The organism is Streptomyces sp. NPDC096324, assembly GCF_044763015.1.
Classification (GTDB): Bacteria; Actinomycetota; Actinomycetes; order Streptomycetales; family Streptomycetaceae; genus Streptomyces.
This window is the reverse complement of sequence record NZ_JBIWFK010000022.1, coordinates 1-111,955: the sequence shown is the minus strand read 5'-3', so window position 1 is coordinate 111,955 and position 111,955 is coordinate 1. Positions and strand designations below refer to the sequence as shown.

The following is a 111,955-nucleotide window of genomic DNA, read 5'->3' as shown; positions in this document are numbered from 1 at the left end:
ATACTCCACAAACACACCTCCCACAGACCGCTTGACGTTCTATAGGAGCTTCCTTGACGCCCTGGGCCGCGACTGCTCGGCTCTGCCTGGGTCGACGGCAGACGGGATGGGAGCACCCCACGCACACCACACTCGGCCGGCACCCGCGAACGGCGCCCCCACCATCTCGGAGCCTGAGCGCCCCCGCCGGAGGCACTGCTCTGACGCGCTGACGCCATGCGGTGATCACCTCATGACCCCCGGCCCCACCCGCTGTGGGCGCGCGTCGGCGCAGCGCGGGCGGAGCGGGCCGAAGGCAGGAGCGGCGCCCGGCGCGGAGCCGGGAGCGCGCCCGGCGGAGCGGAGCGCAGCCGGGGCTTGATGAGGTAGAGAAATCTGTAACAACATCGACTAGATGACCGCGCTGCGCTCGGCCAAGCCGCGCAGGGACTCAGGAACACGAGGTTCTGAGAGCTGCACCAGGTCGCGGATAACGTCACGGGCCAAGTGGTGATCGTGGATCTGTTCGGGTGCCAAAGCCTCGGATTCCAAGAGTGCGGCTGTGGCCTCGCCGACGTGTCGCCGCTGCGCGTGCGCTCGCGCTACGTCAAGCAGGAAACGTGACTGCCGCTCGGGTGAAAGCCCAGATGCGTCAACCCGCTGGGCTACCTCTAGGGCAAGCCCCGCGTCCCCCAACTCGACGGCCGTGCTGACCGCGTGGATCTCCACGTTCGTCGGCCCGAACTCCGTGTCAAAGTCGTTGCGGTCTTCACCCAACCGCGCTGCGATCCCGCGCGCGCGATCGATGTGCTCGTGCGTCCGCCCCCGGTTACCTTCCCTCGCATTGATCACAGCGAGAACCAGGTTCATGGCACCCAGCAGGGACAGTTCTTCTGGGGGGCAGGTGGGGGCCTCCGCTCTGGGCGCCATGACGGCTACTGCGGACTTCGCTGCCTGCTCGGCCTGGTCCATGTGCTGTTGCCGCATGAAGGCGTGCGCCATGCGGAACAGGCTTGCTACAACCTCCAGCGGTTGGCCCGCAAGCTCGGCTGCCTGTAGCGCCCGGTCCGCCGCAACCCATGCAGCGTCGGCCTGATCCTGTCGGGTGAAGCTCGCGGCTGCCACCTGGTACGCCTTGGCCCGGAGGGAGTGAAGTTCCCCCCGATCGCCCGCCGGCGCGTGGCGCACCGCAGCCTCGATGCTTGGAAGCAACCGGGTCAGGTGGTCGCTCAACGCCCCATAGCTCGATGCGTGCGCGAGCCTCCACGCCTCGTCGACGCGCTGTCGAAAGTCGGCAAGTGAGGGGATCGGTTCATCCGGCGACTGTTCGAAGAGGCTGCCCAGAGCTGGGTGCCCAGTGAGCGCTACGCGCAGCCCGTCGAGGTCGTTGCTCCTGTGCGTCTCTTCTGGCTCGGTCTGGGCTGCCGGTGCGGCGTCCGGCCGTACCTCGCGCACGGACACGTTTAGCGCATCGGCAAGGGCCTGAAGGATCGACAGGCGCTCAACAGGCTGTACGCCTCTTTCGACTTGCGAAACCCAGCTCTCGGAGCGTGCCATAGCGGCGGCAAGGTCGCCCTGCGACATGCCTGCGGCGCGGCGCAGCTCCTTGACGCGCTGCCCCAGGGTTCTGGTGTCGGAGTCCGTCACGCCCCGGCTCCGGTCGGGTACTTGCCGGCGTACGGCTGAAGCCGGTCAACCTCGGTCTTCTCGACGTACTTGGTGCGCTCCGTGAGGAAGTGGCGCGTGTGGGGCTGCCGCTCATGCTCCTCGAACGCCTCGCGGTCGGCGTACAGCTCAAAGAAGACTCGCTCGCTGGGTGCGCCCTCGACCTCGTGGCACGCGTACACCAACGTGCCGGGTTCGTGCGCCTGGATGCCTGCTGCGGTCTCCCGGATCAGCGCGTCAAATGCCTCGCCCGCACCTTCGCGAAGCGTGAAGCGAACAAAAAGCCCATAGTTGGCCATTTCTTCTCCTTCTCGTCGCGTTCAGTCTCGCAGAGTCGGACTTCCACTGCTAGTCGCAGCTTTTCTGTTGACCCGCAGAAAAACTGCGAGTAGCTTCGAGAGTGTCAGAGAACAAGGCACCCCGGGCCGCGTGCCATCCGCCAAGATCACAACGCAGTCCGGGGCTCATCCCACAAGGGGAGACCTCAATAATGCCGTCCTTCAAGATCGATGTTTCGACCGCTGTGGTGTTCGTGGCGACTGCGCCGGCGCCGAAGCTGGTCAACAAGAAGACCGGGGAAGTCGCGATCGACCGGGAGACCGAGGCGACGCTGTACACCGTCGGCCTGTTGGTCTCCGACGAGGGTGAGGGCAACCTGTACCAGGTCGCCATCCCCGAGACCGGTATCCCGGAGGGCCTGGCGCCGGGCACGCCGGTGCGTGTGATCGGGCTCAAGGCCCGTGACTGGGAGAACGAGTTCAACGGGCAGAAGCGGCACGGGATCTCGTTCCGCGCGGTCGCCGTCACGGCCGGGGTCTGAGCCATGACCGATCTGTCCCTGTGGCTGGAGGCGTCTGGCGTCTTAGCGGGTGCCGGTGGTCTGGGCTATGCGAAGGTCCGCGCTCCGCGCGTGTACTGGTCGCTGGTCGGACTGCCGGCCACCTGGGGCCGCTTCACCCTCTCGTACCGCTCCACCATGGACGTGTGCGGGCTGACAGTGCACCCGTCGGGACTGCGGGCGTTCATGGTCCGCAACGTCGCCCGGCGTGAGGTCCAGCCGGTGCCGCCGAAGGTCCGCCGGGTCCGCGGCACGTCCACCGGTCTGCGGGTCACGCTGCGACTGCCCGCCGGCCTGGAGCCGATGGACGTCGTCGCCTCCTCGGAACGGCTCCGCCACGCCTGGGGCGTGCACTCGGTGAACGTCACCGAGACGAAGCCCGGGTTCGTGGAACTGCGGATGACCGGGTACGACGTGCTGCGCCGGGTGCGCATGCCGCGCAAGGCCCGCTCCCACGACATGATCGTGCCGGTGGCTCTGCGGGAGGACGGGACCGTCTTCGTCCGCGACTACCGCAAGGTGCCCATGGCACTCACTTTGGGCGCCAATCAGTCCGGCAAGTCGATGTATCAGCGCAACCTGGTCAAGGGTCTCGCCCGACTGCCCGTCGCCCTGGCGGGGATTGACTGCAAGCGCGGTGTAGAACAGTCCGCCTACGCGCCCCGGCTGTCGGCTCTGGCCACGACTCCGGACGATGCCGCATCGCTCCTCGACGTCCTGGTCGCCGAGATGGAATCCAGGTTCGACCTGCTGAGCCTGCATGGTGCCTCGGACGTGTGGGAGCTACCGGAGGACCTGCGGCCGGTGCCGATCGTGCTCCTAGTGGACGAGATCGCGGAACTGTTCCTGATTTCCTCCAAGAAGGATGAGGAGCGCCGCGAACGGCTGGTCACCTCGCTGATCCGGCTGGCGCAGATGGCCCGTGCCGCCGGGATCTTCCTGGAGATCTGCGGGCAGCGCTTCGGCTCCGAACTCGGCAAGGGCGCCACGATGCTCCGCGCGCAGCTCACCGGGCGTGTGGTGCACCGGGTCAACGACAAGCAGACCGCCGAAATGGGCCTCGGGGACATCGCCCCTGAAGCCGTTCCGCTGGTGACGTTGATGGCGCCGGACAAGGCCGGCCTGGCGGTGGCCGCGGATTCCTCCGGCGGCTGGTCCCGCATCCGCACCCCGATGACCACCCCGGCAGAAGCCACGGCCGTCTGCCGGGAGTTCGCCCACCTGGTCCCGCACCTGCCCGCCCTCGACCCGTTCCGGCCCTACGTTCCGGCGCCGGTGGTCGACGGTCCTTCGCTGGTCAAGCCAGTCCCGGCTGCCGACTAGCCCAAAGCGCATCCCGGTTGGCGTGACCGTCTCGCGCCAGGTCCCTACCCGAGCCATGCCAGAAACAGGAGGACCACCCATGTGTGAGCACATCGAGGACTTCCAACGCACGGTACTGATGCTCGGCGCGCTGGCCGTATACGCCGACCAGAACGACGCCGATATCGCGTTCGTCGAAGCGGTGGGCCCGTCGCTGGCCGCGTCGCTCCCGGAGCCCCCGCCGGGCATGTTCCCGCCCGGCTACAACCCGAACCAGGGCCCCGACTACCCCGGCGGCTGGTGACCCATGGCCACCAAGAAGACACCCCCGCGCCTCGCTCCCGCGCCGCCCATGTGCGGGCCGTGCAACGGCACCGGTGAGGTCGCGCGCCCGGTCCGCGTCGGTCGCAAGCGCCGTCCGGTCGGCGAACAGGCCGGGATCTGCCTGGCCTGCTTCGGCACCGGAGAAGCCACCGACTGAACCCGCCGGGACCGGGCGGCCGGACTAGTTCCCCGCCCGCTCCCGGCCCAACTCCCCTTTGAAGGAGGTGAAGACATGTCCCGCTCGATCCGACCGGATGCCGTGCTCGTTCAGGCCGTGATCGCCGGTGCGCTGTCCTTCGCCCACCTGCACGACCTCGCCTCGGCCGCCGGGCAGTCCGGCTGGAAGGCATGGGCGTACCCGATCAGCGTCGATCTGCTGCTCGTCGCCGCGTGGCGCCGGCTGCGGACCGCCCGCAAGGACCGCTCGGCGTGGACCTGGTTCGTGATCGCCCTGTTCGCCTCGCTCGGCGCGAACATCGCCACCGCCGGACTCCTCGACCTGACCCATGTACCGGCCTGGCTGTGCATCCTCGTCGCCGGCTGGCCCGCACTCGCCTTCCTCGGAGGCACCCTCCTGGTCCACGCACCCAACGAAACCCCCACCGTGGCTCCTGCACAGGCTGTGGACGAACCAGCCGCGGCCGAGGTCGACCTACGCCGCGACGAGCGCGCCCCGGCCGCTGCCCCGGAGCTTCCGGCTGCTGCGCCTGCTCCTGCGGTAACGGTGCCGGTCGCGCTCCTGGACCACGCCCGAAAGATCGCCGACAGCCACCGTGCCGCGACCGGATCACCGATGGCCGCGGACGCTCTCTCGGCCCGGCTCGGGCTGCCCGGCCCGATGTCCGCCGCCATCGCCACGCAACTTCAACTCACCTAATCAGAAAGGACTGCCATGCCCGTCCACCGGCGCTTTCGCGACGTGATCCGCATCGGCCCTGTCCAGGTCGCCACCTACTTCGACGGACATGGCCGGGACAAGCACACGGCGGCCTGCTCCGCCCCCGGCTGCGGCTTCTCCGCCGACTACCCCGACCGCTCCGGCGCCGAACTCGCCGCCCGCACCCACCGCTGCAAGGCCTAGGAGACCCGCCGTCATGCAGGTTCCGCTCTGGCTCGCCCTGATCGTCGTCGGCGCCCTCGGCGTCAAGCTCGTCCGCCCGCCCTGGTGGCTCGTGGCCGTGCTCCTGCTCGGCGGCTACCTCATCGCCGACAGCTTCCTCGGCCCCGCCGTCGCCACCGTCGTCAAGTAACCCAACCCGAAGGGACAAGGCCCGTGTTCACTCCGAAGTACCCGACCCCCGACACTGCACCGCCCCCGACCACCGCGGCCCCGACCGGTCACCCCCTGGTACCCACCGCTGCGGCTCCGGCCCCGGTCGCCCCGGTCTCGAACCGACCGACGATCCAGCTCACCCCCGGCAGCGCGCTTGCCCTCGCCGTGGGCGGCGGCGCCGTCGTCCTCGTCGTCGGCGCGGTCCTCGTCTCCCTGCTCCTCGCCGTCGCCATCACCGGCATGTCCGTCGCGGTGTGCGCGGTCGTCCTCCGCTCGATCCTCAACCAGGAAAGGAAGCACTGACATGGGCCTCTTCAGTCGCAAGGAAAGCTCCTCGGAGCCTGCTCGTGACGAGCGGATGACCGAGCTGGGCCGCGACTACGCGATTGCCCGCCGGCACCGCGACACGAAGGCCATGAACCGGATCATGCGGGAGATCGGCACCGACAAGAACGTGACCGACCTGAACGACTTCCGCACCGGCCAAGAGTCCTACGACTCCATCCCGCCCATCCCGCGCGGACGCAACCGCCGCAAGTAACACCCGTCCGGGGCGGCCTCGGTCGCCAAACTTCCGCCGCCCCGGACGGCCCACCTTCCTGATCCAACGGACCCGAAAGGGAAGCCTCATCATGCCCCAGCACGTCCGCACCATGCCCGTCTGCCGTGACTGCGACGGCTTCGCCGGCGTCGCCATCACCACCGGCGCACGCGACCGCGACGGCTCCCGCACCACCCTCCGCGTCACCTGCCAGGTATGCCACGGCACCGGCCACGCCCTTCCCCGCCGAGCCCTCCTCGTACAGGCCGGGAGGTGACCGCTGTGCAGACCATCACCACCACGGCTCACATCGAGCCGGACACCCGCTTCCGCGTCACGCCGTTCCCGGATAGCGGCAATTCCTTCGTCAGCCTCCGCGCCAAGGGTGACTTCGTCGAGGTCGTGCTGATCGCCCCCTGCGGTACCTCGGAAGCCCTGCGCAACCTGGCCGCGGCAGCAATCGAGGCCGCCGAAGCGCTGGATGCCATGACCGCCGACGCGTCGGGAGGTGACCGGGATGTTCCGCAAACTCCCCGCTGACCTCACACCGACCGAGGAAAGCCCCGGCCTCCGCGTCCGCGGCGGCACGAAGCACACCCGCTCCCAGGGCGACTACCTGTGCGGCGGCTGCGGTGCCGAGGACCACGCCAACGGCGACAACGACGTGAAAGCCCTCGTCGAGGACTACACCGACAACCACGGCCCCGCCCACCGAGGGGGTCGTCGATGACCGCCCCCCGGGTCCTGGACCTGTTCTGCTGCCAGGGCGGCGCCGGCAAGGGCTACGCCGATGCCGGATTCGACGTCACCGGCGTCGACCTCGCCCCGCAGCCCCGCTACCCGTACCGCTTCGTGCAGGCGGATGCGCTCGATTTTGTCCGCGAGCACGGTGCCGGGTTCGACTTCATCCACGCCTCGCCGCCCTGCCAGTTCGACAGCGACTGCCAGCGCCTCCAGGGCAACGACCACCCCGACCTGATCGGCCCAACCCGCGCCGCCCTCGAAGCGACCGGACGGCCCTTCGTGATCGAGAACGTCCGCGGGGCCCTGCCCAAGCTGCGCACTCCGGTCCTGCTGTGCGGCGCCATGTTCGGCATGGCCACCTACCGGCACCGCTACTTCGAGACCGGCGGCGGCTTCACCCTCGTCCAGCCCCGCCACCCCCGCCACACGACACCCCAGGCCAAGATGGGCCGCCCCGTCCCGCCCGGCCACTACGGCCAGTTCATCGGCAACTTCTCCGGCGTCGCCCTCGCCAAGCAGGTGATGGGCGTGCCCTGGATGAACCGCGACGGCATCCGCGAATGCATCCCCCCGGCCTACACCGAACGGATCGGCACGGCCGTGCTCGCCTCCCGTCTGGCGGTGGCTGCATGACCGACACCGCCCTGCCGGCGGGCCTGGATGCGGCCACCCTTGGCGACGTGCTGAGGGTGGCCGGCTCCGACGGCTTCGACCGCTGGCAAGACCAGATCCGCCGCACCGGCGGATGCTCCGACCCCATCCGGTTATCCGGCGGCACCAAGACCATCGACCCGACCACCAAGACCGTCCTGCACGCGTATACGACCGAGGACGAGCCGGGCGGCATGCTCCGCATCGCCTGCGGCAACCGCCGTGCATCCCGCTGCCCGGCCTGCGCCTGGACCTACGCCGGCGACACCTACCACCTGATCCGCGCCGGACTCACGGGCGATCCGGACAAGGGCACCCCGCACACCGTGCGCGAGCACCCCCGCGTCTTCGCCACCCTCACCGCACCCAGCTTCGGCCCCGTCCATAACCGCCCCGGAAACCGGCCCTGCCACTGCGGACAACACCACACCGAGGACGCTCCCGAACTCGGCACACCGCTCGCCCCGGACACGTACGACTACGCGGGCGCCGTGCTCTGGAACAACCACGCATCCGACCTGTGGCGCTACTTCTCGATCTACCTCCGCCGGGAGATCGCCGCCCGCGCCGGGCTCACGCAGAAGGACGCCCGCGAACAATCCCGCGTCTCCTTCGGCAAGGTCGCCGAGTACCAAAAGCGCGGCGCCGTCCACTTCCACGCGGTGATCCGCTTCGACGGACCCGAAGGACCCGACACCCCGCCCCCGCACTGGGCCACCCTCGGCCTGCTCACCGACGCGATCGGTGCCGCTGCTGCCCGCGTCGCCGTCGACGTGCCGCCCGCGGGCGACCACCCGGCTCGGACGCTGCGCTGGGGGACACAGCTCGACGTCCAACCGATCAGTGCCTTCGGGGACGGTGAAGAGATCACCGAACAGGCCGTGGCCTCCTACGTCGCCAAGTACGCCACCAAAGCAGCCGAGAACACGGGCGCCGTCGACCGCCGGATCGGCAACAAAGAAGCCCTCGTGCTCCTCGACGTGCCCGACCACCCCCGCCGGCTCATCGAAGCCTGCTTCGACCTGCACGCGCTCTACCCGGACCGCAAGCTCCGCGACTGGGCCCACATGCTCGGCTTCCGCGGCCACTTCTCCACCAAATCCCGCCGCTACTCCACCACCCTCGGCGCCCTCCGCCAGGTGAGAGCCGACTACCGCGCCGCCCAACAACGCGCCGCCCTCGGCCTGCCAGACCCCGACGACAACCCGGAGGCAACCACCCTCGTGCTCTCCCACTGGACCTACGCCGGCCACGGCCACACCCCCGGCGAAGCCTGGCTCGCCGCCAACATCCACCGGGACATCCAACTCAACCGCGAAACCGCGCGTGAAGCGCTCGCCGACTGGAACGGAGGTGATCTCGATGACTCGCAAGGCTGAACGGATAACCCGCAAGCCGGTGATGACGAAGGAAGAGTGGATTGCCAAGCACCTTCGCCGTGCGCCGGAGCGGGATGAGGAGTGGGTGCACCGCCTTCTCGTCCTGCAAGGGAGGGCCTAGCCGTGGCTGCTCCCAGGGTCGCTGTCTACACGCGGATCTCCCGGGATGATGAAGGCGACGGCCTCGGGGTCGCGCGGCAGCGTCAGGACTGCGAACGCTTGACGGACCTTCGGGGATGGGCCGTCGCCAAGATCTATGAGGACAACGATGTATCCGCGTACAAGCGGAACGTCCGGCGACCTGCGTTCGAGTTGCTGTTGAGCGACCTGGCGGACGGGCTGATTGACGGCGTCGTGGCCTACGACCTCGACCGGCTCGCCCGCCAGCCGAAAGACCTCGAACGCCTCATCGACCTGTACGACGAGCGCAAGAGGCGCGTGTTCGCCACCGTCACCAACGACGTGAACTTGGGCACGGCCGATGGCCGAACCATGGCACGCGTGATGGTGGCCTTCGCCAACAAGTCGTCGCACGACGCGTCCCGCCGTATTCAGCGCAAGCATCTGGAACTCGCGCGAGAGGGGAAGTCCAGCGGAGGGCCGGCTCCCTACGGATGGCAGAAAGACGGACGCAAGGTCGACCTCGTTGCCGCAGAGCACATCCGTGCCGCGCAGATGCAACTGCTGGCCGGCGTAAGGATTGGAACCATCCGCACGGACTGGCAGCGTCGAGGGCTCGGGCATCCTCGCGAAGGGACGACTCGGCTACCGCATCACCTCGTGGAACGCATGCTGACGAACCCGCGGCTGTGCGGCTACCGCACCTACCGTGGCGAAGTCCTCCTCGACGACGACGGACACCCGGTCATCGGTGCCTGGGATCCGATCAACACTGTCGACGAGTGGGAGGCGGTGTGCGCTGTGGTCGCGGAACGCAAGCAGAAGTATCCCGGTCGCTCGTTAGCCCGGAAGTATCTGCTGTCGGGGATCGCCCGCTGTGGACTCTGCCACGCCAAGATTCGAGGCCAGGTCAACAGGCGCCGGAAACCGAACTCCAAGGGAGCTAGCTTCAGTTACCAGTGTTCCGTCGTGAATGGAGGCTGCGGCAAGGTGGGACGTGCCGGGGAAGCCGTCGACGAGTTCGTCATCAGCCTCGTTCTTGCGGAACAGAGGGAGCGAGCAGCAAGCACCACCGTGCAAGAGAACGAGTCGTGGCCCAACGCATCCGAGCTTGTTGATGTTGAGGCGGACATCGCTGCCCTGACACAGGCTGCGAAGGCCAAAGCGATCACCGTCTCGACCCTGCTCCAGCTCCTACCGGATCTAGAGCGCCGCCGTGACGAGCTGAAGCTGGAGCGTGGGCGTTTCAGCAAGGCACGGCACCAAGCGGCCTCCCCGAGCGTCGAGACCCTGGAGGACTTCCTGTCGCTCCCGCTTGAACGTCAGCAAGCGTTGATCCTTCACAGCCTTTCGGCGATTTTGATTCACCCCGCCGGGAGAGGTGCGCGCAAGTTCGACCCGAGCTTGATCGAACCCGTGTGGCGCTGACCGCCACCTGATTCGCCGATCACTGCCCCTGGACGCGAGGCTAGGCTCCTGCCGGCCTCGCGTTCGTCGTGTTCGGCCTCGGATATGGATCTGACCTGCATGTATGAGGCGTCCGCGACTACCCTCATTCAGTCAACGACGCCTGGAGCGTCGAACCGCCCGTGGTCCGGCGGGCCGGGCAGGTCCTCGACTCGTAGGACAGGGTCCGCGGAACTGAGAAAACGGAGGGGCTCCCGGCGGTGTGCCGGGAGCCCCTCCTTCTCCGTTACGGGCGGGTGTGTGCCGCCCGCGGTGTCAGAACGTGCCCAGCTTGATGATCGACAGGATCGCGATGAGCTGGATGGAGGACGCGGCGAGGGCCTTCGGCCAGGGGAGGTCGTGGGACTTGCCGACCATCAGGGTCAGCAGAGCGCCCGCGGCGACCCAGGTGATCCAGCCGAGGAGCTTCACGAAGGACGCGTCGCCGCCGAGGAACATGGCGAAGAGCAGGCGCGGGGTGTCCGTGATGGACATGATCAGCATGGAGAGGCCGACCGTGGGCTGCCAGGCCCCGTCGCCGCCGAGCTGGCGGGCCAGGGTGTGGGTGACCACGCCGAGGACGAACGTGCTGAGCACGAGGGCGACAGCGGTCGTCAGGACGATCGGGACGGCGTTGGAGAGGGTCGCGGTGATGGCGTCCTCGCGGGCGCCGTCGAAGCCGAAGACCGCCAGCAGGCCGTAGAGGAACGTCACGATCAGGGCCGGGGCCCACATCGTGTAGTCGCGCATCTGGAGGAAGGTCCGGTTGGGGGCCGTCACGATGCCCTTGAGCAGGTCCTTCCAGTGCAGCCGGGGGCCGACCGGAGCTGCGGCCGCCTGGCCCGCCCGGTAGACGTCCCCCTGGCTGTAGGGGTCCTCGCCGATCGAGAAGGCCTGCGTGTGGCCGGGGCTGTTCGCGGCGTACGGGTCCGGGCCCTGCTGCGGGTGTCCGTCGCCGAAGTACTCCGGCTCACCGTGCCGGCCGTCGTACCCGCCGCCCTGTCCGCCGTTCTGGGGCCAGCCGCCCTGCTGTCCGCCGCGGTAGGGCTGGCCGCCCTGCTGCTGCCCGCCGTACGGCTGCTGTCCGCCGTACTGCGGCTGCGACGGCGCGTTCGGGTAGCCGTACGGCTGCTGCCCGCCTCCCCGGGGGGACTGCTGTCCGCGTCCCTGGGAGGACTGTCCGTACGACGGTTGTTGTTGCGGTCGCCCTTGCGGTGCACGGTTGTCCCGGCCGCCGCGTCCGATCCTGAATCCAGCCACGTTATCGAACGTACCTGGTCCCGAAGAGTGACGTGCGGGAGCCGGGGCACCGGGCCCGGCATTGGGGCCGAGCTGTGACATCCCCTAAGGGGCCTCGTGGGCGGGCCCCTCGGGGACGGATGTTCGACGGAATGGCGTGCGGAGGGGCCGCCCGGGCCGGGCGGCCCCTCACGGCGATCAGTCGGCGAAGACGGCGCCGAACTGCGGGGTGCCCGAGGTCGAGACGCCCGAGGTGCTCGGCGAGACGGTGCGGGAGCCGGTCGTACGAGGGCCCGGACACGGCGACACCCCCGTGCTCCGCGGAGCACGGGGGTGTCGGTCGTACCGATCCGGATCGGTACCGGTCGGCTGTGCCTGACGGCCGGGTCAGGCGGCTGTTCAGACAGTCGTGGACGGGACGGCTACTTCACCGGCTCCGGCTCCGGCGCGCTCTCCGACTCGGCCGCGCCCGCCGGCGGCTCTTCCTCGACCGGCGTCCTGACGGATTCGAGCAGGAGCTGGGCGACGTCGACGACCTGGACGGACTCCTTGGCCTTGCCCTCGTTCTTCTTGCCGTTGACCGAGTCGGTCAGCATGACGAGGCAGAACGGGCAGGCGGTGGAGACGATGTCGGGGTTCAGCGACAGAGCCTCGTCGACACGCTCGTTGTTGATGCGCTTGCCGATCCGCTCCTCCATCCACATCCGCGCGCCGCCGGCGCCGCAGCAGAAGCCGCGCTCCTTGTGGCGGTGCATCTCCTGCTGACGCAGGCCCGGGACGGCGGACATGATCTCGCGCGGGGGCGTGTAGACCTTGTTGTGGCGGCCCAGGTAGCACGGGTCGTGGTACGTGATCAGACCCTCGACCGGGGTCACCGGCAGCAGCTTGCCCTCGTCGATGAGGTGCTGGAGGAGCTGGGTGTGGTGGATGACCTCGTAGTCACCGCCGAGCTGCGGGTACTCGTTGCCGATGGTGTTGAGGCAGTGCGGGCAGGTGGCGACGATCTTCTTCGCCGACTTCGGCTTCTTGGTGGACTCGTCCTCGTCGTCCTCGCCGAAGGCCATGTTCAGCGCGGCGACGTTCTCCATGCCGAGCTCCTGGAACAGGGGCTCGTTGCCGAGGCGGCGGGCGGAGTCACCGGTGCACTTCTCGTCGCCGCCCATGATCGCGAACGTGACGCCCGCCATGTGCAGCAGTTCCGCGAAGGCCTTGGTGGTCTTCTTGGCCCGGTCCTCCAGGGCGCCGGCGCAGCCGACCCAGTACAGGTACTCGACCTCGCTGAGGTCCTCGATGTCGCGGCCGACGACGGGGATCTCGAAGTCGACCTCCTTGGTCCACTCGAGGCGCTGCTTCTTGGCCAGACCCCAGGGGTTGCCCTTCTTCTCCAGGTTCTTGAGCATCGTGCCCGCCTCGGACGGGAACGCGCTCTCGATCATCACCTGGTAGCGGCGCATGTCGACGATGTGGTCGATGTGCTCGATGTCGACCGGGCACTGCTCGACGCAGGCGCCACAGGTGGTGCAGGACCACAGGACGTCCGGGTCGATGACGCCGTTCTCTTCCGCGGTCCCGATCAGCGGGCGCTCGGCCTCGGCGAGGGCGGCCGCGGGAACGTCCTTGAGCTGCTCCTCGGACGCCTTCTCGTTGCCCTCCATGTCCTTGCCGCCGCCGGCCAGCAGGTACGGGGCCTTGGCGTGCGCGTGGTCGCGCAGCGACATGATCAGGAGCTTGGGGGAGAGCGGCTTGCCCGTGTTCCAGGCGGGGCACTGCGACTGGCAGCGGCCGCACTCGGTGCAGGTGGAGAAGTCCAGCAGGCCCTTCCAGGAGAACTGCTCGACCTGGGAGACACCGAAGACGTCGTCCTCACCGGGGTCGGTGAAGTCGATGGCCTTGCCGCCGGAGGTCATCGGCTGGAGGCCGCCGAGGGCGGTCCCGCCGGTCGCCTCGCGCTTGAACCAGATGTTCGGGAACGCCAGGAAGCGGTGCCAGGCCACACCCATGTTGGTGTTGAGCGAGACCACGATCATCCAGATGAACGAGGTGCTGATCTTCACCATGGCGGTGAGGTAGATCAGGTTCTGCAGCGTGGTGACGCTCAGGCCCTTGAACGCCAGGACCAGCGGGTACGAGGCGAAGTACCCGGCCTCGTAGTGCTCCACGTGGTGGATGGCGCCCTCGAGGCCGCGCAGGGTGTAGATCGCGAGGCCGATGGTGAGGATGACGTACTCGACGAAGTACGCCTGGCCGGCCTTGGAGCCCGCGAAGCGTGACTTGCGGCCCGGGCGGGACGGCAGGTTCAGCAGGCGGATCGCGATGAGCACGGCGATGCCGAGGATCGTCATCACGCCGATGAACTCGATGTACAGCTCGAACGGCAGGAAGTCGCCGATGACCGGCAGTGTCCAGTCGGCCGAGAAGAGCTGGCCGAAGGCCTGGGCGAGGGTCGGCGGCAGGGTGAGGAAGCCGATCGCCACGAACCAGTGGGCGAAGCCGACGATGCCCCAGCGGTTCATCCGTGTGTGGCCGAGGAACTCCTTGACCAGGGTCACGCTGCGCGCGTAGGGGTTGTCGGTCCGGGTACCGGCCGGGACGGGCTGTCCCAGTTTGAAGTACCGGACGAACTGACCGATGGCGCGTGCGAGCAGCGCAACGCCGACCACGGTCAGGACCAGCGACACAATGATCGCGGCGAGTTGCATTCGGGGGCTCCTCGGGCCTGCGAGGTGTTCTCCGAGGGTGACCTCGAAGGTGATTACTAAGCGGTAACTTATGCAGTCCGTCTGAGACTACCCACTTCCTTCGCCGCACTGTAGTCAGCGCTGCGGTGATCTGCGTCGCTGAGGGAAGCCTGAGTGGGCGCCCGGGGCACGGGCACACGGTGCGGTTCGCCCGGGGTCGACAGGACACGTAAACCCGATCGTGTTATTCACCCAATACTGTGACAATTACCCCTAAATTGGCGATGTGCTGTACGGAATCACGGCCGCCACCGCCGCTCTGCTCCTGACCGCCACGCTCGTCGCGCTGCTGCGGTCGTTCTCCCTGCGCCTCGGCCCGGCCGACGGGAGGGGGCTTCCCGCGCGCCGGGCGAGGCCGCGGGCTCCCGGAAGGGCGCGGCCGGTCCCGCTCCTCGGCGGGCTCGCCGTGGCCGGCGCGACGGCGCTCGTCGGCTGGGCCGGAGACTGGACCGGCGCCGCCCCGCTCGGGCCGGAGACCGGCCGGCTGCTGATCGCCGCGATCGCGGTCGCCCTGCTCGGCCTGGCCGCCGATCTGCTGCCCGTGCCCCCGGTGGTGTGCGGGGCGGGGGTCGCCGTCGCCGCCGCGCTGACCGTCCCCTACGACGAACTCGGGCTGCCCGCCGGAGTGCTGGCGGTGGCCTGGACCGTCCTCGTCACGCACGCCTTCCGCGCGCTGGACCACGCCGACGGGGTGGTGGGAACGGTCGGTGTCATCACCGCGTTCGCCCTCAGCGGCTGCGCGGCCGCCGAGCTCATGGACGGGCTCGCGGCGCTGCTCAGCGTGCTGGCCGCCGCCCTCACGGGCTTCCTCATGCACGGATGGCCGCCGGCCCGGATCGCGCCGGGGCGGTGCGGGGCGCTGTTCGCCGGCTTCCTGCTGGCCTCCGCGGTCGTGCGGGTGCACGCCGAGCGGCCCGCCGGGCCCGGCCTCGCGGCGGCCTTCGCGCTGACGGCCGTGGCCACCGCGGACGCCGTCCTGGTCCTGGTGTCGCGGCGGCGCGCGGGGCGGCCGCTGCTGCGTCCGGCACCGGACCATCTGGTGCACCGGCTGCGGCGGGCGGGGCTCACCCCCCAGGGGGTCCTGGTCGTGACCGGACTCGCGGCGTTCGCGGCTGCGCTCGTGGGGCTGTGCATCGACCTCGGATGGCTGGGGGCGGGAGCCGCCTGGTGGGTGGCCGGTGCCGTGGCGGCGGTCGCCGTCGTGGGGGCCGTACGTCCCGGGGTGCGCCCCCGCCGGGCTCATCCGCATGCGATCCCCGCCCCCGGGGGACCCGTCCCGAGGGCGCTCGGGCGTCCTGGGCGTCCCCGTCCGGAGGCTCCCGGCGCGGTAAAGGTTCACTGACACAGCGAGAAAGCCGCAGGTCAAAGGCTCCATGCGTGTAAGGAGCGGATAAGAGTTGAGCCCCTGCGACTCAGGTCTGTTGACCGGAAGGCGGACGTCGTGCACACTTGAGCCCGTTCCACTCAAGTCATTGCTGGAGGAATCGAAATGGCACGTGCGGTCGGCATCGACCTGGGCACGACTAACTCCGTCGTCAGCGTTCTCGAAGGCGGCGAGCCCACCGTCATCACCAACGCCGAAGGCGCCAGGACCACGCCGTCCGTCGTCGCCTTCGCGAAGAACGGCGAGGTGCTCGTCGGCGAGGTCGCCAAGCGCCAGGCGGTCACCAACGTTGACCGGACCATCCGTTCGGTGAAGCGTCACATGGGCACCGACTGGAAGATCGAGCTCGACGGCAAGAGCTTCAACCCGCAGCAGATGAGCGCCTTCATCCTGCAGAAGCTGAAGCGCGACGCCGAGGCGTACCTGGGCGAGAAGGTGGCCGACGCGGTCATCACCGTCCCGGCGTACTTCAACGACTCCGAGCGCCAGGCGACGAAGGAAGCCGGCGAGATCGCCGGTCTCAACGTCCTTCGTATCGTCAACGAGCCCACCGCGGCCGCCCTGGCGTACGGCCTCGACAAGGACGACCAGACGATCCTCGTCTTCGACCTCGGTGGCGGCACCTTCGACGTGTCCCTCCTGGAGATCGGCGACGGCGTCGTCGAGGTGAAGGCCACCAACGGTGACAACCACCTCGGTGGTGACGACTGGGACCAGCGCGTCGTCGACTACCTGGTGCAGCAGTTCCGCTCCGGCCACGGCGTGGACCTCGCCAAGGACAAGATGGCGCTCCAGCGTCTGCGCGAGGCCGCCGAGAAGGCCAAGATCGAGCTGTCCTCGTCCACCGAGACCTCGATCAACCTGCCCTACATCACGGCTTCCGCCGAGGGCCCGCTGCACCTGGACGAGAAGCTCACGCGCGCCCAGTTCCAGCAGCTGACGGCCGACCTGCTGGAGCGCTGCAAGACGCCGTTCCACAACGTCATCAAGGACGCCGGCATCCAGCTCTCCGAGATCGACCACGTCGTTCTCGTCGGCGGCTCCACCCGTATGCCCGCCGTCGCCGAGCTCGTCAAGGAGCTGACCGGCGGCAACGAGGCCAACAAGGGTGTGAACCCGGACGAGGTCGTCGCCATCGGCGCGGCCCTCCAGGCCGGTGTCCTCAAGGGCGAGGTCAAGGACGTCCTGCTCCTCGACGTGACCCCGCTGTCCCTCGGTATCGAGACCAAGGGAGGGATCATGACCAAGCTCATCGAGCGCAACACCACGATCCCGACCAAGCGTTCCGAGATCTTCACGACGGCCGAGGACAACCAGCCGTCCGTGCAGATCCAGGTCTACCAGGGCGAGCGCGAGATCGCGGCGTACAACAAGAAGCTCGGAATGTTCGAGCTGACCGGTCTGCCGCCGGCCCCGCGCGGTGTCCCGCAGATCGAGGTCGCCTTCGACATCGACGCCAACGGCATCATGCACGTGACCGCGAAGGACCTCGGCACGGGCAAGGAGCAGAAGATGACCGTCACCGGCGGCTCCTCGCTGCCGAAGGACGAGGTCGACCGCATGCGCCAGGAGGCCGAGAAGTACGCGGAGGAGGACCACGCCCGCCGCGAGGCCGCCGAGACCCGCAACCAGGGCGAGCAGCTCGTCTACCAGACCGAGAAGTTCCTCAAGGACAACGAGGACAAGGTCCCCGGCGAGATCAAGACCGAGGTCGAGGCCTCCGTCGAGGAGCTGAAGGCCGCGCTCAAGGGCGAGGACAGCGCCGAGATCCGCACCGCCACCGAGAAGGTCGCCGCGGTCTCGCAGAAGCTCGGCCAGGCCATGTACGCCGACGCCCAGGCCGGCCAGGCCGCGGGCGGCGACGCCCACGGCGCCGAGGCCCCGAAGGCCGACGACGACGTCGTCGACGCCGAGATCGTCGACGAGGACCGCCGGGACGGTGCCGCGTGACGGAGGAGACCCCGGGCTTCGAAGAGCAGCCCGACGTCCCTTCCGGCGCCACCTCTGACGACGCCGAGCCGCAGTCCGCCACCCCCTCTGCGGAGGGGGCGGCGGCCCCGGACGGGGACGCAGCAGCACAGTTGACCGGTCTGACCGCCCAGCTGGACCAGGCGCGCATGGCAGTGACCGAGCGCACCGCGGACCTCCAGCGGCTCCAGGCCGAGTTCCAGAACTACCGCCGCCGTGTCGAGCGCGACCGGATCGCGGTCAGGGAGGTCGCCGTGGCGAGCCTCCTGACCGAGCTCCTGCCCGTGCTCGACGACATCGGCCGCGCGCGGGACCACGGCGAGCTCGTCGGCGGATTCAAGTCCGTCGCCGAATCGCTGGAGACCGTCGCGGCGAAGATGGGGCTCCAGCAGTTCGGCAAGGAGGGCGAGCCCTTCGACCCGACGATCCACGAGGCCCTGATGCACTCGTACGCGCCGGACGTCACGGAGACGACGTGCGTGGCGATTCTGCAGCCGGGGTATCGCTTCGGCGAACGCACCATCCGCCCCGCGCGGGTGGCCGTCGCCGAGCCGCAGCCCGGGGCGCAGGCGGTCAAGGCCGAGGACTCGGCCGAGGCGGCGGACGACAAGGAGAGCGGTGGCCCGGACGAGGGCTGAGCTTGAACGGACGAGGAAGGAGGGACGTCGGGGATGAGCACCAAGGACTTCATCGAGAAGGACTTCTACAAGGTCCTCGGCGTCCCCAAGGACGCCACCGAGGCCGAGATCAAGAAGGCGTACCGGAAGCTCGCCCGCGAGTTCCACCCGGACGCCAACAAGGGCAACGCCAAGGCCGAGGAGCGCTTCAAGGAGATCTCCGAGGCGAACGACGTGCTCGGCGACCCCAAGAAGCGCAAGGACTACGACGAGGCACGCGCCCTCTTCGGCAACGGCGGCTTCCGTCCGGGTCCCGGCGCGGGCGGCGGCAACTTCAACTTCGACCTGGGTGACCTCTTCGGAGGCGGCGCCCAGGGCCAGGGAGCGGGAGGGGCCGGCGGCTTCGGCGGCGGCATAGGTGACGTCTTCGGGGGCCTGTTCAACCGCGGCGGTGCCCCCACGGGCACGCGTACGCAGCCCAGGCGCGGCCAGGACATCGACACCGAGGTCACTCTCTCCTTCACGGAGGCGGTGGACGGCGCGACCGTTCCGCTGCGCATGACCTCGCAGGCGGCCTGCAAGGCCTGTTCGGGCACCGGCGACAAGAACGGCACACCGCGCGTGTGCCCGACCTGTGTCGGCACCGGGCAGGTGGCGCGGGGCTCCGGGGGCGGTTTCTCGCTCACGGACCCCTGCCCCGACTGCAAGGGGCGCGGCCTCATCGCCGAGCACCCCTGCATGGAGTGCGCGGGCAGCGGGCGGGCCAAGTCGTCCCGCACGATGCAGGTCCGGATCCCCGCGGGCGTCAGCGACAACCAGCGGATCCGGCTGCGGGGCAAGGGCGCGCCGGGCGAGCGGGGAGGTCCGGGCGGCGACCTGTACGTCACCGTCCATGTGGACGCCCACCCGGTCTTCGGCCGCAAGGACGACAACCTCACCGTCACCGTGCCCGTCACCTTCGCGGAGGCGGCGCTGGGCGGCGAGGTGAAGGTGCCGACGCTGGGCGGCCCGCCGGTGACGCTGAAGCTGCCGCCGGGCACGCCCAACGGACGGACCATGCGCGCCCGGGGCAGGGGCGCGGTCCGCAAGGACGGCACGCGCGGCGACCTCCTGGTCACCGTCGAGGTGACGGTCCCCCAGGACCTGTCCGGCAAGGCTCGTGACGCGCTGGAGGCGTATCGCGAGGCGACCGCGGGTGAGGATCCGCGGGCGGAGCTGTTCCAGGCCGCGAAGGGAGCATGACGGAGCTATGGACACGACCGGTCGTCGACGCAACCCCTATGAACTGACCGAGGAAACCCCGGTCTACGTCATCTCGGTGGCCGCCCAGCTCTCCGGGCTGCACCCGCAGACCCTGCGTCAGTACGACCGGCTCGGTCTGGTCTCTCCCGACCGCACCGCCGGCCGGGGCCGGCGTTACTCGGCCCGTGACATCGAACTGCTGCGCACCGTGCAGCAGTTGTCGCAGGACGAGGGCATCAACCTCGCCGGCATCAAGCGCATCATCGAGCTGGAGAACCAGGTGGCCGCGCTCCAGTCCCGTGTGGCGGAGCTGGAGTCGGCCCTGGACGGAGCGGCGGTCGCCATGCAGCAGCGTGAGGCCGCCGTGCACGCCTCCTACCGGCGTGACCTGGTCCCGTACCAGGAGGTCCAGCAGACGAGCGCCCTGGTGGTGTGGCGCCCCAAGCGGACGTCCGAGTAGTTCCCACGCTCACCCGAAGGGGCCCGGCGGTTCACCAGAACCGGCGGGCCCCCTTCGCGTGCCGTCGGGCGTTCAGCGGTTGACCATGACCTCGACGGAGGCGGCGTGCTCGCCCGTCCGGCCGTAGGCGTCCACGGCGCGGACGGAGACCGTGCAGGGGCCCGTGTACTGCGGGGTCCAGGAGAGGGTGTCCGACGCGGAGAACAGGGTGCCGCTGGAGCCGCAGGCGCCGGAGACGTCCCACGAGTACCCCTTCAGCAGCCTTGCCTCGTCACCGGTCCCGGGCCGGACCCCGACGCTGATCGGGAAGCGGGTTCCGCCTTCGGAGACCACCGTCAGCCGAGGCGCGGCGGGTCCGGTGGCGGTGGCCGGCGTCAGACGGTCGACGGTGGTCCGTGCCGAGGGACTCGACTCGGCTCCTCCGCCGTCGACCGAGGCGACGTAGTAGTACGCGGTGCCCTTCGGGGCGGCGGTGTCGTCGTAGGAGACGGCGGTCGCCCCGGCGCCGCCCACCAGGATCCAGGCGCCCTGCGCGGACGTACGGCGGTAGACGTGGAATCCGGTGACCGTCGCGTCGGGGTCCTGTGCCGGGGTCCAGGAGACGCGGGTGGACGCGTCGGCGGGTGTGCCCAGGACCGACGTCGGCACGGGGGCCGTGGAGTCCTCCGGGCGCACGAGCGTCACGCCGTCGGAGACGGGGGAGATGTTCCCGGCGCCGTCGACGGCCTGGACGGTGTACCGGTAGCCGGTCCCCGCCTCGGCGACCGGGTCCGTGTACGAGGTCCCGAACACGGGCTCGGGCCCGTCGGGGTCGTTCCGCCCGGGCGGCGCGGCCCACACCTCGTAGTGGTCGACGTCCGCGGAGGAGGCCTGCCAGGTCAGGGCGTTGCCCGCGGTGGTGCCCTGGCCCGCCAGGCCGGTGACGCGCGCCGGCGCCGTCCGGTCGGTGGTGGTCACCGGGCGGTCCGTGGTGCCCGTGGACTCGTTGCCCGCCTTGTCGTGGGCGCGCACCTCGTAGTAGTAGGTGGCGCCGGTCGCCGGGAGGGAGGTGTCGGTGTACGAGGTGGCGGTCGTCGTGGTCCGCAGCGTCCACGCGCTGCCGCCCCCGAGGCGGCGGTAGACGCGGTAGCCGGCGAGGTCCATCTCCTGGTTCCTGGACCAGGAGACCTTGGCCCGGCCGGTCGCGGTGTCGTAGGACGCCGCGGAACCCGTGGGGACGAGTGGCTTGATTTTGTCGGTACTGGCGGAAGTGACGGGTTTGTAGGCGAAAGTGATGTTCGCCTTGCCTGTCCAGTTGACGAAATCGACGCGCAGTGTGTGCTTTCCAGACGGAATGCTCAGGTTGACCGTTTTGGACCGTGTGGCCGACACGTTCTTCCAGAGGTCGACTTTGCGCACACCGTCCAGATAAACGCGTATTCCGTCCTGGGTGGTGACGGGCAGGCTGAACGGGCCGCCCGAGCCGAAGTCGCGGGTCACCGTCCAGCGGACGCCGAAGTTGTCGGCGGGAAGTCCGGACGCGGGCGCGCCGGAACCCCAGTTCTGGTCGATCGCGGAGTCGCAGTCCGTCTTCTTCGGCGTGCCCGAGAAAGTGGTGTTCGCGTAGAACTGCCGCTTATAGACGGGCGATGTGCAGTTGGTCACTGCGGAGGCGGTCGTCCCGGCTGCGGTGAGCAGCCCGCCCGCGGTGGCGAGCACGAGGGCCGAGGAGACGGCGCCCTTCGTGCCAGGGGCTCTGTACATGTGTTCCTTCGGGTCTGCCGATCGTCAACGGCGGTTAAAAACCGTCGACGATCACGACTCCTGTGAACGGAAGTTGGTTGTACCTGTGAATGACAGAAGGTGAAGCTGAGGGGATCGGTCGATGGATGGGCGTAGTCTTTTCCCGTCGCGTTCACTTGTGGAACACGAAACGCCGTTGCCATCTCGTTAAGTGGTTACTCCTTGACGCTGAGGTGATCGCCGCGTTGGCTTTCAGCCACCTGGGTCGCAATGCTGCAACCTCGCCCGGAAGGCACCTGATGTGAAGACTCGTAACACCGGCCTCCGCCGTACCGTCATAGCGGTGGCCTCGTCCGCCACCGCCCTCACCCTTGCCGGATGCGGCGTGGCCGGCTTCGGCGGCGGCAGTAGCTCGGCCAGCGCCACGAAGGGCGACGACATCACGGTCGGCCTGCTCCTTCCGGAGAAGGCGAACACCCGTTACGAGAAGTTCGACTACCCGATCATCCGGGAGCAGGTGCAGAAGCTCACCGAGAAGAAGGGTGACGTCCTCTACCTGAACGCGGAGCAGGACGCCGCGAAGCAGCTCCGTCAGATGCAGCAGATGATCGACGACAAGGTCGACGTCATCCTCGTGGACGCGGTCGACTCGGTGACGATCGCCAAGGGTGTGCGCAAGGCCAAGGAGGCCGGGATCCCGGTCATCGCCTACGACCGCCTGGCGCAGGGCCCGATCGACGCGTACATCTCCTTCGACAACGAGCTGGTCGGCGAGACCCAGGGCAAGGCCCTCGTCGCCGCGCTGGGCGCCAACTCGGCCTCGAAGAAGATCATCATGATGAACGGCTCGCTGACCGACCCGAACGCCGCGCAGTTCAAGTCGGGTGCCAAGTCCGAGCTCGAGGACAAGGTGATCATCGCCGCCCAGTACGACACCAAGGACTGGAACCCGGTCAACGCCAAGGCCAACATGGAGAAGTCCATCCAGTCCGTCGGGCTGAGCAACATCGCCGGTGTCTACGCCGCCAACGACGGCATCGCGGGCGCGGTCATCGACGCGTTCAAGGCCGCGGGCGTCAGCAAGGTGCCGCCGGTCACCGGCCAGGACTCCGAGCTCATCGCCGTGCAGCGGATCATCAAGGGCGACCAGTACATGAGCGTGTACAAGTCGTACCCGCAGGAGGCCAACGCGGCCGCCGAGATGGCCGTCGCCCGGGTCCAGGGCCGCTCGATCGAGTTCGACGCGCTCACCCGCGACAAGGTCAGCAGCCCCACGGACAAGGACATCCCGTCCCAGCTCGTGCCCGTCGTGGCGCTCACCAAGGACAACATCCAGGACACGGTCGTCCAGGACGGCATCTACCCCGTCGCCAAGATCTGCACGGTGCCCTACAAGTCGCTCTGCGGCTCGCTCGGCATCAAGTAGGACGCCCCGCCCGGCCGTCTCGGCACCGAGACGGCCGGGCGAGGACCAGCACGGTTCCGGCCCCGCCCGCGGCTGCGCGCCCCCAGCGCCCACCCCCGCCCGGGGCCGTTCCGCTGCCCGGACCCCGGGGGCCCCTCGGCCGCCCCGCACGGCGGCCCCCGCGGAAGCGCTGTACGCCCGTCTCCCGCCCGCGCGCCCCAGCTCCTCACTCCGGCGCACCCGCCCCCTCCACGCCACCTCTCAGCGCCCGCACGCCCCTTCCGGGCGTGATCGCCGGCTCGTGGCGGCCGAGGACCTGTTGACCGCCCCGCACGGCGCGGGCGCCGCCGCCGATCTCGGCGACCGCCACCGGGCGTTCGCGAAGGGGGTCGGTCGATAGGGGGGCCGGTCGCGCTCGCTGCGGGGGGTGTGAACTTTCCGGCGTCGCGGGTGGGGCGGCTCGGGTCGCGGTTCCGGGGGCGGGGTCGTTCCGGCGGGGCGGGCGGGGTGGGTGGGGTGGGGGTGATCGTTTCAAGTCCCTGTTCGGTGAACCGAGTTGGGCCTTCGGGGCGGGGAGCCGGGGAGGGGGCTCCGAGGGGTGTTCGGGGGATGGGGCGGGGGGTCTTCAGGTTGTTGCAAGGGGCGCGGAGGAGGTCGGGATTTATGGGGATGAGCCGGGGCGAACGGGCGCTCCTCGGCCGCGCAGCCTTGTTGCGGTGCAGGACGCGTCCGCGCATAGTTGCGCTGCGGAGGACGCCCTGACGCGGGGCTCACGCCAGGGGTTGGAGCTGGAGCCAGGGGTGGGAGATGGCCGGGCACGGGACGGACAGGCATCCGCACGGCGCTGACCGGCTGTGCGATGCGGGCGACCGGGTGTACTCCCGGGCCGTGCGGCGGGGCCGGGTGCCCCGCGAGGACGCCGAGCCGGTGCCCTGCCTGCTGGAACTGGCGCTGCTGCACCCCGATCCGGACGACATGGGCTGGCTGGTGCCGACCTCGCCCCAGGAGGTCATGAACCGGCTCCTGCGCGGCGTCTACGAGGAAGTCAGCGCGAGCCAGGCGCGGGTGGGCGACGCGGTGTCGGCCTTCGAGTGGTACGCGGGCCTCGGCGGCCGGGTACGGGCACCGGCCGAAGGCGTCGCGATCAGGGTCCTCGACGGGCTGCCCCGGATCCACGCCGCCATGGACAAGGCCACCGAGGAGTGCACCCGTGAGGTCCTGACGGTGCAGCCGGGCGGTATCCGGCGCGAGGACGAACTCGTCGAGGGACTGCACCGGGCGCTGGAGATGCGCCGGCGCGGGGTGCGGATGCGCGATCTGTACACGCACGTGGCCCGGCACGGCCAAGGACTCCTGAACTACATGGAGTTGATGGGCGACGCCGCCGAGGCCCGTACCCTCGACGAGGTCGTGGAGCGGCTCATCCTCTTCGACCGCACGGTCGCGTTCATCCCCGCCAACTCGGACCGCACGATCGCGCTGGAGCTGCGTCACCCGGCGCTGGTGGACTACCTGGTCACGGTCTTCGAGCGGCTGTGGCGCCTCGCGATCCCGCTGACCTCACCCATGCCGTCGACGGGCATCGAGGGCATCACCCACCGGGAGCGGTCCATCGCGGCCCTGCTGGCCGAGGGCCACCAGGACGCGGTCGTCGCGGAGCGCCTGGGCATCAGCGTGCGGACCTGTCGGGCGCACATCGCCAGGCTGTCGGAGACGCTGGGCGCGGCGAGCCGGACGCAGTTGGGCGTACGGATCGCCCAGGCGGGTCTCGACGGGCCGCAGCGTTCCCCCGGACCCGAACCGGTCGTCGTCGCCGAGGCCGCCTCGAAGGCCCCCGCCGTCCCCGACCGCGGTTCCCCGACCGGCCGTTGAGCGCGGCGGCCCGGGAACGACTCCCGGAGCCCGGCCGGGCCCGTCGTACGCTCTGCCGTCGGCCGGCGTCACTCCCCTCCCTCGGGCTGGTCCAGAAGCCCCGACTGCGCGATCAGGAAGCCGAGTTGGGCCCGGCTCCCGCTGCCGAGGGCGGAGGCCAGTTTGGCGATGTGGGCGCGGCAGGTGCGGACGTTCATGCCGAGGCGGCGGGCGATGGCCTCGTCCACGTGCCCCTCGATGAGCAGTTTGGCGATCGAGCGCTGGACGCCGGTGATGCCGTTGGGGCCGACGTCGTTCGGGACGTCCTCGGTCAGCGGGACCGCCCGCTGCCAGAGCTGCTCGAAGACCTTGCTCAGGTACAGCACGAGTCCGGGGTGGCGGAGTTCGAGGGCGACCCGCCGGTCGTCGCTGGCCGGGATGAAGGCGACGGTCCGGTCGATGACGATCAGCCGCTCGATGAGTTCCTCGAGGGTACGGACCTGGATCCGGCCCCCGGATATGCGCTCGACGTACGCGAGCGTCCCCTGGCTGTGCCGCGCGGTGTGCTGGTACAGCGTGCGGATGCGCACCCCGCGGTCGGTGAGCGGCCGGTCGCGCTCCAGTGCCTGCATCAGGGCGTCCGCGGGCCGGCCGCCGCCCGGCTGGATCGTCAGCATCTCCGTCTGGCACTCGGCGGTGGCCGAATTGAGTGCCGCGTTGATGCGGTCGAATCCCTCGAGGACGGTGATGGCGTGGATACTCGCGGTGCTCTGTGTGCTGATCGCGATGAACGGGTCGAAGGAGTCGGTCAGTTCGATCGCGAGCCGGCGGCGTTCCTGGATCTCCCGTTCCAGGGGCTGCAGGCGCTGGGCGAGCGCGACCGACGGCGGGACGGGGCGCAGCCACTTCTCGTCGTCGGGGTCGGGATGAAGCAGCGCGAACTCCAAGAGGCAAGGGGCTGTTTCCACTTCGACCCGCGTGATGCGGCCGGAGTGCAACGCACTGGCGTAAAGGCGTGTTCCTTCGTCACACAACGTGGTGACAGCGTGGGGATGTGTCGGTTGTGAGTAGTTTGTGGGCAAATCTCCACCCCCCAGGGTCCTGAACGTGCAGGAACATGATGCATCGCTGCTGTGGCATTGACGTGCCTGAATGAGCCATCGTCTTGTGACGACGGGGGAGAAGATTCCATCAAGTGAGGACGAAGCCGACTATGCGAGCGAGATTGCTTGGTTCAGTGCTTGCCGCAGTCTTCTCTGTCGCTGTGGCGTCCGGCTCCCTGGGAGCCTCGGGTCTTGATGCCGGGGGTGCCCGGACCTGGGCCGGCCCGGACAGCGGTTGGACCAGCGTGAAGGCGGCCATGGCGGACAGCGGCTGGACCGCCGCCGAGGCCGTGCCGGGCGACAGCGGCTGGACCGACATCGAGGCCGCGGCGCTCCCGGGCGACAGTGGCTGGACGGTCATCTCCGCGAGCGCAGAAGCATGAGCATTCCTCCCGACGACCGCTCCTTCCGCCGAGAAATGGCCACGGCCTACCGCTCCGGCTGGCACTTCATCGACCTGGTCACCGCCATCCCCTACAGCGGTGACTCGCTGATGGTGACCGTCTTCGGAGAGCCCGTCGTCGTCACCCGCGACGACGACGAGGACGTACGGGCCTACCGGTGTCTGCGGCGGCCTCGGGGGGCGCCGCAGCCCGTCCGGTGCGCCATCCGGTATGGAATGATCTTCGTGAACCTCGATCAGCGTGACCACCAGCTCACCGGACCGGACGTCCCGGACGTCGAGACCATCGCAGCCACCCCCCGCAGTGCCTGACGCGATTCCCCCGTCGTAGTAGATCGCGCAGGTACTTCCCCCCGCAGCGGCGTCACCGTGACCTGAACACGGTGACGCCGCTGCAGTTTCCGGTGAAATCTCCGGGTCTGAGCCCGTCCGTGCCAGGGCCGTCCGTGCCAGGCCTGTCCGGGCCGGGCCCGTCCGTTCCCGGGGCGCCGTCGACCGCGGGATGTCCCTCGGAGGTCTCATCCGCGGCCCATCGCCGCCGTGAGTTCGATCTCGATCGCCACCCGGGACGGGTTCGGCGCCGGCATGCGCTCGTAGCGCTCCGCGTAGCGCCGTACCGCCTCCGCGACGCGCTCCGGGTCCGCGGTGACCCGCGCCCGTCCCTCCAGCGTCGCCCAGCGTGCGCCGTCCACCTGGCAGACCGCCACCCGCGCCCCGTCCGGCCCGGCCGCCAGGACGTGGGCCACCTTCCTGCTCGACTTGTTCGTGATGACCCGAGCGAGACCGGCCTCGGGGTCGTATGTAACGCCGACGGGCACCACGTGCGGGCTTCCGTCGGGCCGCGGGGTGGTCAGCGTGCACAGATGGCGCTCGCGCCAGAAGCTCAGGTAGGCGGCGTCGGGCTGCCGGGGGTGCACCGGATGGGAAGCCATGAGGCCTGAATCTACGCCTGGTGGGCGTCCGATTTCCCGTCCTTGCAGCCTTGAGTGGAATAGACTCAACTTTGTGTACGCTGGACGGGTCAGGGATCTGTCGGGCACCAGGAGGAGGAGAACGCGAACGTGGACGCCGAGCTGACCAACAGGAGCCGGGACGCGATCAACGCGGCCAGCAACCGCGCGGTGCGGGAGGGGCACCCGGACCTCACCCCCGCCCACCTGCTGCTCGCTCTGCTCGAGGGGCAGGACAACGAGAACCTCATCGATCTGCTGGCGGCCGTGGACGCCGATCAGGCCTCGGTCCGCTCCGGCACCGAACGCGTGCTCGCCGGCCTGCCCAGCGTGACCGGCTCCACCGTCGCGCCCCCGCAGCCGAACCGCGAGACCCTGGCGGTCATCGCCGACGCCGCCGAGCGGGCCAAGGAGCTGGGCGACGATTTCATCTCCACCGAGCACCTGCTCATCGGCATCGCCGCGAAGGGCGGGACCGTCGGCGACGTACTCTCCCGGCAGGGCGCCAGTGCGAAGAAGCTGCTGGACGCGTTCCAGAAGACACGGGGAGGGCGCCGGGTGACGACCGCGGATCCCGAGGGCCAGTACAAGGCGCTCGAAAAGTTCGGCACGGACTTCACCGCCGCGGCCCGCGAGGGCAGGCTCGACCCCGTCATCGGCCGGGACCACGAGATCCGCCGGGTGGTGCAGGTCCTGTCCCGCCGTACGAAGAACAACCCCGTCCTCATCGGCGAGCCCGGCGTCGGCAAGACCGCCGTCGTCGAGGGGCTCGCCCAGCGGATCGTGAAGGGCGACGTCCCCGAGTCCCTGAAGAACAAGCGGCTCGTCTCGCTCGACCTGGGCGCGATGGTGGCCGGCGCGAAGTACCGGGGCGAGTTCGAGGAGCGCCTGAAGACCGTGCTCGCGGAGATCAAGGACTCCGACGGGCAGATCATCACCTTCATCGACGAGCTGCACACCGTCGTGGGCGCCGGAGCGGGCGGCGACTCCGCCATGGACGCGGGCAACATGCTCAAGCCCATGCTCGCCCGCGGCGAGCTGCGCATGGTCGGCGCGACCACGCTGGACGAGTACCGCGAGCGGATCGAGAAGGACCCGGCGCTGGAGCGGCGCTTCCAGCAGGTGCTGGTCGCCGAGCCGACCGTCGAGGACACCATCGCCATCCTGCGCGGACTCAAGGGCCGCTACGAGGCGCACCACAAGGTCCAGATCGCCGACTCGGCCCTGGTGGCCGCCGCGAGCCTGTCCGACCGCTACATCACCTCCCGCTTCCTCCCCGACAAGGCCATCGACCTCGTCGACGAGGCGGCCTCACGGCTGCGCATGGAGATCGACTCCTCCCCGGTCGAGATCGACGAGCTCCAGCGTGTCGTCGACCGGCTGAAGATGGAGGAGCTGGCGATCGGCAAGGAGACGGACCCCGCCGGCAGGGAGCGCCTGGACAGACTGCGCCGCGACCTCGCCGACAAGGAGGAGGAGCTGCGCGGTCTCAACGCCCGCTGGGAGAAGGAGAAGCAGTCCCTCAACCGCGTCGGTGAACTGAAGGAGAAGCTCGACGAGCTGCGCGGCCAGGCCGAACGCGCGCAGCGCGACGGTGACTTCGACACCGCCTCCAAGCTGCTCTACGGCGAGATCCCCACCCTGGAAAGGGACTTGGAGGAGGCCTCGCAGGCCGAGGAGGAGGTCGCCAAGGACACCATGGTGAAGGAGGAGGTCGGACCGGACGACATCGCGGACGTCGTCGGCGCCTGGACCGGCATCCCCGCCGGCCGCCTCCTGGAGGGCGAGACGCAGAAATTGCTGCGCATGGAGGCGGAGTTGGGCCGCCGTCTGATCGGCCAGACCGAGGCCGTGGGAGCGGTGTCCGACGCCGTGCGGCGCACCCGCGCCGGGATCGCCGACCCGGACCGGCCCACCGGCTCCTTCCTCTTCCTCGGCCCGACGGGCGTCGGCAAGACCGAACTCGCCAAGGCGCTCGCCGACTTCCTCTTCGACGACGAGCGGGCGATGATCCGCATCGACATGTCGGAGTACGGCGAGAAGCACAGCGTGGCCCGGCTGGTCGGCGCGCCTCCCGGGTACATCGGCTACGAGGAGGGCGGTCAGCTCACCGAGGCGGTGCGCCGCCGCCCGTACAGCGTGATCCTGCTCGACGAGGTGGAGAAGGCGCACCCGGAGGTCTTCGACATCCTGCTCCAGGTGCTGGACGACGGGCGGCTGACGGACGGTCAGGGGCGGACGGTCGACTTCCGCAACACCATCCTGATCCTCACCTCGAACCTGGGCAGCCAGTTCCTGAGCGGGCAGGCACTCGCCGATCCGTCGGCCTCCGAGGAGGAGCGCAGGCGGCAGGTCCTGGAGGTCGTCCGGGCGTCCTTCAAGCCGGAGTTCCTGAACCGGCTGGACGACCTCGTGGTGTTCTCCGCCCTCGGCCCGCAGGAGCTGGAGCGCATCGCACGCCTCCAGATCGACTCCCTGGCGCGACGGCTCGCCGAGCGCCGGCTCACCCTGGAGGTCACCGACGCGGCACTGGCCTGGCTCGCCGAGGAGGGCAACGACCCGGCGTACGGAGCGCGCCCGCTGCGGCGCCTCGTCCAGACGGCCATCGGGGACCGGCTGGCGAAGGAGATCCTGGCGGGCGAGGTCAAGGACGGCGACACCGTCCGGGTGGACGCCTTCGGCGACGGCCTGATCGTGGGGCCGGCCACCGGCAAGACGCTGTAGCCGGCACCTGAATCCGGCAGGGAGGGGTCCGTGGCGTATCCGACGCGGGCCTTCTCCCTTTGCCGCGCCGATGCCCGGACGTGACCGGATCTTGTCAGCCACCGGAGGACAGGCTCCGCCAGAGGTTGCCACTCCCCTGCCCGCATGAGAGAGGATGGCAGCATCCGTACGAAGGGAAATACACGGTGAGCATCGACCCGTCCTCGATTCCGAATTTCGGGGGCCAGCCCGAGCCGCAGTCCGGCGGCCCCGCCGGCCCCGTGGTCCCGGATCAGGACCTCGTGAAGCAGCTCCTGGAGCAGATGGAGCTGAAGTACGTCGTCGACGACGAGGGTGACCTCGCGGCGCCGTGGGAGGAGTTCCGTACGTACTTCATGTTCCGCGGCGAGGGTGACCAGCAGGTCTTCTCGGTGCGGACGTTCTACGACCGGCCGCACCAGCTCGAGGAGAAGCCCGCGCTCCTCGAGTCGATCGACGACTGGAACCGTCGCACGCTGTGGCCCAAGGTCTACAGCCACACCCACGACGACGGCACCGTCCGCCTGATCGGCGAGGCGCAGATGCTGATCGGCACCGGCGTCAGCCTGGAGCACTTCGTGTCCTCCACGGTGAGCTGGGTCCGCGCCGCCATCGAGTTCGACAAGTGGCTCGTCGAGCAGCTCGGCCTGGAGCAGGAGATCAACGAGACGGACAAGCCCGGGGACGACGAGGAAGAGTAGGCCCGTCTCCCGGCGTGGCCCGTCCTCCCGGCGGCGCTCCGGGTCCGCCGCGCGCACCGACCCCTGGGACACGACGTCCTAGAGCGGGGTGTGCGCGATCACGACCAGATAGGCGCCGTAGGCGAACGAGAGCCCGGCCAGGGCACCGACCACGAGGGTCGCGTGCCAGGGCCGGGCTCTCGCCGTTCGCACCAGGGCGCGGGCCAGCGGCAGCAGCAGCGGGAACGCCGGGAGCAGGAAGCGCGGCTTCGACTCGAAGAACCCCGAGCCGCCCACCGCGATGAGCAGCAGGACGCCGCTGTGGACGAGCAGCGGCAGGGGCGCGCGGTCCGCGATCAGCAGCAGGTACAGGAGCACGGCCGCGGCGACGATCACCATGGTCATCGGGAACACGAACCGGTCGCCGTGCAGCAGCAGGTGCTTGACGAAGTGGAGCGACCCCTCGCCGAGGTCGAAGCGGGAGCCCCACAGCCGCTGCACCTGGAAGTAGCCGCGCAGCCAGTCGCCCTCGCGGTGGCCCACCCACAGCACGTAGCCGGTCCAGCCCACCGGCGCGAGCGCGGCGCCCGTCCACACCCTGTGGGAAACTTTTCCGCGGCTCCGCCAGATCTCGTGCGCCGCCGCCACGAGGACCGCCGCGGCCACCGCGAAGCCGTTCGGCCTGGCCAGCCCCGCGAGCGCGGCCAGCGAGCCGGCCCACAGCCAGCGCCCGTCGAGCACCGCGTACAGCGACCAGGCGGCGAACGCGGTCAGTACGGGCTCGGTGTACGCCATCGACAGCACCACCGAGTGCGGCAGCAGACCCCACAGCAGCACCAGCGCCGTACCGACCGCACGGCCGTGCAGCCGGGCACCGATCGCGTACACCCCGCACGCCGCGGCGGCCGCCGCGGTCCAGGAGACCAGCAGACCGGCCGAGCCCCCGGTCAGCGGTGTCAGCGTGGTGACGGCCCGTACGAGGGCCGGGTAGAGCGGGAAGAACGCGAGGTCGCTGTGGATCACCGTGGGATGGAAGTAGAGCGTCCTGCCGTAGCCGTGAGCGGCGATCCCCAGGTACCAGGCCGAGTCCCAGGACCGGGCGAGCAGGGCGACCGGGTGTCTGCCGGTGGCCCAGGCGGTCCCGGCGAGCACGAGGAGTCCGGCCAGGCGCGCGGCCGCGAACACCCCGAGCGCCGTGATCGCGGCGGACGGCAGGCTGCGCGCGGCGCGGGAGGAGCGGGAAGTGCGGGAGGGCCGGACGGCACGGTCGCCGGGCTCCGGGGGAGCGGGGCGAGCGAGGGTGGTCGGGTGGGTCACACCCCGAACTGTGCGTTCCGCACGGGGTATTCGCGAGCTTTGATCGTCCGTGCGGGTTCCGTTGCGGGGCCTCCGGCGCGCCGCCCGCGCGGGGGGTGCGGGCGGTGCTAGACGGCCGGGCCTGGCCGCTCCCCGACAGCTCCGGGACGCCTCGTCGGGAGTGGTCCCGAGCCCGCTGGAGTCATCGCCCCGGGAACGTCTCCCGGGTTCGGGGTTCGGGGTGCCGGGTTCGGGGTGCCGGATTCCTGTCGATGTCCACCGCGACCCCTCCGGACTCTTCCGGGGACTTCCGACGCCTTCCGGCGCCTTCTGGACTCTTCCGAAGACTTCCGACGCTTTCCGGACCCGTCCGACGCCTTCCGAACCCTTCTGGGGACTCCCGGACCCGTCCGACACCTCCCGGACCCTTCCGGGGACTCCCGGAGCTGCTGTTGTCAGGCAGAACCCGGCCCGGAGATCGCGGCCACCAGGCCGTGGCGCGTCGGCGGCGGTGCCGCATAATCCTCGCGTGTCACAGACCCCGGCCCCGATACCGGCCCCGATCTCGCCCTGCTCCGCTTCCGCGGGCGCACCTCTCTGGTCCTCCGAGGAAGCGGCCCGGTGGTCGCACCTCCGCCACGCCCCCTGGGCGCGCCCCTTCTGGTCCGTCCTGGCACTGCTGATCACCGTCGTGTGGGCGATCGCGGTGGCGCCGGAACCGCCGTGCACCGATGCCGTGCCCTGCGGTGCGGACTGGCCGGGCATGGTGGAGGTGGGCCTGGCCGCGGGTCTGCTGTACTGGCTCGCCCGGCTGCCGGAACTGACGCTGGTCGCGGCCGCCGCGCTGGCGGTCGTCGTGGCCCGGCTGGAACTGCCGGGCGCGGGCCCGGACTCCCTCGCCGCGAACCTCTGCGTCCTCGTCGCCCTGGCGTTCGGATGGGTTGCCGCCCGCGAACGGCTCGCCGCCCGTCGCCGGCAGCGCGACCTGGTGGAGGGCGCCGCGGGAGTCCGGTGCCCGCTTCCCGAACCCCTCGCGCCGTTGCGCCGCGGCATGATCCCGATCGCGGCCGGGCTGGTCCTGGTCGCGGTCGCCGCCTTCTTCGTGGCTCAGGGGCTCTCGGGCGTCCGGGACGACGAGCGGCACGCGGCCCGCGCGGTCCGTACCGTGGCGAAGGTGGTCGGCCGGAACGACGAGTCGGTCCGGGTCCGCACCGACGACGGGCGGCGGCTGACGCTCGACTCGCTCTATCCGGAGGACCATCGCACCGGCTCCGCCGTGACCGTGCTGGAGGACGGCTCGTGGCGGCGCCTGGCCTCCGAGCCGTACGACGCGATGGGCCCGCAGTTCGGGGTACTGGCCGTCGGCCTCCCCGGGCTCTCCCTGCTCGTCACCGGTCTGCTCGCCCGCCGCCGGGCCGCATCGCTGCGCCGGGGACCGGTTCCGGTCCTGCGGGTCGTGGAACGCATGGACGACGACGGCCTGGTCTGGATCCACGCGGGCGACGACACCACCGCGCGCCACCCTGTTCTGGGCGCGCAATTCGTCGCCGACGCTCCCGGCACGAACGAGCGGGGCCCGTGGCCCTCGGCCACCGCCGACCGGGACCAGTACCGGCACCGGGATTCCTCACACGCGACCCCGGACTCGTACGCGACCCCGGACTTGTACGCGACCCCGAACTTGTACGCGACCCCGAACTCGGAGTCGGCCCCCGACCCGTTCGCGGCCCCGGACCCCGACCCGTTTGCGGCCCCGGATCCGGAAGCACTGTTCTCGTCCGCCACGCGGCCGCGCGAGGCTCTCCTGTTCGGCTCTCCGTACGACGGTGGCGAGTTGCTGCTCATCACCACGTTCCGGGACGGCGAGCCGGCGGTCCTCCGCACGAGCGGCTCCGTCCGGATGCCCTACCCAGGAAGGAAGCCGGGGCGCGCCCCGGACGCGGACGCCGCGACCGCCGAGGCCTGCGCCGCCGCCACCCCGGTCCCCGCGACGCTGATCACGACAGGACGCCCGCTGAGCTGGGGACCCGGCACCCTGGCGCGCGCCGGCGGTGCGGCCCTGGCCCTGGCCATGATCGCGGGTGTGGCCGTCGACGCCCGCTCTCTGGTGACGGACGGGATCGGCGTGCGGGAGGTCTTCTTCCTGCTCTGCCTGCTGACCTGGCTCGGGACCGCCGCGGAGCAGATCAACTGGCGTGTCACCGCCGACAGTTCGGGGGTGTGGCTGACCGGGGTGTGGAAGGTACGGCACGTGCCGTGGGACCGCCTGCGACCGGTCCGGTACACCAAGGAAGGGAGCGTGGAGACCAGGCTCCCGGACGGCACCGACTGGCGACAGCCCGGCCTCGGAATGCCGAAACTGGAACGACGCCTCGGCCTCGACCCTTCCCTTGCCCGCATGGCCCAGGAGATCAACGCGCTCCGCCACCACCCCGAACTGCGCCCCACCGAACCGACCGACCGCCGAGCCCGCGGCCTCCCCCTCGGCCCCGCCCTGCTCACCCTCACCACCGCGGTGGCCCTGGCCTGGGCTTTCCACTGACGCGCCGAAGCCGCCCGCGTTCGGTCGGCCCAGGTCCCCCCGACCCCGGGCCGACCGGCGGGGTTCAGGACGCGAGACGACGCAGTCGCCCGGCGGCTTCCCGGAGCACCTCGTCCCGCTTGCAGAACGCGAACCGTACGAACGGTGCGCCCGCCTCGCGGTGGTCGTAGAAGACGGCGTTCGGGATGGCCACGACGCCTGCGCGTTCGGGCAGGGCGCGGCAGAACGCGAAGCCGTCCGTCTCGCCGAGCGGCCGGATGTCGGTGGTGATGAAGTACGTCCCCCGCGGCCGGAAGACGGCGAAGCCCGCCTCGGTGAGACCCGCCGCCAGCACGTCCCGCTTGCGCAGCATGTCCGCGCGGAAGTCCTCGAAGTACGCGTCCGGCAGCGCGAGCGCCTCGGCGACGGCGTACTGGAAGGGCCCCGACGCCACGTACGTCAGGAACTGCTTCGCCGACCGTACGGCGCCGACCAGGGCCGGGGGCGCGGTCACCCAGCCCACCTTCCAGCCGGTGAACGAGAACGTCTTGCCCGCGCTGCCGATGGTGACCGTCCGCTCGCGCATCCCCGGCAGCGTCGCCAGCGGCACATGCTCGGCGTCGTCGAAGACGAGGTGTTCGTAGACCTCGTCCGTCACCACGAGCAGATCCCGTTCGACGGCGATCCGCGCGATCTCCGTCAGCTCCGCGCGCGTGAGGACGGTGCCGGTCGGGTTGTGCGGGGTGTTGATCAGCAGCAGCCGCGTCCGCTCGGTGACGGCGTCGCGCAGCTCGTCGAGGTCGAGCCGGAAGCGCCGGTGGCCGTCCCCGTCGTCGCCGGTCTCGTCGGGGCGCAGCGTCACGGGTACGCGTGTCCCGCCCGCCATGGCGATCGAGGCCGCGTACGAGTCGTAGTACGGCTCCAGGGCGATCACCTCGTCGCCGGGTTCCAGGAGCGCGAGCAGCGCGGCGGCGATCGCCTCGGTTGCGCCCGCCGTGACCAGAACCTCGGTGTCGGGGTCGTACGACAGGCCGTAGTGGCGTTTCTGGTGCGAGGCGATCGCGGTGCGCAGCTCGGGGACGCCGGGACCCGGCGGGTACTGGTTGCCGCGTCCGTCCCGCAGCGCGCGGACGGCCGCCTCCCGGATCTCCTCGGGACCGTCGGTGTCGGGGAAGCCCTGTCCGAGGTTGATCGAGCCGGTGCTCATCGCGAGGGCGGACATCTCGGCGAAGATCGTCGTCCCGAACTCGGCGAGCCGACGGTTCAGAAAGGGGCGCGCACTGGAGGTCATGCCGGCCATCCTCCGCCCAAGTTCCGGACTTCCTCAACTCACCTCCGCCGACCGGCACCTGCGCACGTGCACCCCGCGTCACCTCTGAGCAGGGCGGCGCTGTCGCCGACTGCCGTCATCCCCCGACACCGGCCACCCCCGGACGGCCCACGTTCGTCGCGCTGCGACCGTCTGGCATGCTGCGCGGGCGATCATGCACAGACTGGCCGCGTACGGCCGGGGGAGGCGGGACGGACATGACGGAACCGCAGGTGAGTGGGGCCCCGGCCCCGGAGGAGGTCCGCTTCCGACCCGGCATGCGGCAGTGTGTGCTGCCCTTGCTCCTCATGACCGTGTGCCTGTGGTCCGGCACCGTCCTGCGGGCGGTCGCGGATGTCGGCCTTCCGGTGTTCGACGTATGGACCCCTGTCCTGTGGATCGTGTTGGTGGTGTCCGTGGTTTCCCCCTTCGGGATCACGTTGACCCCGTCGGCCGCCCGAGTGCACGACCTCCGCCGCCGCACCGTCCCGTGGACGTCCGTGCAGAGTGTCCGTATCGAGCACGTCGCGGGCGGCCGGGTCGTCGTGCTGTACGAGGCCGACGGCCGCCGCACCCGACTCCGGGCACCGGTCACCGGATTCCTCCAACGGGACCGCGACTTCGAGGAGAAGTTCCACGTCATCGGGCAGTGGTGGCTGGCGCACCGCGGCAGCGACTGGGTTCCCGTTCCGCCTCCCGGAACCGGCTCACCGAACCGGCGTTGACGCCGCGCGGCTCCCCGCACCTCTGCGCAGGTCGGGAACCGCCCCACTTCTGAATGCTCTGGAGTTCCTCAACTCTGCTTTGGGCCGGGAAGCGTGGGGGCATCCCCCTGGCACGCAAGGCTGGAACCGAGAAACACGGCCCACGGGGGGCCGCTTCGGGGGAACGGAAGGAGGGTGACGCCATGGTCATCGGCATCATCCTGGCGGTCGTCCTGCTCGTTGTGATCATGGGGGTCGTCGGCGGGGGGAAGAAGGGCAAGGGGCGCTCGTCCACGGGCGTGGCCGGGGGCCGGAGGGGGCGGCGCTCCTCCCGGAGCGGCGGCGACAGCAGTTGGTGGGCCGGTGGTGCGGGCGGTGCCGCGTCGTCCTGCTCGTCCGGCGGCTCGTCCGGTGGCCACCACGGCGGCGGGCACTCCTGCGGAGGGCACTCGTCGTGCGGAGGCTCGTCCTGCGGAGGCGGGTCCTCGTGCGGCGGGGGCGGATGCGGCGGAGGCAGCTGACACGGGGCAGCCGAGCTCCGAGCGAAACGTGCCCGTCGGCCGACCACTGCCGGCGGGCACGTTCGTGCGCCGGGCGCACGTCGTCGTTGAACAGTTGAGCTGTGGAGCCCTCGGGGGGATGGAAACCCCACGAAGTTGGGTAAAAACGCTGTGGCGGCAGCACAGTTCATGATTCCCTCTAAACCACCAAAGCGGCCCTGGTACATCACCAAGCAGCCCTGGGCCGACAGGCCTCGGAAGTCCATCGGATGGTCCTATCGGACGCGTCCGCAGGAAGCCCTTCCGGCTGGGCCGGCCAGGCCGTTCCCCCGGTGTTGACCGGGTGCGCAGGAACCCCACCTCACCTTTGCGTGCTAGCGGAGCCGACCCATGCTCACGACCCTGAAAACCTCGTACACCGACACGCGCGCGGCCGATCTCGCCTGGGCGCTGGGCCGCGAACCGCTGCCGGCCCTCGCCACGCTCGATCTCGAACTGGACGGTGCGAAAATCCAGTTGAGACTCCTCGGCGCGTCCCACCAGGTCCTTCTGGAGGAGGAGCGGGGCAGTTGTTCGGAGACCGTCGCCTGTATCGCCGGCAGCAGCACGCCCCTGCCGCTCGGCGTCGCGAAGAGGTTCGGCGACTGGGAGTACGAGTTCGCGGCCCGCGTCGAGATCCTGTCGCCCGGCTCCTTCGCCGGCCGCGCCCAGGAGTTGCTGGCCCTGGTCTCCGGTCACCCCCAGGGACTCGCCGGTGTCTTCCCCGGCAGCCCGCACGCGTTCACGGCGATGCTCGCCCAACGGCATGAGGGCCAGGTCCACTGGCGTACGTGGCACGCGTACCCGCAGGACGGCCAGTTGGTGGCGACGCGCACGCGAGTCGGCGTACGGACGGAAGCCCTCAGCGCGTCCGGCGTCTGACGGCGAAGCGAGCGTCGCGAAGAGAGCGTGGGCGCGGGGGCATATCCGGGGTGGGGCAGGGGGCATGTCCGCAGTGGGTGAGAGGTTCGGGCTCGGGGTGGGCGTGAGGTTCGCGCTCGGCGTGCCCGACGTGGGCGCCGGGTTCGCGCGCGAGGGTTCGGGTTCGGTAGGCCGGGAAGATGCCCAGGTCAACTCAGTACACCAGGAAGAGCAAGGGTTTCCACACGTGTGGGTGACGAGACGTAGTGGCGACGTGACGTAGCGTTCACGAGGTGATCGAACCGCACGCGCCAGCCCCGCCCGGCGTGCCCCCGCCCTGGGGTGTCCAGGGTCAGGCGCGGCTGCCCGTCCGGCCGGGCATCGGCAGGTTCCTCGTCCTCGCGGGCGTGTTCGTCTGCGCGGCCTGCGGACTCGTGTACGAGCTCGAACTCGTCGCCCTCGCCTCGTACTTGATCGGTGACTCGGTCACCCAGGCGTCCGTCGTGCTCTCCGTCATGGTGTTCGCCATGGGGGTCGGCTCTCTCGCGGCGAAGCGGCTGCGTCCGTGCGCCGCGGCCGGTTTCGGCGCCGTCGAGGCCCTGCTGGCCCTGGTCGGCGGATGCAGCGCGATGGCGTTGTACGCGGTGTTCGCCTGGACGGGCGGCTGGGGCGGTCCGTGGGCCGACGGACCCCGCTGTCTGCTGGTGGTCTTCTCGCTCACCATCGGCCTGCTCATCGGCGCCGAGGTCCCGCTGCTCATGGAGCTGATACAACGCATCCGCCGCCAGGATCCCGGCGGCGCGGTCGCGGACCTGTTCGCCGCGGACTACGTGGGCGCCCTCGTCGGAGGCCTCGCCTTCCCGTTCCTGCTGCTGCCCCTGCTCGGCCAGCTCTCCGGCGCGCTGCTGACCGGAACGGTCAACGTGATCGCCGGCGGCGCCCTCGTACTCGGTCTGTTCCGGGGCGACTTGACCCGCCGCGCGCGCTGGACCCTGGTCGTCACCAACGTCGTCGTGCTCGGCCTCCTCGCCTCGGCCGCGATGCTGGTCGACGACTTCGAACGGGCCGCGCGGCACGCCCTGTACGGGGCGGACGTCCGCGTCGCGCTCCGCACCGGCGTCCAGGAGGCCGTCCTCGCCGGAGGAACCCACGGCCGTCCGCTCCGCTTCTTCCTCGACGGCCGACTGCGCTTCAGCGGCCGCGACGAGCGCCGCTACCACGAGGCGCTCGTCCACCCCGCGATGAACGGACCGCACGCGCGCGTGCTCATCCTCGGCGGCGGTGACGGGCTCGCCGCCCGTGAGGTGCTGCGCCACCCCGGCGTGCGCCGCGTCGACATCGTCGAGCCCGACGCGGACGTGGTCCGGCTCGGGCGCCACGACGCGGCGCTGTCCGCCCTCAACGATCACGTGTACGACGACCCCCGGGTCCACGAGGTGACGGCGGACGCCTTCAGCCGGCTGCGCTTCGACCGGTCGACGTACGACGTCGTCGTCTCGGACCTGCCCGATCCCTGCGTCACCGCCGCCACCAAGCTGTACTCCCAGGAGTTCTACGGCCTCGCGCGCCGCGTGCTCGCGCCCGGCGGGCGTCTCGTGGTCCACGCCGGGCCGCTGGCCGACCGGCACCGGGCGTTCTGGACGGTCGACGCGACGATCCGGGCGGCGGGTCTGTCCACCAGGCCCTACCGCGTCGACGGCCGGGCCGCGGGCGCGGCGGGCGTGGCGGGGGCCCCGGGCGACTGGGGTTTCATCCTCGCCTCCCGGACCCCCGCGCCCCTGCGGCTGGACACCTCCTGCCCGCGGCTGCGCACCCTCACCCAGGCGGCCCTGACCGCGGACGCGCGCGCCGCCTCCCGCAGCCGCGGTCACCGTCCGCTGCCGCCCTCCACGCTGGTGCATCCGCGGTACGCCGACTGAGGGCGAGGTCGGGAATCCCGGTATACGCGGGTGCGCTCCGGTTCGTGCTGGGTAGGCTCGGCTGACATGGAGCATGAGGTGTTCGTTCCGTTTCCGGTCGGGCGGCTGCGAGAGGTGCTGGCCGATCCCGTCCGGGTCGCCCGCGCGATCCCGGGTCTCCAGCAGGACGCGTCGGCCGGCGCCGACAGCGCGGCCCAGGCGGACGGGGGCTCGCCGCCCGTGTCCGGGACCGGGCAGGACGGTGCGGACGGGTTCTCGCGGACCGGGACCGGGCAGGACCCTGCGGACGGGGCCTCGCGCACCGGGCACGGGCAGGGCCTGGGGGACGCGCGGGTCGCCGGGCGGCTGAAGGTCCGCGTCGCCGGTCACACGATCACCTATCGCGGCGCGTTCCGTGTCTCCGCCCAGGGCGACGGCTCGTACGCCGTCGAGGGCGACGCCACGGAGGTGCGCGGCGGCGGTGCGGTGAAGCTGGCGCTGACCCTGCGGCTTCTGCCCGCCGAAGGCGGCACCACCCTCGCGTTCGGTGGGACGGGCTCCGGCGACGGCCGCGTGGCGGAACTCCCGCGCGACGCCGTGGTCTCGACGGGCACCCGCCTGCTGACACGCATCGGCGAAGCCCTGGCGGCGGACCTGGCATCACAGCCCGAGTCCGGCTCCAGCGCCGACTCCGGATCCGGATCCGGAGTCGGCGCTGATGCGGCTACCGGTTCGGGATCCGAGGCCGCGACCGAGCCCACCCGGGCTCCCGAGCCCACACCTGCCGCCGAGGCCGGACTGGCCCCCGAGCCCACACCGGCCCCCGAGGCCGGACCGGCGAGCGAAGCCGGACCGGGACCCCAAGCCGGCCAGACATCCGAGGCCGGACCCGGAACCGAGCCCGAAGCCGGACCGGCGCCCGTCGCCGAACCCGAGGGCGGACCCGCGCCCGACGCCGACTCCGCGCCCGATGCCGAATCCGACGACGAATCCGACGACGAAGCCGTTCCCGGGTTCGAGGCCGACGTGACCTCCTCCCCGCTCGGTCCCGCGGGCGAGGACGACGAGTTCGACGGGGAGGACTTCGTGGCGGAGACCGGGGAACCGGGGAGGGCGGACGCGATGGCCGAGGCGGCGCACGCACGGCGGACGATGATCGGGCGCAGCGCGGAGGAGGTCGACCACGCCCCGCCGCGCGGCCGCTACGCCCCCGTACCCCCGCCGGAGGCCACCGCCGCCCGCGCCACCCTCCGCTGGGCGGCCCCCGCGGCGGCCCTGGCGCTGGCCTCGGCGATCGCTCTCACCCGGGCCCTGCGCAAGCGCCGTTGAGCAGGTGACGAGGCCGCGGGAAGTGCACGGCGTCCCTGAGCGGTGACCAGGCCGCCGGGAATCGCGCGGTGCTCCCGAGCAGGTGACCAGGTCGCGGGAAGTGCACGGCGTCCCTGAGCGGTGACCAGGCCGCCGGGAATCGCGCGGTGCTCCCGAGCAGGTGACCAGGTCGCGGGAATCGCGCGACGCCCCCGAGTCGGTGACGAGGTCGCGGGAATCGCACGGTGCTCCGAGTCGGTGACGAGGGCGAGGGAGCCACGTGGTGCTCCCGTCCCAGTAGGGTCGGCTCCGTGAGTAACGAAGACATCACGCTGACCGCGGACGACGCGGAGGTGACCGTGACGCCGGGCAACGGCGGACGGGTCGGGAGTCTGCGGGTCGGCGGCGTCGAACTGCTGCGGCAGGGCGCGAAGTTCGGGTGCTTCCCGATGGTCCCGTGGTGCGGACGGATCCGCGACGGCCGGTTCCTCGACGGCGCCACCGTCCGGCAGATGCCGCTCAACTCCCCGCCGCACGCCATCCACGGCACCGCCCGCGACGGCGCCTGGAAGAGGGCCCGCGTCACCGCGGACGAGGCCGTGATCACGTACGACCTGGTCGAGCCCTGGCCACACCCCGCCCGTGTCACCCAGGCGTTCGCCCTCACCGGGGACAGCCTGGCGATCACCATGGCGGTGGAGACGTACGGCGAGTCGTTCCCGGCGCAGATCGGCTGGCATCCCTGGTTCAACCGGAACCTGGGGGACGGCGGCGAGGACGCCCGGGTGGACTTCCTGCCCGCCTGGCAGGAGGAGCGCGGAGACGACCACCTGCCCACCGGCCGCCGCCTCGACCCGGCGCCCGGCCCCTGGGACGACTGCTTCGGCATGCCGGAGGGCGTCGACGTCACGCTCACCTGGCCGGGGCGGCTGGAGCTGAAGGTCGCCAGCCGCGAGCAGTGGGTCGTCGTCTACGACGAGCAGGAGGCCGCCGTCTGCGTGGAGCCGCAGACGGGTCCGCCGAACGGGCTCAACACCCACCCCCGGCTGGTCACACCCATCGAGCCCCTCGAAGCCACCACGACCTGGAGCTGGCGGCGCCTCTAAGCTGGCCTCCATGAGTGATGTACGCGGCACGCTGCTGCAGCAGATCAAGGACAAGGCCGTGGTGCACGGCAAGGTGACCCTCTCCTCGGGTCTTGAGGCCGACTACTACGTGGACCTGCGCCGGATCACGCTCGACGGCGAGGCCGCCCCGCTCGTCGGGCAGGTCCTCCTCGACCTCACCGCCGACCTGGAGTTCGACGCGGTCGGCGGGCTGACCATGGGCGCCGACCCGGTCGCCGGGGCGATGCTGCACGCCGCCGCCGCCAAGGGCCGCAAGCTGGACGCGTTCGTCGTCCGCAAGGCCGCCAAGGCGCACGGCCTCCAGCGCCGTGTCGAGGGTCCCGAGATCAAGGGCCGGCGTGTCCTCGTGGTCGAGGACACCTCGACGACGGGCGGCTCCCCGCTGGAGGCCGTCCAGGCCGTCCGTGAGGCCGGGGCCGAGGTCGTCGGCGTCGCCACGATCGTCGACCGCGCCACCGGTGCCGCCGAGAAGATCGAGGCCGGCGCCGGTGTTCCGTACCTCTTCGCCTACGCCAAGGGCGAGTTGGGGCTCGACTGACGACGCTCCCGTGGGACCCGGCCGAACGCCGGGTCCCGCATGTCGGACGGGGTGTCTGTCCTGAGCGGTGGCGTCTGGAAAGATGGGGCCGACGATGATGTCGCCCCCCTAGGTCAGGGCCATAAGCACCAGTCCCGTCGTACCGCAGCAGCAGTACGCAGACCCGCACATACAAGGAGCGGACAGATGCCCATCGCAACCCCCGAGGTCTACAACGAGATGCTCGACCGGGCGAAGGCAGGCAAGTTCGCCTACCCGGCCATCAACGTGACCTCGTCCCAGACCCTGCACGCTGCGCTGCGCGGCTTCGCGGAGGCCGAGAGCGACGGCATCATCCAGATCTCCACCGGTGGTGCGGAGTTCCTGGGCGGCCAGCACAAGAAGGACATGGTGACGGGCGCCGTCGCGCTCGCCGAGTTCGCTCACATCGTGGCCGCGAAGTACGACATCACGGTCGCGCTGCACACGGACCACTGTCCCAAGGACAAGCTGGACGGCTACGTACGTCCGCTGCTCGACATCTCCGCCGCGCGCGTCGCCCGGGGCGAGAACCCGCTGTTCCAGTCCCACATGTGGGACGGCTCCGCCGAGACCCTCGCCGACAACCTGGCCATCGGCCAGGAGCTGCTCGCCAAGGCCGTCGCCGCGAAGATCATCCTCGAGGTCGAGATCACCCCGACCGGCGGCGAGGAGGACGGCGTCAGCCACGAGATCAACGACGAGCTGTACACGACGGTCGAGGACGCGCTGCGCACCGCCGAGGCCCTCGGCCTGGGCGACAAGGGCCGCTACCTGCTCGCCGCCTCGTTCGGCAACGTGCACGGTGTGTACAAGCCGGGCAACGTCGTCCTGCGTCCCGAGCTCCTCAAGGACCTCCAGGAGGGTGTCGCCGCCAAGTACGGCAACGCCAGCCCGTTCGACTTCGTCTTCCACGGCGGCTCCGGCTCCACCGCCGAGGAGATCGCCACCGCGCTGGAGAACGGCGTCGTGAAGATGAACCTCGACACCGACACCCAGTACGCCTTCACCCGTCCGGTCGTGGACCACATGTTCCGCAACTACGACGGTGTCCTGAAGGTCGACGGCGAGGTCGGCACCAAGTCGAAGTACGACCCGCGCACCTGGGGCAAGCTCGCCGAGGCCGGCATGGCCCAGCGGGTGACCGAGGCCTGCGCCGCCCTGCGTTCCACGGGCACCCGCCTCAAGTAGTCGACCGGGGACCGTCCGGTGGTCGTACGACCGCCCGCTGATCGTCCCCCGGGAAGGGCCCGGCACCTGCCATGGTGCCGGGCCCTTCCGTATGCTCCGAGGTATGGCTGTGCCTGCGCGTGACGCATCGGACGGCAGACCCGCGGGCGGTGGACCCGCGGGCGGTGGACCTGCGGTACGGATCGCCTCCCCGACGGGGAAATGGATCCTGCTGACCACCGTCCTCGGCTCCGGCATGGCCCTGCTGGACTCGACCGTCGTCAATGTCGCCCTGCCGACCATCGGCCGTGACCTGGACGCGAGCCTCGCCGCCCTCCAGTGGACCGTGAACGGCTACATGCTCTCGCTGGCCGGGCTGATCCTGCTGGGCGGTTCGCTCGGGGACCGGTTCGGGCGACGGAAGATCTTCGTTCTCGGCGTGATGTGGTTCGCGGCCGCCTCACTGCTGTGCGGGCTCGCGCCGAACGTGGGCGTGCTCGTCGTGGCCCGCGTCCTCCAGGGTGTCGGCGGGGCGCTGCTCACCCCCGGTTCGCTCGCGATCATCCAGGCCTCCTTCCATCCGGACGACCGGTCCCGTGCCATCGGCCTGTGGTCGGGCTTCGGGGGTGTGGGGGCGGCCGTCGGGCCGTTCCTGGGCGGCTGGCTGGTGGACGGGCCGGGCTGGCGCTGGGTGTTCCTGCTGAACATCCCCGTCGCGCTGGTGTGCGTCCCGGTCGCCCTGCGTCACGTGCCCGAGTCCACCGGCGACACCGCCCGCCCGACGGAGTCCGCCGGGACCACCGGCCCACGCGGGGCCGGGAGCGGGGGAGCGCCCGCCCACCGCCGCTTCGACGTCCTCGGCGCCGTCCTCGGCGCGCTCTCGCTCGCCCTGGTGACGTACGCCCTGATCGAGGCCCCGAGCGGTTCCCCCCTGGTGCCGGTCACGGCGGTCGCGGGCGTGGCGACGGGGGTGGCCTTCGTGTACGTCGAGCGGCGGCGGCCCGATCCGATGATGCCGCTCGACATCTTCGCCTCGCGCCAGTTCACGGCCGTCAACCTGGTGACCCTGTGCGTCTACGCGGCGTTCGGCGGCTTCTTCTTCCTGACCGCGCTCCAGCTCCAGGTCGTGGCGGGCTACTCGGCGCTCCAGGCCGGCACGGCACTCCTGCCGACCACGGCCCTCATGCTGCTCTTCTCCGCCCGCTCCGGCGAACTCTCCCAGCGCATCGGTCCGCGTATCCCGCTGACGGTCGGGCCGCTGCTGTGCGCGACGGCCATGCTGCTGATGCTGCGCGTCGGAGAGGACGCGTCGTACGTGGCCGACGTGCTGCCCGCGCTGCTGGTGATGGGCCTGGGCATGGTGACCCTGGTGGCGCCGCTGACCGCGACCGTCCTGGCCTCGGTGGACACCGGGCGGGCGGGTCTGGCCAGCGGGATCAACAACGCGGCCGCTCGCGCGGCCGGGCTCGTCGCCGTGGCCGCGCTGCCGCTGCTCACCGGGATGGGACCGGAGGCGTACCGCTCGGCGGACGCCTTCGACGCGGCGTTCCGCCGGGCGATGCCGCTGTGCGCGGGCGTGCTGGTGGTCGGCGCGGTGCTGGCGTTCACGACCGTGCGCCGCCCGGCGCCGGGCTGCCTGCGCCCCGAGTGCCGCAGGCACGGTTCCCTGACCACGCCCCCGCTGGAGCCGGAGCGCTCCCGGGGCGTCCTCGGGGGCCGCGGCTCCCCCGGGTCCGAGCCTTCCGGAGCCGGTCCGGCTTCGTGACCGTGCTTGGAGCTGTCGATCCGGCCGGCGATCAATCCGGCCGGAGATCAGAGATCAGAGATCAGCGGCCGGTGGCCGGTAGCCGGTGGCCGGTGGCCGGCGGTCGTTGTACGCGGGACGACTCCCCCGCAGGCGTGACCACGTCCGTCAGGTGCCGGTCGCGGTCCCGCTCCGGAACAGATCGTTCCCCGGCTGCCGCGGGCAAGCGTTACCGATCACGGCCGATGCAGCAGACTGGAACCCATGACGATTCACGAGAACCTCCTCGGGGGACCGCCCCCGACCCGTCTGCCCGACGACCCGGAGCCGCGCGAGCTCCTCGCGAACGGCACGGCCCCCACCGACGTCGCCGCGAAGTACCCCACCTCCTCGCTCGCCTGGGCGCAGCTCGCCGACGACGCGTTCGAGCGGGGCAGCGTCGTCGAGTCGTACGCCTACGCCCGTACCGGCTACCACCGCGGCCTGGACTCGCTGCGCCGCAACGGCTGGAAGGGCCACGGCCCGGTGCCCTGGGAGCACGAGCCGAACCGCGGCTTCCTGCGCGCCCTGCACGCCCTCGCCCGCGCCGCGCAGGCGATCGGCGAGCAGGAGGAGTACGAGCGCTGCAGCCAGTTCCTGAAGGACTCCTCACCGGCGGCGGCCCAGACCCTCGGCTAGACCCGGAATCTTGAAGGGGAGCCCCGTCCGCGGGGCCCCGGCGCGGGTCCGCCTGGTGTGACCAGGCGGACCTTGCGGTTTCGGGGGACGATTGTGGAGGATGCCCGGTGGGGACCGGGGCCCCCGTGTCGGTAACGGCAGGGGCGGACCGCTACCCGGAGCACAATCAGGAGACAGCGATGTCCCACCAGGCTCAGCCCCCGCAGGCTCAGGAGCCCGAGACCCCGCATCTCGACTTCCAGGGCACGACCCCGTACGAGGACTACGTACAGGCGGACGTGCTCACCCACCTCCAGCACACCCTCTCCGACGACCCCGGAGAGATGGTCTTCCTGGTGACGACCCAGGTCATGGAGCTGTGGTTCACGGTCATCGTCCACGAGTGGGAGACCGCGGCCAAGGCGCTGCGCGCGGACGACATCCCCGTCGCGGTGGCCGCGCTGAAGCGGTCCGTGCGTGAGCTGGAGGCGCTCAACGCGTCCTGGCGTCCGCTCGGACAGCTCACCCCCGCGCAGTTCAACTCCTACCGCTCGGCCCTCGGCGAGGGTTCCGGCTTCCAGTCGGCGATGTACCGGCGCATGGAGTTCCTGCTCGGCGAGAAGTCCGCGTCGATGCTCGTCCCGCACCGGGGCGCGCCCCGTGTGTACGCCGAGCTGGAGAAGGCCCTGCACGAGCCGAGCCTGTACGACGAGGTGCTGCGGCTCCTCGCGCGGCGCGGCCACGCGATCCCGGCCTCGGTGCTGGACCGCGACGTGTCGCTGCGCTACGAGCCCGTGCCCGAGGTGCAGGCCGCGTGGACGGCCCTGTACTCCGGTGACGACACCGACGAGGTCGCGCGTCTCGGCGAGGCGCTGACCGATGTCGCCGAGCTGGTGTGGCGCTGGCGCAACGACCACCTCGTCGCGACCCGGCGGGCGATGGGCTCGAAGACCGGCACCGGCGGCTCCGCCGGAGTGGCCTGGCTGGAGAAGCGCGCGCAGAAGAACGTGTTCCCCGAGCTGTGGACAGCGAGGTCCTATGTCTGAGCGAGCCCATGTGTTCGCGCTCGCCGCGCGGGCGGCGGAGCTGGACGGCGCCGACGAACTCGCCGGATTGCGCAAGCGGTTCGTTCTCGACGACGTGGTGTACCTGGACGGGAACTCGCTCGGCGCGCTGCCGACCGAGGTGCCCGGCCGGGTCGAGGACGTCGTCCGCAGGCAGTGGGGCGAACTGCGCATCCGCTCCTGGGAGGAGAGCGGCTGGTGGACCGCGCCCGAGCGGATCGGCGACAGGATCGCCCCGCTGGTCGGCGCGGCGCCCGGACAGATCGTGGTCGGCGACTCGACCAGTGTGAACGTCTTCAAGGCCCTGGTGGGCGCGGTACGGCTGGCGGGCGAGGGGCGCGACGAGATCCTCGTCGACGCGACGACGTTCCCGACGGACGGGTACATCGCCGCCTCGGCGGCCCGCATGACGGGCTGTGAGCTGCGCCCGGTCGACCCGGACGAGCTGTCCTCGGCCCTCGGCCCCCGCACGGCGGCGGTGCTGCTCAACCACGTCGACTACCGCACCGGCCGGTGCTACGACCTGCCCTCCCTCACCGCCGCGATCCACGAGGCGGGCGCGCTCGCCGTCTGGGACCTGTGCCACACCGCGGGCGCCCTGCCGGTCGGTCTCGACGAGCACGGGGTGGACCTGGCGGTCGGCTGCACCTACAAGTACCTGAACGGCGGCCCTGGTTCACCCGCGTACCTCTACGTGCGCGCGGACCTCCAGGACCGTTTCGACTCCCCGCTGCCCGGCTGGAACTCGCACGCCGAGCCCTTCGCCATGAGCTCGTCCTACGAGCCGGCGCCGGGCGCGCTGCGCGGCCGGGTCGGTACGCCGGACATCCTCTCGATGCTGGCCCTGGAAGCGGCGCTCGAGGTGTGGGACGGCGTCTCCATCGACAGCGTCCGCGCCAAGTCGCTCGCCCTGACGGACTTCTTCCTGGAGTGCGTCGCGGCGTACGTCCCCGAGGGCCGGGTCGAGTCCGTGACCCCCTCCGCGCACGCGGAACGGGGCAGCCAGGTGGCCCTGCGCTGTGCGGACGCGGGAGCCGTGATGAAGCGCCTGATCGACCGCGGGGTCGTCGGCGACTTCCGCCACCCGGACATCCTCCGCTTCGGCTTCACCCCCCTGTACGTCGGCTTCGCGGACGCGGAACGGGCGGCGAGGATCCTGGCGGAGATCCTGGGCTGAAACGGCAGCAAGTTTCAGCCCCTCCGGCGTTTGAGGAGCGGGGTCCGGGGCGGAGCCCCGAGTAAGGGACGGGTAGGGGCGGAGGGGGCGAAATCCTCTCCGCCCCTACCCGTACGCCGGGTATCTGCTCGCCCGGGGGAGCCACGGAAGGGGAGAACCGGCCCCCTTGACCGAGAGTGACAGCCCGCTGTCACCTCACGTCACCGGCCTGATACCGTCCCCGCAAACGGCCGAATTGTTCCCTCGTCCGCCAAATCCGTTTCACCGCTGAGAGGTTGGAGCATGCAGGACGACGCCGCACCCCGGGACCGCGACGACGCCGCCATCGCGCGCGACGCCGCCGAAGAGGCGTCGGCCTTCTCGCACCCGCCCGTGGACCCGGACGTCACCCTGGCGTACGGCGACCACCCCGACCAGGTGATCGACTTCTACGCTCCGTGCGACCCCGACCCGGAGGTCCTCACCCCTCTCGTGGTCGTGCTGCACGGCGGCGCCTGGCGCGCCCCGTACGACCGCCGCCACATCACCCCGTTCGCGGACTTCCTGACGCGCCGCGGATTCGCCGTGGCGAACGTCGAGTACCGCCGGGGAGAGGCGACTTCACCCGCTGCCAAGGGGCCCGCGATCCCCGCGCAGGGCGGCCCGGCGGAACCCGGGCGGGACGACGCGGCCTCCTCCGGGGCGGGCGGCACCGCGAGCGGGACCCCGGTCGCCGGCCGTTGGCCCGACACCTTCGACGACGTGGCGGCCGCACTCGACGCGCTGCCCGCCCTCGTCCGCACGGCACTTCCCCAGGCCGACCCCCTGCGCATCGTGGTCACCGGCCACTCGGCGGGCGGTCACCTGGCCCTGTGGGCCGCGGCCCGCCACCTCCTGCCCGCCGACGCGCCCTGGCACACCGACCGCCCCGCACCGCTGCGCGGCGTCGTCGCCCTCGCCCCGATCGCCGACTTCGAGGTCGCGGAGAAACTCGACGTGTGCGGCGGGGCCTCCCGTCAACTCCTCGGAGGGGAAGCCACGTTCGCGGAACGCCTGCCCTACGCCGACCCGGTGCGCCTGCTCCCCACCGGCATCGCCACCACGCTCGTCCAGGGCCGCACCGACATCGTCGTCCCGCAGGCGGTCGCCGAGTCGTACGCGGACGCGGCGGCCAAGGCCGGCGAGGTGGTGGGTCTGACGCTGCTGGAGGACGTCGGCCACTTCCCCCTGATCGACCCGGCCGCCGACGCCTGCGCCGTGGTGGCGGAGGAGATCGCCCAGCTGGCCTGGTAGCCGCTCCAAGCACTCGGCGAAAAAGGGGAGTTGATCCCCCCTTCCGCGAACCCCGGTCATACCCGTAGTACCTGAGAGCTACCTCTCGGATGGGTTCCCCAGCGGGACGCGGACGACGTGTGAGGATCCGTAATTTCCCTTCCAGCGGCGCCCGACGACCGGGCGGACGGGGAGGGACGGACACCATGGATCGGCGTCTGCGTCGGATGTCGGGCACCCGGCATCGGGGTCGGGCGGTTCGGGACCGGCGTTCGCGCGGGGCGGTGCGGGCTTCGGCGCCCGAGCGGAACCCGTGTCGGGCGGTGCGGGCCATGAGCCTGTCCTGGGCCGCGTGGGCGGGCCGGCTGCGGCGGGCGCTGCTCGCCGTGACGGTCGTGGCCGCCGTCGTCGTCCCGGTGTCCGGTGCCGCACGCCCCGAGATCCCCGCGCCGGCACCCGCTGTCCTCGCACCGCTGACGGCGTCGGCTCTGGGTCAGGTGTACGCGGCCAACCGGGCGGACGCCGCCGAGGCCGCGCGGATGGCCGAGGACCACGGTGACCGCACCCGGGCCGCCGCCGACCGGGCCATGGCCTCGCCCTCACGCCACTTCCTCACCTTCGACGGCCGGGGTACCGGCCGGGCCGTCGAGGTCTTCGGCGATCTCGCCCACGCCGACCGCGTGGCCGTCCTGGTCCCGGGCTCGGACACCACGCTGGAGACGTACGGCCGCTTCCGCGCCGGCGCCCGCGCCCTGCACGACCGGCTCGGCACGCGCGGTGCCGTGCTGGCCTGGCTCGGGTACGAGACGCCGGGGACCGTGAGCACCACGGTCCTGACGGCGGGCCGTGCCGAGGACGCGGCTCCGCGGCTGAGGGAGTTCCTGGGCCGGCTGCGCGGAGTCGTGGGCGGGCCGGCGCACGTCTCCCTGCTGTGCCACTCGTACGGCACGGTGGTCTGCGGCCGTGCCGCCCAGGGCCTGGACGTGAGCGACATCGTCGTCCTCGGCAGTCCGGGCACCGGCGCCTCCTCGGCCGCCGCGCTGCGCACCCCCGCCCGCGTCTGGGCCGCCCGGGGCTCCGCCGACTGGGTCGCGCACGTACCGCACACGAGCCTCGGTCTCTTCGGTACGACCGTCGGCTTCGGGCGCGACCCGGTGTCGCCGGCCTTCGGCGCCCGGGTCTTCCGGGCGGGCTCCGCCGGCCACAGCGACTACTTCGCGCCGGGCTCCGAGTCGCTGGCCAACCTCACCCGCATCGTCCTCGGCGACACCTCGGAGGTGACCCGTGCATGACCTGACCGGCACGACCGTTCCGAAAGCCACGACCGGCACGACCGCGCTGACCGGCTTACGGACCGCGATCCACCGCATCGACCGGTCCACCCCCGTGGAGCGGGACCGCGCCGTGGACGCCCTGCGCGCCCTCGCGATCCTGGGCGTGGTCCTGGGCCACTGGCTGGTGACGGCGCTCGTCGCGGACGGCGGCGCGCTGCGCGCGGCGAGCCCGTTGCGGTACATGCCCTGGCTGACCCCGGTCTCCTGGGCCTTCCAGACGCTCGCCGTGTTCTTCCTGGTGGGCGGCCATGTGGCGACGAAGAGCCACGCGTCGGCACGGGCCCGCGGGGAGACGTACGGACAGTGGCTGCGCGCCCGCATCGGACGTCTTCTGAGGCCGGTGGCGGCGGTGCTGACACTCTGGGCGCTCGCGACCGGTTGCCTCCTGGTTGCCGGAGCGGACTTCCGCACGGTGCACACGCTGGTGAAACTGGCGCTGTCCCCGCTCTGGTTCCTGGTCGTCTTCGCCGGCCTGACCGCGGCGACACCGCTGCTCACCCGGCTGAACCCGCTGTGGCCGCTCGCCGTCGTTCTCCATGTGGACATCGTCCGATTCGGCTTCGGCGGCCCGGCGTGGCTCGGCTGGGTGAACCTCGCGGCGGGCTGGCTGGTGCCGTACGCCCTCGGTGCGGCCTGGACACGCGGAGAGCTGGAGCGGCCGCGCGCGGGCTGGGTGCTGTTCGGCGGCGGCGCGCTCGCGACGGCCGCCCTGGTGCTGTGGGCCGGATATCCGGCGTCCATGGTCGGCATACCGGGCGCCGCGGTCTCCAACCTCGACCCGCCCACACTGGCCGTGGTCACCTTCGGCCTGGCCCAGTGCGGGCTCGCCCTGCTGCTGCGCGGGCCGCTGCGGCGGGTGACGCGGCGCCCGGTGGTCTGGGCCGGTATCGCCTTCGCCAACCTCTCCGCGATGACGATATTCCTCTGGCACCAGACATCCCTGATGGCGGTGTCCGCCGCCGGTCTGCTCGCGGGCCGGCTTCCCGGCCTGCACACCACCCCCGACTCCCTGGTCTGGGTGGCCGCGCGGGTCGCCTGGCTGCCCGTCTTCGGCTGTGCTCTCACTCTGTGCTGGTTCGCTTTCAACGTCCATGAGCGGGGACCCCGCCGGCCGACAGGCCGCCCGTCCCGGGTCGTCCGCGTTCACCGCGGCCCCGGCCGGACCCCACCCGAGGCGGCGCCTCGTGCCTAGGGTGGACCGCGTGACCAGCGAGGAGCACCGGCCCCCGATCGGCGAGCGGACCAACCCCTCTGACGCTCCCTCACGCAGACCCGAGCACCCCGTCACCGGCCCGCCCGTCACCTCTGCCCCGGCCCTCTGGTCCGTCGGCCGCGGTCCCCGTGGCGGCGCGCTCCTGCGGGCACTCGCCCAAGCTCCTTCCCTGCCGCTGCCGTTCCTGCGGGGAATCCTGGCCGAACTCGCGGTGCCGGCGGTCGCGCCGCTGCCCCCCTTGTCCCGGCCGCGCCGACTGAACCGACTGCCGCACGTCCTGGTGTGTGTGATCGCCCTCGGGCTCGGGCTGGCCGCCATGGACGAGTTGAGCAACGCCTACCGACTGGGTTTCCCGCTGGGCACACTCAGCGGCTTCGCGCTGGGCTCGGCCGTCGCGCTCGCGCTGTGGCGCCCCGTACCGGCCTGGTGGCTGTCGCTGGGTGCCACCGTGGTCGCGGCCGTCGTCGCCCGCGCCGGCCTGGTCGCCGACGTCTTCGGGCCCGGAACGCGGTCGGGACCGGACTGGCCCTGGAGCACACCCGCGATCATGGCGCAGGCGGTCGTTCTCTTCCTGCTCGCCCTGCGGTCGCCCACGCGCGTCGCCGTCGGCGCGCTGTCCCTGACCGCTCTGGCGACCTACGCCCTGCAAGGTCTGGCGGGCGGACCCACGAGGAGCGGGCCCAACCCTCCGGCGGTCCCGCTCGGCGGATCGCCCTATCAGGCGACGGGAATGTCGGCGATGGTCGTCTTCGCCGCGGTCGTCATCGTCGGCACGGCGCTGCGCGGTCGCCGCGTGGCCCGTACCCAACTGGTCGAGCAGGCCTCCCTGACCGAAGAGGAGCGCGCCCGCCGCACCGTCCTGGAGGAGCGCAGTCGCATCGCCCGTGAACTCCATGACGTGGTCGCCCACCACATGTCGGTGATCTCCATCCAGGCGCAGGTCGCCCCGCACCTGGTCGAGAATCCGACCGACGAACTGAAGGAGAACCTGGCGGGCATCCGGCAGAACGCCCTGGAGGCGCTGACCGAGCTGCGCCGAGTGCTCGGCGTGCTGCGTTCGGAGAACCCGGAGGACCCCTACGGCCTCGGTGCCGGGGCGGGTGTCGCGCCGGACTCCCCACAGCCCACGCTCAGCCGTCTCGACGCCCTGGTCGAGAACACCCGCGCGGCGGGACTGGACGTGACCACGGAGATCGCGGGCGAACAGCTTCCGCTCGCCCCGGGCGTGGAGCTGTCGGCGTACCGGATCATCCAGGAGGCGCTGAGCAACGCCCTTCGCCACGCGCCGGGTTCCGCCGTCAAGGTGGAGCTCTGGCATTTCCCGAGGGGCCTCCAGGTGAGGGTCGTCAACTCGCGGCCCCAGTACCCCGCTCCGCCTTCCCCGGGCGCGGGGCACGGACTGCTCGGCATGCGAGAACGCGTGGCGATGCTGGGTGGCACCCTCGTGACCTCGAGGACGTCGTGCGGAGGGTTCGCGGTGGCGGCCTTCCTCCCGGGCAACGGCGCCGCGTCCGCCGACGGATCCGCCCGGACCGACGACCCCTTGACCGGCCCGCGAGGAGAAGAGACGTCATGACGACCGTGAGCGGCACCATCCGCGTACTGATCGCCGACGACCAGCAGATGGTCCGCCAGGGATTCACCGTGCTGCTCGACACGCACCCGGGCATCGAGGTGGTCGGTCAGGCGGTCGACGGACTCGACGCGGTCCGCCAGGTCGCCGAACTGGCGCCGGATGTCGTCCTGATGGACATCCGCATGCCCGAACTCGGCGGCATCGAGGCGACCCGTCGCATCACCACGGACGCCCCGCACATCAAGGTCCTGGTGCTGACCACCTTCGACCTCGACGAATACGTCTACGAGGCGCTGCGCGCCGGCGCGTCCGGGTTTCTCCTCAAGGACGCCTCCGCGGATCAGCTCGCGGAGGCGGTCCGCGTCGTCGCGGCCGGCGACGCCCTCCTCGCCCCAGGCATCACCCGCCGCCTCATCGCGGAGTTCTCCCGCCTCGGCGCCACCCCGCGCGCACCCCTCAAGCAACGCGTCGGCGACCTCACCGAACGCGAGACGGAGGTTTTGGCCCACATCGCCCAGGGCCTCTCCAACGCCGAGATCGCCCAGCGCCTGGTGGTGGCCGAGCAGACCGTGAAGACCCATGTCGGCCGCATCCTGGTCAAACTGGGTCTGCGTGACCGCACCCAGGCGGCGGTCTTCGCCTATGAGACGGGCCTGGTCCGTCCCACGGGCTACTGAGCCGCCCCGGTCCCGCCCTGCCCGTAGGAGTCCCGGCCCTACCCGTAGTACCTGAGACGGACCCGGGAGGACCCTCCTCGCAGGTGACGACCCCGCCCCCCGCCCGGGCCTACCGTTCTGAGCGTGACCGAGACGACCCAGACGCAGACGACGTCCCCGCCCCCCGGCGGTGCCGGGGCCAAGCCCCGCAGCCCGGAGTACCGCCTCGCGGCGGACGCCGTGCGCGGACTGCGGCAGGACATGTTCCACGACGCCTTCGCCTACCGCCCGCTGCCCCGCATGCGCACGGACGGCCCGGTGACCCGCCGCCTCTCCGGAACCCTGCACAGGTACGCCGCCTGGACCCCGCACGCGACGGTGGCGGCGGCCGGTCTGCTGGCCATGGCCGCGGGCTACACCTCCGCCGGCGGACCGGGCGGCGGCTCGGTCGGGGCCCTGTTGTGCGGGCTCCTCGCCCTGCTCCCGGTCCTGGCGACCCTCGTCCGCCCGGTCGGCGCCTTCTGGCTCTCGATCGCTGCGGTCCCGGTCGTCGCCGTGTTCGACGGCGCCTGGAGCGACTGGCCGTGGCCCCCCGGCAGCTTCCTGGCGCATGTCATCGTGCTGACGGTGGTCGCCCTGCGGTCGCGGCCCCGCGTCGCGGCGTGGATGTGGCTGCTGACCGCCGCGTACAGCCTGATGGCCGAGACGTTCTTCGGCGGGGGCTACTACAGCGCCAACACGTTCCCGCTCCTCTTCGTCTCGGCGCTCGCCCTCCTGATCGTCACGGTGCTGAACATCCGCAGGGAGGCCGAGCAGGAGGTGACGGCCCACCAGTCGGAGACGGCACACGAGCGTTCCCGCCGCACGCTGCTCGAAGAGCGCACGACGATCGCCCGCGAGCTGCACGACGTGGTGGCCCACCACATGTCGGTGGTCGCCATCCAGGCGGAGGCGGCGCCCTACCGGGTGGTGAACCCGCCCCCGGAGCTGGAGCAGGCGTTCGTCACGATCCGGGAGAACGCGGTGGCGGCGCTCACCGAGCTGCGCCGGGTGCTGGGCGTGGTCAGGGCCGAGGACTACGAGGCGCCGGATGCGCCGCAGCCCACCCTCGCCGATCTGGACCGGCTCCTGGCCAATGTGCGGGAAGCGGGTCTGTCCGTGGAGAAGGCGGTCACCGGCGCGGTGCGCGAACTTCCGCAGGGCGTCGAACTGTCGGCGTACCGGATCGTCCAGGAGGCCCTCAGCAACACCCTGCGGCACGCGCCGGGTGCCTCCGCCCGCGTCGAGATCGGCTACGTGCTCGGCGGGCTCGGCCTGCGCATAGTCAACGGCCCCGCGCCGGTGACGAACCTGGAGAAGTCCACGCACGGCGCGGGGCACGGCATCACGGGCATGCGCGAGCGGGTCACGATGCTGGACGGCGAGATGACGACGGGCACCACGGACGACGGAGGGTACGAGGTGGCGGTGTTCCTGCCGGTGCCGTCGGGGGAGGAGAGCGGATGACGGGCGGCACGGGTCGCGCGATCCGCGTGCTGATCGCCGACGACCAGATGATGGTCCGCGAGGGCTTCTCCGTGCTGCTCGGCGCGATGCCGGACATCGAGGTGGTCGGCGAGGCGGTCAACGGCCGCGAGGCGGTCGACCGGGTCCGCGAGCTGCAACCGGACGTCGTGCTGATGGACATCCGCATGCCCGAGATGAACGGCATCGACGCGACCCGCGAGATCGTCGCCGCGGACGGTGCCGCGAAGGTGCTGGTGCTGACGACGTTCGACCTCGACGAGTACGTGTACCAGGCGCTGCGCGCGGGGGCCTCCGGCTTCCTGCTCAAGGACGCCTCGGCCCGCCAGCTCGCCGACGGGGTGAGGGTGGTGTCGGCCGGGGAGGCGCTGCTCGCCCCCTCGGTCACCAGGCGGCTGATCACGGAGTTCTCCAGGCTCGCGGAGGAGCCGAGGCTGCCGACGACGGCGCACGGGGCGTACGGGGAGCTGACCGACCGGGAGACGGAGGTGCTGGTACTGATCGCGCAGGGGCTGTCGAACGCGGAGATAGCCGAACGGCTCGTCGTCGCCGAGTCGACGATCAAGACCCATGTGAGCCGCATCCTGGTGAAGCTGGGGCTGCGGGACCGCACACAGGCGGCGGTGTTCGCGTACGAGGCGCGGCTGGTCACCCCCAGATGACGGCATCCGGCGCCCGCGGCCCGGGTCGGCCCTGGTCAGCGGGGGGTGGGCCGGGCTAGCGTCCGTTCATGGCAGCTTTGGAGAGTACGCGGGCCTTCGACCCGTGGGATCCGGCGTTCGTGGCGGACCCGTACCCGGCGTACGAGGAACTGCGCGCGCGGGGCCGGGTGCACTACTACGAGCCGACGAACCAGTGGCTGGTGCCGCACCACGCGGATGTGTCGGCACTGCTGCGGGACCGCCGGCTGGGCCGGACGTATCAGCACCGGTTCACGCACGAGGACTTCGGGCGGACGGCGCCGCCGCCGGAGCACGAGCCCTTCCATGTGCTCAACGATCACGGGATGCTCGATCTGGAGCCGCCGGACCACACGCGGATCCGGCGGCTGGTGTCGAAGGCGTTCACGCCCCGCACGGTCGAGCGGCTGAAGCCGTATGTGGAGGGGCTGGCGGGCGAGCTGGTCGACCGGCTGGTGGCGGCCGGCGGCGGGGATCTGCTGGCCGACGTGGCGGAGCCGCTGCCGGTGTCGGTGATCGCGGAGATGCTGGGGGTCCCGGAGTCCGAACGGGCGCCGCTGCGGCCCTGGTCGGCGGACATCTGCGGGATGTACGAGCTGAATCCCCCGGAGGAGACGGCGCGGAAGGCGGTGCGGGCGTCGGTCGAGTTCACCGAGTATCTGCGGGGGCTGATCGAGGCCCGCCGCAAGGAGCCCGGGGACGATCTGATCTCGGGGCTCATCGCGGCCCACGACGAGGGCGACCGGCTCACCGAGCAGGAGATGATCTCCACCTGCGTGCTCCTGCTCAACGCGGGGCACGAGGCGACGGTCAACGCCACCGTGATCGGCTGGTGGACCCTGTTCCGGCACCCGGAGCAGCTCGCGGGACTGAGGGCGGACCACACCCTGATCCCCACGGCGGTGGAGGAGTTGATGCGGTACGACACCCCGCTCCAGTTGTTCGAGCGCTGGGTGCTGGACGACATCGAGATCGACGGTACGACGGTGCCGCGGGGCGCGGAGATCGCGATGCTCTTCGGCTCCGCGAACCGTGACACCGCGGTGTTCCAGGACCCGGAGACGCTGGACCTGGCGCGGGCGGAGAACCCGCACATCTCCTTCAGCGCGGGCATCCACTACTGCATCGGCGCTCCGCTGGCCCGGATCGAACTGGCCGCGTCCATGAGCGCGCTCCTGACGAAGGCGCCCGGTCTCCGGCTCGCCGGGGAGCCGGTCCGCAAGCCGGGCCTCGTGATCCGCGGCCTGGAGAGCCTGCCGGTGGAGATCTGACCTCCGTCACGGCTTCTCCGTGACCGCGCGTCCGTCACGGCTTCTCCGCGACCGCGCGTCCGTCACGGCTCCTCCGTCACCGGTCCTCCCTCATCGTTGAGTCCGGCGATGCGGCCACTCACCGCTCACCGCTCACCGCTCCCGCCCGGCGGCGCGACCCCTGCCACGGCAGGTCGCGCCGCCGGGACTCTCACGTCGCCAGGTCGCGGCGGCGCAGGCAGGCCAGGCCCGCCGCCGTCAGGGCCGCCGCGATCGCGGTGAGGACGAGGACCGGTGTCCAGGCCATCGTGCCGCCCGGCAACTTCGGCAGATGACCGAAGGGCGAGAGGTCCATGACGGCCTGCGGGATCTTCAGAGCGGGGCCGATCCAGCCGAGCACCAGGGCGAGGCCGGCCGCGGCCCAGGCGCCGGGGGCGACCCGGGGCGAGAGGCCGTACAGCAGGACGGCGAGGCCGCCCAGGGTCCAGACCGCCGGGACCTGGACCAGACAGGCGCCGAGGATCGCGCCGGACTCGGCGCCGTAGCCGAGGGCGAGACCGAGTCCGCCGAGCAGCATGACGACGACCGTGCCGCCGAAGGCGATGACCAGGTGTCCGCCGGCCCAGCGCAGCCGGCCCACGGCGGCGGCGAGCAGCGGTTCGGCGCGCTGGGAGGTCTCCTCGCCGTGCAGTCGCAGCACGGAGGCGACGATGTAGAGGGCGGCGACCATGCCCAGCATGTTCACCATGGCGGCGAGGAACGCGTCGGTGATCCCGGCCTGCCCGCCCATCCGCTCGATGATCTCGCGGGTCTTGGCGTTCTCGCCGACCAGGTCCGCGGCCCCCTTCGTGATGCCACCGAACGCGGCGCCCGCCGCGAGGAAGCCGAGGCTCCAGCCGAGCACCGCACCGCGCTGCAGCCGCCAGGCCAGCGCCCCGGCCGTGCCGAGACGGCCGGTCGCGGGTCCCGGCCGGGTGGGCAGGAAGCTCATGCCCACGTCGCGCCGCCCGGCGAGCGCGTAGGCGGCGGCGCCCTGCGCGGCGACGGCCGCGGCGAACAGCGCCAGGACCCACCAGCGTTCGTCCGCGAAGGCGCGGACGTTCTCCAGCCAGCCCAGCGGTGAGATCCAGGTCAGCACCGACGAGCCGTCGTCGGTCGCGGAGTCGCCCGCCGCCCTGAGGACGAAGGCGGCGCCGATCAGCCCGGCCGTCAGTCCCTTGGCGAGCCGCCCGCTCTCCGTGAGCTGGGCGACGATCGCGGCCATGGTCGCGAAGACCATCCCGGTCGCGCCGATCCCGAGCCCCAGTGCCAGGGCCCCGGCGGCGCCCTGTCCGGCGAGGCCGGCCGCGACGAGGAGGGCGAGGACGCCGTTGGCGACGAGTGCCGCGAGCAGGGCGGCGGTCAGCGGGGCCCGGCGCCCGACCATCGCGGCGGAGACGAGTTCCTGACGCCCGCTCTCCTCCTCGTCCCGGGTGTGCCGTACGACGACGACCAGGCTCATGACGGCGGCGAGGATGCCGGCGTAGACGCCGATGCGCCAGGCCGTGAGCCCGCCGAGCGAGTCGCCGAACACCGGTCCGTAGGTGGCGCGCAGGGAGTTGTTGGCGAGCATCTGCCGCCCCAGGGAGGCGCGTTCGGCCGGGGTGCTGTAGACGCTCTCCAGCGAGGCCGGCAGGGACAGCACCATCAGCGCGGTCACGCCGATCCACAGCGGCATCATGACGCGGTCGCGGCGCAGCGCGAAGCGCAGCAGGGTTCCGGTGCCGGCCAGGGGGCGGGAGCCGCCGACGCGTGCGGCGAAGGGGCCCGCGGTCGTGGCGGTCATCGGGCCACCGCCCCTTCGGACCCGTCCGTCCGTACGTCGGATCCGTCCGTCCGTACGTCGGATCCGTCCGTCCGCGCGTCGTCCTGGTAGTGCCGCAGGAACAGCTCCTCCAGGGTCGGCGGGGTCGAGGTCAGGGACCGTACGCCGGAGTCGGTCAGCGAGCGCAGGACGGCGTTCAGCCGGTCGCCGTCGGCCTGGAACCGGACCCGGTAGCCGGACCCGTCGTGCCGGACCCCGGTGTCCTGGACGTCGAGCTCGTGGACCCCGGGCAGCTCCGCCAGGCCGTTCGGCGGGCCGGTGAGTTCGGCGGTGACGCTGGTGCGGGTGAGGTGGCGCAGGTCGGCGAGGGAGCCGCTCTCGACGGTCCGGCCCGCGCGGATGATGCTGACGCGGTCGCAGAGTTCCTCGACCTCGCTCAGGATGTGCGAGGACAGCAGGATCGTACGGCCGCGGTCGCGTTCCTCCCGGACGCACTTCTGGAAGACCTCTTCCATCAGCGGGTCGAGGCCCGAGGTCGGTTCGTCCAGGATGAGCACGTCGACGTCCGAGGCGAAGGCGGCGACGAGGGCGACCTTCTGACGGTTGCCCTTCGAGTAGGTGCGCCCCTTCTTGGTGGGGTCGAGTTCGAAGCGCTCGATCAGTTCGGCGCGCCGCGCCGGGTCGAGGCCGCCGGTCCGTCCGCCGTCCTGTCCGCCGCGCCGGGAACGGCCTCCGCCGTGCAGCCGCCCGTAGAGGTCGATGACCTCGCCGCCGGAGAGGTCGCGCCACAGGGTGACGTCGCCGGGGACGTAGGCGACCCGGCGGTGCAGCTCGACCGCGTCCGCCCAGGGGTCCATGTCCAGCATGCGCGCCGTGCCCGAGTCGGCGCGCAGCAGGCCGAGCAGGACCCGGATGGTGGTGGACTTCCCGGAGCCGTTGGGGCCGAGGAAGCCGTGCACCTCACCGGCCTCGACCTCCAGGTCCAGACCGTCCAGTGCGTGCGTCCTGCCGAACGACTTGTGCAGTCCAGCGACGCTGATTGCCTTCGTCATGGCCCGAACGTACGCTTCCTTCAGAAATTTGTGAAGTTAAGGAAACGTATAAATCCTGGATACACTCGACCGCGACGCGTGAGCAGGGGAGATGATCGGGAGATGGCGGAACCGAGTGCGGCGGAGCGGGACCCGGAGGCGGTCTCACAGTTCGTCGAGGGCTTCGCGGCCCAGCTCGTCGAGGCCGGGATGCAGCGGATGCCCGCCCGCGTCTTCGCCGCGCTGCTGGCCTCCGACGCCGGCGCCATGACCTCCGCCGAACTCGGCGAACAGCTCCAGGTCAGCCCCGCCGCCGTCTCCGGCGCGGTGCGCTACCTCGCGCAGCAGCACATGGTCGCGCGCGAGCGCGAACCCGGCTCGCGGCGCGAGCGCTACCGCGTGCACAGCAACCAGTGGTACGAGGCGCTGACCAACCGTGACGCGGTGCTCAAGCGCTGGGAACTGGCCCTGCGCGCCGGTGTCGACTCCCTCGGTTCCACGACCCCCGCCGGGCGGCGGCTCTCCGAGACCCTCGCGTTCTTCGAGTTCATCGACGGTGAGGTCGCCGCGATGATGGAACGCTGGCGCGCCCACCGCGAGGCACTGTTCGGCCAGGGCGGCTGACGAGGGGGAACGGCCTCGCTCCAGGGGTGCCACCGGCAGGGCCAGGCCTTCAGGGTGCCACCGGCAGGGTCGGGTCCTCAGGGTGCCGCCGGCAGGGTCAGGCCCCAGGCCGACTCCCGTACCGTCCAGGTCCGGGTCCGGACCGGGCCGCTCACCACGGAGTCCGCGCCGTAGCGGAAGTCCGCGCCGGAGACGGTGACCTTGTGGCCCAGCAATCGCAGGGGCGAGGACCCGGCCCCCACGGACACCGCGCGCACCTCGATCTCGGCGCCGGTCCCCGAGCCCCCCGGCGTCACCGACACGGCTTCCACGGGCTGGTCCAGGTCCACCACGCACACCCCGTCGACCTCGATCCGCAGCCGGGAGGGCCCTGTCGTGGACACGGGGCCGAGCCGGGACGGCCGGGAGGCGAAGGTCCGGACGAGGGACTGGCAGGTGCGCAGCCACGGATGCCCGCCGATCTCCTCCCCGGGCGCTCCCGCGGGCACCGGGGCCAGGGGCCGGGAGGGCGGCGAGGGGATGCGCAGAGCGCCGAGCACGACGCCGTCGCTGTCGTCCACGAGCAGATCGAGCCGCCGTTCGGCCCCGTCGAGGACCGCCCTGGCCGCCGCCACGGCACCCATCGGCACCCCGAGCGAACGGGACAGCGACAGCGCGCCGCCCACGGGCACGAAGGACAGCGCGCACGCGGCGAGTTCCCGCCGCCGGTGCAAAAGCGACACCGCCCGCAGCAGGGCGCCGTCGTCACCGATGACGACGGGTCGGCGCGCACCCCGGCGGATCAGCGCCCGAGCGAATTCCTCGGGCCCTTCCGGGAGGCACACCTTTGTCGCCGCACCCGCGCTGAGCACGTCTTTCGCGATCCGGACGGACTCGCCGTCGGTTCGTCGGGCGACCGGGTCGATGACCACCAGGAGCTGGTCGGAAGCCGCCACCTCGGTCCTGCCTCGCTTCCTCGGGTAGCATCTTTCTGCAAGAGCCCCTTGCGCCTTTGCGCCAGGGGCTTCGTCTATTCCGGGGCATCCGGTCCGACGGTCGCGGCCAATGGTGGTCGCCGGTGTGCGCAGCCGTAGCCACGGTGGCGTACGTCCCCGACCTTGGACATGCCCCGCCCGGAAGGGGTGTACGCCTGTGCCCGCACTTGTGCTGCTCGGTGCTCAGTGGGGTGACGAAGGCAAGGGAAAGGCCACCGATCTGCTCGGTGGATCCGTGGACTATGTGGTGCGCTACCAGGGCGGTAACAACGCCGGCCATACGGTAGTCGTGGGCGATCAGAAATACGCCCTCCACCTCCTCCCTTCCGGAATCCTCACGCCGGAGTGCACTCCGGTGATCGGCAACGGAGTCGTCGTCGACCCGTCCGTCCTGTTCTCCGAGCTGAACGGACTGAACGAGCGCGGCGTCGACACCTCCAAGCTGCTGATCAGCGGAAACGCTCACATCATCACGCCTTACAACGTCACTGTCGACAAGGTGACGGAACGCTTCCTCGGAAAGCGGAAGATCGGCACCACCGGGCGCGGCATCGGTCCGACATACGCGGACAAGATCAACCGCGTGGGCATCCGCATCCAGGACCTCTACGACGAGTCGATCCTCACCCAGAAGGTCGAAGCGGCGCTGGAGGTCAAGAACCAGCTCCTCACCAAGCTCTACAACCGCCGCGCCATCGAGGCGAGCCAGGTCGTCGAGGAGCTGCTGGGCTACGCGGACCGGCTCAAGCCGTACGTCGCGGACACCGTCCTGATCCTCAACCAGGCGCTGGAGCAGGACAAGGTCGTGCTCTTCGAGGGCGGCCAGGGCACGCTCCTGGACATCGACCACGGCACGTATCCGTTCGTGACCTCGTCGAACCCGACCGCGGGCGGCGCCTGCACGGGCGCCGGTGTCGGCCCGACCAAGATCAGCCGGGTCATCGGCATCCTCAAGGCGTACACGACCCGGGTCGGCTCGGGTCCGTTCCCGACCGAGCTGTTCGACGCGGACGGCGAGGCGCTGCGGCGCATCGGCCACGAGCGTGGCGTGACGACCGGCCGTGACCGGCGCTGCGGCTGGTTCGACGCGGTCATCGCCCGCTACGCGACCCGCGTGAACGGTCTGACCGACTTCTTCCTCACCAAGCTGGACGTCCTGACCGGCTGGGAGGAGATCCCGGTCTGCGTGGCGTACGAGATCGACGGCAAGCGCGTCGAGGAACTCCCGTACTCCCAGACCGACTTCCACCACGCGAAGCCGATCTACGAGACCCTCCCCGGTTGGTCGGAGGACATCACCAAGGCGAAGACCTTCGGCGACCTCCCGAAGAACGCGCAGGCCTACGTGAAGGCGCTGGAGGAGATGTCGGGCGCCCCGATCTCCGCGATCGGCGTCGGACCGGGCCGCACCGAGACGATCGAGATCAACTCGTTCATCTAGCGCGGAGTGGTGTCCGGACGAGGTTCCGGAGCAGTTGATTCCATGAGTACGCCCCCGGCCGACGTCCGGGGGCGTACTCGTAGGCGGCGGGCCGCGGAGTGCCGCCCATCGCGTTGCGCGAGCCGAACCGGCCGGGGCGGGCCCGGGCCTCACTGGAGAGAGTGATGTCCGGGCCGCCGCCGTGAGTGCGCCCACGGTGAGGGGAATAGCCTGAAAGCGCACGTCTGGGTGCTTCTGCGTGCGTCCACGACGGAGAAGGAGAGTGCGATGCGCGTGATGCTCAGGGCGACCATGGACACGGAGAAGGGCAACGAGCTCATCCGTAATGGAAAGCTTCCGCAGTTGATGCAGGAGACGATGGAGCGGCTCAAGCCGGAGGCGGTCTACTTCACCACCAACGAGGGCTGCCGCGCGTGCTACATGGTTTTCGACCTTCAGGACAGCAGCCAGATTCCGGCGATCGCGGAGCCGTTCTTCATGAGCCTGGGCGCGAAGTTCGAGATCGCCCCGGTCATGAACGCGGAAGATCTCCACAAGGGCCTGGCCCAGCTCGGCTGACGGCCGGACCGGGGTGCGGGGCCGTGAGAGGACCGCGGCGCGGGGCCATGACACCGGCCCCGCACCCCGAGACGGACGGATCAGCTGAAGACGATCATGGAGCCCTGGGCGAGGCTCCGGGTGGCCGCGGCGTGGAGGCCCAGCCAGACGTGACGCTCGCGGGCGAAGGGGCTGGAGTCGAAGGGGGCCGGAGCGGCGGGCTCCTCCAACTCCGTCGGGGCGTTCGGAGGCTGCGGCGGCGCCGGCGGGTTCGCCGGGTCGATGCCGATCGAGGGGGCCACGAACTCGAGTTCGCGCAGGAGAACCTGGGACGAGCCCAGCGGCCCGCCGCCCGCGAGGAGTTCGTCGTTGGCCAGCGGGTGCGGGAAGTCCACCGGGACGTAGGCGCCCGCGTGGTCGTAGTGCCAGACCAGATGGGACTGCTGGGCGTTCGTCTCGAACATCTCCAGCAACTGCTCGTAGTCGCCGCCGAGTTCATCGACCGGCGCCACCGCGAGCCCGCACATCTGGAGCAGGTAGGCGCGACGCAGGAAGTGCAGCGCGTCGTAGTCGAAGCCGGCGACCGGGGCCACGTCACCCGACAGCCCCGGCATGTACGCGTACACCGGCACCGGGGGAAGCCCGGCCTCGGCGAGCACCTTGTCGTAGAGCGCCAGTTCCTCGGCGAAGGGGTTGTCGGGGGTGTGGCACAGCACGTCGACGAGCGGGACCAACCACAGGTCACAGGCCAACAGACGGCTCCTCTTGCTCCTTGGGGTGCAGGGTGGTCAGGGCAGCGTAATGCGCGTGGCGGTCCTGTGAAGAGGCCGGTGCGCAACTGGGCCGCCGGGTGGCCGGGGTTGTCCGTTTCCAGGGGCCCCGCCCCCATCCTCCCGATCACCCGGCGGGAGTGTCCCCAAACACGGGAACGGGACGATCCGGTCGGAGGTCCGCGCCTCAGGGGGCGTCGAGGCGCTCGATGAGGGTGAGCGCGTGCTCGTTGTACGCCGTCACGATCGCCCGCGCCCCGTCGGCGTCGCGGCGCGCGAGGGCGTCCACCAGCTCGGTGTGGCCGGACCACAGATGGCCCTTGAGATCGGAGATGTGGCGCAGGTGCTGGACCGTGCAGACCCAGGACTGGACCCGCATCCGGTGCAGGAAGTCGGCGAGATAGCTGTTGCCGAACAGGTTGCTGAGTTCGCGCCAGTAACGGAGGTCGTAGCCGATGAGGATGTTCAGATCGCCGGCGGTCGCCGCGCGCTGGGCCTCCTCGCCACGGCGCCTGACGGCCGCGAGGGCGGCGAGCGCGCGGGGGTCGTCGGCCTGCGGCATGCCGCTCGCCACGAGGCTCTGGAACATGCCCTCCGTGATCAGGCTGCGCGCCTCGATCATGCCGCGGTAGTCGGCGCCGGAGTACTCGTGCACCCGGAAGCCGCGGTGCTGGTCCGCGTCCAGAAGCCCCTGGGCGGACAGATCGACCAGGGCCTCGCGGACCGGGGTGGCGGACACGCCGTACTGCTCGGCGATCTCCTTCACCGTGAACTCCTGGCCGGGCCGCAGGCGCCCGCCGAGCACCTCGTCACGGAGCGCGTCCGCGATCTGCTGTCGCAGGGTGCTGCGTGTTACGGCGCCACTGCCGCCGGTGCCGGCCATGGTGGTGATCTCACTCCCCGTCGCGTGGGTCGGTGCGCGCATCCACTCGCGTATCCCGTCGAGCAGGCCACCATACGCCGTGGGGGCCGGCCGCCCGACTCCCCGCCACCCCCGAAGGGACACGGAGAACCACCACGACCGACCCCCACCGGGAGCGACGACCTCTGAGCACCGGGAGTGGGAACCCCCGAGGCTCAGGAGTGGGGGCTCCTGAGCAAGAAGGGCGGGAACCCCCAAGACCTCAAGGCCTCACACCGTGTGCTCGTCCGCCACCGACAGCGCCTCGTCCAGGGCCGCGAGGCCCTCCTTGGCCTCGGCCTCGGTGATGTTGCACGGCGGCACGACGTGGGTGCGGTTCATGTTGATGAAGGGCCACAGACCACGGGCCTTAGCCGCGGCGCCGAACGCGGCCATCGGCGCGTTCGCCTCGCCCGACGCGTTGTACGGGACCAGCGGCTCCCGGGTCTCCCGGTCCTTCACCAGCTCCAGCGCCCAGAAGACGCCCGTGCCGCGCACCTCGCCGACACTCGGGTGCCGCTCGGCCAGCGCGCGCAGCCCGGGGCCGAGGACGGTCTCGCCGATCGCGGCCGCCTGGCCGACGATCCCCTCCTCCTCCATGACGTTGATCGTCGCGACCGCGGCGGCGCAGGCCAGCGGGTGCCCGGAGTAGGTGAGCCCGCCCGGGTAGGGCCGCCGTGCGAAGGTCTCGGCGATGGCGGAGGAGATCGCCACACCGCCCAGCGGCACATAGCCGGAGTTCACGCCCTTGGCGAAGGTCATCAGGTCCGGCGTCACCTCGTAGTGGTCCGCCGCGAACCACTTTCCGGTGCGGCCGAACCCGGCCATGACCTCGTCCAGGATGAAGACGATCCCGTACCGGTCGCAGATCTCCCGCACTCCGGCGAGGTAGCCGGGCGGCGGCGTCATGATGCCCGCCGTGCCCGGGATCGTCTCCAGGATCAGGGCCGCTATGGTCCCGGGCCCCTCGAAGGCGATCGTGTCCTCCAGGTGCTGGAGCGCGCGCTCGCACTCCTGCCGCTCGCTGTCGGAGTGGAAGGGGCTGCGGTACAGGAACGGCGCCCAGAAGTGGACGACACCGGCCGCGCCGATGTCGTTCGGCCAGCGCCGCGGGTCACCGGTGAGGTTGATCGCCGTGGAGGTGGCGCCGTGGTACGAGCGGTAGGCGGAGAGCACCTTCGGGCGGCCGGTGTGCAGCCGGGCCATCCGCGTGGCGTTCTCGACGGCCTCCGCGCCGCCGTTGGTGAAGAAGATCTTGTCCAGGTCGCCCGGGGTCCGCTCGGCGATCAGCCGGGCCGCCTCCGAACGCGCCTCGACGGCGAAGGCGGGCGCGAACGTGGACAGGGTCGCGGCCTGTTCCTGGATCGCGGCGACGACCTTCGGGTGCTGGTAGCCGATGTTGGTGAAGACGAGCCCACTGGTGAAGTCCAGATACCGCTTGCCTTCGTAGTCCCAGAAGTACGAACCCTCGGCGCCGGCGACGGCGAGCGGGTCGATGAGCTCCTGCGCGGACCAGGAGTGGAACACGTGCGCGCGGTCCGCGGCCTTCACGGCGGCGCCGGCCTGGGGGTTGGGCTGAGGGGTCATGCGGCGAAGCGTAAATGTCCACGGACCGGGCGCGGTATCGGCGTCCTGTCTGCGGTCGGGGGCTTTCCGCGACAGACTGTCGGGCTTGGCCGGGGGGTGCGCGGGACCGCCGCGGAGCCCGGCGCGGGCGTGCGGTGAGCGCTCGGGGCGGCCCGGGGCCGGGGTGCCGAGGGCGGCGATGCGGTCCGTTACCAAAACGGCACCAGCCGTGACGGAACCGTGGACACGGGCCCGCCCGGCTTCCGCCACCGCGCACTATCCTCGGTCTGTTGCACACATATGGGGGAGGGTGGGCACTGCCATGGAGAAGCTGGGGGCGGGGGATCCGCAGCAGATCGGGGCGTACCGGCTGCTGGCGAGACTCGGCGCCGGAGGGATGGGCCACGTCTATCTCGCGCGGTCCGACCGGGGACGTACGGTCGCCGTCAAACTCGTCCGGCCCGAACTCGCCGAGCAGGAGGAGTTCCGGGCCCGCTTCCGCCAGGAGGTGCAGGCCGCCCGCCGGGTCGGCGGGCTGTGGACCGCGCCCGTCCTGGACGCGGACACCGATGCCCCGATTCCCTGGGTGGCCACCGGCTATGTCGCGGGGCCCTCGCTCCAGGCCGTCGTCGGACGCGACCACGGCGCACTGCCCGAGCGGTCCGTGCGCATCCTCGCCGCGGGTCTCGCGCACGCGCTCCAGGACATCCACGCCGCGGGTCTGATCCACCGCGACCTCAAGCCCTCGAACGTCCTCGTCACCATCGACGGCCCCCGCGTCATCGACTTCGGCATCGCGCGTGCCCTGGAGACGGTGACGGACGGCGGCCTGACCCACACCGGGGCGCTCGTCGGCTCGCCGGGATTCATGGCCCCCGAGCAGGTGCGCGGCGACCGCGTCACGCCCGCGTGCGACATCTTCTGCCTCGGCTCGGTCCTCTCGTACGCGGCCACCGGCGCCCTTCCGTTCGGCGCGGCCAACAGCGGTGTGCACGCCATGATGTTCCGCATCGCGCAGGAGGAGGCGGACCTGACGGGGGTGCCCGAGGGGCTCGCCGACCTCGTGCGGGACTGTCTGCGCAAGGATCCCGGCGCCCGGCCCGGTCTCGACGAGATCCTGGAGCGCACGGGCGCCGAGGACACCGTCGCGGAGGGCCGCACCCTCGACCCCTGGCTGCCCGGTTCGCTGGTGGCCCAGCTCGGGCGGCACGCCGTACGGCTGCTGGACACGGAGAACCCGGACCAGGGGCCGCCGCAGCTCCCGGCCGGGGCTCCGGCGCCCGGCGCCCTGCTCGCCCTGCCGCCGGCACCCGTCGCCACCCCCGATCTCTCCAAGCCGCCCGCCGTCTCGCCCTCCGCCTCGGCCTCCGCCTCCTCTTCGACGCCGTCGTCCTCCTCCTCGGCGCCCGCCGCGTCCTCCCCGGAACACGCGCCCGCCGACGGGGGCGCCACCCCGCCGCCTCCGGGGCAGCCCGGCCCGGTGAACCATCTCCCGACCGTGATCGGCGGCTCGGGCGCGACGCCTCCCCCGGCGGCACCGGCCGGCCCGCACCCCGCCTACGGCTATCCGCAGCAGCACCCGGGACCCGCCGGCCAGGGCCCGGCCCACCCGGCGTACGGCTATCCGCAGGCCGGGTGGGGTGCGGCCCAGCCGCCGTACGGTTCGACGCCTCCCTACGGTCCGGGCGCGGTAGCCCAGCCGTACGGTCCCGGCGGCGCGACCCCGCCGTACGGCCCGACCCCTCCGTACGGTCACGGTGTCGCCCCGCTCGGCCCGGAGCCCGCGCAGCGGACCGGCCGGTCCACGGCCCTCCTCGTGGTCGTGGCCCTGGTCGTCGCGCTCGGCGCGGGCGGCAGCGTGTTCGCGTTGCTGAACGGGAGAGGGGGCGGGGGAGGTCAGGACGACCCCAAGGCGTCCGGCTCCACCTCCGGCGCGACGACACCGGGGCAGAGCGCCTCGCAGGTTCCGGACGGCGGCACCACGGTGCCGCCCAGCGCGCCGACGACGCGGGCGGGCACCGTTCCGGAGGCGTTCGTCGGCACCTGGGACGCGGTCATCGACAACAAGACCGGCCACCACACGCGCCGGATGACGATCCAGCAGGGCGGTGTCGGCGACACGGTGCTGACGATCGTCGCGGACGGCTCGGCCGGGTACCACTGCGTCTTCCAGGCCGCCCTCGCCGCCACCCCGGGGTCCGGCGGGCCGCTGGAGTTCGGCCCCTCCGAGGTCACCGTCGGCGGACCGCCGTCCTGCAACCCGGGTGACGCCTCCGAGGTCACCCTGCTGTCGGACGGCCGGCTGCGGCGGGCGAAGACGGGCTTGGCGGCCGAGGCCGAGCTGACGTACACCAGGAGCGGCTGAGTCCCGTGCCGTCCCGCGGGCAGGGGCCCGCGGGACGGCACGTGCACCGCTCGTGGGACGGGCCGGCCGGCTTGGAGAACCCGCCGGCCGCCGTGCCCGCCGAGGCTGTTGAAGTTCACTTCCCGTATGTGGGCTGTTTCCGGCCGGAGTCGTACGGTGACCGCACCGCAGGGCAGGGCAGTGCTCGGGGGAGTGGCTCACGTGGAGTGGCTGAGCGCAGAGAACGTCGTGGCCGTCGGGACCGCCGTGATCGGTGTCGTCTCCTCCGCCGTGATGGTCTGGTACGAGCGAAGGGTGCCGCGCCGCAAGACCGTCGGCTACCGCGTCCAGATGGACAACCCCATCGGCGACGGGGTCCGCTCGGGGCGGGCGAACGTACGGCTCGGACTGTTCGACGAGACGCCCGGCATGTCCGACGCCACCCTCGTGCTGCTGCGGATCGAGAACGACGGCTCGCAGAGCATCGTCGGGGAGGACTACACGAGCCGCGAACGGCACGGCCTGACCGCGGTGTTCACCGATCGCACGATCCGCGGTGTCTCCGTGACCCAGCCGCCCGGCACCGACCATCTGATGGACCACTTCACGCCGGCCGCCGGTCTCAGTTACGAGCGCGGCATACTGCGCATCCCGCGGGTCCCGCTCAACCGGGGCGAGCACTTCAAGCTGCTGGTCCTGCTGTCCGGCGGCGACGTGGGCTGTCCGGTACGGATCGTCGGGGGCATCCGGGACGGCGAGGTCCGGCCCAACCGCAGTACGACACCGGACGACAAGCCGCCGCTGTTCAGCCGGGCCGCGCGGCTGATCACCGTCCTGCTGACGGTGTGCGTCGTGACGCTCGCCGTGATCGTCGTCCTGCGCGACGACACCCCGCCCCCGATCGGCTGCGAGCGGGGCACGCTGGCCGTCACGGGCTCGACCGCCTTCGAGCCGGTGGCGCGCGAACTGGCGGAGAAGTACGAGCACGACTGCCGGGGCGCCACGATCACGGTGGACACCCACGGCAGCACGGCCGGTGTGCGCGAGCTCGACACGGCGGGGCGGGCGTCGAAGAAGGGGTCCCCGGCTCTCGTCGCGCTCTCCGACGGCCCCAAGCCGGGCGACTTCCCGCACCTGCGGGAGAACCGGATCGCGGTGTCGGTGTTCACGCTCGTCGTCAACGACGCCGTCCCGGTCAGGAACCTGTCGCTGACCGACGTACGGCGGCTGTACCGAGGCGAGATCACGAACTGGAAGCAGCTCGGCGGACCAGACAGACCCGTCCTCCTGGTCAGCCGGGACGCCAACTCCGGTACCCGGCAGGTGTTCCAGCGCCGGGTGCTCGGGCGCGGCGAGATCGCCAACTCTTCGCTCGACTGCGTCCACAAGGACGACGCGACGGCACCGGTCGCGCGGTGCGAACTCGACTCCACCGAGCAGGTCCTCGACACGGTCGCCAAGCTGCCCGGCGCGATCGGCTACAGCGAACTCAACGACGCCACCGGCCGCAGGGGCCTGCACCGGATCAGCCTCGACGGTCACACCGCCTCGGTCGAGGACCTGGAGCACGGCACCTCGGCCTACCCGTACCGCGAGATCGAGTACGCCTACACCTACGGACAGCCGCCCGCCGACTCCCTCGCCTCCAGCTTCCTCTCCTACATCAGCCGGGGCAGCGGCCAGGACGTCATCCGCACCCACGGCCATCTCCCCTGCGGGACGCCGGTCGGGCTGAGGATCTGCGGAGCCGGCTGACGGCATGGCGCCCGGCCGCCGGGGCTCGCGCGGGCGGCGGCGTTCCGGCGACCTCGGTCGGGCTGGCGCCGGTGTCCCCGGCTACCTCGGCTCGGGCGGGCGTTGGCGGGGCATGTTCGGGCGGGTTCCGGGCGGCAGCGGGGTGCGGCCGTTCAGCGGCGGCCCGTCGGGGCGGGGCGCGCCCGCCGCCGAGGACTGGATCCCCAGCGGCGCCGGTCCCGTACGGAACTCCACCATCCAGTCCGCCGTCTCGGTGCGCACCAGCTCCGTGACGTCCTCCGAGAACCGGCGCAGTACCCCGATGCACCGGTCGGCGGCCTCGCTGGCCGTTCCGTCGGCGGGTCCGAGGACCTCCCGGACGCTCTCGGACGCCCAGTCGAACTGCAACGCCTGAAGCCGTCGCTGCACGGCCTGCGCGGTGGCCACGTCCCTTATCCATCCCGAGGTCACGCCGAAGAACCGGTCGACGCCGACGCAGGAGGCCGCGAGCAGCAGCGCCAGATAGCCCCACGGAGCCGCCCCCCGCACCGATCCGGTGAGGTCGAGCAGCGGCAGCGCGGCCCCGGAGACGGCCCCCAGCGTGGCACCGGACCGCAGCACCCGGGCCGCCCACCGCTTCCACACGCGGTCGGAGAGATACCAGGCGGCCGTGTCGAGCGCGCCCTGTTCCACCCAGCGGTAGAGCTCGTGGAGCCGCTCGGCCGGCTCCCCCCAGTCGCCGAGCGGAAACGGCCGACCGGTCAGGTCGCCCGGCCGGGGCCCCGCCGCGCCCTCGCTCCGCCCGTCCTGGAGCGGCCCCTCCGGCTGCATCTCCGGCTGACTCACCCGGCACTCCCTAGTTGACGACGGTGATGACGGACGACGGTGGCGTCGTGACGACGGTGACGGTACGGACAGTGCGTGCGGTGCGTGACGTCGTGTGACGCATGGTGCAAATGCGCAGCCCCCTTCCTACCGCCCAATGGGTGGCGATGGACCGGGTTTACCGGCTTTTCCGCCCGGAAGAGGGCCTTGATCAGGTATAGGCGCCGCTGTGATATCACTCGAAAGAGTGCTTGGGCGACGGGCCCTTGGACCACGTAGGCTCGTGCTGGACAGGAAGAAGCGCTCGGACAGCCGTACTCGAAACCAGGAGCTGATCGTGATTCCCGGTGGTGGCCAGCCCAATATGCAGCAGTTGCTGCAGCAGGCCCAGAAGATGCAGCAGGACCTCGCGAACGCGCAGGAGGAGCTGGCGCGCACGGAGGTCGGGGGCCAGGCGGGCGGCGGCCTGGTCAAGGCGACCGTGACGGGCTCCGGAGAGCTCCGCGCCCTGGTGATCGACCCGAAGGCGGTCGACCCCGAGGACACCGAGACGCTCGCCGACCTGATCGTCGCGGCCGTCCAGGCGGCGAACGAGAACGCCCAGGCGCTCCAGCAGCAGACGCTCGGCCCGCTCACCCAGGGGCTCGGCGGCGGCAGCGGTATCCCCGGTCTGCCTTTCTAAGACCGGCGGCATCCAACTACCGTACGGACCAGGAAGAAACAGTAGGACGGGACCAGGCGGTACCGAAGCACTCGGAAAGGCAGTCCGTTGTACGAAGGCGTTGTTCAGGACCTCATCGACGAACTGGGGCGGCTCCCCGGCGTCGGTCCCAAGAGCGCGCAGCGGATCGCCTTCCACATCCTGCAGGCCGAACCGACGGACGTCCGCCGGCTCGCGCAGTGCCTGATGGAGGTCAAGGCGAAGGTCCGCTTCTGCGCGACCTGCGGCAACGTGGCGCAGGAGGAGCTGTGCAACATCTGCCGCGACCCGCGCCGCGACCTCACGGTGATCTGTGTGGTGGAGGAGCCGAAGGACGTCGTCGCGGTCGAGCGGACACGCGAGTTCCGGGGCAAGTACCACGTGCTCGGCGGCGCGATCAGCCCGATCGAGGGCGTCGGCCCGGACGACCTGCGCATCAGGGAACTCCTGGCCCGCCTCGCCGACGGCACGGTCACCGAGCTCATCCTGGCCACGGACCCGAACCTGGAGGGCGAGGCCACGGCCACGTATCTCGCCCGCATGATCAAGCCCATGGGCCTCAAGGTCACCCGCCTGGCCAGCGGCCTCCCGGTGGGCGGCGACCTGGAATACGCGGACGAGGTCACACTCGGCCGCGCCTTCGAGGGGAGACGACTTCTAGATGTCTGACGCCACGCTGCACGCGACCAGCCCGGACCCCGACGACTTCGTCGTTCAGATCGCGGACCAGGTGGAGAGCTTCCTGGTCGCCGTCAACGAGGTGGCCAAGGGGGACGAGCCGGACTCGGCCGTGCCCTTCCTCCTGCTGGAGGTCTCCCAGCTCCTCCTGGCCGGCGGCCGTCTCGGCGCGCACGAGGACATCGTTCCCGACGAGCGCTACGAGCCCGACCTCGGCCCCGAGGCGGACGTGGACGATCTCCGTGAGCGTCTCGCCGTGATGCTGGAGCCGATCGACGTCTACTCCGAGGTCTTCGACCCCTACGAGCCCCGCAAGGCCCCGGTCCCGGCCCGTATCTCCGACGACCTCGCCGATGTCATGACCGACCTGCGCCACGGCATGGCCCACTACCGCGCGGGCCGCACCACGGAGGCTCTGTGGTGGTGGCAGTTCTCCTACTTCTCGAACTGGGGATCCACCGCCTCCGCGACCCTGCGCGCCCTCCAGTCCGTCGTCGCCCACGTCCGGCTGAACCAGCCCCTGGAGGAGCTGGACGGCCTCGACACCGACCAGGACCTCGGCGAGGAAGCGCTCGCGGAGGAGGCCGGCAAGGTGATGGCGGAGGAGATCGCCGGACCACTCGGTCTGCGCACGGTCAAGTAGCCGCCACCGCCCGTCCCGCGTTCCGCTTCCCGCGCCTTCCCCGGTGTGACCTGGGGCACGTTCGGAGTGGCGGGGCTCCGGCACGGGCAGGTGCCGTCTCGGAGCGGCCGGACCCCTTGCCGACCTGACAGCCCGGAGTGATCACGTCGTGAGCGGGACATCTCACGATGCGACACCCCGGAAGGGAATTCCGGCCGCTCGTTAGACTGGGCCGACCGCAGTAGTGCGGTGCAGAGACGGACTGAGCGAGGAGCGCACGTGGGCCTTGTCGTGCAGAAGTACGGAGGTTCCTCCGTAGCCGATGCCGAGGGCATCAAGCGCGTCGCCAAGCGGATCGTGGAAGCGAAGAAGAACGGCCACCAGGTGGTCGTGGTCGTTTCCGCGATGGGCGACACGACGGACGAGCTGATCGATCTCGCCGAGCAGGTATCCCCGATGCCCAGCGGACGAGAGTTCGACATGCTGCTGACCGCCGGAGAGCGGATCTCCATGGCCCTGCTGGCCATGGCGATCAAAAACCTGGGCCACAGCGCCCAGAGCTTCACCGGCAGCCAGGCAGGCGTCATCACCGACTCGGTCCACAACAAAGCCCGGATCATCGACGTCACCCCGGGCCGTATCCGTACGGCGCTCGACGAGGGCAACATCGCCATCGTCGCCGGCTTCCAGGGCGTCTCGCAGGACAAGAAGGACATCACCACGCTGGGCCGCGGCGGGTCCGACACCACGGCGGTCGCGCTGGCCGCGGCGCTCGACGCCGAGGTGTGCGAGATCTACACCGACGTGGACGGCGTGTTCACCGCCGACCCGCGCGTGGTGAAGAAGGCGAAGAAGATCGACTGGATCGCCTTCGAGGACATGCTGGAGCTCGCCGCCTCCGGCTCCAAGGTGCTGCTCCACCGCTGTGTGGAATACGCCCGCCGTTACAACATCCCGATCCACGTGCGGTCGTCCTTCAGCGGACTTCAGGGCACCTGGGTCAGCAGCGCGCCACTCGTTCGAAAGCAAGGGGACCAGAAGGTGGAGCAGGCCATCATTTCCGGTGTCGCTCACGACACCTCCGAGGCCAAGGTCACGGTCGTCGGCGTCCCGGACAAGCCGGGCGAGGCCGCCTCGATCTTCCGCGCCATCGCCGACGCCGAGATCAACATCGACATGATCGTCCAGAACGTGTCGGCGGCCACCACGGGCCTGACGGACATCTCCTTCACCCTCCCGAAGACCGAGGGCCGCAAGGCCATCGACGCCCTGGAGAAGGCGAAGGGCGTCATCGGCTTCGAGTCGCTGCGCTACGACGACCAGATCGGCAAGATCTCGCTCGTCGGCGCCGGCATGAAGACCAACCCGGGTGTCACGGCCGGCTTCTTCGAGGCGCTCACCGACGCCGGGGTCAACATCGAGCTGATCTCGACCTCCGAGATCCGCATCTCCGTCGTCACCCGCGCCGACGACGTCAACGACGCCGTCCGTGCCGTGCACACCGCCTTCGGGCTCGACTCCGACAGCGACGAGGCCGTCGTCTACGGAGGCACCGGGCGATGACCCGACGACCGACGCTCGCGGTCGTGGGAGCGACCGGAGCCGTCGGCACGGTCATGCTCCAGATCCTGTCCCAGCACGCGGACATTTGGGGTGAGATCCGACTGATCGCCTCGCCGCGCTCGGCCGGCCGCAAGCTGGCCGTGCGCGGTGTGGAGGTCGAGGTGACGGCCCTGGCGGAGGAGGCCTTCGACGGGGTCGACGTCGCCATGTTCGACGTGCCGGACGAGGTGGCCGCCCAGTGGGCGCCGATCGCCGCCGCCAAGGGCGCGGTCGTCGTCGACAACTCCGGCGCCTTCCGTATGGACCCGGAAGTGCCCCTCGTCGTTCCCGAGGTGAATCCGCACGCCGCGCGTGTGCGCCCCCGCGGGATCGTCTCCAACCCGAACTGCACGACCCTGTCCATGATCGTGGCGCTGGGTGCCCTGCACGCCGAGTTCGGGCTGCGGGAACTCGTCGTCTCCTCGTACCAGGCGGTCAGCGGTGCGGGCCGGGCGGGCATCGACACCCTGCGCCGCCAGATGTCCCTGGTCGCGGGCACGGAACTGGGGAACAACCCCGGTGACGTACGCCGCGCCGTGGGCGACGACACCGGGCCGTTCCCGGAGCCGGTCGCCCTGAACGTGGTGCCGTGGGCCGGGTCGCTCGCCGAGGACGGCTGGTCCTCGGAGGAGATGAAGGTACGCGACGAGACCCGCAAGATCCTCGGTCTGCCCCGGCTGAAGGTCGCCGTGACCTGCGTCCGGGTTCCCGTCGTCACCACGCACTCCCTGACCGTGCACGCCCGGTTCCAGGACGAGGTGACCGTCGACAAGGCCCGGGAGATCCTGGACACCGCGCCCGGCGTCGTGCTCTTCGACAACCCGGCCGCCGGTGAGTTCCCCACACCCGCGGACGTGGTGGGCACCGACCCGACCTGGGTGGGCCGGGTCCGCCGGGCACTGGACGACCCGACGGCCCTCGAACTGTTCGTGTGCGGGGACAACCTGCGCAAGGGCGCGGCCCTGAACACCGCCCAGATCGCCGAGCTGGTGGCGGCGGAGATCGGCAGGACTCCGTAGACCAGCGGGACTCCGCATATCATCAGGGCTCCGCGGCCCGTCGGGACTTCGTGGATCCGGTTCTCCGCCGGGACGGCCGTTCCGCAGGTTCTCCGCCGCCGGCGGCCTCCGGCCGAAATTCCGGTGCCTCCCGGCCGGTAGGTTTGTAGGATCCCTGTCGGTTCAGTGATCAACTTAATGGTCCTGACCACTTGTACGGACTCGTGTCGGCGTTCGAAGATTTACTTGCCGCCCCACGCAACCGCGCACGGGGCCGTGAGCGTCTTCGCCGTCGCCATTCAGGGGCGTCCGGGGGGCGGCGGAGCATTGGGCACAGGGGAAGAGCTGTTACGCATGAGGGCATCTGGTGCACTGTCGCGCGCGCGGGACGGCGTATCGGCGGAGGGTCCGGGGGGCGTTCCCGGGGTGAGGTTTCCGGCCGAAGTGGCACCGGGCGCGATTGTGACGCCTGTCTCGTACAACCCTGCCGGGGGGACGTGTGTCCAACTGGCGTGGCAGAGGTACTCGAATTCACCGCGGTCCAGACAAGGGGCATCGCCCTGCGTCCACCCCGCCGACTCCGCAGCCCCGGCGCGCCCGGCGGCATGCCGGTGATCGCCCCCATGCCCTCAGCGCGGCCGGCCCGCATCCCGAGTCAGCGTGACGGCGCCGAGGACAGCCTGGCGGCGGGCACGACCGTCGACCACCTGACCGAGACCTACCGGGCGCACTACCGCTCGCTTCTCGGCCTCGCGGCGCTTCTGCTCGACGACACCGCCTCCTGCGAGGACGTCGTCCAGGAGGCGTTCATCCGGGTGCACTCGGCGCGCAAACGCGTCCGGGACCCGGAGAAGACGCTCGCCTACCTGCGGCAGACCGTCGTCAACCTGTCGCGTTCGGCCCTGCGCCGGCGCATCCTCGGCCTCAAGCTCCTCTCGAAGCCGATGCCCGACATGGCGAGCGCCGAGGAAGGCGCCTACGACCAGTTGGAGCGCGACGCGCTGATCAAGGCGATGAAGGGGCTCCAGCGGCGCCAGCGCGAGGTCCTGGTCCTGCGCTACTTCGCGGACATGACCGAGGCTCAGGTCGCCGAGACGCTCGGTGTCTCCCTGGGTTCGGTGAAGGCGTACGGCTCGCGGGGCATCGCCGCGCTCCGTGTCGCCATGGGGGCTTCGGCATGAGCGAGCACGACGGTCAGCGGCGCCCCGAGGACGAGGGACGCCCGGAACACGAGCACACGCAATCGCACGCTGGGAACGGAAATGTGAACAACGGCCCCGACGAACAGCCCGGCACACCGGACATGGACGGACCGGGACCCGAAGGGTTCGGCGGCGACGAGCTGGCACTGCGCCGGCTGTTGCACCAGGCCGTTCAGGAGATCGAACCCACCGACGGCACCCTGGAACATCTGCGCCGGGCGGTTCCGGCGCGGCGGGCGCGCAAGCGGCAGGCCGTGGTCGGCATGGCGGCGGCGGCGCTCTTCATGGGCACGGCGATCCCGGCGTTCGTCCACGTCTCCAACTCCTCGGGGTCGAACCCCGACCCGTCCATCGCGGCCAACAGCTCACAGGCCCAGGGCGGCGCGAGCGAGGGCAAGGGATCGGACGGCGGCTCCGGCAAGGACGCGGGCTCGACGGGCACGTCCAAGGGCGACGGCGACGGCAGCCGGACGGAGACACCGGGCGGCACGGACAAGGGCGCGGGAGGGGCCGTCACGGGCGGCACCGATCCCTCGGCCTCCGCCTCGATCGCCCTCACGTGCACGGCGGACCAGCTCGGCGGGGCGTCCGGCACGGCGGGCGCACCGGACTCCACCGGCGCGGTCTACGGCTCCTTCACCGTCTCGAACATCTCCACCACCGCCTGCACGGTCACCGGCGCCGGCTCGGTCAACGCGACCGCCCAGGGCGCGGCGGACCCCGCCAGGATCGGTGTGGCGACGCATGTGGGGGGCGACGCGGCCGGCGCGCTGCCCGACCCGTCCACGGAGGTCACGTCCCTGGTGCTCCAGCCGGGCGCCTCGTACGTGGTGAAGTTCGCCTGGGTGCCCTCGTCGACCTGCCCGACCGTGGAGCCCTCACCCGACCCCACCCCGACGCAGGGGGCCACCGACACCGGCGGTACGACCGCCGGATCCGGCGTGCAGGGCGCCTCGCCCCAGCTCCTCGTCGAGGACGGCACGCAGGACGGCAGTGTCGTCGTCTCCAGTACGGCGGCGACCGGCGGCGCGAGCGCGTCGGTCACCGTGGGCAACGCCTGCGCGGGCACGGTGTATCGCACCGGGATCCTGGCCTCGTCCTGACGGACGGGTGATCCGTTCGGTACCGGGCGGCGGCGATGGTTCGCCGCCGCCCTGTCCGTCCGCTCAGGTCAGTCCGCTCGGGGTCGGTTCGATCGGGTTCAGTCCGCTCAGGCAGTCCCGGACGGCTCGACCGCAGTGGCGGCGGCGTCCTCGGACTCCTTCTCCGGTGCGGCCGTGGCTTCGGGGGCGGCCGGGGTTTCGGAACCACCCGAGGGCTCCCGGGTCTCCGGCAGCAGTCCCAGTTCGGCGTCGCGGGCGAACTCCGTCTCGCGGCGCAGCAGGCGGAACCACATGAAGACGACGAAGCCCGCGAAGACGAACCACTCGCCGGTGTAGCCGAGGTTCTGGAACGCCTTGAGGTCGAGTCCGGTGTTCGCCGGCGCGCTCGGAGGCACCGCCTTCATCCCGCTGTCGGCCTTGTCGAGCGTGATCCAGGCGTCGTACAGGGTGTACGGCACGAGGTTCACCAGTGACGCGGAGCTGATCGCGGCCGTCTGCCCCGCGGGAAGCCCGCCGACCGCGCTGACGCCGTTCGAACCGGGGCTCTCGGACGCCTGGAGCGAACCCGTGACCGTGACCTCGCCGGTGGGCGGGGCCGGGACCTTCGCCGCGTCCGCCGTGCCGGGCAGCCAGCCCCGGACGACGGGCAGCGCCCTGCCGCCGTCGACCCGCAGCATCGCGAGCGCGTAGTACCCGCTCCTGCCGTCCAGTTCCCGGCCCGGCACCAGCAACTGCTTGCCGTACCGGCCCGTCGCGGTGGTCCGCCTGCCGGACGTCTCGGTGGTCACGGGCAGCATCGAGGCCAGGGGCCGGGCGGCCTCCGTCCTGGCCGACGAGGCCGCCGCGTCCGCCGTCCGGTGATCCTGGACGCGGTCCTCGAACCGACCCAACTGCCACGACCCCATGAAGACGCAGAAGGGGATGGCCAACAGCACGAAGACGTTGATCCCCCACCAGCGGGGCGTCAGCAGGAACCGGTACACGCCGTCCACGGTACGGTGCGGCCGGGCCGGACTCGCCCGTGGGGCCCGCTCAGTACCGCTCGGCCAGATGGTCCCGGGCCGCCGGAGGCTCGTACGGCTCGGGCCAGAAGTCGGTCACCGTGGCGATACGGCCCCGGGCGTCCGCCGTGAAGAACGTGATCGCGTGCATCTCCTCCAGGCCCACCGTGACGTGGGTCCAGGTGACGGCCTGACCGGGCTCGGCTATGACCCGCTCGATCCGGACGTGCCAGTCGCCCGGGTACTCGCGGTTGAACTCGATGTACCGCTCCCTGCCGCTGATGCGCTCGCGCGTCTGCGGCAGGGTGTAGACGACGTCCTCGGCGAGCAGCTCCGCGAACGCTGCCCAGTCCCGGGCGTCCGCGGCGGCCCAGTAACCCTCGACGGCCTTGCGTAGATCGGTCATGCGAAAAAGTCTGCACCCCGCCACTGACAACGGCCCTGACCTGCTCATATGCGGCCCTTACGAGACCGGCCCGGACCGCGCTGCGGGAACGCGGGGCCTGCTTCGCGTGCCGTCCGGCGGTCGGCCGAGCGTGCCGGCGCCGCGAGGTTGTCCACAGGCTGGGGACCTCCCCGGCGCGAGACGGGCCGGGCCAGGCACTATGGGGCCATGACTGAGAGCACCAGGTCCACCGAGCCGCAGCAGGCAGACATGCCCGAGTGGGAGAAGCGCTTCCGGGCACCGCGGGTGTCGCTGCCGGACTGGGCGGAGGACGCACCGCACCGCTCCCTGTTCGTCTCGAACGCGACGGGGACCTACGAGCTGTACGCGTGGGACCGAGCGACGGGGGAGCAGCGCCAGGTCACCCACCGGGCGAACGGCACGACGGACGGGGTGCTCTCGCCCGACGGCGAGTGGATCTGGTGGTTCGACGACAAGGACGGCGACGAGTTCGGCGTCTGGCGGCGCCGCCCGTTCGGCGCCGAACTCGTCGTGGGCGATGTGGACGACCCCGCGGTTCCCGGCCTCGACCCCTCCTACCCCGCGGGCCTGGCCATCGGCCGCGACGGGCGCACGTCCGTCGTGGGCCGCTCGACGGACGAGGACGGATCGACGATCCACGTCGCCCGCGCCGGCGATGCCACGGTGGAGATTTACCGGCACCGCGAGTCCGCCGGCGTCGGCGACCTCTCGCACGACGGCTCGCTGATCGCCGTCGAGCACACCGAGCACGGCGACGCGATGCACTCGGCGCTCAAGGTGCTGCGCCCGGACGGTTCGGCGGTCGCCGAGCTGGACGACACCGAGGGCGGCACGGTCGAGCTGGGCCTCGAAGTGCTCGGCTTCGCCCCCGTCGACGGGGACAGCCGGCTGCTCATCGGGCACCAGAGGCGCGGCCGCTGGGAGCCCCTCGTGTGGGACGTGGCGACGGGCGAGCAGACCGACCTGGGGCTCGACCTGCCCGGTGACGTGGCCGCCGAGTGGTATCCGGACGGCTCGGCCCTCCTCATCGCGCACAGCTTCGAGGCGCGCAGCGACCTGTGGCGTTACGACCTGGCCTCCGGTGAGCTGACCCGGGTCCCGACCCCGCCCGGCACGGTGTCCGGGGCGACGGCCCGTCCGGACGGAACGGTGGAGTATCTGTGGTCGTCGGCCGCGGAGCCGTCCACCGTCCGTTCGACGACCGGTGAGATCGTCCTGGACCCGCCCGGCCAGAAGTCCCCGGGATCCGTTCCCGTGGAGGACGTCTGGGTCGAGGGACCCGGCGGCCGCGTCCACGCCCTGATCCAGAAGCCGGCCGACGCCACAGGACCGCTGCCCACCGTCTTCGAGATCCACGGCGGCCCGACCTGGCACGACAGCGACTCGTTCGCGGCGGGCCCGGCGGCCTGGGTCGACCACGGCTACGCGGTGGTCCGGGTCAACTACCGCGGCTCCACGGGTTACGGCCGCGCGTGGACCGACGCGCTCAAGCACCGCGTCGGCCTCATCGAGCTGGAGGACATCGCGGCGGTCCGCGCGTGGGCGGTCACGTCCGGCCTGGCCGACCCCGACCGGCTGATCCTCACCGGCGGCTCCTGGGGCGGCTACCTCACCCTCCTCGGCGTCGGCACCCAGCCCGACGCCTGGGCCCTCGGCATCGCCGCCGTCCCGGTCGCCGACTACGTCACGGCGTACCACGACGAGATGGAGGCGCTGAAGGCCATGGACCGTACGCTCCTCGGCGGCACCCCGGAAGAGGTCCCCGAGCGCTTCGAGGCGTCCTCCCCGCTGACGTACGTCGACGCGGTGAAGGTCCCCGTGTACATCTCGGCCGGGGTCAACGACCCCCGCTGCCCCATCCGCCAGATCGACAACTACGTCACCCGCCTCGCCGCCCGAGAAGCCGTCCACGAGGTCTACCGCTACGACGCGGGCCACGGCTCCCTCGTCGTCGACGAACGCATCAAGCAGGTCCGCCTGGAACTCGACTTCGCGGAACGCCACTTGGGCAAGTGACACGGTGGCCCGGGGCTCTGCCGAGCCCCGGGCTATGCCCCCGCCCGCTGCCGGGGCCGGCGGCCGAGCAGTTCCGCCAGCCCTCGTCGTGTCGCGGCGAGCACCACGCGGTCCTCGGGCTTGAGGACATAGGTGGAGGGCAGGTCCCACACCAGCCGGGGACCGCGCCCGCCGGGCGCCGGGTCGGCCCGGCGCTCCTCGGGGGTCGCCGTGTCCAGCGCGAGCACGCGCCAGGCCCCGGCCCGGAACGCCTCTCCCACCGTGCGCCCTTCGAGCTGCGGATGTCCGCCGACGTCCACCGCGGCGAACAGCAGCACCCGCCGCTCGACGGGAATCGCCCCGAGGATCTGTCTCCCCAGCATCGCTCCGGCGAACGCGGGCGCGGCGAGATGGGACACGCTGCGGCTCCGGGTGAGCGCGCCGGGATGTGCGGCCCGGAGGGTGCGGTAGACGGCGGTCGCGAAGTCGTCGTCGTACAGCCGCAGGACGACCCGCAGATCGGGCTTCAGGGTGCGGGCGGAGAGTACGGCCTCCAGGTTCATGGTGTCCGCGCTGGTCAGTGCCAGCAGCGCGTGCGCCCGATGGATCTTGGCGGCCTCCAGCACTCCTTCCTGCGTGACGTCCCCCAGCACCACGGGCACCCGCAGACTCCGTGCCAGCGCGAGCCCCCGGGCCTCGGGATCGGCCTCCACGCACACCACGGGGATACGCAGTTCACGCAGCCGCGCCAGCACCCGCGTACCGATCTTGCCGACCCCGAGCAGCACCACGTGTCCGGACAGCCCGCGGGGCGGTTTCCGAAGAGCGGTCCCGCCGCGGAACGTGCCGAGCGCCTCGAGCACGGCCGCGAGCAGCACCGGCAGCAGCAGCAGCCCGACCAGCCCCGAACAGAGTTGGAGGATCTGCCGCCCGAGCGGCTGCCCGATGGCCGGGTCGTTGATGGCGAAGAGATCGAGCAGGGTCAGATACGTGGCCTGGAGCGGCTGCTCCCCGGTGACCAGCATCGACGCCACGGCCAGCCCGACCACACACGCGACGAGCCCCGCGAACGACCAGCGCAGCCGCCGCGACAGCAGCGAGCCGAACCACGGCACGACCCCGCGTCCGGAGCCCAGTTCGGGCCCGGAGTACGACACGTTCTCCAGGACGACCGTGCCGCGCCCGGTGGCGGCGGCCACCGCCCTTTCATCGGGCAGGAGTTGAGGCCCCTGCGCACCGCTGCTCTCGGAACCGTCGGCGCCGGCCGGGTCGTTGGTCGTGGCGGACAGCAACGCCAGTGTGCACAGCCCCGGATCGGCGACCGCGCCCGGACCGGGCGGCGGCCGCTCCACCGCGCGCAGCATCAGCCCGTCGGTCTGGACGACCTTGCTGGTACCGGCCACGGCGGTGGCCGCGAGCGCGGGCGCGGCCGTGTCGGCGTCGGACAGCACGGTGGTGGAGGCGTCGTAGACCTCGGTGTTCCGGCCGGCACGGGAGGCGTCCGAACCCGGGCCGCCCGCGGCCGAGTTCGCGCCGCCGCGGGTGTCAGGTGCGCTGTCGGGTCCGGTGGCGGCGGCCAGGGCCGAGGCCTGATCGAGGAGGGCCTCGATGTGCTGGCCGAGACGCCGGTTGTAGAGCCGCAGGACCAGCCGGATGCGCGGATTGAGGCGCCGGGCGGTGAGCGCGGCACGGATGTTGGTCTCGTCGTCGTCGTACACGAGGGCGAGCGCGGTGGCCCGCTCGACACCCGCGTAGGAGAGCGCGTTCTCGGTGAGTTCGGCGGCCTCGACGACCCGCTCGGAACCACCCGTCTCCTCGCTCCCTCCTCCCCCTCCTCCTCCCGCTCCGCCGTTCCCGTTCCCGGAGGCCCGGTTCACGGCCGCGGACACCCGGTCGAACAGGGCGGTGGCACGCGCCCGCCCGACGACCGGCGGCCGCACACCATGCTGCGCGGGCGGCACCACAAGGGTCACGCGCTCGCCGTACACCCCACGCAACTCGGCGGCCAGCCGCTGGGCCAGGGCGTCGTCCCCGGCCACCACCATGAGCTCGGCGGCGTCACTCGACGCGCTCTGAGACGGAAGATTCCCCACGGAGGAGAAGACTGCCGCACGGATGCGGGTGGTTCCAGTGAGGAGACCGTGCGCCCCGGAACCACCGACTGGTCCCCCGCCGATCTCAGCGGGTTTCCTTCCCGGACAGACATGAGTGAACGGCGCTGAACGAGACGGAAACCGAGACGGAGGGCGACACCGGGCTCGCTTAGCCTCTTCGCTGTTGAAGGGAGACCAATCCGCCGGCTTCACAGCCTCGCTTTGACCTTCTGGGAGCGTGCGGCCTCAGGAGTGTTTGCCCTGGTACCCGCCAAGGCGGGTCCGCCTGCCCTGCTCCATGCCACGGTCTGGCGAAGTCCCAGGTGCTTCTGGTGCGAGCCGTCCCGCCTGACCTCTGGCGACACACACCATCACGTGTCCAGTCCGCAGAAGATCAAGGAGGCAGCCGACGCTCAACCACCAATAGAAGGACCGGAGTACAAGGGCAGTGAGTGCAAAGTAGATGAAAATCGCGACAAAAAACGCAGATGCGGAAAGATTGAGCACCAGTAGTGGCCAGCCGGAATCCGTTTTGGCTCTAATGAATCTCTGCCAAGTCGTTCGTGGCACTTGAGTGGGATGCGGGCTGAAGCGGCGTTTGAACCCGCCGACAAAAGATCGCTGCGTCATGGAGGCATGGAACAGTTGAAGACAACGTCTGCGCAAGCACCTGCTACGGAGATACCGGCACGGCCAGTTGAGTCTCAACGCCCGAGCCGAGCCAGCGCCGCGACCGCCGATATGGAGAAGGCCCGCTTGAGGGACGGACTCCGCAGGACGGCCGGGTTCGTCGGGGAATTCGCTGGTGGTGGGGGACAACCCTGCCGCCGCCTCGTGAGTCACACGGGTGCTCAGCTGTTTCACTTTTCATGGTCCGAAGGGCCCGCTCTCTGTGATGACTCGTACCCGGCTGACCGTGCTGGCCTCCACGGCCGCCCTCGCCGCCACCTGCAGCCTGATCACCGCCTCCCCGGCCTCGGCGGCCGTCACCTGCGCCTCGCCACAGTGGAAGGCGCAGTACTTCGGCAACTCCACCTTCAGCGGCACGCCGAAACGGACCACCTGCGACTCGGCCATCGCTGAGAACTACGGGTACGGAGACCCGGCCGGTGTCACGTTGCCCAAGGACAACTTCTCCGTGCGCTGGTCCCTCACCCGGGACTTCGGTTCCGGCGGCCCCTTCCGGCTGACCGCCGCCACCCAGGACGGCATGCGCGTCTACGTAGACGGTGTGCGGAAGATCGACCTGTGGAAGAACGTCTCCGCCACTGCCCGCAAGAGCGTCGACCTGACCGTCCCGGCCGGCACGCACACGCTGCGCGTGGACTATGTCGCCTGGACCGGATTCGCTCTGGCCCAGTTCACGTACGCCCCGCGTACCGAGGCCGCCGTCGACACGGTCAAGCCGCTCGCCCCGGCCGGCCTGTCCGCCTCATACGACCGGGCCACCGCGAGGACCACCCTGCGCTGGGCCGCGAACAAGGAGATGGACCTCGCCGGCTACCGCGTCTACCGCCGGTTGGGCACCGCTGCGTGGGCGAGGGTCAGCGGTTCGTCACTGCTCACCTCGCGCTCTTTCGTGGACGCGACACCCGCCACGGGCCAGACCTTCCTGTACGAGGTCCGCGCCGTCGACAAGGCGGGCCGCGAGTCCGCAGGCAGCACCGACGTCACCGCCGCGACCGTGGACCGTACAGGCCCGGCGGCACCGGCCGGGCTCACGGTCACCGGCGACTCCTGGTGGGCCACCCTGGAATGGCAGCCGGTCGCCGATGCCACGGCATACGAGGTCTACGCCGCCTCCGCGGCCACCGGCCCGTTCACTCTGCTGGGCACCACTGCCGCGAGGTCGTACCGTACTGACGCGCCCGTGAACACCGCCCGGTACTACCGGGTCCGCGCCCTGGATGCGTCCGGCAACCCGTCGGCGTACGCCACCATCACCGGCGACGGCGTCGACCGGATGCCGCCGAAGTCCCCTGTCTCCCTCGAGGCCATCGCCCAGTACGGCTACACCGACGTGTACTGGAAGCAGCCCGACGGCTTCTACGAGGACTTCGACAACGGCGGGACGTACCACGTCTACCGTTCGCCCGGAAAGACCCTCGACCCGGCCGCCCTCACCCGCGTGATCTGCGAGCACTCCGAGAGCGACGAGACCAGTACCGACGGCGTCTGCCACGACCTGGACATGCCCGCGGGCACCTATGTGACGTACGCGGTCGCGGCGGTGGACCCGGCCGGCAACGAATCGGCGCTGTCCGCCCCGCTCGTCGTGCGCACCGGTGACCGCGTCGCGCCCGGCCCGGTCACCGGTGTGAAGGCCACCCCGCGCGCCGACGGCATGCTGCTGAGCTGGGAGGCCTCGCCCGAGGATGACGTCAAGTTCTACGACGGCTGGATCGGCACCCGGAAGGCCGACGGCACGGTCAAATGGCTCGGCTCCATTTCCTGCGCGGAGGGCACCAGCGACCCGCTCGCGGTCGTCTGCGGCGACCTGCCGGACGGTGAGACGTACGTGTACGCGGTCGTCGCCAGAGACCGCTGGGGCAACGTACTGTCCCCGAGCGCGCAGGGGGTCACGGTCGTCGAGGCCACCGAGCTGGACATGAGGCCGTCCGTGACGGTCACCCGGGACTGGAGCCTCGGCAGCATCGGCTACAACAGCGTGATCGGAGGCCCCGACGTGACCGGGCCGTTCATCAACTGGGGGTGCGACAACACGGCCGAGTGCGACACCGTCGCGGGCTACCGGGTCAGCCGGTGGAACCCGGCCACCGAGGCGTACGAGCCCCTGCACACCGGGCTGCTGCCGGCCACGACCCGCGCCTACAGGGACACCACCGCCGCCCGGGGGACCACGCACTTCTACACGCTGGAGGCGGTGCGCGCCGACGGCAGCGTCGCGGGCACGCATGTGTGGAGCTGTGTCTTCCAGAACCGCGTCTAGGCAGGTCCGTCCCGATCATCCGAATCGTCCGGGCGCCGCTCCGCGGGTACTCCCGCACCGGCGCCCGGTCGACGCGGAGTCCGGCTGCTGCTCCCGGGCCGGACGCCGGGGCAGGGTGGGGGAGGCCACGCAGGACACGGCCGCCTTCTGACGGCGAGCTGCTGGACGCGGCGCCGGTCTACGGCGTAGCCCGGTGACTCGTCTCTGCGGTGCGTAGCGGCTGGCAGTGGAGGACGAACCAGGCAGCGTGAATGAGGACGGCACTCCGTCCGAGGTGCGCTCTCCGACTTCGTCGTCTTCATCAACCCCGCCGTGTCGGATCAGGACACCTTCTGCTCTGCAGCGGAGACCTTCGACCAGCCGGAAGGCTGACTGCCTGTTCGCCAGGCGTTGTGTAGAACGCTGGATCGGCAGGAACAAATGCGGGTGCTGGGGGCACGACTTCGGGCTCTGCGCCTGGATGCCGGCCTGCCGGGTGCGGTGTTGGCGCAGCGGGCTGGAGTGGGTCAGCCGACGGTGTCCAAGGTGGAGAACGGGCGGATGGTCCCCAGCCGTGACGTCCTCGACCGCCTGTCCGGAGCTCTCGGCCTGGATGCCGCTGTTGTCGCGGAGTTGCGGGTGGCCTTCGCGGAAGTCGAGTCGGCTCCGTCCGTGGGCGCAGACGAGACCCTCGCGGGTTTGAGTGCCTCCGCGGATGCCGTTGTCGACGTGGCGGTGCGCGGGGCCCGGCACAGCTTCATGTGCCGTGGTCATGGACGGCATCTTCGGCACCGACTGACGCGGGTCGCAGGCACTCAGGAATCGGTAGTCACGCAGTAGACACACAGCAACGCCAGAGGGCCCTTACCGATCCGGTAAGGGCCCTCTGAACTGCTATTTAGCTGTCGGGGTGGCGGGATTTGAACCCACGACCTCTTCGTCCCGAACGAAGCGCGCTGCCAAGCTGCGCTACACCCCGATTGTCGCTGCTCTCGCGGCGACGTCGTTTACTTTAGCCCACCGGTGGCCTGAGACGAAATCCGGTTTTCTGGGCGTCGGACCGGGTCGGGGCGCACGTGGTCGAGGGCGACGATCAGGAGGGCCAGGGCGTAGAAGGCGGCGCCGAGGATGGCGGTGTTGCCGAGGACGCCTCCGTAGCCGTGCCGGTCCACGTCGACGAAGGGGTAGAGGTAGCGCGCCGGCGTCCCGGGCGTCAGCATCGCGCCGCGGGCCAGGCTGAAGGCCAGGTAGGCGAGGGGGTAGATCAGCCAGGTCGCTGCGTTGCGCAGCGCCAGTGGGGTCGGGCGGGTCAGCAGCAGCCAGTCGATGGCCACGGCGATCGGCGTGACCGTGTGGAGGAGCTGATTGGCGACCGCGTGCCATCCGGAGAGCGTGTCGTTGCCTCCGGTCATGGAGAACGGCGCCGACTCGTTCGCCAGGATCAGGTGATAGACGAGGCCTGTGATCGAGATGTAGATCAGTGTGCCGCCGGTCAGCACCCCGGGCAGGGGCCTGCGCGCCGACCAGGCCCGGCGCGCCGACATCGCGAAGACCACGGCCACGAGCAGATTCGTCTGGATCGTGAAGTAGCTCAGCAGACGGGCCGTGGTTCCCAGCTTCATCTCGACGGCCACGCCGGTCGCCGCCGCGAGGGCCACCAGGGCGCGGTAGACCGCTGTGGCCGGGCGGTGGGAGGGGCCCACCACCGCCGTCGCGGGGACGAAGGGGTGGGTCGTTGGGATGATGCCCGGTATCGCGGGGAGATCGGGTATGTCCCTGGGCATAGGGGTGATCATGCCCTCACGCTAAGCGGGTCGAGGCATCTGGGCGATATGTGTAGACCGGGCGGGTTACATGGGTTACGGGCCCGTGATTCGGTTCGGCGTCGCCGCGTTGCCGCGTCGTCGTCACCGGTCATATCGGTGGGACTACGTAACGTCCTGGGTTGCGGCAGTCGAGTCCACCGCGGCACGCACTCGACGGGCATGGTCGGGTGGCGCTCACTCCCACTGTCTCTGCCCCGGGCCGTCACTTTCACGTGCCGACCGGGCCTCGCTCGACGTCCTGCCCTGCCCGGATGCCCCGGACTTCCTACACCCGCTCCACCAGCGTCAGCAGTGACGCCTCCGGCGGGCAGGCGAAGCGGACCGGGGTGTAGCGGCTCGCGCCGCAGCCCGCTGAGACGTGCATGTACGACGTCCGGCCCTCCGCCGTATGCCTGGAGAGTCCCTTGACGCGGTCCGTGTCCAGGTCGCAGTTGGTGACGAAGGCGCCGTAGAAGGGGAGGCAGATCTGGCCGCCATGGGTGTGGCCCGCCAGGATGAGGGGGTAGCCGTCGGCGGTGAAGGCGTCCAGGCTGCGCAGGTACGGGGCGTGCACGATGCCCATCGAGAAGTCGGCGGACTCGGACGGCCCGCCGGCCACGCGCGCGTAGCGGTCGCGCTTGATGTGCGGGTCGTCGAGGCCCGTCAGCTCGATCTCCGAGCCCTCGATCTTCAGTGTCCCCCGGGTGTTCGTCAGGTTCAGCCAGCCCGCGGTGTCGAAACCGTCGCGCAGGTCCTCCCACGGGTTGTGGACGGCGCCCACGACCGGCTTGTTGCCGTTCAGCCCGTGACGGCCCGCCGTCTTCTCGAACAAGTAGCGGGCGGGGTTGCGGAGTGTGGGGCCGTAGTAGTCGTTCGAACCGAAGACGTAGGCGCCCGGGAAATCCATCAGGGGGCCGAGCGCGTCCAGCACCTCAGGCACGCCCTCCGGGTCCGAGAGGTTGTCCCCGGTGTTGATCACGAAGTCGGGGCGCAGGCCGGCCAGGGAGCGAAGCCAGCGCTGCTTCTTGCGCTGTCCGCTCACCATGTGGATGTCGGAGACCTGAAGAATGCGCAGCGGCCGCATCCCCGGAGGCAGAACCGGGACAGTCACCCGCCGCAGGCGGAAGGAACGGGCCTCGAACCCCGCCGAGTACAGCAGTCCGGCGGCGCCCACCGCCGTGATTCCCAGGGGTACTCCGTATCGCGCGCGCATACGCCCATCGTGTCAGACTCCGCTGAGCGCTCATCACCGCCTGTGGACAGTCCGAAAGCGCCCCGTTCGGGGTCTGCGGAGACGGCATCCCAGCACGGCCCTTCGGGCGTTGGCCGGGTGCGCCGGGAAATCAACAGGCGTCCACATCACCGCACCTGCGACACCTGACGGTATGACGACAGCCAAGGCTCCGTGAGATGACGCCCGTTAGTGATCAGGCCGCGGCCGCGTACATGGCGAAGTACCTGTCCAAGACCGTCGAGGGTGTGCGCGGTGGCGGTACGGACCGGTCGATCACCTCGTACGGGGAACTGGATCTGCCCCCCGTGCCGGCGCACGCACGGGCCCTCATGGGTACGTGCCGGCGTCTCGGGCGGCTTGGCGAGCTCGATCGGCTGTCGCTGCGGGCATGGGCCCACGCGTCGGGCCACCGCGGCCACCGGAGCCATGATCAATCGTGCTGAAGCAGTTCCGGCCCAAAGTCGTCCCACCGCCCGCTTGCATCAGCCGCCGGTGGTCGCTGCTAGGTCCGGGGCAGGATTTTTTCGCGGGCTTCTCGCGGACCGATGATCAAAGTGAGAGCTCCCGGATCCTGGGGGTGCTCTTTGAGCGAAACACTTCCGCGTTGATCAGACGCTGATCCACGAGTCCGAGATGAGTAATCGATCACCATCGCCGACTTGCTACACCCAAGCGAAGCCCACATCGCAGATCCACTCGTACCTGCCGAAGCGAAATTGTACGGGCCGGCAGGGTATTTTGCGCTCCCGCCTGAATCATTCTCCGGCCATGCCGAAGTGATATGAAGCAACGATCGTTTCGGCTTCGCCGCGTCAGTCACCCGAAGGCCGCAGGAGTCTCCCTGGATATATGCGACCAGGCGGTAAGGGCCTTTTCGGACCTCGCCTATCACCTTAGGGGTGTGAGAATCTGAAGGGAACTCATCCGCCGAAATGACCTTTTCTTCGGTCGCGTCGATCGAATCAAGTCGACTTAGCTGCGTGAATTGGGGAGCCGATGGTTCGTGCGTAGCCCTGTCTCCGCTTCCTGAAGTGCATGCGACGCACAAGAGCGGAAGGGTGGCCCCTAAGGTCAGCCTTCGAAAAACCTGCGCCATGGGGCCACCCTTTCACACCGGAAATTTAGACTGACTAGTCTAGCCACTGATTGAAGCATACGCCGATAGGCTTATATACGTCGACTACGTGAGGAATGCTCCGCATGTCCCTGAACTTGACCAGATAGTGCTGAAAGAGAGTGTACGCTTCAATATTCCCATGCTTGCCTCTGGGCACCTCGTAGCGAGTTTCATCCGTAACTTTGTAGGTGTTTGTCACATCAAAGCCTACATTGGCAGAGATTAGGCCTTTAGCGATGCCGGCGCTCCCGCTGAGCTGGACCGACCGCTCCTTACTGACGGACAGCACCAGGGTGGTCTTGCCGTTTCCGGAAGTCTTCGAAATTACTTGTGTGCTGCACGACTCACCGAGATTTGATACCGCCCGAGGTGAAACGGTCGAGAGTGGCCGCGCGTAATCGGCGTTGTGCTTGACTATCAACCTGGCTCCAGGCTTGGAGAGGTTGTCGGGTATCTCGGCTCCAGGCTCAAAGAATTGAGTGACGGGACTTGCGTGGGGAGTCATTGTCTCGTCCTGGGCTGCGGCCGGAGTAACTGCTAAGCCCGTACTCACGGCTACTGCACCGATGAGCGCGCCAATCCGTGCTGTCCGATTCATTATTCCCCCTAGGTCTCGGCCTGTATCTCTCGGCCTGTGTTCCCGTTCTGGCGAACGAGTAAGAACCTAGTGGCTGTACGGTGCATCGCTCAATGGAATTGAGGGAGGTTTGAGAGTGGACTGACTGATTCCGGAAATAGTTTCTCTTTCACGGTTGCATGACAGCTCATCCGCTTTCCCATAGTAAGTTCGGCCGGGGAGCCTCGAAACGGGCTTATGTCACCGCCAAAGGGTTCGGCTCGATCTCCACCGGCCCGAAGTCGAAGTGCCTGCCCTTGGTCGACCTCGCCTTGATGATCACGGCGGCGAAGGCGCTCGATCAGCGCGTCCTTGAGCCGTCGGGAGGTGTCATCTCGATGCGGAGGAGAAGCGGTCATCGGGGTCCGCGAGATCGCGTTGGTTGGCCTCGCCGTGCAAGGTGATGTTGTGGTCGTCCGCGATCTGTAAAAGCTCTTCGAGATCGCGGGGCTGACGCATCAGGCGGTCGGGGTGGTACGTCAGGATGTGGCGGACATGGCCGGACCGCGCGGCCTCCAACAACTCGTCCCAGCCCGTGCGCTTCCGGTTGCGCTGCCAAGCTGATCGGTTGTTGTCCACGTAGATCATGTCGTGGCTGACGGTGACACCGAGCCGCTCCGCGATGTCGCGGCAGATACGCTCTTGTCGGTCGACGCCCGTTTGGTCGTCATCGTTCACGTGGGAGATCCGGCAGTAGATCGCCGCCGGTTCTCCCGTCCAGTCGGTACTTCCGCGTCGTCGGGCCTTTTGAGTTTCGGTCATCCGGGCCAACTTGCGGAAGCGTGCCGAGTCGCTTGTGACCTGCGATATCTCGTTGACCGGGTCCATGACAAAAGGCTATGAATAAACCATGACCACGCTCAAGTCGAAGTTGCAGGAAGACCTCAACGCCGCGATCAAGGGGCGCGACGAGCTCCGCTCCTCGACGATCCGGCTGACCCTCTCCGCGATCACCAATGAGGAGGTCGCGGGCAAGACCAAGCGCGAACTCTCCGACGAGGAAGTGCAGAAGGTGATCGCCCGCGAGGCGAAGAAGCGTCGTGAGGCGGCCGAGGCCTTCGCGCAGGGCGGTCGCCCCGAGTCGGCCGAGCGTGAGCGGGCCGAGGGCGAGGTGCTCGCGGTGTATCTGCCCAAGCAGCTTTCCGACGACGAGCTTCGGCAGATCGTCGCCCAGGCCGTCGAGGAGGCCAGGGCGGCCGGCGCCGAGGGTCCGCGCGCGATGGGCGCGGTCATGAAGATCGTGAACCCGAAGGTGGCCGGACAGGCCGAGGGCGGCCGTGTCGCCGCCGTCGTGAAGCAGTTGCTCACGGGCTGACGCCGTCCCCGGTTCCGGATCCACATCCCGTTCAAGATCCGGTTCCGGTTCGGGGTCCGAATCCCGTTCAGATCCGGTTCCGGTTCCGGTCGACTCGATGGTGCACTCGCCGGTGCCAGCGGCGGCCGGTCGGTGGTCATCCTGAGGGTTGCCCGTCCCAAGGCGGTCGCCATGGCGCCCGCCCCGTGGACGTCGTACGCCCCGGCGGGTGCGGGCCATCGGGTCCGGACCGCCGACGTCGTACGTCCCGGCGGTGGACGATGCGATTGCGCCGCCCCGCCAACCTCGTGCGTCACGTCACGGCGGCCCGCCACGCGACAGCAACACCCCTTATGCCGAACGCCCCGTGGGCCAGGATCGACTCCTGGCCCACGGGGCGTTCCCGCGTACACGCGAAGGCGTACGGACTACGGGTTACGGACTACGGGCTACGCCTCAGCGTTGGCCGCCGTTTCCATTGCCGCTGTTCGTGTTGCCGCTGTTCGTGTTGCCCTGGATCCATCCGTCCGGGAAGGAGACGGAAGGCGTCGGGAACGTTACTCCGCCGTCGCTCTGACCGGTGATGGTGTTGCCGGTGGTGTTGTCGTTCCCCCTGCCACCGTGGCGGCCGCGGCCCTTGTTGTTGTCGTCCTGGCCCTTGCCCTTGTCCTTCTCGGGGTCGGGAATGTTGACCAGGTTGAAGGACGGGGCGTCCTTGCCCGAGAGCGCGCCCGTCATCAGGTCCCGCCAGATCGGACCGGGGACCTGACCGCCGTACACCTTGTCGTGCCAGACGCCGCCGATCTGGATGCCCCGCATCTGGACCCGCTGGGAGGCGCTGCCGACCCAGACGGCGCCGGACAGGTTCGGCGTGTAGCCGACGAACCAGGCGTTCTTGCGCTCGTCCGTCGTACCCGTCTTACCGGCGTTGGCGCGGTCGGTGAGACCGGCCTGCTGGCCCGTACCGGAGTCGATCACACCGCTCAGCAGGCTGTTGACGGTGTCCGCGGTCGTCTCGGACATGGCCCGCGAGCAGGTCGACTTGGGCACGTCCAGGGACTTCTCGTGGCCGCCGATCTGCTGGCTGATCGACTCGATGGCGACCGGCGTGCAGTACATGCCGCGGGAGGCGAAGGCGGCGTAGGCCGTGGCCATCGTGAGCGGCGAGATGCCCTTGGCGCCCAGGGCGATGGCGGGCACCTCGGGGAGCTTGTCGCCGTTGCCCTGGACCACGCCGAGCTTGTCGATCTGGTTCATCACCGGGCACAGGCCGATGTCGGAGATCATCTGCACGAAGTAGGTGTTGACCGACTTGGCCATCGCCTCCTTCAGCTGATACGGGCCCTGCTCGGACGCGCTCTCGTTCGGGACCTGCTCGTTCCCCTGGTTCGTCCACGGCTTGCTGCCGCAGGTCTGCACCGGGCTGGGGTACGGCATCTTGTTCGGCGAGGAGTACTCCTGCGTTGCCGGCCGGCCCTGCTCCAGCGCCGCCGCGGCCACGAACGGCTTGAACGTCGAACCGGTCGGGAAGCCGTAGTTCGAGCCGCCCATGTCGTAGTTGACCGAGTAGTTGTACTCGGTCTCGTTCTTCCCGTAGCCGTACGGCTTCGACTGGCCCATACCGAGGATCTTCCCGGTGCCGGGCTCGACGAGGGTGGCCGCCGCGGCGACCTTGTCGGACTTGTAGACGTGATCCTTCAGCGACGCCTGGATCGACGCCTGGGACTGCGGGTCGAGCGTCGTACGGATCGTCAGGCCGCCCTGGTTCCAGACCTTCGCCCGCTCCTCCTTGGTCTTGCCGAAGACGGGGTCGCTCAGGAAGACCTTCTCCACGTACTTGCAGAAGAAGCTGGCACCCTTGATCGCCGTGATGCAGCCGTTCTTCGGCTGGCTGACGTGCAGCCCGAGCTTCGTGGCCTTGGCGGCGTCGGCCTGATCCTGGGAGATGTCGTGCACCTCGGCCATGCGCTGCAGCACGGTGTTGCGGCGCTTGACGGCCTCCTCCTCGTCGTTGACCGGGTCGTACCGGCTCGGCGACTGGACGATGCCCGCGAGCAGTGCGGACTCCTGGAGGTTCAGGTCCTTGGCGGGCTTGGAGAAGTAGCGCTGGGAGGCGGCCTCGACGCCGTACGCCTGCTCCCCGAAGAACGTGATGTTCAGGTAGTTCTCGAGGATCTTCTTCTTGCCCAGCTTCTCTTCGAGCTGGATCGCGTACTTGAGCTCGCGGATCTTGCGGCCGATGGTCTGCTGGGTGGCCTCGGCGACCTTCGTCGGGTCGTCGCCGGCCTCTTCCACGAAGTAGTTCTTCACGAGCTGCTGGGTCAGGGTGGAGGCGCCCTGGGCCACCCCGCCGTTCTGCGCGTTCTGGTTGACCGCGCGCAGAATGCCCTTCAGGTCGATCGCGCCGTGCTGGTAGAAGCGCGAGTCCTCGATCGCGACGATCGCCTTCTGCATGTACGGCGAGATGGCCTTGAGGTCGACCACCGTGCGGTCGCGCGAGTAGACGGTCGCGATCTGACCGCCCTTGCTGTCCAGGATCGTGGTCCGCTGACTCAGCGACGGACTTTTCAGATTGTCCGGAATATCGTCGAATCCCTGGACCGACCCCTTGGCCGCCAGACCGAGCGCGCCCGCGGCGGGCAGCGCGATTCCGGCCATGACGGCGCCCGCGAGCACGCTGACACCGAGGAACTTGGCGGCCTGCTGCGTAGGGGACAGACCACCGCCCGAGCGCTTCTTTGGCATGAGGGCAGCCTACGTTCTCATTCGCCGGACACGCGTATATGCCTTGGCCTAAGCTGCTCACAACTGTCACAGCAGTGCGGCCACGTATCAATACGTCCGGCGACCCCGAATCGTTCCGGAGGTTCCGCACTCTTGTGGAGTGCGTGTCCGAATCAGCCTTGTGTGTCACGGGGCGTCCGTTGTGACTCGACCCAACTGTCCCGGTTTGCCGGGATGGTCGCGCATGTCCTCGGCTCACTCCCCCGGGTGATCTGCCGCTTACGCATAGTCCGTTCGGGCCATTCAAGATTGGGCCCGAAGGGGGTGTTGCGCTGTGCCCACCTTCCGTAACGTCCTCAACTGGCGGCGGTGAATATGCCGCTGCCGCCGTGGGGGAGCCTCGATTCGGGAGAGGACGGCGCCGGTATGGGCTGGGTAACCGACTGGAGTGCGCAGGCGGCCTGCCGCACTACCGATCCAGATGAACTGTTCGTTCAAGGAGCAGCGCAGAACAGGGCCAAGGCAGTGTGCACCGGATGTCCGGTTCGCACGGAGTGCCTCGCCGATGCGCTCGACAACCGCGTCGAATTCGGCGTGTGGGGTGGCATGACCGAGCGTGAGCGCCGCGCATTGCTGCGCCGGCGGCCGACCGTCACCTCGTGGCGGCGCCTGCTCGAGACCGCGCGTACGGAGTACGAGCGCGGGGCGGGCCTGCTGCCCCTCGACGAGGAAGAGGTGTACGAGCGCTACGCGGCGGTGGGCTGAGGGGAGTTCGCCCCATCGCGGCCAGGACGCCAGAACGCCGCTCTAGGGTCTCTCGGGCTCGTGCGGGCCCTCCCGGCCCGCTCGGCGGCCGAGGGGGCAGGGTGGGGCCTGAAGCGGCCCCTCGGGGGTCTCTGGACTCGGCCAAGGCCCCCCAAGGGTCTCCGCGCTCAGCTTTCGGGCAGCTCCGGCCGGTGGGCCGCGAGCCGGTTCCCGATGTCCCGCAGCCCCACGAGATCGTGGACGTCGCCGGGCAGCGCGGCCACTTCGGCCACCGGCACCTCGGGGTGTCGCGCGGCGAAGCGGTCACGCGTGCGCTGCTCGCGGGAGAGCAACTGCATGCGCTCGGCGTGGAGCCTCAGCAGGCCTGCGGTGAGTTGGTCGATGGATCGCTCGGGGTCCGTGGCGGCGGTCCTGTCCGTAGCGGTGGTGTCGTCCGTGCCGGCGGTCCTGTCCGTGGTGGCGGGGGAGCCTTCGTCAGGAGCTGATGTGCCGGAAGCCGGTGATTCTGAACTGCCGTACGTGTCAGGAGAGTTACGAAGTCCAGCCTTCCCGTCCGCCTGATCCACAATGCGGGCTTCGGCAAGATTTTCTACGGCGGCGGCTTCGGGTTCCTCCGAACCGGCGGCTCCCGGATCCTCCGCGGCGTTGGCCTCGGGGTTCTCCGCGGCTTCCGGGTTCTCCGCGTCGGCGGAATCCAGATCCTCCGCGGCGGAGAGCGCGCGCTCGGCGGAGAGCTGGGCGGCCCCGCTGCCGTGCACCCGGTTGAGCACCAGCCCGGCGAACGGCATCTCCTCCGCGGCCAGCCGCTGCACGAAGTACGCGGCCTCGCGCAGCGCGTCCCGCTCGGGCGCCGCCACCACCAGGAACGCGGTGCCGGGCGCCTGGAGCAGCTTGTACGTGGCGTCGGCCCGCGTACGGAAACCGCCGAACGTGGTGTCCATGGCCGAGACGAACGTCTGCACGTCCTTCAGGAGCTGGCCGCCGAGCAGCTTGCCCAGGGTGCCCGTCATCATCGACATCCCGACGTTCAGGAACTTCATGCCCGCCCGGCCGCCCAGCTTCGCCGGCGCCGTCAGCAGCCGGATCAGCCGTCCGTCGAGGAAGGAACCGAGCCGCTTCGGGGCGTCCAGGAAGTCCAGCGCCGAACGCGACGGCGGCGTGTCGACCACGATCAGGTCCCACTCGTCGCGCGCTCGCAACTGGCCCAGCTTCTCCATCGCCATGTACTCCTGCGTGCCCGCGAAGCCCGCCGAGAGCGATTGGTAGAACGGGTTGTTGAGGATGGCCGCCGCCCGGTCCCCGTCCGCGTGCGCCTCGACGATCTCGTCGAACGTGCGCTTCATGTCGAGCATCATGGCGTGCAGCTCGCCGCTGCCCTCGACGCCCTTCACCCGGCGCGGAGTGTTGTCCAGGGAATCGATGCCCATCGACTGCGCCAGCCTGCGCGCGGGGTCGATGGTGAGCACGACCACCTTGCGGCCGCGCTCCGCGGCACGCAGCCCCAGCGCCGCCGCCGTGGTCGTCTTGCCGACGCCGCCCGAACCGCAGCACACCACGATGCGGGTTTCCGGGTCGTCGAGCAGCGGGTCGAGATCGAGGACGCGGGCGGTGTCCAGACTCATGACATCCCTTGCTTACGGAGCTGTGCGGCCAGTTCGTACAGGCCCGCCAGGTCCAGGCCCTCGGCGAGCAGCGGGAGTTCGTGCAACGGCAGGTCCTGCTCGGCCAGCACGCTCCGCTGCTCGGTCTCCAGCGTGTACCGCTCGGCGTACTCCTCGGCCTGCTGGAGAAGCGGGTCCACCAGCCGTTCGGCGAGGCCGCCGCGCCGCGCCCCGCCGAGACCGGCCGAGGAGAGCGACTTGGCGATCGCCGAACGCGGAGCGGTCTTCGCCAGTTCCAGGTCGACGGCGTCGAGGAGTGCCGGGCGCACCATGTTCACGATGATCCGGCCGACGGGAAGCTTCGCCGCGCGCAGCTCCGCGATCCCGTCCGCGGTCTCCTGTACGGGCATCTCCTCCAGCAGCGTCACCAAGTGGACCGCCGTCTCCGGGGACTTGAGGACACGCATGACGGCCTGGGCCTGATTGTGTATCGGGCCGATCTTGGCGAGGCCGGCGACCTCGTCGTTCACGTTCAGGAAGCGGGTGATGCGGCCGGTGGGGGGCGCGTCCATCACCACGTAGTCGTACGTGAAGCGGCCGCTCTTCTCCTTGCGGCGCACCGCCTCGCACGCCTTGCCGGTCAGCAGGACGTCCCGCAGTCCGGGCGCGATGGTGGTCGCGAAGTCGATCGCGCCCAGCTTTTTGAGGGCGCGGCCGGCACCGCCCAGTTTGTAGAACATCTGGAGGTAGTCCAGCAGCGCGAGTTCGGGGTCGATGGCGAGGGCGAACACCTCCCCGCCACCTGGAGCGACGGCGATCTTCCGCTCCTCGTAAGGCAGCGCTTCTGTCTCGAAGAGCTGCGCGATGCCCTGTCTGCCCTCGACCTCGACGAGGAGGGCACGCTTGCCCTCGGTCGCGAGGGCGAGCGCGAGGGCGGCGGCCACCGTGGTCTTGCCGGTACCGCCCTTGCCGCTGACGACCTGGAGCCTGCTCACGTATTCGAGCCTAACCAGTCCGCAGCCGGAGTAAGCAGGAGGCTGTGGACAACCGGCGCTGTCGGAGGCGGGGACGGCGGGTGACTCGGGCGGGAGACGGTGGTCGCCAGCGGCTACAGTCGGCCACATGACCAAATGGGAATACGCCACTGTGCCGCTGCTCGTCCACGCCACGAAGCAGATTCTGGACACCTGGGGCGAAGACGGCTGGGAGCTGGTCCAGGTCGTGCCCGGACCCAACCCCGAGCAGCTCGTGGCCTACCTGAAGCGCGAGAGGTCGGCATGAGCGGGGCTGTCGAGGCGAAGCTCGCCGAACTCGGACTGAGCCTTCCGGGCGTCGTTCCGCCGCTGGCCGCGTACCAGCCCGCCGTGCAGTCGGGCGTGTACGTGTACACGGCCGGGCAGCTTCCGATGGTGGACGGGAAGCTTCCGGTCACCGGGAAGGTGGGCGCCGAGGTCACGGCCGAGGAGGCCAAGGAGCTCGCCCGTACGTGCGCGCTGAACGCTCTGGCCGCGGTGAAGTCGGTCGTGGGCGACCTCGACCGCATCGCGCGTGTCGTCAAGGTCGTGGGTTTCGTGGCGTCGGCGTCGGACTTCACCGGGCAGCCGGGTGTGCTGAACGGGGCGAGTGAGCTGCTGGGCGCCGTGCTCGGCGACAAGGGTGTGCACGCCCGGAGCGCGGTCGGTGTGGCTGTTCTGCCGCTGGACGCGCCGGTCGAGGTCGAGATCCAGGTGGAGCTCACGCACGCGTAGCCCTTCGGGGTGTCACCGGGTGCGGTGTCGGTCCGGTGGGTGGGTCGGGGCCGTGCCGGTGCATCAGCCCGTCGCCGTTGGACGGAGAGGTGACCGTCGGTGGCGACGGGCATCGATGTACCGGCACGTCCCCGACGGCGCGTTCCCGGCTGCGGGTGCGGGATCCAGACGGTCACAGCCCCTCCGGCGTTTGAGGAGCGGGGTCTGGGGCGGAGCCCCAGGTATGGGACGGGTAGGGGCGGCGGGGGCGAAAGTCGCTTGTGGGGCGGTGGGGCCTCGAACATCCGCCCGGCTCGGGATAGCCTCCGGCCATGGGGAATGGGCAATGGTTTCCGGCGGACTGGCCGGAGCGGATTCGGGCGCTCGCCGAGGGCACACTGACGCCGGTCACACCCCGGCGCGCCGCCACGGTGATGCTGGTCAAGGACAGCGAGACCGGCCCTGTGCTCCACATGCTGCGCCGACGCGCCTCCATGGCCTTCGCCGGAGGCGCGTACGCGTATCCGGGCGGCGGCGTGGACCCGCGCGACGACGAGCAGCAGATCCGCTGGGCGGGACCCACGCGCGCGTGGTGGGCGAACCGGCTCGGCGTGGACGAGACCTCCGCCCAGGCCATCGTGTGCGCGGCCGTACGCGAGACGTACGAGGAGGCGGGCGTCCTGCTCGCCGGCCCCAGCCCGGACAGCGTCGTCGGTGACACCACGGGGGACGACTGGGAGACGGACCGGGCTGCCCTCGTCGCCAGGGATCTGTCCTTCGCGGAGTTCCTCGACCGCAGAGGACTCGTGCTCCGCTCCGACCTGCTCGGGGCCTGGGCCCGCTGGATCACCCCGGAGTTCGAGTCCCGCCGCTATGACACGTGGTTCTTCGTGGCGGTCCTCCCGGAGGGCCAGCGCACGCGGAACGCCTCCACGGAGGCCGACCGCACCGTGTGGATCCGTCCCGCCGACGCGGCGGCCGGCTACGACAAGGGCGAGCTGCTGATGATGCCGCCCACCATCGCGACCCTGCGCGGGATCGTGGCGTACGAGAGGGCCGCCGACGCCCTCGCCGCCGCGGACGCCCGTGATCTGACCCCCGTCCTGGCCGAGGCGCGCCTGGAGGAGGGCGAGGTCGTCCTCTCCTGGCCCGGTCACGACGAGTTCACCAAGCACATCCCGACCGGCGGAGCACCCGCATGACCGACGCAGCAGCCCTCCCCGGTCAGCCGCGTGGCACGGTCCTGTCCGGGCCCGCCACCGCGCGCGCGGTGAACGTCCTCGCCCCCAACGCCTCCGCGATGACCCTGGACGGCACGAACACGTGGATCGTGTCCGAGCCGGACTCCGAGCTCGCGGTCGTCATCGACCCGGGCCCCCTGGACGACGTACACCTGCGTACGGTCCTGGACACGGCCGAGCGGGCCGGCAAGCGTGTCGCGCTGACCCTGCTCACGCACGGGCATCCCGACCACGCGGAGGGCGCGTCGCGCTTCGCCGAGCTGACGGGGACCGCCGTCCGCGCGCTGGACCCCGCGCTGCGGCTCGGGGACGAAGGACTGGCCGCGGGAGACGTGATCAGCCTCGGCGGGCTGGAGCTGCGTGTCGTGTCGACTCCCGGGCACACCGCCGACTCGCTGTGCTTCCATCTCCCGGCCGATCAGGCCGTGCTGACGGGGGACACCGTCCTGGGGCGCGGTACGACCGTGGTGGCCCATCCCGACGGGCGCCTGGGTGACTACCTCGACTCCCTGCGCCGGCTCCGTTCGCTGACGGTCGACGACGGTGTCCACACCGTCCTGCCCGGGCACGGTCCGGTCCTCGACGACGCGCAGGGCGCGGTCGAGTTCTATCTCGCCCACCGTGCCCACCGGCTCGCCCAGGTCGAGACCGCCGTCGAGAACGGCCTCCACTCGCCGCAAGAGGTCGTCGCCCGCGTCTACGTCGACGTGGACCGGTCTCTGTGGCCCGCGGCCGAGCTGTCGGTGCGGGCGCAGATGGACTATCTGCGGGAGCACGGGCTCATCTAGGACGCGCGCGTTCTACGGAGGCGGTGGTGTCCGGGCCGTGGTGTCCAGGGCCTGGTGTTCGGGGCCGCGTTCTCGGGGCTTGTCGAGGGACTGGAGGAGGCGTTCAGGGGCGGGGTGCCTTGATGCCGTGCACGCGCGCGTACTCCTCGGCCAGCCACGGCCCCAGATCCTCGGTGTACGAGCGGAGCACGGCGGCGTCGCCGGTCGGCTCGTGACCGCGTACGGCCGCGCCGCGCAGGTCGGCGGTCCGCCGCGGGTAGTACGCGCCGAACGCCTCGGCCATCTCCCCGAGGTCGCTGGTCCAGCCGTTCCAGCGCGGCATGACGAGTGTGAAGCCGGTGCGGACGAGGTGCCGGGACATCGAGCGCACCAGCGGGCGCCTGGCCTTCTCCGTGTCCGCGGCCGTGGCGATCCGTTCGCGCCAGCGCGGCAGCAGCAGGGCGAGGTCGCCGTTCGTCTCGCGGGCCAGCAGCGGGTCGGGACGGTAGCGCGGAAGGCGTTCCGCCAGGTCCTCGCCCAGGAGAGGGGTGCAGAGGCAGGCGACGAACCAGCCGAGGTCGTGGGTCTCCAGGTCGCTCAGCAGCCGCGTACGGCTGAACAGCAGGATTCCCACGCCGTCGATCGCGGCGAACTCCTCGTCGAGCGCCGCTTCGAGCGCTCGGGCGTCGGCGCGGTCGGTGTCCGTCGGCTCCTCGCGCAGGGACAGCAGCAGGTCGAGATCGGAGCGTCCCACGCGCGCGGTGCCGCGCGGGATCGAGCCGTAGAGGTATGCGCCGTCCAGCCGGGCCCCGAAGGCGTCCAGGACCCGTTCACGGGCCGCCGTGACGACGGCCTCGAAGGCGTACGGCACGCGCGCCAGTGATCCCTCGCGCTCGATGTATCCCTCGGGGTCGAGGCCTCTGCGGTGCCCCTGTGCGGTCATGCGGCCACTGTCCCTCGAAGGGTGGCCGGGGCGCAGATCATTTACGGGCTCACGGATCGCGGCCGGGGGAAGGGCCGAAGGAGAGGGAGACGGAGGGTGGAGGCTGGAGGCCGAGCAAGGCGGGAGACCGCGGCGGAGTCCCGGCTCCGGGGGTTACGACGACGGGGTCCCGCCTCGGTGGGAGGCGGGACCCCGTCGACGTACGGGCGCAGGCGTCAGCGCGAGCGCTTGGCGAGCCGCTCCACGTCCAGGAGGATCACCGCGCGGGCCTCCAGGCGGAGCCAGCCGCGGCCCGCGAAGTCGGCGAGCGCCTTGTTGACGGTCTCGCGGGAGGCGCCGACGAGCTGGGCGAGCTCCTCCTGCGTGAGGTCGTGCACGACGTGGATGCCCTCTTCGGACTGCACGCCGAAGCGGCGCGACAGGTCGAGCAGGGCGCGCGCGACACGGCCGGGCACGTCGGAGAAGACCAGGTCGGACATCTGGTCGTTGGTCTTGCGCAGGCGCCGGGCGACGGCGCGCAGCAGAGCGGCGGCCACCTCGGGGCGCGCGTTCAGCCAGGGCTGGAGGTCGCCGTGGCCGAGGCCGAGCAGCTTGACCTCGGTGAGCGCGGTGGCGGTCGCCGTGCGCGGGCCCGGGTCGAACAGCGACAGTTCGCCGATCAGCTCACCGGGGCCGAGGACGGCCAGCATGTTCTCGCGCCCGTCGGGGGAGGTGCGGTGGAGCTTCACCTTGCCCTCGGTGACCACATAGAGGCGGTCGCCGGGGTCGCCTTCATGGAAGAGGGCGTCGCCTCGCGCGAGGGTCACCTCACTCATGGAGGCGCGGAGCTCCGCGGCCTGCTCGTCATCGAGCGCCGCGAAGAGCGGGGCGCGCCGCAGAACGTCGTCCACGAGTTCTCTCCTTGTCGACCTGCTCAGGGGATCGTGCTCCCCCTTGGTACCAGGGGACCGTGTTCCCCATCTTGCCGGACGGTCCAAACAGTGTGATCAGTCACAAGTCTGCCGCACTGGCGTCCCAACGAGTGCGGCAGGGGGCCAATTGGGGGCCGATCTTCGGGGTCCGGGGCGGATGTCGGTGCCGGGCTTTAGGCTGGCCGGGTGTCCAAATCGCCGGTGAGAGCACAGGCCAAGGGGGCTGGGCGGGTGGTTGTACGTCGCGATTCCGCTGTGGGCGAACAGGCCCCCGACGGAACCAAAGAACAGGCAAAAGCCGCAAAGTCGAAGCCGGTGAAGGCGGTGCCGGAGGCCGCGTCCGGGGTGGCGTCCGCGGCCGCGTCGACGACCGCCGGCGGGAAGAGCGTGAAGAAGACGGCCCCTCGGGCCGCCAAGAAGGTGACACCCGCGAAATCGGCCGCGAAGAAGACGACTCCGGCCGAGGCCGCTTCCGGGAGGACAGCCGCGGGCAGGATCGCCGAGGCTGCCGGAAAGACCGCCTCGAAGAAGGCCTTCGGAAAGACTGCCTCCAAGACGACCGTCGGAAAGACCGTCTCCAAGAAGGCCGTCGGGAAGACCGTCTCCAAGAAGGCGACGTCCGGTGAGGCCGCCTCCGGGAGGACGGCACCGGCGCGGTCCGTCGCGGCGCCGCCGCGGAACGAGTCGCACACCGCCCTCGTCCGCCGGGCCCGCCGCATCAACCGCGAACTCGCCGAGGTGTACCCGTACGCCCACCCGGAGCTCGACTTCGAGAACCCCTTCCAGTTGGTCGTCGCCACGGTCCTGTCCGCCCAGACCACCGACCTGCGGGTGAACCAGACGACGCCGGCGCTCTTCGCCAGGTACCCGACCCCCGAGGACCTCGCCGAGGCCAACCCGGAGGAGGTCGAGGAGATCCTGCGCCCGACCGGGTTCTTCCGGGCCAAGACCAAATCCGTCATAGGGCTCTCCAAGGCCTTGAGGGACGACTTCGGGGGCGAGGTGCCCGGCCGCCTCGAAGACCTCGTGAAACTGCCCGGAGTGGGCCGCAAGACCGCGTTCGTCGTGCTCGGCAACGCCTTCGGGCGGCCCGGGATCACCGTGGACACGCACTTCCAGCGGCTCGTGCGGCGCTGGCAGTGGACCGCGGAGACCGAGCCGGACAAGATCGAGAGGGCCGTCGGCGGCCTCTTCCCGAAGAACGAGTGGACGATGCTGTCGCACCACGTGATCTTCCACGGCCGCCGCATCTGCCACGCCCGCAAGCCCGCCTGCGGTGCCTGCCCCATCGCCCCCCTCTGCCCGGCGTACGGGGAGGGCGAGACCGACCCCGAGAAGGCGAAGAAGCTCCTGAAGTACGAGAAGGGCGGCTTCCCCGGACAGCGGCTCAACCCCCCGCAGGCCTATCTGGACGCGGGCGGCAGGCCCGCGCCCCCGCTGGGCGCCGGATGACGGAACGAACACGGCCTCGGCGGGCGTTGGGAAGAGCAGAACGGGGGTGGCGATGAAGCACGCAGGCAACACACGGAACGCGAGCGACGCGCAGGGCGGGCCGGTGCTCAGCAAGGACGGTCTGCCGGACTGGCTGGGCCCGGTGGCGCAGGTCGCGGAGACCGTGGAACCGCTCCAGCTCAGCCGCTTCCTGCCGCCGGCGAACGGCACGGGCCGCCAGTCCGCGGTACTCATCCTCTTCGGCGAGGGCCCGCGCGGCCCCGAGCTGCTGCTCATGGAACGGGCGGGCACCCTCCGGTCGCACGCCGGACAGCCGTCCTTCCCCGGCGGCGCCCTCGACCCGGAGGACGGCGATCCGAAGACCGACGGACCGCTGAACGCCGCGCTGCGCGAGGCCGAGGAGGAGACCGGCCTCGACCCGAGCGGCGTTCAGCTCTTCGGCGTGCTGCCCAAGCTGTACATCCCGGTGAGCCGCTTCGTGGTCACTCCGGTCCTCGGCTGGTGGCGCCGCCCGACGCCGGTCGGTGTCGTCGACCCGGGCGAGACGGCCCGCGTCTTCACCGTCCCCGTGGTGGATCTCACGGATCCGGCCAACCGTGCGACCACCGTCCACCCGAGCGGCCACCGAGGCCCGGCATTTCTGGTCGAATCGGCGCTGGTCTGGGGTTTTACGGCCGGAGTGATCGACAAGATTCTGCATTTCGCGGGGTGGGAGCGTCCGTGGGACCGCGAGAAGCAGGTCCCGCTCGACTGGCGCGCGTGACAAGGTGACCTTCGTGAATGTGCTGGACATCCTGTTGCTGGTCGCCGCCGTGTGGTTCGCGATCGTGGGCTACCGCCAGGGCTTCGTCGTCGGCATCCTGTCGGTGATCGGCTTCCTGGGCGGTGGTCTCGTCGCCGTCTACCTGCTCCCGGTCGTCTGGAGCTGGACGACCGACGACAGCAAGGTGAGTACGACCGCCGCCGTGGTCGCCGTGGTCGTCGTGATCGTCTGCGCCTCCGTCGGCCAGGCCCTCACCACCCACCTCGGCAACAAACTCCGCCGGTACATCACATGGTCCCCGGCCAGAGCCCTGGACGCGACCGGCGGCGCCCTGGTCAACGTCGTGGCGATGTTGCTCGTCGCCTGGCTGATCGGCTCCGCCCTGGCCGGCACGACACTGCCGACGCTCGGCAAGGAAGTCCGCAACTCCAAGGTGCTGCTCGGGGTTTCCCGCGCGCTGCCCGCCCAGGCCAACACCTGGTTCGCCGACTTCTCCTCGGTCCTCGCGCAGAACGGCTTCCCTCAGGTCTTCAGCCCGTTCGCCAACGAGCCCATCACCGAGGTCCAGCCGCCCGACCCCCAGCTCGCCGCCAGTCCCGTCGCCGCCCGCTCGCAGAACTCCATCGTCAAGGTCATGGGTACCGCCCAGAGTTGCGGCAAGGTCCTCGAAGGCACCGGCTTCGTCTTCAGTGACCGCCGTGTGATGACCAACGCGCACGTGGTCGGCGGAGTCGACGAACCCACCGTCCAGATAGGCGGCCGGGGCAAGAAGTACGACGCCACGGTCGTCCTGTACGACTGGGAGCGCGACATCGCCGTCCTCGATGTACCGAACCTGAAGGCGCCCGCACTGCGGTTCAGCGCCAAGGACGCGGCCAGCGGCGACAGCGCGATCGTCGCCGGGTTCCCGCAGAACGGCTCGTACAACGTCCAGCCCGCGCGCGTACGGGGCCGCATCACCGCCAACGGCCCGGACATCTACCACCGCAAGACGGTCCGCCGCGATGTCTACTCGCTGTACGCGACGGTCCGTCAGGGCAACTCCGGCGGACCGCTGCTGACACCCGACGGCAAGGTGTACGGCGTGGTCTTCGCGAAGTCGCTCGACGACGCCGAGACCGGTTACGCCCTCACCGCGGACGAGGTCCGGCAGGACATCGCCAAGGGGCGTACGGCCGACCAGCAGGTGGACAGCGACAGCTGCGCGCTCTGACCGGCAGGCCTGCGCGCTTCGACCGGCAGGCCTGGCCTCTGCCGCGTAAAGGGCGCGGCGGGGCCTTCACCGCATGACGGCGCGGATGGGACCTCTGCCGAAATGGAGGGCGCGAGCGGGGCCTCTGCCGCTGAGAGAGTGCGGGCCGGATCTCAGCCGCGTGGATGGCGCAACCGCATGGAGACCCAGCGGGCCCGGCGTCGCAGAATGTGCGGAATCCCTACACGCGGATCCGTGCCCGCCCAGTGGGGGGAGTCTCCCTGACGAGAGCTCAGACCCGTGGCCGAGCGGCGATTGCGTGCTGCGTCACTGTAGTCGTGCGTCCAGCCCATACCCCGACGTCTGCCCCCGCCCCAAGGTCTATAACCGCGCCCCGGCCCCTCAATTGGCCTATGCGCCGGGCAAGTGGCCGTTCGTAGGACAGGTGTTCGCGGTCCTCGTTCCGGACGCGGCACCGGGCGCGGTCACGCGGTCACCGACGGGTGACCGAGGTGTCACCTATCGGGTTCCGGATCCTTCAGCCAGTTGATCAGTTCGGTGGAGAAGGCGACCGGATCCTCCTCGTGCGGGAAGTGGCCGAGCCCGTCGAACAGCCGCCAGCGGTACGGCGCTTCGACGTACTCCCCGGAGCCCGCCGCGCTCCGCGTCCGCATCACCGGATCGAGTGAGCCGTGCAGATGCAGGGTCGGCACGCGCACCGGCCGCTTCATGCGCCGGTTGAACTGGATGCCGTCAGGGCGCGCCATGGACCGCACCATCCACCGGTAGGGCTCGATGGAGCAGTGCGCGGTCGAGGGGATCCGCATGGCCCGGCGGTACGTCTCCAGGACGTCCTCTTCCGGCTGCCGGGGACCCGACCAGTCGCTCACCAGACGGCCCACCAGGGCGGCGTCGTCGGCGAGGAGTTGGCGCTCGGGGATCCAGGGACGCTGGAACCCCCAGATGTACGAGCCGGCCGTCGTCTGCCTGACGTCGGAGAGCATCGCGGAGCGCCAGCGCCGCGGATGCGGCATGGACGACACCGCGAGCCGGCGGACGAGCTTGGGCCGCATGGCGGCCGCCGTCCACGCCAGATAGCCGCCGAGGTCGTGCCCGACCAGCGCGGCGTCGGGCTCGCCGAGGGACCGTACGACCCCGGTGATGTCGAGCGCGAGGTTGGCGGGGTCGTAGCCGCGCGGGGTGCGGTCGCTGCCCCCGACACCCCGCAGGTCCATGGCGACGGCCCGGAACCCGGCGTCGGCGAGCGCGACGAGCTGGTGCCGCCAGGCCCACCAGAACTGCGGGAAGCCGTGCAGCAGCAGCACGAGCGGCCCGTCACCGAGCTCGGCGATGTGGAAGCGCGCGCCGTTGGCGGCCACGTCCCGGTGCGTGACTTTGTGGTCGCCGGGAAGGTCGATCCGTACGACCGAGGTGGGTTGCGCCGAAGGTGTGGCGGGGTCCGTCATGAGGATGAGCGTGCCACAGCCTTGACGGCGTCCTCGACCGGCTCGGGCCGGGGGTGCGGCTTGGCGTTCGGCAGAACACCCGCCGTCTCCTTCACGGACGCGGCCACCTTCTGCGGGCTCTGGCTCTTCTTGACCTTCTTGGCGAAGATCATGCCGATCAGCGCGAGCACGGCCGCGATCAGCACGTTCGCCGCGAACGACAGCAGGAAGCAGATCGCGAGATTCCAGTGGCTCCAGGTCCGGATGCCGTACGTGAGGGCGAAGCTGAGCATCGGCAGCGAGAAGATCAGGATCGCGCCGGCCGCCGAGAACGCCCCGCCGCTGACCGCGCCGCGCTTGACGTCCTGCTTGAGCTGCGCCTTCGCCAGCGCGATCTCGTCGTGCACCAGCGCGGACATCTCGGTCGTCGCCGCGGCGACCAACTGGCCGATGCTGCGTTCGGCACCGACCGGGCTCCCGTCGGGTGCGCTCATCGCGATCTCCCTCTTCTGCATGTGTTTGTACGGTCCTGTCAGATCATGCCGGACCGAGGTTCTCCTCGCTTGCCCCACCCGCCAGTTCGGCAAGCCTGCGGTGTTCGGCGGCCTTCTCCTCGTGGATCGCCGCCATGCGCAGGTGGTACGCCGGCTTGTGCTCCTCGTAGATGTCGGGGATGCCGTCGTGGTCCTCGTCGCGCTCCTCGGCCGCGCACAGCGAGCGGTACTTGGAGTTGCGTATCTTCAACAGCGCCGTGGCGAGCACGGCCGCGATGAACGAGCCGATCAGGACGGCTGCCTTGATCTCGTCGGTGAGGCCCGTGTCGCCCTGGAAGGCGAGTTCGCCGATCAGGAGGGAGACCGTGAAGCCGACGCCGGCGAGCGCGGCGACGGCGGCGACGTCGGCCCACTCCAGGTCGTCACTGAGCGAGGCCCTGGTGAACCGGGCCGTCAGCCAGGTGCCGCCGAAGATGCCGACCGCCTTGCCGACGACGAGTCCGAGCACCACGCCGAGCGTCTCGGGCCGGGTGAACACATCGTGGATCGCACCGCCGGAGACCACGACACCGGCGCTGAACAAGGCGAACATCGGCACGGCGAGTCCCGCCGACACCGGACGCACCAGATGCTCGATGTGCTCCCCGGGGGAGTGTTCCTCGCCCTCGTGCGGATGGCAGTGCATCATCAGACCCATGGCGACACCGGCGATGGTGGCGTGGATGCCGCTGTTGTACATCAGCGCCCAGATGACCAGCGCGAGCGGAACGTACACGTACCAGCCGTGTACGCCCTTGCGCAGCAGCAGCCAGAAGACGACCAGGCCCACGAGTGCCCCGCCGAGCGCCGCGAAGTCGATGGAGCTGGTGAAGAAGACCGCGATGATCAAAATCGCGAACAGGTCGTCGACGACGGCGAGGGTGAGCAGGAAGGCACGCAGCGCGGACGGCAGGGACGTCCCGATGACGGCGAGCACCGCGAGGGCGAAGGCGATGTCGGTGGCGGTGGGGACGGCCCATCCGTCGAGCGAGCCCCCGCCCGCCACGTTGGTCAGGACGTAGACGACCGCGGGAACGGCCATGCCGCAGATCGCGGCGGCCACGGGCAGCAGCGCGGCCTTGGGGTCCCGCAGATCCCCGGCCACCAGTTCGCGCTTCAGTTCGATGCCGGCGACGAAGAAGAAGACGGCGAGCAGCCCGTCGGCCGCCCAGTGCTCCACGGACAGGTCGAGTCCGAGCGCGGCCGGTCCGAAGTGGTGGTGCGAGACGGCTTCGTAACTGTGCGGCAGGGTGTTCGCCCAGATCAGGGCCGCGACCGCGGCGATCAGCAGGATCACTCCGCCCACGGTCTCGGTGCGCAGCGCGTCCGCCACGAAGTTCCGCTCGGGCAGGGACATCAGGCCCAGGAACTTGCGTGGGGTGGTGCTGGGGGGCGCGGTCACGGGGAGGACCTCCGGTCGAGCAGGCAGGGCGAAGTACTCGCCGACCAGACTTCCCGGCACACCATGAACGATCTTGTCGCGTCTCTGACGCTTTACCTACTTTACCCATGATCCGGCCGGGTCGGTGGGGATCTCCACGCTACGGCTGGACCGGGCGCGGAGCCCGCTGGTTGGGCCGAAGGGGCGCTGTGCCGGTCGCCCGAGTGGGGGACGGAAACGCCTGAGGGGTGCGGGAGCACGGTGAGCGTGCGACCCCCCCCCACCAGGCCGCGGCGGCGGGGCGGCCCCCCCCCACAGCGCGCGGGGCGCGGCCCGCCCCCGAGCCACGTGACAAGGCCCAA

The 111,955-nt window shown here is 70.7% G+C and carries 103 protein-coding genes and 1 tRNA gene; 72 read left to right on the top strand and 32 right to left on the bottom strand.

Annotation, left to right across the window (positions count from 1 at the left end; all coding sequences use genetic code 11):
- Nucleotides 1–390: 390 nt before the first annotated feature.
- A complete protein-coding gene (locus ACIQ7M_RS38080; protein WP_403652975.1) occupies nt 391–1,626 on the bottom strand; it encodes a helix-turn-helix domain-containing protein in 1,236 nt (411 codons plus the stop codon).
- Nucleotides 1,623–1,943 (bottom strand): putative quinol monooxygenase, encoded by a 321-nt coding sequence (locus ACIQ7M_RS38075; protein WP_403652973.1) that lies wholly within the window; start codon nt 1,941–1,943, stop codon nt 1,623–1,625. The genes ACIQ7M_RS38080 and ACIQ7M_RS38075 overlap by 4 nt, the downstream gene beginning before the upstream one ends.
- 191 nt (nt 1,944–2,134) lie before the next feature.
- Between ACIQ7M_RS38075 and ACIQ7M_RS38070 the strand changes: the two genes are divergently transcribed.
- The 15 genes from ACIQ7M_RS38070 (at nt 2,135) to ACIQ7M_RS38000 (ending at nt 10,244) form a co-directional block, all read left to right on the top strand.
- Nucleotides 2,135–2,464: a hypothetical protein gene (locus ACIQ7M_RS38070; RefSeq protein ID WP_403652971.1), complete on the top strand. Its 330-nt coding sequence runs from the start codon at nt 2,135–2,137 to the stop codon at nt 2,462–2,464.
- 3 nt (nt 2,465–2,467) lie between these two features.
- Complete coding sequence (locus tag ACIQ7M_RS38065) at nt 2,468–3,805, top strand: FtsK/SpoIIIE domain-containing protein (protein ID WP_403652969.1); 1,338 nt, start codon at nt 2,468–2,470, stop codon at nt 3,803–3,805.
- A 79-nt stretch (nt 3,806–3,884) separates the two neighbouring features.
- Nucleotides 3,885–4,088, top strand: a complete 204-nt coding sequence (locus ACIQ7M_RS38060; RefSeq protein WP_403652966.1) for a hypothetical protein — start codon at nt 3,885–3,887, stop codon at nt 4,086–4,088.
- Between the two features lie 3 nt (nt 4,089–4,091).
- Nucleotides 4,092–4,265, top strand: coding sequence for a hypothetical protein (locus tag ACIQ7M_RS38055; RefSeq protein ID WP_403652963.1), 174 nt, complete (start codon nt 4,092–4,094; stop codon nt 4,263–4,265).
- A gap of 75 nt (nt 4,266–4,340) precedes the next feature.
- Entirely contained in the window at nt 4,341–4,985 is a 645-nt protein-coding gene (locus ACIQ7M_RS38050; protein ID WP_403652960.1) for a DUF2637 domain-containing protein, read from the top strand.
- 15 nt (nt 4,986–5,000) lie between these two features.
- The gene (locus ACIQ7M_RS38045; RefSeq protein WP_151471428.1) at nt 5,001–5,189 is read left to right on the top strand and encodes a mobile element transfer protein; all 189 of its coding nucleotides are present in this window, start codon (nt 5,001–5,003) and stop codon (nt 5,187–5,189) included.
- A gap of 13 nt (nt 5,190–5,202) precedes the next feature.
- Entirely contained in the window at nt 5,203–5,358 is a 156-nt protein-coding gene (locus ACIQ7M_RS38040) for a hypothetical protein (protein ID WP_403652957.1), read from the top strand.
- Nucleotides 5,359–5,381: 23 nt separating this feature from the next.
- Nucleotides 5,382–5,684: a SpdD protein gene (locus ACIQ7M_RS38035; protein ID WP_403652954.1), complete on the top strand. Its 303-nt coding sequence runs from the start codon at nt 5,382–5,384 to the stop codon at nt 5,682–5,684.
- A gap of 1 nt (nt 5,685) precedes the next feature.
- On the top strand, nt 5,686–5,922 hold the full coding sequence (locus ACIQ7M_RS38030) for a hypothetical protein (RefSeq protein ID WP_403652951.1): 237 nt from the start codon (nt 5,686–5,688) through the stop codon (nt 5,920–5,922).
- A 91-nt stretch (nt 5,923–6,013) separates the two neighbouring features.
- Nucleotides 6,014–6,199: a hypothetical protein gene (locus ACIQ7M_RS38025; protein WP_403652948.1), complete on the top strand. Its 186-nt coding sequence runs from the start codon at nt 6,014–6,016 to the stop codon at nt 6,197–6,199.
- Between the two features lie 5 nt (nt 6,200–6,204).
- Nucleotides 6,205–6,462 carry a hypothetical protein gene (locus tag ACIQ7M_RS38020; RefSeq protein ID WP_403652945.1) on the top strand — a complete coding sequence of 86 codons (258 nt, stop codon included), beginning with the start codon at nt 6,205–6,207 and terminating at the stop codon, nt 6,460–6,462.
- Nucleotides 6,440–6,652 carry a hypothetical protein gene (locus ACIQ7M_RS38015; RefSeq protein WP_403652942.1) on the top strand — a complete coding sequence of 71 codons (213 nt, stop codon included), beginning with the start codon at nt 6,440–6,442 and terminating at the stop codon, nt 6,650–6,652. The genes ACIQ7M_RS38020 and ACIQ7M_RS38015 overlap by 23 nt, the downstream gene beginning before the upstream one ends.
- Nucleotides 6,649–7,299, top strand: coding sequence for an SAM-dependent methyltransferase (locus ACIQ7M_RS38010; RefSeq protein ID WP_403652939.1), 651 nt, complete (start codon nt 6,649–6,651; stop codon nt 7,297–7,299). Before ACIQ7M_RS38015 ends, ACIQ7M_RS38010 begins: the two co-directional genes overlap by 4 nt.
- Nucleotides 7,296–8,696 carry a replication initiator protein RepSA gene (gene repSA, locus ACIQ7M_RS38005; RefSeq protein WP_403652936.1) on the top strand — a complete coding sequence of 467 codons (1,401 nt, stop codon included), beginning with the start codon at nt 7,296–7,298 and terminating at the stop codon, nt 8,694–8,696. Before ACIQ7M_RS38010 ends, repSA begins: the two co-directional genes overlap by 4 nt.
- A gap of 123 nt (nt 8,697–8,819) precedes the next feature.
- A complete protein-coding gene (locus tag ACIQ7M_RS38000) occupies nt 8,820–10,244 on the top strand; it encodes a recombinase family protein (protein WP_403652933.1) in 1,425 nt (474 codons plus the stop codon).
- A 294-nt stretch (nt 10,245–10,538) separates the two neighbouring features.
- On the opposite strand, the gene ACIQ7M_RS37995 is transcribed toward ACIQ7M_RS38000, so the two are convergent.
- Both ACIQ7M_RS37995 and ACIQ7M_RS37990 read right to left on the bottom strand, forming a co-directional pair.
- On the bottom strand, nt 10,539–11,603 hold the full coding sequence (locus ACIQ7M_RS37995) for a Yip1 family protein (protein WP_355762786.1): 1,065 nt from the start codon (nt 11,601–11,603) through the stop codon (nt 10,539–10,541).
- 320 nt (nt 11,604–11,923) lie between these two features.
- On the bottom strand, nt 11,924–14,200 hold the full coding sequence (locus ACIQ7M_RS37990) for a heterodisulfide reductase-related iron-sulfur binding cluster (protein WP_355762789.1): 2,277 nt from the start codon (nt 14,198–14,200) through the stop codon (nt 11,924–11,926).
- A gap of 265 nt (nt 14,201–14,465) precedes the next feature.
- Between ACIQ7M_RS37990 and ACIQ7M_RS37985 the strand changes: the two genes are divergently transcribed.
- The 5 genes from ACIQ7M_RS37985 to ACIQ7M_RS37965 all read left to right on the top strand — a co-directional run bounded on the left by ACIQ7M_RS37985 (nt 14,466) and on the right by ACIQ7M_RS37965 (nt 19,910).
- On the top strand, nt 14,466–15,581 hold the full coding sequence (locus ACIQ7M_RS37985) for an undecaprenyl/decaprenyl-phosphate alpha-N-acetylglucosaminyl 1-phosphate transferase (RefSeq protein ID WP_403652930.1): 1,116 nt from the start codon (nt 14,466–14,468) through the stop codon (nt 15,579–15,581).
- Nucleotides 15,582–15,728: 147 nt separating this feature from the next.
- Entirely contained in the window at nt 15,729–17,573 is a 1,845-nt protein-coding gene (dnaK, locus tag ACIQ7M_RS37980) for a molecular chaperone DnaK (protein WP_355762794.1), read from the top strand.
- Entirely contained in the window at nt 17,570–18,229 is a 660-nt protein-coding gene (grpE, locus tag ACIQ7M_RS37975) for a nucleotide exchange factor GrpE (RefSeq protein ID WP_355762797.1), read from the top strand. Before dnaK ends, grpE begins: the two co-directional genes overlap by 4 nt.
- Before the next feature lie 33 nt (nt 18,230–18,262).
- The gene (dnaJ, locus tag ACIQ7M_RS37970; RefSeq protein WP_355762800.1) at nt 18,263–19,450 is read left to right on the top strand and encodes a molecular chaperone DnaJ; all 1,188 of its coding nucleotides are present in this window, start codon (nt 18,263–18,265) and stop codon (nt 19,448–19,450) included.
- Nucleotides 19,451–19,457: 7 nt separating this feature from the next.
- On the top strand, nt 19,458–19,910 hold the full coding sequence (locus ACIQ7M_RS37965; protein ID WP_355762803.1) for a heat shock protein transcriptional repressor HspR: 453 nt from the start codon (nt 19,458–19,460) through the stop codon (nt 19,908–19,910).
- A gap of 72 nt (nt 19,911–19,982) precedes the next feature.
- On the opposite strand, the gene ACIQ7M_RS37960 is transcribed toward ACIQ7M_RS37965, so the two are convergent.
- Nucleotides 19,983–21,653: a fibronectin type III domain-containing protein gene (locus ACIQ7M_RS37960; protein WP_403652924.1), complete on the bottom strand. Its 1,671-nt coding sequence runs from the start codon at nt 21,651–21,653 to the stop codon at nt 19,983–19,985.
- Between the two features lie 280 nt (nt 21,654–21,933).
- On the opposite strand from ACIQ7M_RS37960, the gene ACIQ7M_RS37955 reads away from it, so the two are divergent.
- Nucleotides 21,934–23,058, top strand: a complete 1,125-nt coding sequence (locus ACIQ7M_RS37955; protein ID WP_355762808.1) for a substrate-binding domain-containing protein — start codon at nt 21,934–21,936, stop codon at nt 23,056–23,058.
- Nucleotides 23,059–23,844: 786 nt separating this feature from the next.
- A complete protein-coding gene (locus ACIQ7M_RS37950) occupies nt 23,845–24,909 on the top strand; it encodes a helix-turn-helix transcriptional regulator (protein ID WP_355762810.1) in 1,065 nt (354 codons plus the stop codon).
- Between the two features lie 68 nt (nt 24,910–24,977).
- Here the strand turns inward: ACIQ7M_RS37950 and ACIQ7M_RS37945 are convergent, their stop codons facing one another.
- Nucleotides 24,978–25,970 (bottom strand): helix-turn-helix transcriptional regulator, encoded by a 993-nt coding sequence (locus ACIQ7M_RS37945; RefSeq protein ID WP_355762813.1) that lies wholly within the window; start codon nt 25,968–25,970, stop codon nt 24,978–24,980.
- Between the two features lie 182 nt (nt 25,971–26,152).
- Here ACIQ7M_RS37945 and ACIQ7M_RS37940 point away from each other — a divergent pair, with 182 nt between their 5' ends.
- Nucleotides 26,153–26,374 (top strand): hypothetical protein, encoded by a 222-nt coding sequence (locus tag ACIQ7M_RS37940; RefSeq protein ID WP_355762816.1) that lies wholly within the window; start codon nt 26,153–26,155, stop codon nt 26,372–26,374.
- The gene (locus tag ACIQ7M_RS37935) at nt 26,371–26,706 is read left to right on the top strand and encodes a hypothetical protein (RefSeq protein WP_037614653.1); all 336 of its coding nucleotides are present in this window, start codon (nt 26,371–26,373) and stop codon (nt 26,704–26,706) included. The genes ACIQ7M_RS37940 and ACIQ7M_RS37935 overlap by 4 nt, the downstream gene beginning before the upstream one ends.
- Nucleotides 26,707–26,912: 206 nt before the next feature.
- Here ACIQ7M_RS37935 and ACIQ7M_RS37930 read toward each other — a convergent pair whose 3' ends face one another.
- A complete protein-coding gene (locus ACIQ7M_RS37930) occupies nt 26,913–27,326 on the bottom strand; it encodes a pyridoxamine 5'-phosphate oxidase family protein (protein ID WP_403652918.1) in 414 nt (137 codons plus the stop codon).
- 129 nt (nt 27,327–27,455) lie between these two features.
- On the opposite strand from ACIQ7M_RS37930, the gene clpB reads away from it, so the two are divergent.
- The gene (gene clpB / locus ACIQ7M_RS37925) at nt 27,456–30,068 is read left to right on the top strand and encodes an ATP-dependent chaperone ClpB (RefSeq protein WP_403652915.1); all 2,613 of its coding nucleotides are present in this window, start codon (nt 27,456–27,458) and stop codon (nt 30,066–30,068) included.
- A 185-nt stretch (nt 30,069–30,253) separates the two neighbouring features.
- Nucleotides 30,254–30,787, top strand: a complete 534-nt coding sequence (locus ACIQ7M_RS37920; RefSeq protein ID WP_355768340.1) for a YbjN domain-containing protein — start codon at nt 30,254–30,256, stop codon at nt 30,785–30,787.
- Between the two features lie 78 nt (nt 30,788–30,865).
- On the opposite strand, the gene ACIQ7M_RS37915 is transcribed toward ACIQ7M_RS37920, so the two are convergent.
- On the bottom strand, nt 30,866–32,083 hold the full coding sequence (locus tag ACIQ7M_RS37915) for a hypothetical protein (protein WP_403652912.1): 1,218 nt from the start codon (nt 32,081–32,083) through the stop codon (nt 30,866–30,868).
- Between the two features lie 508 nt (nt 32,084–32,591).
- Between ACIQ7M_RS37915 and ACIQ7M_RS37910 the strand changes: the two genes are divergently transcribed.
- On the top strand, nt 32,592–34,604 hold the full coding sequence (locus ACIQ7M_RS37910; RefSeq protein ID WP_403652909.1) for a hypothetical protein: 2,013 nt from the start codon (nt 32,592–32,594) through the stop codon (nt 34,602–34,604).
- Nucleotides 34,605–34,668: 64 nt separating this feature from the next.
- Here the strand turns inward: ACIQ7M_RS37910 and ACIQ7M_RS37905 are convergent, their stop codons facing one another.
- On the bottom strand, nt 34,669–35,883 hold the full coding sequence (locus ACIQ7M_RS37905) for a pyridoxal phosphate-dependent aminotransferase (protein WP_403652906.1): 1,215 nt from the start codon (nt 35,881–35,883) through the stop codon (nt 34,669–34,671).
- Nucleotides 35,884–36,110: 227 nt separating this feature from the next.
- Between ACIQ7M_RS37905 and ACIQ7M_RS37900 the strand changes: the two genes are divergently transcribed.
- The 20 genes from ACIQ7M_RS37900 (at nt 36,111) to ACIQ7M_RS37805 (ending at nt 58,202) form a co-directional block, all read left to right on the top strand.
- On the top strand, nt 36,111–36,617 hold the full coding sequence (locus ACIQ7M_RS37900) for a hypothetical protein (protein ID WP_403652903.1): 507 nt from the start codon (nt 36,111–36,113) through the stop codon (nt 36,615–36,617).
- A 182-nt stretch (nt 36,618–36,799) separates the two neighbouring features.
- Entirely contained in the window at nt 36,800–37,117 is a 318-nt protein-coding gene (locus ACIQ7M_RS37895; protein WP_355768353.1) for a hypothetical protein, read from the top strand.
- A 369-nt stretch (nt 37,118–37,486) separates the two neighbouring features.
- Entirely contained in the window at nt 37,487–38,017 is a 531-nt protein-coding gene (locus ACIQ7M_RS37890) for a DUF2617 family protein (RefSeq protein WP_403652898.1), read from the top strand.
- A 272-nt stretch (nt 38,018–38,289) separates the two neighbouring features.
- The gene (locus tag ACIQ7M_RS37885; protein WP_403652895.1) at nt 38,290–39,915 is read left to right on the top strand and encodes a polyamine aminopropyltransferase; all 1,626 of its coding nucleotides are present in this window, start codon (nt 38,290–38,292) and stop codon (nt 39,913–39,915) included.
- A gap of 66 nt (nt 39,916–39,981) precedes the next feature.
- Nucleotides 39,982–41,223 (top strand): carbon monoxide dehydrogenase, encoded by a 1,242-nt coding sequence (locus ACIQ7M_RS37880; protein ID WP_403652892.1) that lies wholly within the window; start codon nt 39,982–39,984, stop codon nt 41,221–41,223.
- 290 nt (nt 41,224–41,513) lie between these two features.
- Complete coding sequence (locus tag ACIQ7M_RS37875; protein WP_355768364.1) at nt 41,514–42,308, top strand: aldose 1-epimerase; 795 nt, start codon at nt 41,514–41,516, stop codon at nt 42,306–42,308.
- Between the two features lie 10 nt (nt 42,309–42,318).
- Nucleotides 42,319–42,867 (top strand): orotate phosphoribosyltransferase, encoded by a 549-nt coding sequence (gene pyrE, locus ACIQ7M_RS37870; protein WP_386984090.1) that lies wholly within the window; start codon nt 42,319–42,321, stop codon nt 42,865–42,867.
- A 186-nt stretch (nt 42,868–43,053) separates the two neighbouring features.
- Entirely contained in the window at nt 43,054–44,076 is a 1,023-nt protein-coding gene (fbaA, locus tag ACIQ7M_RS37865) for a class II fructose-bisphosphate aldolase (RefSeq protein WP_355768370.1), read from the top strand.
- Between the two features lie 103 nt (nt 44,077–44,179).
- On the top strand, nt 44,180–45,820 hold the full coding sequence (locus tag ACIQ7M_RS37860) for an MFS transporter (protein WP_403652887.1): 1,641 nt from the start codon (nt 44,180–44,182) through the stop codon (nt 45,818–45,820).
- 243 nt (nt 45,821–46,063) lie between these two features.
- Nucleotides 46,064–46,477, top strand: a complete 414-nt coding sequence (locus ACIQ7M_RS37855) for a DUF3151 domain-containing protein (protein WP_355768376.1) — start codon at nt 46,064–46,066, stop codon at nt 46,475–46,477.
- A 179-nt stretch (nt 46,478–46,656) separates the two neighbouring features.
- Nucleotides 46,657–47,502 (top strand): tryptophan 2,3-dioxygenase family protein, encoded by an 846-nt coding sequence (locus ACIQ7M_RS37850; RefSeq protein WP_355768379.1) that lies wholly within the window; start codon nt 46,657–46,659, stop codon nt 47,500–47,502.
- Nucleotides 47,495–48,697 carry a kynureninase gene (gene kynU, locus ACIQ7M_RS37845; protein WP_403652884.1) on the top strand — a complete coding sequence of 401 codons (1,203 nt, stop codon included), beginning with the start codon at nt 47,495–47,497 and terminating at the stop codon, nt 48,695–48,697. Before ACIQ7M_RS37850 ends, kynU begins: the two co-directional genes overlap by 8 nt.
- Nucleotides 48,698–48,979: 282 nt before the next feature.
- Nucleotides 48,980–49,969: an alpha/beta hydrolase gene (locus ACIQ7M_RS37840; RefSeq protein ID WP_403652881.1), complete on the top strand. Its 990-nt coding sequence runs from the start codon at nt 48,980–48,982 to the stop codon at nt 49,967–49,969.
- Nucleotides 49,970–50,280: 311 nt separating this feature from the next.
- Nucleotides 50,281–51,240, top strand: coding sequence for an alpha/beta hydrolase (locus ACIQ7M_RS37835; protein WP_403652879.1), 960 nt, complete (start codon nt 50,281–50,283; stop codon nt 51,238–51,240).
- Between the two features lies 1 nt (nt 51,241).
- Nucleotides 51,242–52,474 carry an acyltransferase gene (locus ACIQ7M_RS37830; RefSeq protein ID WP_403652988.1) on the top strand — a complete coding sequence of 411 codons (1,233 nt, stop codon included), beginning with the start codon at nt 51,242–51,244 and terminating at the stop codon, nt 52,472–52,474.
- Nucleotides 52,475–52,706: 232 nt separating this feature from the next.
- Nucleotides 52,707–54,071 (top strand): sensor histidine kinase, encoded by a 1,365-nt coding sequence (locus ACIQ7M_RS37825; protein ID WP_403652985.1) that lies wholly within the window; start codon nt 52,707–52,709, stop codon nt 54,069–54,071.
- Nucleotides 54,068–54,748 (top strand): response regulator, encoded by a 681-nt coding sequence (locus tag ACIQ7M_RS37820; protein WP_403652876.1) that lies wholly within the window; start codon nt 54,068–54,070, stop codon nt 54,746–54,748. Before ACIQ7M_RS37825 ends, ACIQ7M_RS37820 begins: the two co-directional genes overlap by 4 nt.
- 123 nt (nt 54,749–54,871) lie before the next feature.
- Entirely contained in the window at nt 54,872–56,233 is a 1,362-nt protein-coding gene (locus ACIQ7M_RS37815) for a sensor histidine kinase (RefSeq protein ID WP_403652873.1), read from the top strand.
- The gene (locus ACIQ7M_RS37810; protein ID WP_403652870.1) at nt 56,230–56,913 is read left to right on the top strand and encodes a response regulator; all 684 of its coding nucleotides are present in this window, start codon (nt 56,230–56,232) and stop codon (nt 56,911–56,913) included. Before ACIQ7M_RS37815 ends, ACIQ7M_RS37810 begins: the two co-directional genes overlap by 4 nt.
- Nucleotides 56,914–56,981: 68 nt before the next feature.
- Nucleotides 56,982–58,202, top strand: coding sequence for a cytochrome P450 (locus ACIQ7M_RS37805; RefSeq protein WP_403652868.1), 1,221 nt, complete (start codon nt 56,982–56,984; stop codon nt 58,200–58,202).
- 190 nt (nt 58,203–58,392) lie between these two features.
- On the opposite strand, the gene ACIQ7M_RS37800 is transcribed toward ACIQ7M_RS37805, so the two are convergent.
- Both ACIQ7M_RS37800 and ACIQ7M_RS37795 read right to left on the bottom strand, forming a co-directional pair.
- Nucleotides 58,393–60,006 (bottom strand): ABC transporter permease, encoded by a 1,614-nt coding sequence (locus ACIQ7M_RS37800; RefSeq protein ID WP_403652865.1) that lies wholly within the window; start codon nt 60,004–60,006, stop codon nt 58,393–58,395.
- Nucleotides 60,003–61,037: an ATP-binding cassette domain-containing protein gene (locus ACIQ7M_RS37795; protein WP_403652862.1), complete on the bottom strand. Its 1,035-nt coding sequence runs from the start codon at nt 61,035–61,037 to the stop codon at nt 60,003–60,005. Before ACIQ7M_RS37795 ends, ACIQ7M_RS37800 begins: the two co-directional genes overlap by 4 nt.
- A gap of 102 nt (nt 61,038–61,139) precedes the next feature.
- Here ACIQ7M_RS37795 and ACIQ7M_RS37790 point away from each other — a divergent pair, with 102 nt between their 5' ends.
- Nucleotides 61,140–61,640 (top strand): MarR family transcriptional regulator, encoded by a 501-nt coding sequence (locus ACIQ7M_RS37790; protein ID WP_355759303.1) that lies wholly within the window; start codon nt 61,140–61,142, stop codon nt 61,638–61,640.
- A gap of 77 nt (nt 61,641–61,717) precedes the next feature.
- On the opposite strand, the gene ACIQ7M_RS37785 is transcribed toward ACIQ7M_RS37790, so the two are convergent.
- Nucleotides 61,718–62,575, bottom strand: coding sequence for a diacylglycerol kinase family protein (locus ACIQ7M_RS37785; RefSeq protein ID WP_386980882.1), 858 nt, complete (start codon nt 62,573–62,575; stop codon nt 61,718–61,720).
- A 196-nt stretch (nt 62,576–62,771) separates the two neighbouring features.
- Between ACIQ7M_RS37785 and ACIQ7M_RS37780 the strand changes: the two genes are divergently transcribed.
- Nucleotides 62,772–64,055, top strand: a complete 1,284-nt coding sequence (locus ACIQ7M_RS37780; RefSeq protein WP_355759307.1) for an adenylosuccinate synthase — start codon at nt 62,772–62,774, stop codon at nt 64,053–64,055.
- 267 nt (nt 64,056–64,322) lie between these two features.
- Nucleotides 64,323–64,613, top strand: a complete 291-nt coding sequence (locus ACIQ7M_RS37775) for a DUF3303 family protein (RefSeq protein WP_403652858.1) — start codon at nt 64,323–64,325, stop codon at nt 64,611–64,613.
- Between the two features lie 80 nt (nt 64,614–64,693).
- Here the strand turns inward: ACIQ7M_RS37775 and ACIQ7M_RS37770 are convergent, their stop codons facing one another.
- The 3 genes from ACIQ7M_RS37770 to ACIQ7M_RS37760 form a co-directional block, all read right to left on the bottom strand.
- Complete coding sequence (locus tag ACIQ7M_RS37770) at nt 64,694–65,344, bottom strand: hypothetical protein (RefSeq protein ID WP_355759309.1); 651 nt, start codon at nt 65,342–65,344, stop codon at nt 64,694–64,696.
- A gap of 205 nt (nt 65,345–65,549) precedes the next feature.
- Entirely contained in the window at nt 65,550–66,245 is a 696-nt protein-coding gene (locus tag ACIQ7M_RS37765) for a GntR family transcriptional regulator (RefSeq protein WP_355759454.1), read from the bottom strand.
- A 249-nt stretch (nt 66,246–66,494) separates the two neighbouring features.
- Nucleotides 66,495–67,850 carry an aspartate aminotransferase family protein gene (locus ACIQ7M_RS37760; RefSeq protein WP_355759310.1) on the bottom strand — a complete coding sequence of 452 codons (1,356 nt, stop codon included), beginning with the start codon at nt 67,848–67,850 and terminating at the stop codon, nt 66,495–66,497.
- Nucleotides 67,851–68,151: 301 nt separating this feature from the next.
- On the opposite strand from ACIQ7M_RS37760, the gene ACIQ7M_RS37755 reads away from it, so the two are divergent.
- Nucleotides 68,152–70,194, top strand: a complete 2,043-nt coding sequence (locus ACIQ7M_RS37755) for a serine/threonine-protein kinase (RefSeq protein ID WP_355759312.1) — start codon at nt 68,152–68,154, stop codon at nt 70,192–70,194.
- A gap of 201 nt (nt 70,195–70,395) precedes the next feature.
- Nucleotides 70,396–71,928: a substrate-binding domain-containing protein gene (locus ACIQ7M_RS37750; protein ID WP_403652854.1), complete on the top strand. Its 1,533-nt coding sequence runs from the start codon at nt 70,396–70,398 to the stop codon at nt 71,926–71,928.
- A gap of 81 nt (nt 71,929–72,009) precedes the next feature.
- Here ACIQ7M_RS37750 and ACIQ7M_RS37745 read toward each other — a convergent pair whose 3' ends face one another.
- Nucleotides 72,010–72,753: an SLATT domain-containing protein gene (locus ACIQ7M_RS37745; protein ID WP_389837856.1), complete on the bottom strand. Its 744-nt coding sequence runs from the start codon at nt 72,751–72,753 to the stop codon at nt 72,010–72,012.
- A 316-nt stretch (nt 72,754–73,069) separates the two neighbouring features.
- Between ACIQ7M_RS37745 and ACIQ7M_RS37740 the strand changes: the two genes are divergently transcribed.
- From ACIQ7M_RS37740 to ACIQ7M_RS37710, 7 genes are all read left to right on the top strand, one after another.
- On the top strand, nt 73,070–73,414 hold the full coding sequence (locus tag ACIQ7M_RS37740; protein ID WP_326786519.1) for a YbaB/EbfC family nucleoid-associated protein: 345 nt from the start codon (nt 73,070–73,072) through the stop codon (nt 73,412–73,414).
- 87 nt (nt 73,415–73,501) lie between these two features.
- Nucleotides 73,502–74,101 (top strand): recombination mediator RecR, encoded by a 600-nt coding sequence (gene recR, locus ACIQ7M_RS37735; protein WP_266400725.1) that lies wholly within the window; start codon nt 73,502–73,504, stop codon nt 74,099–74,101.
- On the top strand, nt 74,094–74,753 hold the full coding sequence (locus tag ACIQ7M_RS37730; protein ID WP_351871529.1) for a DUF5063 domain-containing protein: 660 nt from the start codon (nt 74,094–74,096) through the stop codon (nt 74,751–74,753). The genes recR and ACIQ7M_RS37730 overlap by 8 nt, the downstream gene beginning before the upstream one ends.
- Nucleotides 74,754–75,011: 258 nt before the next feature.
- Nucleotides 75,012–76,295, top strand: a complete 1,284-nt coding sequence (locus ACIQ7M_RS37725; protein WP_355759318.1) for an aspartate kinase — start codon at nt 75,012–75,014, stop codon at nt 76,293–76,295.
- On the top strand, nt 76,292–77,353 hold the full coding sequence (locus ACIQ7M_RS37720; RefSeq protein WP_386980871.1) for an aspartate-semialdehyde dehydrogenase: 1,062 nt from the start codon (nt 76,292–76,294) through the stop codon (nt 77,351–77,353). The genes ACIQ7M_RS37725 and ACIQ7M_RS37720 overlap by 4 nt, the downstream gene beginning before the upstream one ends.
- A 491-nt stretch (nt 77,354–77,844) precedes the next feature.
- On the top strand, nt 77,845–78,513 hold the full coding sequence (locus ACIQ7M_RS37715) for a SigE family RNA polymerase sigma factor (protein ID WP_355759321.1): 669 nt from the start codon (nt 77,845–77,847) through the stop codon (nt 78,511–78,513).
- Entirely contained in the window at nt 78,510–79,637 is a 1,128-nt protein-coding gene (locus ACIQ7M_RS37710; protein ID WP_403652848.1) for a hypothetical protein, read from the top strand. Before ACIQ7M_RS37715 ends, ACIQ7M_RS37710 begins: the two co-directional genes overlap by 4 nt.
- Nucleotides 79,638–79,744: 107 nt before the next feature.
- Here ACIQ7M_RS37710 and ACIQ7M_RS37705 read toward each other — a convergent pair whose 3' ends face one another.
- Both ACIQ7M_RS37705 and ACIQ7M_RS37700 read right to left on the bottom strand, forming a co-directional pair.
- On the bottom strand, nt 79,745–80,620 hold the full coding sequence (locus tag ACIQ7M_RS37705; protein WP_403652845.1) for an SURF1 family protein: 876 nt from the start codon (nt 80,618–80,620) through the stop codon (nt 79,745–79,747).
- 49 nt (nt 80,621–80,669) lie between these two features.
- Complete coding sequence (locus ACIQ7M_RS37700; protein WP_403652842.1) at nt 80,670–81,044, bottom strand: nuclear transport factor 2 family protein; 375 nt, start codon at nt 81,042–81,044, stop codon at nt 80,670–80,672.
- Between the two features lie 207 nt (nt 81,045–81,251).
- On the opposite strand from ACIQ7M_RS37700, the gene ACIQ7M_RS37695 reads away from it, so the two are divergent.
- On the top strand, nt 81,252–83,081 hold the full coding sequence (locus tag ACIQ7M_RS37695; protein WP_403652839.1) for a S9 family peptidase: 1,830 nt from the start codon (nt 81,252–81,254) through the stop codon (nt 83,079–83,081).
- A 32-nt stretch (nt 83,082–83,113) separates the two neighbouring features.
- Here the strand turns inward: ACIQ7M_RS37695 and ACIQ7M_RS37690 are convergent, their stop codons facing one another.
- Complete coding sequence (locus ACIQ7M_RS37690) at nt 83,114–85,105, bottom strand: NAD-binding protein (protein ID WP_403652981.1); 1,992 nt, start codon at nt 85,103–85,105, stop codon at nt 83,114–83,116.
- 943 nt (nt 85,106–86,048) lie between these two features.
- Between ACIQ7M_RS37690 and ACIQ7M_RS37685 the strand changes: the two genes are divergently transcribed.
- Nucleotides 86,049–88,103, top strand: a complete 2,055-nt coding sequence (locus ACIQ7M_RS37685; protein WP_403652836.1) for a PA14 domain-containing protein — start codon at nt 86,049–86,051, stop codon at nt 88,101–88,103.
- 420 nt (nt 88,104–88,523) lie between these two features.
- Nucleotides 88,524–88,922 (top strand): helix-turn-helix domain-containing protein, encoded by a 399-nt coding sequence (locus ACIQ7M_RS37680; protein WP_403652833.1) that lies wholly within the window; start codon nt 88,524–88,526, stop codon nt 88,920–88,922.
- Nucleotides 88,923–88,987: 65 nt separating this feature from the next.
- On the opposite strand, the gene ACIQ7M_RS37675 is transcribed toward ACIQ7M_RS37680, so the two are convergent.
- The 3 genes from ACIQ7M_RS37675 to ACIQ7M_RS37665 all read right to left on the bottom strand — a co-directional run bounded on the left by ACIQ7M_RS37675 (nt 88,988) and on the right by ACIQ7M_RS37665 (nt 91,100).
- Nucleotides 88,988–89,061, bottom strand: a tRNA-Pro gene (locus ACIQ7M_RS37675).
- A 28-nt stretch (nt 89,062–89,089) separates the two neighbouring features.
- Nucleotides 89,090–89,866: a Pr6Pr family membrane protein gene (locus ACIQ7M_RS37670; RefSeq protein ID WP_403652829.1), complete on the bottom strand. Its 777-nt coding sequence runs from the start codon at nt 89,864–89,866 to the stop codon at nt 89,090–89,092.
- Nucleotides 89,867–90,173: 307 nt separating this feature from the next.
- The gene (locus ACIQ7M_RS37665) at nt 90,174–91,100 is read right to left on the bottom strand and encodes a metallophosphoesterase (RefSeq protein WP_403652827.1); all 927 of its coding nucleotides are present in this window, start codon (nt 91,098–91,100) and stop codon (nt 90,174–90,176) included.
- A gap of 197 nt (nt 91,101–91,297) precedes the next feature.
- On the opposite strand from ACIQ7M_RS37665, the gene ACIQ7M_RS37660 reads away from it, so the two are divergent.
- Entirely contained in the window at nt 91,298–91,564 is a 267-nt protein-coding gene (locus tag ACIQ7M_RS37660) for a replication initiator (protein WP_403652824.1), read from the top strand.
- Between the two features lie 1,620 nt (nt 91,565–93,184).
- Here ACIQ7M_RS37660 and ACIQ7M_RS37655 read toward each other — a convergent pair.
- Nucleotides 93,185–93,682, bottom strand: a complete 498-nt coding sequence (locus ACIQ7M_RS37655; RefSeq protein WP_403652821.1) for a recombinase family protein — start codon at nt 93,680–93,682, stop codon at nt 93,185–93,187.
- A gap of 22 nt (nt 93,683–93,704) precedes the next feature.
- Between ACIQ7M_RS37655 and ACIQ7M_RS37650 the strand changes: the two genes are divergently transcribed.
- A complete protein-coding gene (locus ACIQ7M_RS37650) occupies nt 93,705–94,169 on the top strand; it encodes a GatB/YqeY domain-containing protein (protein WP_403652818.1) in 465 nt (154 codons plus the stop codon).
- Nucleotides 94,170–94,604: 435 nt separating this feature from the next.
- Here ACIQ7M_RS37650 and ACIQ7M_RS37645 read toward each other — a convergent pair whose 3' ends face one another.
- On the bottom strand, nt 94,605–96,893 hold the full coding sequence (locus ACIQ7M_RS37645) for a transglycosylase domain-containing protein (RefSeq protein ID WP_355759380.1): 2,289 nt from the start codon (nt 96,891–96,893) through the stop codon (nt 94,605–94,607).
- Between the two features lie 405 nt (nt 96,894–97,298).
- Between ACIQ7M_RS37645 and wblA the strand changes: the two genes are divergently transcribed.
- Complete coding sequence (gene wblA / locus ACIQ7M_RS37640) at nt 97,299–97,637, top strand: transcriptional regulator WblA (RefSeq protein WP_028799159.1); 339 nt, start codon at nt 97,299–97,301, stop codon at nt 97,635–97,637.
- 167 nt (nt 97,638–97,804) lie between these two features.
- On the opposite strand, the gene ACIQ7M_RS37635 is transcribed toward wblA, so the two are convergent.
- On the bottom strand, nt 97,805–99,259 hold the full coding sequence (locus ACIQ7M_RS37635; RefSeq protein ID WP_403652815.1) for an ArsA family ATPase: 1,455 nt from the start codon (nt 99,257–99,259) through the stop codon (nt 97,805–97,807).
- On the bottom strand, nt 99,256–100,233 hold the full coding sequence (locus ACIQ7M_RS37630) for an ArsA-related P-loop ATPase (protein ID WP_355759383.1): 978 nt from the start codon (nt 100,231–100,233) through the stop codon (nt 99,256–99,258). The genes ACIQ7M_RS37635 and ACIQ7M_RS37630 overlap by 4 nt, the downstream gene beginning before the upstream one ends.
- A 127-nt stretch (nt 100,234–100,360) precedes the next feature.
- Between ACIQ7M_RS37630 and ACIQ7M_RS37625 the strand changes: the two genes are divergently transcribed.
- The 4 genes from ACIQ7M_RS37625 (at nt 100,361) to ACIQ7M_RS37610 (ending at nt 102,994) form a co-directional block, all read left to right on the top strand.
- Nucleotides 100,361–100,519 carry a hypothetical protein gene (locus ACIQ7M_RS37625; protein ID WP_355759385.1) on the top strand — a complete coding sequence of 53 codons (159 nt, stop codon included), beginning with the start codon at nt 100,361–100,363 and terminating at the stop codon, nt 100,517–100,519.
- The gene (locus ACIQ7M_RS37620) at nt 100,516–100,986 is read left to right on the top strand and encodes a RidA family protein (protein WP_326786491.1); all 471 of its coding nucleotides are present in this window, start codon (nt 100,516–100,518) and stop codon (nt 100,984–100,986) included. The genes ACIQ7M_RS37625 and ACIQ7M_RS37620 overlap by 4 nt, the downstream gene beginning before the upstream one ends.
- A gap of 311 nt (nt 100,987–101,297) precedes the next feature.
- Nucleotides 101,298–102,167 carry an NUDIX hydrolase gene (locus ACIQ7M_RS37615; protein WP_403652810.1) on the top strand — a complete coding sequence of 290 codons (870 nt, stop codon included), beginning with the start codon at nt 101,298–101,300 and terminating at the stop codon, nt 102,165–102,167.
- On the top strand, nt 102,164–102,994 hold the full coding sequence (locus ACIQ7M_RS37610; RefSeq protein WP_355759389.1) for an MBL fold metallo-hydrolase: 831 nt from the start codon (nt 102,164–102,166) through the stop codon (nt 102,992–102,994). The genes ACIQ7M_RS37615 and ACIQ7M_RS37610 overlap by 4 nt, the downstream gene beginning before the upstream one ends.
- A 103-nt stretch (nt 102,995–103,097) precedes the next feature.
- On the opposite strand, the gene ACIQ7M_RS37605 is transcribed toward ACIQ7M_RS37610, so the two are convergent.
- The gene (locus tag ACIQ7M_RS37605) at nt 103,098–103,916 is read right to left on the bottom strand and encodes a nucleotidyltransferase domain-containing protein (protein ID WP_403652807.1); all 819 of its coding nucleotides are present in this window, start codon (nt 103,914–103,916) and stop codon (nt 103,098–103,100) included.
- A gap of 215 nt (nt 103,917–104,131) precedes the next feature.
- Complete coding sequence (locus ACIQ7M_RS37600) at nt 104,132–104,806, bottom strand: Crp/Fnr family transcriptional regulator (RefSeq protein WP_006382668.1); 675 nt, start codon at nt 104,804–104,806, stop codon at nt 104,132–104,134.
- 408 nt (nt 104,807–105,214) lie between these two features.
- Here ACIQ7M_RS37600 and nth point away from each other — a divergent pair, with 408 nt between their 5' ends.
- The 3 genes from nth to ACIQ7M_RS37585 are packed head-to-tail and all read left to right on the top strand — an operon-like array spanning nt 105,215 to nt 108,255.
- A complete protein-coding gene (gene nth / locus ACIQ7M_RS37595) occupies nt 105,215–106,279 on the top strand; it encodes an endonuclease III (protein ID WP_403652978.1) in 1,065 nt (354 codons plus the stop codon).
- Between the two features lie 52 nt (nt 106,280–106,331).
- Nucleotides 106,332–107,042 carry a CoA pyrophosphatase gene (locus tag ACIQ7M_RS37590; protein WP_355759393.1) on the top strand — a complete coding sequence of 237 codons (711 nt, stop codon included), beginning with the start codon at nt 106,332–106,334 and terminating at the stop codon, nt 107,040–107,042.
- Nucleotides 107,043–107,055: 13 nt separating this feature from the next.
- Complete coding sequence (locus tag ACIQ7M_RS37585; protein ID WP_355759395.1) at nt 107,056–108,255, top strand: MarP family serine protease; 1,200 nt, start codon at nt 107,056–107,058, stop codon at nt 108,253–108,255.
- Between the two features lie 152 nt (nt 108,256–108,407).
- On the opposite strand, the gene ACIQ7M_RS37580 is transcribed toward ACIQ7M_RS37585, so the two are convergent.
- From ACIQ7M_RS37580 to nhaA, 4 genes are all read right to left on the bottom strand, one after another.
- Nucleotides 108,408–108,587 carry a hypothetical protein gene (locus ACIQ7M_RS37580; protein WP_386980834.1) on the bottom strand — a complete coding sequence of 60 codons (180 nt, stop codon included), beginning with the start codon at nt 108,585–108,587 and terminating at the stop codon, nt 108,408–108,410.
- Nucleotides 108,588–108,749: 162 nt separating this feature from the next.
- Nucleotides 108,750–109,700, bottom strand: coding sequence for an alpha/beta hydrolase (locus ACIQ7M_RS37575; protein ID WP_355759399.1), 951 nt, complete (start codon nt 109,698–109,700; stop codon nt 108,750–108,752).
- Nucleotides 109,697–110,173, bottom strand: coding sequence for a phage holin family protein (locus ACIQ7M_RS37570; RefSeq protein ID WP_403652802.1), 477 nt, complete (start codon nt 110,171–110,173; stop codon nt 109,697–109,699). Before ACIQ7M_RS37570 ends, ACIQ7M_RS37575 begins: the two co-directional genes overlap by 4 nt.
- 43 nt (nt 110,174–110,216) lie before the next feature.
- A complete protein-coding gene (gene nhaA, locus ACIQ7M_RS37565; protein ID WP_403652799.1) occupies nt 110,217–111,614 on the bottom strand; it encodes a Na+/H+ antiporter NhaA in 1,398 nt (465 codons plus the stop codon).
- Nucleotides 111,615–111,955 lie beyond the last annotated feature (341 nt).

Coding starts and splice junctions, on each gene's coding strand:
- ACIQ7M_RS38070 (WP_403652971.1), top strand. CDS start 2,135: ATGCCGTCCTTCAAGATCGATGTTTCGACCGCTGTGGTGTTCGTGGCG.
- repSA (WP_403652936.1), top strand. CDS start 7,296: ATGACCGACACCGCCCTGCCGGCGGGCCTGGATGCGGCCACCCTTGGC.
- ACIQ7M_RS37800 (WP_403652865.1), bottom strand. CDS start 60,006: ATGACCGCCACGACCGCGGGCCCCTTCGCCGCACGCGTCGGCGGCTCC.
- ACIQ7M_RS37810 (WP_403652870.1), top strand. CDS start 56,230: ATGACGGGCGGCACGGGTCGCGCGATCCGCGTGCTGATCGCCGACGAC.
- ACIQ7M_RS37950 (WP_355762810.1), top strand. CDS start 23,845: ATGGCCGGGCACGGGACGGACAGGCATCCGCACGGCGCTGACCGGCTG.
- ACIQ7M_RS37680 (WP_403652833.1), top strand. CDS start 88,524: ATGCGGGTGCTGGGGGCACGACTTCGGGCTCTGCGCCTGGATGCCGGC.
- fbaA (WP_355768370.1), top strand. CDS start 43,054: ATGCCCATCGCAACCCCCGAGGTCTACAACGAGATGCTCGACCGGGCG.
- ACIQ7M_RS37895 (WP_355768353.1), top strand. CDS start 36,800: ATGGTCATCGGCATCATCCTGGCGGTCGTCCTGCTCGTTGTGATCATG.
- ACIQ7M_RS37730 (WP_351871529.1), top strand. CDS start 74,094: ATGTCTGACGCCACGCTGCACGCGACCAGCCCGGACCCCGACGACTTC.
- ACIQ7M_RS37935 (WP_037614653.1), top strand. CDS start 26,371: ATGAGCATTCCTCCCGACGACCGCTCCTTCCGCCGAGAAATGGCCACG.
- ACIQ7M_RS37880 (WP_403652892.1), top strand. CDS start 39,982: ATGGAGCATGAGGTGTTCGTTCCGTTTCCGGTCGGGCGGCTGCGAGAG.
- ACIQ7M_RS37990 (WP_355762789.1), bottom strand. CDS start 14,200: ATGCAACTCGCCGCGATCATTGTGTCGCTGGTCCTGACCGTGGTCGGC.
- ACIQ7M_RS38045 (WP_151471428.1), top strand. CDS start 5,001: ATGCCCGTCCACCGGCGCTTTCGCGACGTGATCCGCATCGGCCCTGTC.
- ACIQ7M_RS37995 (WP_355762786.1), bottom strand. CDS start 11,603: ATGTCACAGCTCGGCCCCAATGCCGGGCCCGGTGCCCCGGCTCCCGCA.
- ACIQ7M_RS37765 (WP_355759454.1), bottom strand. CDS start 66,245: ATGGCCGGCACCGGCGGCAGTGGCGCCGTAACACGCAGCACCCTGCGA.
- pyrE (WP_386984090.1), top strand. CDS start 42,319: ATGAGTGATGTACGCGGCACGCTGCTGCAGCAGATCAAGGACAAGGCC.
- ACIQ7M_RS38075 (WP_403652973.1), bottom strand. CDS start 1,943: ATGGCCAACTATGGGCTTTTTGTTCGCTTCACGCTTCGCGAAGGTGCG.
- ACIQ7M_RS37590 (WP_355759393.1), top strand. CDS start 106,332: ATGAAGCACGCAGGCAACACACGGAACGCGAGCGACGCGCAGGGCGGG.
- ACIQ7M_RS37905 (WP_403652906.1), bottom strand. CDS start 35,883: ATGGCCGGCATGACCTCCAGTGCGCGCCCCTTTCTGAACCGTCGGCTC.
- ACIQ7M_RS37930 (WP_403652918.1), bottom strand. CDS start 27,326: ATGGCTTCCCATCCGGTGCACCCCCGGCAGCCCGACGCCGCCTACCTG.
- ACIQ7M_RS37835 (WP_403652879.1), top strand. CDS start 50,281: ATGAGCCTGTCCTGGGCCGCGTGGGCGGGCCGGCTGCGGCGGGCGCTG.
- wblA (WP_028799159.1), top strand. CDS start 97,299: ATGGGCTGGGTAACCGACTGGAGTGCGCAGGCGGCCTGCCGCACTACC.
- ACIQ7M_RS37850 (WP_355768379.1), top strand. CDS start 46,657: ATGTCCCACCAGGCTCAGCCCCCGCAGGCTCAGGAGCCCGAGACCCCG.
- ACIQ7M_RS38050 (WP_403652960.1), top strand. CDS start 4,341: ATGTCCCGCTCGATCCGACCGGATGCCGTGCTCGTTCAGGCCGTGATC.
- ACIQ7M_RS37605 (WP_403652807.1), bottom strand. CDS start 103,916: ATGACCGCACAGGGGCACCGCAGAGGCCTCGACCCCGAGGGATACATC.
- ACIQ7M_RS37685 (WP_403652836.1), top strand. CDS start 86,049: ATGACTCGTACCCGGCTGACCGTGCTGGCCTCCACGGCCGCCCTCGCC.
- ACIQ7M_RS37860 (WP_403652887.1), top strand. CDS start 44,180: ATGGCTGTGCCTGCGCGTGACGCATCGGACGGCAGACCCGCGGGCGGT.
- ACIQ7M_RS37960 (WP_403652924.1), bottom strand. CDS start 21,653: ATGTACAGAGCCCCTGGCACGAAGGGCGCCGTCTCCTCGGCCCTCGTG.
- ACIQ7M_RS37635 (WP_403652815.1), bottom strand. CDS start 99,259: ATGAGTCTGGACACCGCCCGCGTCCTCGATCTCGACCCGCTGCTCGAC.
- ACIQ7M_RS37660 (WP_403652824.1), top strand. CDS start 91,298: ATGACGCCCGTTAGTGATCAGGCCGCGGCCGCGTACATGGCGAAGTAC.
- ACIQ7M_RS38010 (WP_403652939.1), top strand. CDS start 6,649: ATGACCGCCCCCCGGGTCCTGGACCTGTTCTGCTGCCAGGGCGGCGCC.
- ACIQ7M_RS37580 (WP_386980834.1), bottom strand. CDS start 108,587: ATGGGCTGGACGCACGACTACAGTGACGCAGCACGCAATCGCCGCTCG.
- ACIQ7M_RS37650 (WP_403652818.1), top strand. CDS start 93,705: ATGACCACGCTCAAGTCGAAGTTGCAGGAAGACCTCAACGCCGCGATC.
- dnaK (WP_355762794.1), top strand. CDS start 15,729: ATGGCACGTGCGGTCGGCATCGACCTGGGCACGACTAACTCCGTCGTC.
- ACIQ7M_RS37820 (WP_403652876.1), top strand. CDS start 54,068: ATGACGACCGTGAGCGGCACCATCCGCGTACTGATCGCCGACGACCAG.
- ACIQ7M_RS37700 (WP_403652842.1), bottom strand. CDS start 81,044: ATGACCGATCTACGCAAGGCCGTCGAGGGTTACTGGGCCGCCGCGGAC.
- ACIQ7M_RS38060 (WP_403652966.1), top strand. CDS start 3,885: ATGTGTGAGCACATCGAGGACTTCCAACGCACGGTACTGATGCTCGGC.
- kynU (WP_403652884.1), top strand. CDS start 47,495: ATGTCTGAGCGAGCCCATGTGTTCGCGCTCGCCGCGCGGGCGGCGGAG.
- dnaJ (WP_355762800.1), top strand. CDS start 18,263: ATGAGCACCAAGGACTTCATCGAGAAGGACTTCTACAAGGTCCTCGGC.
- ACIQ7M_RS37900 (WP_403652903.1), top strand. CDS start 36,111: ATGACGGAACCGCAGGTGAGTGGGGCCCCGGCCCCGGAGGAGGTCCGC.
- ACIQ7M_RS37755 (WP_355759312.1), top strand. CDS start 68,152: ATGGAGAAGCTGGGGGCGGGGGATCCGCAGCAGATCGGGGCGTACCGG.
- ACIQ7M_RS37805 (WP_403652868.1), top strand. CDS start 56,982: ATGGCAGCTTTGGAGAGTACGCGGGCCTTCGACCCGTGGGATCCGGCG.
- ACIQ7M_RS38065 (WP_403652969.1), top strand. CDS start 2,468: ATGACCGATCTGTCCCTGTGGCTGGAGGCGTCTGGCGTCTTAGCGGGT.
- ACIQ7M_RS37620 (WP_326786491.1), top strand. CDS start 100,516: ATGAGCGGGGCTGTCGAGGCGAAGCTCGCCGAACTCGGACTGAGCCTT.
- ACIQ7M_RS37665 (WP_403652827.1), bottom strand. CDS start 91,100: ATGCGCGCGCGATACGGAGTACCCCTGGGAATCACGGCGGTGGGCGCC.
- ACIQ7M_RS37775 (WP_403652858.1), top strand. CDS start 64,323: ATGCGCGTGATGCTCAGGGCGACCATGGACACGGAGAAGGGCAACGAG.
- ACIQ7M_RS37570 (WP_403652802.1), bottom strand. CDS start 110,173: ATGAGCGCACCCGACGGGAGCCCGGTCGGTGCCGAACGCAGCATCGGC.
- ACIQ7M_RS37890 (WP_403652898.1), top strand. CDS start 37,487: ATGCTCACGACCCTGAAAACCTCGTACACCGACACGCGCGCGGCCGAT.
- ACIQ7M_RS37720 (WP_386980871.1), top strand. CDS start 76,292: ATGACCCGACGACCGACGCTCGCGGTCGTGGGAGCGACCGGAGCCGTC.
- ACIQ7M_RS38040 (WP_403652957.1), top strand. CDS start 5,203: ATGCAGGTTCCGCTCTGGCTCGCCCTGATCGTCGTCGGCGCCCTCGGC.
- ACIQ7M_RS38055 (WP_403652963.1), top strand. CDS start 4,092: ATGGCCACCAAGAAGACACCCCCGCGCCTCGCTCCCGCGCCGCCCATG.
- ACIQ7M_RS37855 (WP_355768376.1), top strand. CDS start 46,064: ATGACGATTCACGAGAACCTCCTCGGGGGACCGCCCCCGACCCGTCTG.
- ACIQ7M_RS37625 (WP_355759385.1), top strand. CDS start 100,361: ATGACCAAATGGGAATACGCCACTGTGCCGCTGCTCGTCCACGCCACG.
- ACIQ7M_RS37575 (WP_355759399.1), bottom strand. CDS start 109,700: ATGACGGACCCCGCCACACCTTCGGCGCAACCCACCTCGGTCGTACGG.
- ACIQ7M_RS37655 (WP_403652821.1), bottom strand. CDS start 93,682: ATGGACCCGGTCAACGAGATATCGCAGGTCACAAGCGACTCGGCACGC.
- ACIQ7M_RS37670 (WP_403652829.1), bottom strand. CDS start 89,866: ATGCCCAGGGACATACCCGATCTCCCCGCGATACCGGGCATCATCCCA.
- ACIQ7M_RS37795 (WP_403652862.1), bottom strand. CDS start 61,037: ATGACGAAGGCAATCAGCGTCGCTGGACTGCACAAGTCGTTCGGCAGG.
- ACIQ7M_RS37710 (WP_403652848.1), top strand. CDS start 78,510: ATGAGCGAGCACGACGGTCAGCGGCGCCCCGAGGACGAGGGACGCCCG.
- ACIQ7M_RS37965 (WP_355762803.1), top strand. CDS start 19,458: ATGGACACGACCGGTCGTCGACGCAACCCCTATGAACTGACCGAGGAA.
- ACIQ7M_RS37760 (WP_355759310.1), bottom strand. CDS start 67,850: ATGACCCCTCAGCCCAACCCCCAGGCCGGCGCCGCCGTGAAGGCCGCG.
- ACIQ7M_RS37790 (WP_355759303.1), top strand. CDS start 61,140: ATGGCGGAACCGAGTGCGGCGGAGCGGGACCCGGAGGCGGTCTCACAG.
- ACIQ7M_RS38030 (WP_403652951.1), top strand. CDS start 5,686: ATGGGCCTCTTCAGTCGCAAGGAAAGCTCCTCGGAGCCTGCTCGTGAC.
- ACIQ7M_RS37615 (WP_403652810.1), top strand. CDS start 101,298: ATGGGGAATGGGCAATGGTTTCCGGCGGACTGGCCGGAGCGGATTCGG.
- ACIQ7M_RS37610 (WP_355759389.1), top strand. CDS start 102,164: ATGACCGACGCAGCAGCCCTCCCCGGTCAGCCGCGTGGCACGGTCCTG.
- ACIQ7M_RS37690 (WP_403652981.1), bottom strand. CDS start 85,105: ATGGTGGTGGCCGGGGACGACGCCCTGGCCCAGCGGCTGGCCGCCGAG.
- ACIQ7M_RS38025 (WP_403652948.1), top strand. CDS start 6,014: ATGCCCCAGCACGTCCGCACCATGCCCGTCTGCCGTGACTGCGACGGC.
- ACIQ7M_RS37840 (WP_403652881.1), top strand. CDS start 48,980: ATGCAGGACGACGCCGCACCCCGGGACCGCGACGACGCCGCCATCGCG.
- ACIQ7M_RS37645 (WP_355759380.1), bottom strand. CDS start 96,893: ATGCCAAAGAAGCGCTCGGGCGGTGGTCTGTCCCCTACGCAGCAGGCC.
- ACIQ7M_RS37695 (WP_403652839.1), top strand. CDS start 81,252: ATGACTGAGAGCACCAGGTCCACCGAGCCGCAGCAGGCAGACATGCCC.
- ACIQ7M_RS38015 (WP_403652942.1), top strand. CDS start 6,440: ATGTTCCGCAAACTCCCCGCTGACCTCACACCGACCGAGGAAAGCCCC.